Here is a 115,343-nt window from a genome sequence, read left to right as displayed (position 1 = left end):
CAGCGATGCTTGATTTACTCGATGAAAATATCTTCAGGGCACGCTTCAATGACAAAGGAAGGTTTAAGCGCGTTTGTGAAGATGCACCATTGGCTATTATCTTGGTTGCCTACCCGGGGTTGCTTGGTTGTGTTGCTGCATTATGAACTTCCCCGACTTTACTAAACACTTTACCGGTTTATCGCCGGCATCTATTTTAGTCAAGGTGGGGTTTCGCAATGAGCTATCAACTAACGATGGCCATGCGCGGCACCGCCTGCTCTGCCGTTGAGGTTTACTGCATTTCGAACATAGTGGAATATGATGGTCGATATTTGGCGGTGCTTCACTAGGTGATTTGCGATGCATTCGGCACGAACCGGCACTCAAATCATATATTGCTAGAGAAAATAGACTCTTTTTGCATTGAGCCGTCCGCTCGCAGCGCCATTTAAAGAGTTTTTGGGAGGCAGATGCCGCTAAACGACGGTGCGGTGCCCTGAAACGGCAACACGAATAGTGCATTTCTTAGGGATATTCAAAAAGGGTATGCCGTTCGGTAGGCCCTTTTTCTAGTTCATTTTAGCTTCAGCGGTCCTCCTGCTCCTCCTCCGTTATTGTCACAAATGAAGTCCACCGCATCCTCAAACAGGGCGTAATTCGCTGGTTTGTACCGTTTTTGCCGTGCCAAGACGCGATTCCGTCCCATTACAGGGAATGCCATTTATTAAATTATATTGGCATCCTTAATAAGTAAAAGCTCTTACAGACGCGATGTGTCGTAGCGGATTAGTCTTTTGAATAGCTAATAATTAAAAATTAATGGCAAAGGAATAGTCTATCCGGACCTTCCTTCAATAAAAAAGGATGACCGCTAATGCATAGCTACCTTCGTAGAAAAATTTCGCACCAATGGTTATTAACATCGGGCTCAGCATTAATACTGACCACAATAGCATTGCCATCTGTAGCGGCAGAGCGAACTCTCGAAGAAGTTTTGGTCACGGCGACCAAGCGCGAACAATCGCTAAATGATGTTCCTGTTGCTATTTCTGCCTATGATAATGAGCAACTTAAAAACTCTCAAATTCGCGATGTGGGTGAGCTTACCGCTGTCGCCCCCTCCTTAAGTTTTGGCACTAGTGAATCCTCTGCAGGTGGTAATTTAAGCCTTCGTGGCATGGGCACCTTAGGCACCGAACCTGGTTTAGAATCCTCCGTAGGCGTTTTTATTGATGGTGTTTATAGAAGCCGTGCGGGTGTGGCCATCGATGAGCTCGGTGAAGTAGCCAGGATTGAGGTGCTTAGAGGTCCTCAAGGAACACTGTTTGGTAAAAACACCTCGGCAGGCTTAATTCAAGTTATTACCAAAGCGCCTAATTTTGAAGAAATCGAAGGCTTTGCCGAGCTTACTCTTGGTAATTACAACCTGAAACGCCTTGCGGCTGCGGTCAGCGGTCCGCTGGTTGCCGATACATTAGCCGGGCGAATTGAGGCAGTGGTCACTGATCGCGATGGTTATTTGCGAGATATTAATAGCAGCGATACCTACAATGATCGCAATCGTTATATGTTTAGAGGGCAACTCGCGTTTCGAGCCAGTGATACACTAAGCGGGCGCTTTATTGCTGACTATAGTGATCGAGACGAAATGTGCTGTGGAGCCAGTACCGCGAAAAAGGCGCTTGGTCCGCAAGATGTTAGCACCCTCACGTTAAGCAATCCCAATGATAAGGGATTACCTGAAGGCTCTGATCCCTACAGGCATGAAATTGCTGTTAGTAGTGGACGTGAATCGACAGAAGAAACAACACAGTGGGGCCTGTCGCTTGAGCTGAGCCTAGATCTTGAAAAGGCGACCTTAGTTTCAATATCCGCCTATAGGGAGTGGGAATATGTCGCAGCTGGTGAGCACATAGACTCAAGCGGTGCCGATCTTTTCTACTATGACAAAAGCAATCCCCAGCGCCGTAAATTTGAAACCCTAACCCAGGAACTGCGCTTGCAGGGATCTTGGGACGGTGGCAGTTGGATGGTCGGCGCGTTTTACGCTGATGAAGACTATGGTGGTAAATTTACCGCCCGCTACGGAGCCGACCTGAACAATTACGCAATACGTTTCTTTGCTTCAGCAGCTGATCCAAGCGGTGCAGGAACCTTCGACTATGTCACACGAACAATAGCGGGTGGCAACGCCTTCATAGCCGGTGATGGCGTGAATGATAGTGGCGGGCAAGGCTCTCAAAGTGCGTCGATATTTACACAAGAGGACTTTGATCTTACCGAACAATTATTGCTAACAGTTGGCCTGCGCTACACCGAAGAAGAGAAAAGTATTAGCTTAAACTCGATCAACGAGTTTGGCGCCGAAGGCAACCCCTGTGGCGGAGCCTTCTATAATCTTTCAACAGGCAAACCCGGGGTAACGCAGCAAGCCGTTAGTATTATTTGTGGCATTTCCGCGCTAACCCAGCCACTCCTCGCTACAGGGAATTACACTACGGATAATAGTGATGAAGAGCTAACAGGTACAGTAAAGCTGGCGTACACTTTGGCTAATGACACGCTAATATTTGCGAATGCAGCAACTGGATATAAATCGGGAGGTTTTAATCAGACCCGTCTGAGCATGAACCCTGCGGCGCCGAATGCCAATGACCTAGCCTTTGCACCTGAAACAGTGACTACCTATGAGCTGGGAGCCAAGGGTTATGCTTTTAACCGCACCATGTCTCTTAATGCCACGCTATTCTTCAGTGAATTTGAAGATTTTCAACTAGGGCAGTTTAATGGCACCACGCTAGAGACAGTGAGTGTTGATAAAGTGGAGTCTCAAGGCGCCGAGGTAGAAGGAACCTGGCTGGCAAGCGACAACCTGATGTTTACTGGTGGCGTTGTGTATACCGACAACCATTATCCTGATGATTCCAACATCGACATTGTTGCTCCTACTGACGGCGGAAATCTGCGCGCAGGCGCTCGGCTTAGTCGGAACTGGGTATCTACTGTTGGAGTGACCTGGTCAGTACCAGTAACAGATAGCTTAGTGAGTAGCTTTCATCTGGACGGTCGTTATACCAGTGACTATTCTTCCAATTCGTCATTAGGTAGCGATTTTGATGAGCCTGCCTATACCGTCTTTAACGGCAGAGTATCAATTGCGGATATTGGGCAGAATTGGTCTGTCGCCCTATGGGCCCGCAATCTCACCGACGAGGGATACACCCCTATTCAATTTGATCCGCCACCGATTCAAGGTCGGGCTGGCGCTGGGCGTATTGGCGCCTTCATTGGCGAGCCTAGAACCCTAGGAGCTAGTGCTAGGTACAACTTTTAACATCTAGATTAAAAGAAACATCGCTTGGCCCCGCATTAACGCGGGGCCTTTTTGTTTTCGAACCCTACGGCCTTTGTATGAGCAGCACAATCACGCCGCACGCTTAGTATTCTGAATTGCACAGAATTTTTATTCGCTGCCACCAGCGCTTGACAAAATAGAGTGCACCCGCCGGCTATAGAACGATCAACACACCTGCAGCTAGCACTGCTAGAATCAATGGCTAATCCATGCGGCGCACCTTACTATAAAGTTTTTCAGTGCTGTGCGGATTTAACCGATTAACAGGGAGTGGCGCTCATCAATTCCGGTTAATAATCCCGCACCACCGGCAGTGGACCAGCAGTCTTAATCTATAATTCTCAAAGCCATAGGCTCGCCTTGAGAGCATTTTTTTGTACTAAAAACACTCTCTCCAGCTACCGTCACTGATCTGAAATGAACGGGCCCCTTTGATTTTATTGAAAGCGTGCAAACACTCTTAATGAATCCGGGTCAGCCAGCGCGTCGCTAGGCACCCATTTATCTATGCAGGCGCTATCGATAGTTCCAGCAACACAAGAATCGGTAAGTGTATTCAGAAAAGCCACTAATTGAGCTACTTGCTCATCGCTTAAACTAACATTCTCAATAAGCCCAGGCTTGCCAGCAGTCCTGTCGGCATTCAGTTTTTCAAACGCTGCCTGCGTATTGCCCGTCACGTCATTACTTTGTACGCCAAGTTGGCTAACATTGTTGGCCAAAGAATAGCCGTATACTGCTGACTCCACGTCTAAATGATGCCTAACTATTCCTTCTAAAGATTCATACGCGCCACTGTGCCCGTAGGGCTTCGTCACGGAAATATTCAACAAGGTAGGCGTTCTAAAAGCGAATCTATCTGCTTCTTGTTTAGTGACTTTGAAGCGACCAAAGTCATTGGTGCCCGTGCTCCCATCGCCTTTGCCTCGACCGATTTGTGGGATAGCTAAATTATGAAATTTTTCATCCGTAAAAAAGTCTCCGCTGTGACAGCGCGCACAATTGGCGCCATCTTGTTCTTTCGAAGCATAAAACAACATCGCTCCTTTTTTCGCTTCTAAACTAATAGCATCACGCTCGCCTTCTATAAACGCTTTCCATTGATTATCGACAAACACTTGAGAACGTTCATATTCGGCAACCGCATTAAAAACATTTGCCTGGGTGATCAGTGATTCCGGCGTACCAGTGCTATCTTGATAGCCCGCTTGAAACGCTGACAACCATTCATTTTTAATAAGGTCGTTATTGTCACCACGCAAACGCGCAACGAGATAGTCACGGATCCCAGCATTATTGTATCCACTTTTATGATGACCTTTCATCTCCTCCGGAGACGTAGCCGGGAAACGTGCTTGTGCATTGGTTAAACTTGTCGCAGAAAGATCAGCGGTTTCTCTGTTAGCAGAGTCCGGCGTAAGGATGGCAGCCCCGGCACCACTAGTGCTCTCGACACGTTCAATCCGCCCATCATTAAAAATCACGCTGTCCCACATCCCAATATTAAAGATAGTTGGTACGTTTCTCGGCATAGTTGGGCCGCCGTCATAGCCGACCCCTGATGAGGCATGTTTTCGGCCGGGCCCTAGCAAAAAGGGTTCGGCGGACTCTACGCCAATCGCTAACGCTAAATTATCGCCACCGCCTAACCGAGGGTGGTGACAACTCACGCAAGCCACATCCATTTCACCGCTTAAGGCTTGAGTAAAAAATAATTGCATACCTAAGGTTACGAGCGGAGACCCTACGGTGGGTAAATCACGATTTTTACTAGGATCTCCTGTTAAAGATAGCTCAATAATCTTTGTCCTTAATTCGCGCGTTACTTGCATATCTTCAACAAAAAGGGAGTCACTTCCCTCATCGTTTTCTGAACATGCGCCAAGCAATAAGCCGGAAATTAAAAAAACACATCTAAACTTAGACATCATAAAGTCCATTTATTATCGTCTGAACCTGAACCTGAACCTGAACCTGATCGGATATTTATGGATGGCGAAATCATATAGAATTCAGGTTGTTATTTCATAGTAATTGTTGATTTTACACCGAAAAAGAAATTAAGTTATAGATTATTTTAAATAAGCCATCAGAGGTTATTTTCGGATTTCATGCCTTTAGCTATAGCCCTCTACAGCATAAGAAACACCTTTGGTCTTTATGGGGCCCTCGATACTTAAGACGAAATTATAGGTCTCGTTGTTATTGCTGAGTTCGGCCTCAAATAGCGGCATCGTTCCAATAATCACTTCCAGCTTGGTTTCTGCTGTTCAGTCCTCTGTGAATACCGTTTTTTCAGTCGCGGGCCTTCCTAATTGTTTGACGTGATCGCGGAAATTATAAAGGGTTTGCGCCGACACCTCTGCTGTTCAGTAACTTCCGCTATGGTCATGCTAAGTGGCGGAATTAATTTCTTTAATATTGACCCTCTACGTGCGCTCGAATAACGGACCCTTTTTTAATCAAAATCGCCCCTGACCCTTATGGACATCATTTTCTAAAGAGTGGTGATTAGCCTGATAAAGGCGGTGGTTCTCGGTACTGCGCTAGTAAAAATATAGATAAAGTCACTTGCCTAGTTATAGCTATCCATAATACTGTATATATACACAGTATATCAATTGGAAGTAGCTATGAACGTTTCAATATTCAGCCGAAGCGCTCGGTTTAAGCGCCAACTCATTCCGCTATTCTTAGATCGTATTTCAGCAGGCTTTCCGTCACCAGCACAAGATTATATTGAGCGAACACTGGATCTGAACGAGCTTTGCGTTAAGCACCCGGCGGCGACATTCTTTGTTCGTGTTCAGGGCGACTCGATGACAGATGTCGGGATTTACCCGAATGACGTGCTATCCGTAGACCGCTCCTTGAAGGCGGTTCATGGCGATATAGTGATTGCCTGCCTTGATTCAGAGATGACGGTAAAAGAGCTTGCCCTTAAGCCAACGATGAGGCTCATCCCTAGAAACTCTGCGTACGAGCCCATAGAGATAAGCGATGGTAGTGAATTAGAGATATTTGGCGTAGTGACGAATGTGATTCGGACTATTCGTCGCTAATGAGCCAGGATCTTTTTGCACTTGTCGATTGCAATAACTTCTACGCGTCCTGTGAAACCTTGTTCCGGCCAAAATTACGCGGTCTCCCCATAGTGGTGTTGTCGAATAATGATGGCTGCGTCGTTGCTCGCTCTAAAGAAGCCAAACTACTAGGTATAAAGATGGGAGTACCAGCCCATCAAATAGCGATGATGGTTAAGCAGCACAATGTTGTTATGTTTTCGTCAAACTATGCGCTTTATGGCGATATATCCAACCGAGTAATGACGACACTTGAAGATATGGCACCAAGTGTGGAAGTGTATTCAATCGATGAAGCCTTCCTCTCACTTGGGGGATTAGGAAAAGCCAGTGATATTGTTTCATATGGTTTGGATATTCGTGAGCGCATACAGAACTGGGTTGGAATCACGGTGTGTGTTGGTGTCTCAACAACCAAGACTCTCGCCAAATTGGCAAACCGCGCAGCCAAAGCCTACCCGGCAACCGGCGGTGTCGTTGATTTAACCGATCGTCAGCGACAGCGAAAATTGTTAGCCATAACGCCGGTAGAGGAGGTGTGGGGTGTCGGTAGGCAGCTTTCAAAGAAGCTGCATGATCTGGGCATCCATACCGCGCTAGATCTCGCTGACACCGATTTAAAAACACTTAGAAAGCAGTTTTCAGTCGTCCTAGAACGTACGGCAAGGGAATTGAGCGGTGAGTCCTGCCTTGAGTTACAGGAGGTCGTCAGCACTAAAAAACAGATAGTGTGCTCCAGAAGTTTTGGCGCGCGGGTTGAGGGAGTAGCGGAGCTCCGTGAAGCGATATCAAGCTATACCGTTCGAGCAAGTGAAAAACTGCGTGCAGGTAATCAGCTTGCAAAGCAAATAACGGTGTCGATACGAACTGGATATTTCAATCCTAATGAGCCCTCGTATAGCAATATGGCATCGACAACACTCGCTGTACCCACTGATGATAGTTCAAAACTTTGCAAAGCAGCGAATGGGTTACTGGAGAAGCTATGGCGTCCTGGCTACCGCTATGCAAAAGCCGGTGTAATGCTAGCAGACCTCTATGATCAAAATGTCGTCCAGGAGGATCTATTTGCACCTCAAGCATCCGTAGCTAGGTCTACGTTAATGGCAACACTTGATGGCATTAATAAAGGTCGTCATGGAAAGGTGTTTTTGGGCGCACAAGGCGTCAAGCAGGGCTGGAGGATGCATCGACAATACTTATCGCCAAGCTATACGACGCAGTGGTTGGATATACCAAAGGTATAGATGTAGTCGTTGAAAGGGTCATTCATACAATAACTAAGGCTAAAGTGCTTTTGGGCTGCTTACTGGCGTCACGCAGAGCCCAGAGTCATTCCTAGGTATGACTAATCCGACGGCCTCGTCGGGGGAGCAAGTTAGCCAGTGATCGATATGTTCATTATCGATAATCAACGGCGTCCTGGGGTGAACCCAATCGATGTCATTTGCTGCGGAGGTAGTGATGATTGTGAATGTATTGCGCTGATCTTCACCGTGCTGCCATGTTTCCCATAGGCCGCCAAATAGAATCGCGTCACCATCACTGCGAGATAATCGATGGCATTGTTTTTTACCGTCTATGATGGGCCACTCAAAATAGGCGGACGCGGGAACAATGCAGCGTTGTGATCGCTTCCATGCGTCACGAAATGCAGGTTTTTCAGCAACAGTCTCACCACGGGCATTAAACGTGGCATATTTCAATTTGGAGTCTTTTGACCAGCGCGGAATAAGAGACCATTTGCGAAGTGAGAATCCTTCGGCATCAAGTGTTAAAACCTCATCAGTAGGTCTTATGTTTTTGTGATCAATAAGGTCGCTTGGCCAATCTGCCAATAAATCATTCCAGCGATGCATTGCGTCGCGATCCTGTTCAAATGCGCCACACATACAGAGGCACTTTTCTTGCGTCGTAAGTGGTTAACGGAAAATTAAATGACTATTCGAATCACAAGTGCTGTTAATTAAAACGTGGCTTCACAGTTCGATCGAGGCGCCCATAGGACGCCGATAACAGTATCATTAGACCTTAAAGACAACTACCACTTATAACTCAGTTGCAGCGAATAGCTTCGGGGTGCATCAACCATCCCTGTCCACGTTGCTGCGCCGGTTTCATTGTATGCTAGTGGCATTTCTGATGCGTAAGCGATTGTGTGTTCGTCTGTTAGATTTTTACCCAATAGGGCAACACGCCATGTTTCATCTAAGCTCGATAATGCAATTCCTGCATTAATTTTAATGTAACCATCTTGGTCGACACGCTCATCTAGGGTGGGGCTAGGGTTATAATCCCCGGTCCCTACAAAGTCAGCATTGGCTCTCAACACGAAGCGGTCCATTATTGTAGTGTCGTATATAAGCCCAATATTTCCGGACCAATCCGCAACATACTGGTTGGTAAAGCCAGAATAGTCACAATGTACGCCATCAGGGCTATCGGATACTTGGCCTTGTCGGCAGGTACCTAAGTCAAAATCATCGAAACTAAAATCTAGTAACCCCAGCGAGTAAGTTAGGATCACTGACTCACTGAGCGCCGCCCGACCATCAATTTCTAATCCTTTTGACACGGCACTGGCTGCGTTGACCACGTTGAACCCGACTACACCGTCAAAGATAGATACTTGAAGATCATCGTACTGAGAATAGAAAGCAGTAATATTGAACTCAACTGCGCCATCAAACAGAGTGGATTTAGCACCTATTTCAAAGCTGGTGACGACCTCTTCTTGGAATTCAAACGCGCCGAGCAATACAACCGGGACGCCTAAAATATTTTCGGGGTTGGCAACATTCGCAGCTGGCGAGGAGTTGGACCTCGCGTCGTAACCGCCGGGTTTATGACCTTTTGTAAAGCTAGCGTAGGCCATCACATCTTCACCAATATCGTATTGTACTTTCAAATCAGGTGATAAATGTTTCTCTACACGACTACCACTTAAGTTGTGTGATTCAGCAGCCAGGTTATTAGCAATGACTGTGTTAGCTTCCTCGCCGGGTTGAAAGGCAACAAAGTTGTCGCCGTCGCCTCGACCAAGTCGCAACTCACGAGATCCTTCTTTTTCTTGATGTGAATAACGTAGGCCAAGCTGGAGTCTCAACGCCTGGGTTATGTTAAAGGTCGTTTGTAAGAAAATAGTTGCTAACAGATCCTCGTTAATAAAGTCGCGTGGAGATCGCAGGCCAACGATAGCGGTACCGGCATCGCCAATCCCCAGTATTTCCTCGGGCGCCAAACCAGCACCACCGCCAAGGCCGGCTGGGTCTAGGTCGCCTCTAGCACCTAGAGCCAGTAAGTCCAGAGCATTTAGCGCAGAGCGAAATATATCGGAGTCGGCAATAAACGTGTCAAAGAAATAGAAGTCCGTGTAATGAGCATATACGCCACCAATAAACTCATAGCGCTCGCCCTGGGGCGACACCCAGCGAAGCTCCTGACTGACTTGCTCATATTGCTCGTTGAAATAGGCGTGAAATAAATCAGCGCCGGTAAAATCACAGTCGCAATAATCCACGTAATCATATTTTAGATATGCTGTTGTCGCTATGAATTGATGATCGTTATAGGCGAAATTATTATTCATCGTAATGTTATAGGTCTGGGTGTCGCTAGAATCGTAGTTGATGGCCCGTGAGTAGTCTTGATCGGGGTCATTCACCTCCGACGGTGCGTCAATATCAATAACATTGGGCAGTAGTATTCCCAATAACGGTACCGTCGTTTTATCCAATATTTCCAACCAAGTACGATTGGCAAATACTGGATTAGAGGAATCTGAAGGTAGCGCTAGAATTGTTTCGCCATTGCGACCGGCGACTGAAATAGTACTGTACTCAAACTTAAACTGAGTCGACCAATTGTCGGTGTTATCCCAAATGACTTTATAGCGTACGGTCAATTCGTCCTGCGCAGCTTCGTCACGCTGGGTAATTGGGTTCTCATAATAGCCGTTAGTGTCTAGTTTTCGTACGGCTAAACGATGGGCTATGGTGTCGTTAATCTGACTGTTAAATACTAGATCAACGGAACGCTCTCCAAATTCAGGGGTATAAGACAAGGCGATTGAGGCAGAGTCTTCAAACGATGGGGCTGTAGTTGTCAGACTCAGCGCCCCGGCAATCGCACTTTTCCCGTATAATATATTCTGAGGACCACGCAATACTTCGACGCGCTCTACATCTAGGAAGGGTGCTCGGAATAACGGCCCCTTACCATAGTTAACACCGTCGACATAAAGCCCTACGCTTTGATCAAATCCCTGATTCGCACCAGAACCTATTCCTCGAATAAATATGTCCGTGCTAATGCCGGCTTTGGACATTGTTAGATTAGGCACATAGGCCTGAATGTCTTCTATTCTTCCTAAACCTGCTTCCATCAATTTGACGCCCGATATTGCTGTAACAGAAACCGGTACGTCCTGTAAGTTTTCTGCACGAAGCTGGGCGGTAACCACAACTTCTTCTAATACGGCGGTATGAGCCAATGACGGAATACTCATAAGTAATGGCAATAACCACATTGCTTTTTTCATTATTATTCCAACTATAAATTAGTTAAAAATTAGTCGACTCGATACTTATTCTTCAAGAGGACATCCTAATCGTCCTGAGCGACGTCATTTCTGCGTCATAGAGTGACGTGAAATACTAGGCGTGGACTTAGAGTGGGACGCTGCCATCAAAGAGAAACGTCAGCGGTAAAACTTCTAATCCTAAGACCTCGCCGATTAAGGAGATCGGATCTGGGCCTTTGCCATCGCCTATAATTGCCCCCAAAACCGGTATCCGAGTTATGACAGGTAGTCTTTCTACTATGGGTATGCCATTTTCTAGCGAAAGTAACGGAGACAGATTAATGAGGGGGAGCGATTCTAAGCCACCCAGTCCTGACTCGTGCGAAAGGAATCCATTGATTATTGGCAATTCAGTCGCGGTACCAAGCAGTCCACCTATTACAGGCAAGTCAGCGACAAAGCCAATGAGCCCATTAGCGTCGCTTAGTTGGGCAATCGAGGACATCGGCGTCATGATGAGAGCAGCATTGAGAATGATTATTTTTAATGTCTTCATTGTATATTCCTTATTTTTATTAAAAGTAATAATGGTTTCTAATTTAAAGGCCAACTAGTTTAGTTGGCGGAATAATTTTCTTGCATTAACACCCTAATAATTTTATTAAGAACTTGCTTTTAGGGTTGCAGGGCAAGCTGTTTAAGAACTCTAATCTTTTCCCAATTTTGTATCTCGTCAGCTTCACGTGGCAGTATGCTGCAAGTTCATCGCTGTTAGCCGTTGCTCGCCAATGAAAACCAGCAATGCTAGAAGTATCTCGCCCACCTTTAACATTGGGTATACCGATCACTGCAGCATCCTGTATCCGCAGATGCGAACCCAATATATTTTTATTTTTCCGGCCTCAGTGTTGACTTTTTAGCCTCCCTATCTAATATTGCGCAACCACAGAAATGTAATAATTCTAATTTTTCCTGAAGTGCGCGACACCAATATATCTCCTTGCGAGACATGGCATGCGCCACCTAGTGCTATGTTACGTCAGAGATGAGCCCTCAAGCCCGGACCAATGACTGACTCTGTTTGCTTCACTTGCTAAGTTGCGCTCCGCCGCTGAAGCGAATCTCTCGTCCCACTCTTTTAATTTTGGCGTAATACGCTTTTGCCATAAAGGCGGAATAAGCGTTGTTAAATAAGCGGTAGTAAACCCACCCGGCATTTCTGGCTGGTCATAGTAGGATTGCAAGTCTTGGAAGGGAACTTGGGCGTCGGCATGGTGATGGCTGTGTCGCGTCAGATTGTAGGTGAAGACTCCGCTAACCAAATGGTTGCAGTTCCACGAATGATGCGGCTTAACCGGTTCAGTAGGCACCCTCACGATGCCGTAGTGTTCTACATAATTAAGTATTTCTAAGGCGATTTTTGTCATTAGGCATATTATCAAATGAAACATGACGCCTATCCATCCGGCAAACAAATAAGCCACTAGCGTAGTTGTCATTGATATAGCCGCGAGTTGTAGCAAGACATTTTTAGGCGAGAAAATTGCAGCCCCGATCTTATCAAGCCTTGCGCTCTCTATTTCCCATGCGTTGAATACCGTTCGGTAAAGTGCTTTTGGTAGATGTTGATAGACGCTGTCGCCACGCGCCGCTGTGGCAGGATCTTTGATCGTACCTACATATGAGTGATGCCCGTAGACATGCTCTATTGGAAATGCAATGCCCCAGTTTAAAGCCATTGTAAAGCGTCCTAACCAAAGATCGAATGGGCGCCATGTTCTATGGGTAAGCTCGTGCCCGGCGAGACCGCCAGCACCAGTAACCGGCATTGTTAAAGCAAAAAACATTAATACAAAGTGGTACCACTGAGTATTGTTTCTTAAAGCAACCACATCAATGTTTGTTATGCTTTGGATTATATTGCCAACGCCAAATGCATCTTGGACGCCGCTACCCGCGACCCAAAAAAGCGCGAAGAATATCGTTAAACTTGCGGGAGTAGACATATATAGTGCAAGGTCTAATAAAAATGGGTACTTATAATTCTTCTCATCAAGATCTTTTGGAATCACCTGGTCTAAAATAGAAACTAATATAATAAATACTACTGCGGGTACCCACAGCCATATTCCTCCTAACATCATGCCAAGCGCTATAAGTATTATCATTGCGGGTAAAATATAAAATCTAAGATAACGAAACATGGTAAATTCCTTGCTATTGGCAGCGTTAAATTTAATTTGGTTACTATGAGCTTCCGGATTGATCCAAAAATTTGTCAAAAAATATTCGGTGTGATTCCATGCCGCTTACTTGCATTTTTTTCATTGCAGCATCGAGCATCGCTGGCGGGCCACACAAGTAGCCAGTTCCATAGTGACAATTTTTCTCGTTAATATATTCAGTGACCATGCCACGTTGACCGCTCCAGTCGCTGTCTATAGGTTCATCTGATAGCACCGGAATAAAGTGAAAGTCATTTTTCCACAGTACGCCTAAATTTTTAATATGCTCTTGGTAGTAAATGTCGCGTTGTGACCTGACGCCCATTAGCAGTGTTAGGGGTTGATCAATAATGGCACTGTTACTGTTGATCGCCTCTTCGAGCACGGCGATGATCGGTGCTAGACCACTTCCTCCGACGACGCATAACACTGGCGTAGCCTGATCTCGGAGATAAAAATCGCCACTAGCTGCAGACAGTTTCACTTTAGCCCCGATATTCATTGGATCAATTAGCCAAGTTGACATGTGACCTTCTGGTACCGCGCGAACAAAGAATGACGTTTTCTTATCTTCGTCTAGCGTGTGTTTGTGCGCAAAGGAGTAGCAGCGAGCAGGAATGTCGGTATCCAGTGTTTGGACGGATGTGTATTGTCCGGGCTTATAGTGGATATGATCATCTAAGGAAACGATAACTTCTGATATGTTGTGGGTTAACGGCTCAATACCTGAGATATATCCTGCAACTCCATTATCATTTTTATCCCAGTTGGGAAGCTCGATGACAACATCACTTTTAGGTGTGCTTTGGCAGGCCAGAATATAATTCTCTGCTATTTCTTGCTTGCTAAGCAGATACGATTTGTCAGTAAGTTCTTTAACTTTTCCTGAAATAAGGCGGCATTTGCACGTGCCGCATCCACCAACTTTACAGCTGTGTGGAAACTTTACATCATTGCGCAACGCGCCATTTAAGATAGTTTCTTTATGCTTTAACACCAGTGATTTTTGCGCATTGATTACTAATCTGTGTTCTTTCTTTTCAAATAAACCTAACATGGAGAATTTTCCTTATAGCCCTTTATAGGCACGAATGATTAGCTAGGTTAGGCTTGGTAAAATCTGCGGAAAAGCCAGCTGAATTTTGTAGCGGAACCAGGAGAAATCCAAAGTTTGCTATTTGTTAAAGCGCGTCCGATCTTGGTGATGACGGTCTCTGGAGATAAGGTCCGAAATACGCCGAATATCTTGGGATACACGGTTTTGCGTGTTTGCTTCAATAGGGGTGTTTGAACTGGTGGTGGACATATGCAGGTGAAATTTACGTCTTTGCCCTTATTCTTTTGGTATAGGACCTCTATGTCGGCAATAACCGCAAATTTTGACGCATTGTAGGCGCTAATATAAGAGGTCGAAAGATGCCTAGCCAGCGATTCAAAGCTGATGAATTCGCCACGTTTTCGTTCTAGCAGGTCTTGTAAATTCACATGAGCAAAGCTCACTAGACCGCCATATTTAATTTCCGTTAGATCGATCTCCTGGTCGAGGATTCTCGATGTCGGCATAATTCCAGCGGCGTTAACAACACAGTGAACAGAATCTAGTTCGGTATGCATCTTTCGAACAGAAGGTATAACAGCTTCTTCTTCTGTAATATCTCCATTCATGGACAGTAGTGTCGAGCTATTGGGCAATGCATCCAAACCGGCGTGATTTACTTCTAACGCGGCTATCCTCCAGCCTTGCTCTAACATTTTCCGAGTGTAGAGTTGACCCATGGCAGCACTCGCTGCAGTGATGAGGACCACTTTGCTTTCCATAAAACCACCAATTCATTTCATATCAGCTGCTGAGATTATTTTGCGGTTATCGTCGGCCCAGCACGGCGATAACTTGTGACTCTAATGCAATGAGAATATTATGAGACATTTCTCATGTTCATTAAACTCGTCTTTCTGGCGAACCAAAAGGAGAATGCAAATTAAATCTAAGTCATTGAAAAGAAAGCCGAAACAGGGAAGGTCCTTGGTCACGTATAACATTATTATTGAATCGGCGGCTCAGGTTTTACTGCAGCGTGATTATATTTCGACAACCACTAATCGTATTTCCGAGCGAGCTGGCGTCAGTGTTGGCAGCATTTACCAATATTTTAATAACAAGAATGAAATTTATGACGCGGTACTGGATTACTACTTATCTAAGATAGTGGACGCTATTTTTTGCATGGAAATCGGAGAGGAGTTCACGCTGAGGGAAATCATTGAAGTGCTTATCGAAAAAATATATGGCGAGTGGCCTCAGGGCCCTGAGTTGCTGAGAAAACTGAGACAAGCTCCGGGCACACACTTCCACGAAAAAATAGATGAATTGAAAAATAGGATAGTGAGTTATTTTAGTGTTCTTATTAAAGATCGATATAAAATTATAGATATTAAGGACCTAGACGTCGGACTAGAGATTTGTATGAATTCTATTGAGGGTATATTTCTCAATGCTTCAACCGACATTCCACCGGCCAGGCTTGCAAGGGAAATATCGTTAATATGTACTCGATATTTATTCCCTAATAATTAAACCTATAGAAAGTATTGAATCAGGTGAATCTTGGAGTTTTCTCGCAGATCACATTCTGCACCGGTGTTCCTCATATTCTTGACACCTCAGGCTAATACGATTCGCTTGCCTGCTTAAGCTTGCGCGTAAGTCGCTGCGCTATTGGTAATGTTAGTACGCTGGGGAAATAGGTATAGTCCTTTGCTTGGGAATAAGACCATGCAGCGATCTTTTCAATAGTATTGCTGTTCGGTTCCAAGACTAATTTGATGGTATTGCCAAGTTAACTCAAAGTTTCTGCTAATGTAGAGGTATGAGCATATACGAGCGTCACCGGTTTCCCCGCGATATCATTGCTTATGTAGTATGGCTTTATTATCATTTCAATTTGAGTCGCCGCGAAATAGGGGATTTACTGGCCGAGCGCGAGATCATTGTTAGTCGTGACGCTATGCGTCTCTGGTGCATTACATTCGGCACTATGCACATGCGCCGAGTAATTGCACGACACGACTATAGTGAGGCAGCGGGGTATGCGGAAATTAAAGTCGGTTCGGCAGGCTCAACAATTTTGATTGCTCATGCGGCGATTTCAAATGTATTCAATTTTGGTCGTCAGGTGATTCGAGCTGAAACGTTTCGTCATCTTAGGAAAGTGCGTTTGCAGAATGGTGAGGGTCGGTTGCTTGAGTTGGCACAGTGTCATTCCTAGCAACTCATAATGTTAACTTGTCAGTACTCCGCCGTGGTCAATATAATCAAGACCTTCGCGATAGGGTGTGGGAATTTGGGGGTTCGTTGCAATGCTATTTTACCCGGCCTGACCAATACCAAGTTTTTTGGCGCATTATTTACCCACGAAGATATTTACAGCAAAGCTACATTTAAGATTCGAATGAGGCGTCATGCTGAACCAAACGAAATAGCGGGAACAGTTTATACTTAGGCAGTGAAGCAAGCAGTGATACCAACGGTAAATGTATCGTGGTGGATGGCGGTTTAACTATTTAAGCTAATTATTTTTTAAAAATTAAACCAAGCTGAGGCATTATGAATTATGGACCCATTACTCGATTTTACTGATCAAGTGGCACTTATTACCGGCGCTGCTAGCGGCTTTGGTAAGCTCATTGCAGAGGGCTTGGCACAGCGTGGCGCAAAAGTTGTGCTGGGCGATGTGAACGAAGACGTGGTTGAAAGCCTTGCTGAAAAATTGCGGGCAGACGGCGGTCAAGCGGTGGCACAACGGTGCGATGTAGCGCTAGAGGAGGATTGTCAGCGGCTTGTTGCAACGGCGGTGGAGCGCTTCGGGCGATTAGATATTGCGGTTAACAACGCAGGTATCAGTCACGACTTTACACCGTTTGAAGAAATTCAACAGAGCGTGTGGACGCGCCAGTGGGAGGTTAACGTCAACGGTGTGCAATTTGGTATGAAGCACCAGATTACCCAAATGAAGAAGCAGGGCGGCGGTAACATTCTCAACCTTTCTTCCATGGCGGGAATTGGTGGCGCGCCAGGTATAGCGGCCTATGGCGCAGCAAAACACGCCGTAGTTGGACTCACAAAGTCTGCGGCGGCAGAGCTTGGCCCCGTTAATATTCGTGTTAATGCCGCCTGCCCGTTTTTTACGCTTACGCCAATGGTAGCAGAGTCGTCGATAGTGGTTCAGAAGGGCGTGCCAGCGGCAGAAAGTGTGTTGAGTCGCGGTTGTGTAATGAAACGCCTCGGCCAGCCTGATGAGGTCGCCAATACGATGATCCTGCTGTTATCGCCAGCTAACACCTATATGACGGGGCAGTGTATCGCGATTAGTGGTGGAGCCTTATCGCTGTGAGCGCGGTTGCAAACAGCTGAGTTATGTTGGGTAAAATGTCGGTGATATTATAGTGTTCCTCATTTAGACGTTTACGTCCTAATAAACCTTGAGTCGGCGCTAAACTCGCCGATTTTTTCTTTTTATAAGGGTTTTTTAACTCCGATTTTTAAAGAGTTATAACATGGCTGATTTGGTAAGTTATATCCTCTCTGATGGAATCGCTACCGTCACTCTTCAATAATGGCAAAGTGAATGCCATGTCACTGCCGCACATTCAGGCAATTGGTCTTGCTTTGGATCAAGCGGAATTAAAAGAACTGGATTGAGCTATTCAACAAGATTATCTTGATGGCAAAGAGTTGTTGCTAGAGTGATAAAAATGAATGCATTTTTATCACTCTGCTTTAAGTCGCGGCTTCGGCAGTAGCCGCTTGGTTTTGACATGTGGGGTATAAGCGCCGAGCCGAACCGCTTGGCTCAAACGCTCGCCACTGCCCCTCAGCTTGAGCAAGACGATCTGCCAATAGCCACCAAACCGTGGCATTGACAGTAAGCCCAGAGTGGCTGCCGTACACCGCGATATTTTGGCATTGGGCATGACCGTTGTGCTGCAGTGCATTACGCCAGTGGACGATACCGTCACTGTGCGAATACACTGCGGTTGTCGGCATCGGTGGCGCTATTTTCAGTGTCGCACGCAGCACAGGATCCGGCGGCCCATTCAGTAATGTAAACAACTTCGCGACCGCTTTGCCCGAATCAGGGCTTTCCGATATCGGACTACCTAGACTGATCACTTGCCGAACCAGGTGAGGGTTGCGTTGCGCCAGTACCCGTGCATACAAGCCACCGAGACTGTGACCAATCAAGCTCACCTTACCCCCGCTCGCAGTGTACTGAGCCAACAATCGTGCCTCCAATGCCTCAATTACACCATTTTGTGGGCCAAGGTTTCTGCCAAGCGTCCAGCCGCTGCTATCGTAGCCTAAGCGGGCTAAGAATTTGCACAGGGTTTTATTGTAAGCATCACTGCCGAGAAAGCCGGGAATAACCATTACCGCGTGCTTATCGCCTTTAGGCGCGCGCCGTAATATTGGTCTTGCTGCGTTAAGTGCAATGATGTCTATCACGGCACTTGGCAGTTCAAGCAGGGCGAGCAGAGGATGCGCGGTAGGTCGTTTTTCTTCCGCCAAAATATTATTGCTTGGCATTTTCAGGCGTCCTATCTGTAGCATTTACAGTCGCGCTTTTTACTTTTCTTGGTGCTTTGGGTTTACTTGGTGTAGGGCTCGCCGCTCTCTGCTGTGCTTGCTGTTTTGACGCGGCGAGCAACGCGGCTAGTGAATCTCGCAGGCACTGCGCATACAATTCTGGGTCAGGTAGCATCTCACGGCAGGCAGAAAATGTGATTGTAAACTCGTCGCAGTAGGTTGATATCGCTTGAAACAAACCCACGCTGTCCAGTACTGGGCCGGTAGGGAAGCTCACCAACATTTTAGCGCCGGTAAAATAAAGCGGGATGCGCGGCCCCGGCACATTGGTGACAACACAGTTGTAAAACGGGCTGACTCGGTTTGCCAAACTTAAGGAACTTGATAAGCGTGCAGCTGCGGCCGTTAAAGTTGATGGCGTAAACTGCAGGTAATCGGTCATGGTCTTGGCGCCAATGGCATTGGTCAATTCTTTGGCACTGCGCGTACTTTCATTGACAGCGAGCAGTCGCTCTCGTGGGTCGGCAATATCGGTGCGCAATTGGACGGTCATTTGCGAGACTTCATTGCCGGCCTTGCCCTGTTTGTCAGCGGTGCGGATATTAATCGGTGCAAGGGCGGCCAGCGTTACTTCAGGCAACTCGTTATTGGCCAACAAATACTGACGCAAAGCTCCACCAACAATCGTTAATGCAACATCGTTGACTGTTACCGACTCATAGGCATTTTTAATTTCGCGAATGTCTTCAAAACTCACTCGTATTGCATCTACAACCCTATGCGGCGATACATTGCGATTAAAGCGCGTGCGCGGAATATTGCCGACTCGCTTTAGCTTCCCAGTAAGCAGGCCTTTTACGGCCTGATATAGACTTGGCGTGGCATCTTTGGTGATACCGATAAATCGGAACGGCAGTTTTAGGGTGTTTTTCTGTGCCTGCCACAGCATTTCACGCTTCTTGGGTGGCTGGTCAGCGCTGAGGTTATTTATTGTGTCTATCTTGGTGGCAACATCAGGAGACAAATCGTGTAAAACACTATTGATTTCAACACCTGAGGCGCCGTCAATCGCGGCGTGATGCATTTTGGTGAAAAGGGCAAAGCAGCCCTTGGGGAAGCCCTCAACGTCATCAAGGCCTTCAATCACATAGGCTTCCCAAAGGGGTCGATTGCGATCGAGCGGGCGGGCGTGAATACGAGAAATTAAAATACAGAGTTGGCGCCAATCTCCAGGCTTAGGTAAAGCGATATGCCGAACATGGAATTCTGGGTCAAAATCGCCGTCGGCTACCCAATAAGGATGATCAAGGCTAAATGGCACTGTCATTAAGCGGCTGGTCATCGCTGGCACCCGCCGCGCTCGTTGATGAATGTGCTCAACAATCTGCTTAAAACGCACCTTGCCACCCGGTGCTGTGCTGGGGTCATATATGTTGAAACTGCCGATATGCATGGGCGAATTGGCGGTTTCAAGATAAAGGAATGAGGCGTCGAGGCCTGTTAACTGTTTCATTGCCGTCTCCTTGGCTCGCGTAAGGTGAATTTGATTATTAGAGTTTCACCGTTATTTCGCGGCGTGATAAGGGTGTTGGTCCGCAGCTGCTGATCCTAGGATTTCTGAACAGTGCCTAGCTCTGTAGGCATGTCGAATCGTAAAATCGGCAGGCCGCGCAACACACTTATACTACAAGCTGTCGCTGGTTTGAATAATTTTTTCTGAGCCGGTGGGTAAGCTAAAGGCGACGCCGTCTTCACCAATCGTATAGTTCTTAAATATCTTTTCTGCGCCATTTAAGAAGAGTGCTTTTTGGCCGGGAATAACCAGCGGCGGCACAATGTAATAATAAAGCAAATATCCCACGCCAGCGTCGCGAGCGGTTTCAGCGGCTTCTACCGGGCTGGTGTGATAATCGATAATGTCGCGAGTTATTTTTTCCATCGGGGCATTGCCCACTTTTTTAGCCACTTTGCTCATCAGCGTGACGAGGTTTGGTGGTAGGGCTTCATGCACTAGTAAATCTACGCCCTTGGCAAATTTTTCGATATTGGTAGACTTCACCGTGTCGCCGCTGATGAGTAGTGAGCGACCTTTGTAAGTAAAGCGGTATGCAACTGCAGGATCAATTGGGGCGTGGTTAACGGCAAGGGTATTGCTAAGTTGGCTCACAGTTTCTGCTAATGTGGGGGTATGAGCATACACAAGCGTCACCGGTTTCCCCGCTATATCATTGCTTATGCAGTATGGCTTTATCATCGTTTCAATTTGAGTCACCGCGATATAGATGATTTACTGGCCGAGCGCGGGATCATTGGTAGTCGTGAGGCTATCAGGCTCTGGTGATACGTTTTACATTGACGATGTTTTTATATCGATCAATGGAAAACGGCAGTACCTTCAAACTATATGAGAGTAACCGCACCTAGCAATCGCACGAATCGACTAGGATGAGGGAGCGGGGTATGCGGACATTTAAGTCGGCTGGGCAGGCTCAACAATTTTTGATGGCTCATGCGACGACTTCAAACGTATTCAATCTTGGGATTCCTATGAGCAGCTTGAAGGCTGTTATATCCATTGAAAGGGTGAGAGCCGAAACCGTATAAATAATAGAGCTTATGGGTTCCCCCGGCTCGCAGTAGTGAGAAATCCAGCTATGACAGACGACGCAAGCCGATTTTTTCGGCAGTGCATCAGTACAATCTTCGTAACCATCATTTTGGCTGCTTGTGACTCGAATCCCATTCCGCCGGTTGCCGATATGACGCCGCAAGTGCGGGTTTTTGCAACTGCGGCGACAATGATTTCTGGCACCGCAGGCTATGGTTCGGGTTCATGGACTTATACCGACTATGTCTACGACGATAGCGGTGCAGGTGGCTTCGATTATCCTGCGGGCAGTCCCCATAATGAAAATTCAGCAGACGCGGTTCTGTTTTCTGTTTCGCTTACCGAGAACGCGGTGCGTTATACGATGCGCCTCAATACGCTAATTGAAAGCAACTCAACCGTTTTCGCAATCGCGGTCGATTCGGATAACCGCAGCGATACTGGCGGTGGCGATTGGCCTTACAACGCCAAGCTGAGTTCTGCGGGCTGGGATCATCTGATAACCGCTTGGGGTGATAGTGCGACCGTCAGCTTCCCCGATGGCAGGGTTGCTACCGTTGCGATCGCGGTAGACCTAGTCACTAATACGATTGAAGTTGATGTACCGTTCACGATTGCGGATCCCGACCGCGGTATGTGGCGTTTGCGAAGTGCTGTCGGCTTGTGGGACGCGGGCACTAGTCTTTGGCGAGAAGTCCTTGTGTTATCTGCTGACGCATCCGCACCTTCAGGTAAATCAGATGTAAGCCTGCCGAATGCTTTCAATTTGCTATTTCGTAATCGCACTTGGGACGGTGGGACAGCCTTAACCGACGAGAACGATTCTGGCAGCTTTCAGTCGGCGCGTCAGGAGGCGGCGTTGTCAGCCGGCGATATTGCGCGGTTCTTTCGCGATGTGGATTTTGGCCTAATCACTGACCGGGTGACGCAGGCTCCGCCCCACCCGCAAGCTGACGAGCAACTGACTCGTATTTATGAGTCCGTGGCGACATCGAATACTTATATGGAAGGCCGCAATTTTCCGCCAGTGGGGCAGGCTAGTGACCGGCGCATCTACAACGGTCTGTTTCAGCCCTATATTTTGTTTGTTCCAGGGAGTTATTGGGAAGCCGAGCAGGCGCCCGCGCCACTGTCGCCGATGTTGCACGGTTGGCTTGGAGATCATCGTTCATTTAATCCAGCCGACGACGACTATTGGCAGTTGGTTCGTGATCAACGTGTGCTTGTCCCCAAGCCCCTCGGTCGAGGTGAGGAAGTATGGTACGAGCACCTCGGCGAGCTCGATATTTTGGAGGTCATTGAGGATGTTCGGCGTCACTACAAGGTCGACAGCGATCGAATTTATCTGGCAGGTACGTCGATGGGTGGCTTAGGCACGCTTAAAATAGCAGCAGCGCACCCAGACATTTTTGCCGGTATTTATGCGTCAGTGCCGCCGCTCAGTGATCGTACTCACGGGTACGTTGTGCCCGAGAGTAATGAATGGGATCTGAAATTGGTGGCAGACTCCCTGCGCAATGTGCCAACCCAAGTTTTCGCCGGTACAATTGATGCGGTGGTACCTGCGGGAGTGGACCCTGAAAAGTTCTGCATTAGACTGCGGGAGTTGAAATATGACCACGATTGCTGGCGCGATTTGCTTGGCCAACATGCCAGCTATGATGCCGCCCGTGCCAGTGAAATTGCCGATTTGTTCTTGAATCACCGGCGTATTGAAAACCCTTCCCATGTTGTCTATGCGAACGAAGAAGCATTTCGGCGGCAGGCCTTTGAAGCGGGTATCGGTGAGTTTTTAAGCTATGATCGGGTGTACTGGGTGTCGGGTATCCGTTATCCGGATGCGCTGGTCGACCCAGAATTCCCTCCCAGTGAACCTATCGATACCAGCCTGGAGCGCGAGCCATCAGATGTGGGTGGCTTGGGGCGCCGTGTTATCGACGGTAACCGGATATCGCGTATCGATATTCGTAGCTACGGTAATGGCGACGGCGAGCCAGTAGTGCGAGAGTTTAGTGAGACACCAATCGAGCGTCAGGACTCGTTGGTGCGCCAGGGCATGGAAGTTACCGTCGGCGAAGCAATTCCACTCAGAAATGGGTTTGATATGACGTTGACCCTTATAGATGGGCTCGATTTAGATCTGAGCCGAATGAAGCTGAGCGCGATGAATCTGACGGCTAATATGTCTGTGGGAGTTGACCAGGACGTTGCACTTGGCTTGTTGCTTGGTAGCACGGTAACTGTGTGTCAGGCGATGCTGGGTGGCCTCCCGCTTGATGTCGTTGTCTCAGGCCACCGGTTGGAGCTTGTTGCTCCGCTTACCAGCGAAGCACAGGTGTTCTCGTTGGATTGCCAAATTTGACCTGAGAAGGGCCCCCGCAAACAGCTGCGCAGCTTGTTGAAATAAAAGTGAAAAAATCCTCAAGCTGTTCTTGATACCAAAGTGTTCTGGTCAACAAAACCGGACACATTAATTTGCTAATTTCTCATACTGAACCGGCGATAAATCATTGTTCGATGAGTGAAGCCGGCCTAGGTTGTAATATTTAATGTAAGCTCTAACGTCACTCGTCATATGCTCGCGAGTCGGCTGATGAGCTTTGAAGATCCAGTCGTGCTTTAAGCTGCCAAAGAAGCGCTCGACCACGGCATTATCCCAGCAAGCACCCACATCTCCCATAGAAGCTCGTATGCCATAATCCACCAGTAGTTTGTGATAATGGTTACTGGTGTATTGCGAACCCCTGTCACTGTGGAACACCAGACCTTGAGGTGGCTGCCGAAGGTTGTAAGCCATGATCATCGCCCGACTAATTAGGCTGGTCGTCATACGCTTATCCGTTGCCCAATCGATTATGCAGCGGGAGTACAGATCCATCGTAATCGCTAGGTACACCCAGCCTTCGGCTGTTTTTAAATAGGTGATGTCACCTGCCCAGATTTGATTTTGTCCCACAGGGTTAAAATTTTGATTTAACAAATTAGCCGCGACGGTATCGCTGTGTTTACGCTTCGTCGTTATGATTTGGGTTGTTTGACTGGCCGCTGTTGAACTGCATCCGATATTGACTAAAAGGCTTGACGTTCACTGATTGCCGCTATACTATCAGGCCTACCTAACGAAAGGTAGGCTTATAGGATGGGCATTACAAACTCAAAACTTGATACGCGTACACAATTACTGGATGCGGCCCAGAAGCTCGTGCAGTTGCGCTCGTATGAAGGATTCAATTTCCGTGATCTCGCTGAAGCCGTGGGCATTCGGAAAGCTAGTATCTATCATCATTTTCCCTCTAAAGAAGCGCTTACTGTGATAATGCTGGAGCGTACACGCGACCGTTTCTTGGCGTGGGCATCAATTAATACTACTGCGATTCCTCTAAAGCAATTAGAGCTATATTGTTTTGATTTATATTTAGAAAGGCTTGGAGCCGGAAGACAACTTTGTCCTGGCGGCACATTAGCATCAGCGTGGCAGCACATGCCTGAGCATGTTCAGGCTGCAGCTCGAGCTTTACTCTTTGCGCAGCAGGAATTTGTTAGAGCCGCGATTGAACGTGGTATGGATAATGGAAGTATAGTAAATACTAAGGAAGCCGCGGAGCTTGCTGAGTGGCTGGTTGCATCAGTACAGGGTGCTTTGGTCACTTCCCGCATACTCGCTAGTGTCGCGGAATCTGGCGAAGTAATATTCACACGGTTATGTCACCAAACGTTGGGCGTCATCAGTAAATGATGTTGCCTTTTTTTGGATTAAAAAAACTAACGACTGGTAGGTAGGCTATGAAGACAAAAACACCAAACCATTACAAAACAAACACTGTAGGTTATCGATTTTTTGAAAATGTGCTGCGTTTTCGCTGGCTCGTTATTCCCTCTTGTTTGATAGTTATTATTCTTATGGGGACATTTCTACCTCAACTAACTAAGGACACATCAGCGGAAGCGTTCGTACCTAAAGACAGTCCCGCTTTAGCATTTAGGGATCACGTTGAAGAAGTCTTCAACTTAAAGGAGCCGATGGTCATTGCAGTCACTTCAGGTTCGGAGCGAGGAATTTACACGCCGGAGGCTCTGGGTTTAGTTGATTGGTTAAGTCATGAAATAGAGGCGATAGAGGGCATTGATCCAGATGGCGTAATTAGCCTAGCTACCGAGAAGGATATTCGTGGCACTAATGATGGCATGCTGGTAGAGCCTTTCTGGGAGAGTTTGCCGCTGTCGGCTCAAGAAGCAGAAGGCATTCGTGACCGGATACAGAAGTTCCCCCTTATGCTCGGTACGCTTGTCGCAAGAGATGGGAGCGCGACTGTGATTGTCGCAGAGATGCTTCCAGACGCTGAAGGGGAGTTGGTTTATCACGCTTTGCTAGAGCTTAACGAGCGTGCCAGAGCGATTGGGCTTGTAGCTGAGGATATTGAACTGTATGTCGCTGGTCAAGGCGCGGTTTCTGGTTACTTGTCCGCTTATATTGCCGCGGATGCTAGTCGATTGAACCCATTGGCTGCAGTCATTATAACTATTGTCCTGCTGCTTGCATTTCGTACGCTTGCAGGTACGGTGTTGCCTAACATTATTGTGATTGGAACCATTGCGGTGGGTCTTGGCAGCATGGCCGCTGCTGGTATTCCAATGTACGTTATTACAAATTCGTTGCCGGTGATTCTTATTGGTATCGCGGTCTGTGATTCAATACATATCTTTACTCAGTACTATGATGAGTTGGCCGCGCAGCAAAAACCAGACCATCACGACGCGGTAGTTCGTGCCATGACGGTTATGTGGCGACCTGTTACGCTGACGACACTGACCACGGTTGCGGGATTTTTGGGCCTTTCTCTTGCTGCACTTCTCCCCCCAATGCGGTCTTATGGCATTTTCGCCGCTATCGGAATAATGGCCGCGTGGGCGTGGACGCTGCTACTTTTACCAGCGCTATTATCCCTGTTCAAGCCGCGGTTAAAAAAGAACCAGCCCGCTGAAATTATTAAGCCTGACATGCTAAGTAAAGTGTTAGGTGTAGTTGGGCGTAGAGTGGCGAGGAAGCCAAAGCAGGTCCTAACGATTACGGCGTTATTCCTAATTTTCGCTGTCGTCGGTATTAGTCGTGTCGAATTCAACGATCAACGTATTCATAGCTTTCAAAAACAGGAGCCGCTTCGCATTGCAGATGCTGTGATTAATTCTAGCTTCGATGGCACATATTATCTGGATGTCGCGATAACAACACCAAATCCTGAAGATCTGTTTCAGCCCGCAAACCTTCGCAGAATTGAAAGTTTGCAAAAATGGATGGAAGGCCAGGGCGGGCTAGAAAATACAACGTCAATTGTCGATTACATTAAACAAATGCATAAATCCATGAACTCCGGTAACCCTGATTACTACCGTATTCCGGATAGTGCAGACCTTATCGCACAATATTTTTTGCTCTATTCAGTCTCTGGTGATCCCACTGATTTCCAAGAGGAGATTGATTACGATTACAAGCTTGCCCACGTGCGAGGGCAGTTAAAAAATGACAATTTTCAGCAGGTCGAGCCGATTGTATTAGGCCTTAAGCGCTACTTAAGGGATACATTTAATGACGATTCGATTGAAGGTCACACCACCGGCTCAATTGATCTCGCTTACTCTTGGATGGCCCCGCTGCGAGAAAATACCGCGGCGGGCATGGCGCTAGCGCTCATATTGGTAATGGCGGCGTCGGCTCTGTTCTTTCGCTCCATTGTATTGGGCGTTATCGCAACACTGCCGGTGGCGTTCTCGGTACTGATGGTATTTGCCATTATGGGGTATGCGGGCATATGGATTGGCATAGGAACTTCTATGTTTGCCGCAATCTCGATTGGTTTAGGTGTGGACTTCTCTATACACACTATCGATCGCTTGCGCGGACTTATTCAAGATAAAAACCTATCCTATGACGCTGCAGTAGCGGAGCTATTTCCGAGCACCGGCCGTGCCTTACTATTTAATCTGCTTGCGCTTGCGTTAGGTTTTGGCGTGCTGATGACGTCGCAGGTGCCGCCATTGCAAAATTTTGGCCTACTAGTCGCAATAGCGGTCCTCACAGCCTTTGTCACGAGCTTGACCAGCATGACCGCGCTGATTGGGATACTGCGTCCTACTGCACTTTTTGGTGATTCCAATATAACGAACTCCAAGCAGTCCGTATCGCAACAAGGTTATGCTCGTGTAGGCTTTCTCATTCTGTTGGGCGCACTGGCTCTGCTGAGTATTCATGCCAGTGCTGCGGATGATGCAGATGGCTTTGAAGTAATGCAGGCAGTCGATCAGCGACCAGAAGGCCTCACTCAGCGCTCTGGTTTAAAGTTAGAGCTTACGGATCGGCGTGGTAAAACTCGCCAGCAGGAAACAATCGCGCTGCGCAAATACTATGGTGAAGATAAGCGTCAGGTGATGTTTTACTTAGAGCCAAGTAATGTCCACGACACTGCGTTCTTAACTTATGACTATGCAGACCACAATGTGGAGGACGATCAATGGCTCTATTTGCCTGCATTGCGCAAAACAAGGCGTATATCTGCATCTGATCGTGGCGATTACTTCCTGGGGACGGACCTTAGTTATGAGGATTTAAAACGGCAGAACAAAGTTTCTTTGGACGACTGGCGTTTCTCGCGAGCTGGCATAGCAGATATTGACGGCGTGGCGACAATCAAGATCGATGGGGTTCCGGTGAGCAACGAGGTGGCAGAAGAGCTTGGCTATGGCCGCGCTGTTTGGTATGTGGATCCTGTAACCAACACAATTCGAAAAACAGAGAATTGGGATACAAAGAACAACCATCTTAAAACCACCGTCTTTAGAGATTTTCGTCAGGTCGATAAGATATGGACGGTGCACGAGATCCTTGTCAAAAACCACAAGACTGGTCACCAGACTCGTCTTTCTATAAGTAATGTAGCTTACGATATCCCAATTGACGATGCAGTGTTCGAGGAGCGCTCGCTTCGCAGAGGGTATCGTCCATGAAATGGCGCGCAGTTATTTTTTCTGCTGCTGGCATCTTCAGTTTTGAGCACGCTATAGCTGCATCGTCGATGCGCGCCGCGGGATTGATAAAAATTGAGAGTGCTGTTCAGATCGCAGATGGAACCACACAAAAAACGGAACTATCTCTACTTCCTCAGTTCGAGTGGCGCGACGTATTTGGCGTCGATATAAGTATGAACGGACGCCTGCGGAGCGACTGGAGCGATCGTTTAGAATCAGGCCAGCCAGAGCAGAATGCTATAGACCCGTGGACTCGTCGCTATCTTGTGGGGGAGCATGCTGATGCTGAGCTGCGAGAACTTTATGCAGAATTTTATTTAGCAAACAGTTATTTAAAACTTGGAAAACAGCAGGTGGTTTGGGGTAAGGCCGACGGGTTAAAAGTACTCGATCGAGTTAATCCGCAAAGTTTTCGTGAGTTCATTCTCGCTGATTTTGAAACTTCACGTATCCCGTTGTGGACAGTAAACTGGGAGTTTTATGTAAGTGATGACTGGAATGGACAGCTCTTATTTATTCCAGACCAGACCTATCACGATATCCCCGCCGCTGGCTCGGTCTACGCGCCCACCTCGCCGGAGCTGCTTCCACGCATCCCCGCCGACCGGCCTGTTATCAGTGCGGTGCGTCACGTACCAGATCGCACATTGGTTGATGCTGATGCAGGTCTGCAATTGTCCACTCGAAAGAATGGATGGGATCTAACACTGAACTATCTCTATCACTATGCGGACGCGGCGGTGACTCGGGTCATTAAACTCGACGCCGGTATTCGGTTGGAAACTAGCTACGAACGTACCCACACCTTTGGTGGCTCAGCATCAAATGCCTTCGGCGACGTTACAGTGCGCGCAGAGTTGGGCTACGCAACGGACAGATATATTCAGAGCATGGATCCACAATCGAACGATGGCCTTATTCATGGCGGCGAACTTGCGTATGTGCTTGGCCTCGATTGGGTCGGCTTGAGGAACACGCTTATTTCCATGCAGTTATTTCAGAGCTGGTTTGATAGAAACGGGGAAGCAGCTAGCAGGGATAGTGTCGAGACGGATATGACATTACTTATTGAGCGCCGATTCTTGAATGACGTCGTCGTATTGAGGCAGCAGCTAATTCACGATGTAGACACAGAAGACGGTCTAGCGTCTTTCTCGCTCAGTTACGACTACCTTGCGAACTTAGTTCTGCGGGTAGAGGCAGACATCTTTTATGGCACAGAAAATGGTCGTTTTGGCCAGTACGATACTAAGGATCGCATTCTTGTCGGATTTGAATACGGTTACTGAACAAGGGGAAATTAAATGCTTCAGAAAATCTTACCTTTATGTATTGGGATTTTAAGTTATATTGCCCCGCGCCAAACGGGACAATGGTCTGCGGGTTTACTTCAGCGACCAAGAAAATACGCGATCCGACCTGAGCAGCTGCCAACTTCCGATAGTGTCATCGTCCTTAACGAAGCTACCTACCTGCGGTGGGGGAACCGCAAGCGTATTGCTATGCTCCTACACGGGGTTGGCGCCAGTGTCACAATAGCGGTCATCTATTGAATTTTTAACCATCAACATAATCGGTCAAGAGAATATGCTATTTGCCGGGCTAAAAACGCTTTTCCCTCCGCGAACGTCACCGGTTAAGCACCCTGATTGCTTACTGCATTTGCACTTTTAAGCAATGTGAGCAGTAGAGCTATTCCCATTAACACGTTGGCGAGTTACTTAACTTATTGAAATTTATATAAAACGCGAGATGATCAGGGGAAAGGATTATCTGGCAGAAATAAAGGGAATTAGTCTTCGTTTGTCGGACGATCGCCAATAGCGAAGCCGCCATCTCAGTGAATTCCCTAATATTTTTCAATCCATACTGCAGCCCCAACTTTGATAAGGGGGCCAAAGTTATAGAGGCGCGCGAGTCTCTATAACTAACTGTTAAGTGCATTTGCAGAGTCATCAGAAATTATCAAGGGTCGGTATGAAAGGAACATGTAATTGTGGGAATGTTAACTTTGAAGTTTCAGGAGAGATAACAAAGCTATATCAATGTCACTGCAAATTATGCCAAAGGCAGTCAGGTTCAACTTCCAACACTGCTACAATGATCCACGAATCAAATTTCAAATGGTTAAACGGTACTGACTCGATTACGCATTGGAACAAAGATTCTGGCTTTACGTCAGACTTTTGCAACCGCTGTGGTTGTCCAGTCCCAAATCGCCTTAGGGAAACAAGCTACTTCTGGATACCAATGGGATTAATAGATAGCGCAAACGCAAAAGTTGTCGCACATATTTGTTGTGAATCAAAGGCTGAATGGGATCTTGTCCAAGGAGACGTTTTAATCTTAGAAGGAATGCCTGACAGCGTTGATTCGTTTATAAGTAGCTTACAATCGAGTGATTAGTTAAAAGCACATAATAAGCTGTTCAACAGGCCGTTTGATCTAAGGAGTAGATAATGGCATTCCTCGGCGACATGTTCATCGCAGGCTCAGAGCACCTTGATGGTAAGTATAAGTCAGGTGTTGCCTTTTCTATCTCCAGAAAATCCCCTTTGGACTTCCCATCCTTTATTAGACATGGGCTGAGTCCACAAAAATACGCTTCTTCATATTTATTCGGTGATACATCGTGTGGGGTTTATTGGATTATAAAAAATTTCTATAAACGCAATTTGACGGGCTCTAACGTCACAATAGTAGTCAGTCACTGTTTCCGCGTCGGCGAGACAAGTGAACAAGAGAGTGCTTCCCATTAACACATTGGGGAATCACTTAACCCATTGAAATTTATAAAAAACGCGATATGATCAAGGGAAAGGAATATTTGGCAGAAATAAAGGGAATTAGTCTTCGTTTGACTGGCACTCGCTAATAGCTAGGCCGCTATCTCATTGAATTCCCAATAATTTTTCAATCAACGTAAAAGCCAGTTCCGTGATAAGGGGGCCAAAGTGATATATGGCCTGAGTCGTTATAATAAACTGTTAAGCCAAATAAGGAAAAATAATGCAGGAAATAATCGAAAGTGCAGAAAGGAGTGAAGTCGCCATAAATCAAGGTGATGGTTTAAAGCTATCATTCAGGGCAGTAACAGGTAAAAAGAATTCACTAACTGAATTATTTAACGATGATGTTCTAGTTGGCATTGATGACGTAATAAAACTTAATTCAAAGTTGGAAGAGAAGTTAGGCATTAATCATAGTGTCACTGATTTTAGTTTCAGCGCTACACTAAATTTCTCAGAAGGCAGATCAAGAGATATAGCATCATTCAGCGACTTAGAAAGATTTGACACTGAAATGGATGACAGAACTGAATCTGCAATATTTAGATGGGATTACAATATACAATTTCCTGGAAAAACTTAATCGCAGCCACATTCAATTGTTCTAAGATTGAGTTCTCCTGCTAACCCAATGTTATTTCTTCAAACCATGCTAACAAGTGACCCAGAAGAGCTAGACTCTCGACAAAAAGAACATGCTGCAATTATGTGCGTTATTAATTTCTCGAATGCAGTTTTAAGTCAGGAATTAATGAATATTGTTTCTAAATGGGTTAAAACAAGGAATAAACTCGAGTCCGTATTTCCTGTTTTCGAAAAGCACAGAAAAACGATATTCAAAATTTCTAAATGGACAAAAACTCTCCTGCCAAATGTGTATTTATTATTGCTTATTTTGTACGCAAATTTATCGTCTATTTTAGGGCAAGAGGGTTTGGTTAGTAGAGAAATTTTCTTGTACCTAATAAATTATTTATTAATAGGTTTTCTTGGTTACAGGGTTGTACATTATGTTGGTCAATATCTGCAGGATCATGTTGAATATTATTACCATAGAGCAAGCAGATTCTCAATTTTAGGGATAACCAGCGGTGATATTCAGCAGCAAAATAAATCATTAGCTAATGCTACTAAGGCAATGTATAAAACAAGTGCAAGTATTACTGCATCATTAATCCTTAATACTGTTGGCGGTGTTTTGGCAGCATATATTTGCATTACTTACGGCATAACAGGCTAGGCTTAACAAGTTTGTGTACAGGATTAAATTACCTGTTCCGCTTTTTGGCATTGCTGCGCAATTATATGCCAAAAAAAATCCAGTACAATTTAGCCTGTGACAAAGGCGTTAGGCTTTAAATGAGAATTCAATGACTTGCGTACATGGAAGAATTGCTCCTACAACAACTACTAAACTTAGATTGTTTGCAGATTCCGGTGGGTTCTGTGCAAACCCAGAATGTTTGACTGAAATATTTCGAGAGTTTGTTGATGATGTTATTCATGTTGGAGAGATTGCCCATGTCATTAGCGCTGGTGGTCAAGGGCCGCGTTCTGAAAATATATTGACACCGGAGAAAAAAAGACAGTATGAAAACCTTATCCTTCTCTGCCCTACGTGCCATACGATTATCGATAAAGCGGAAGAGCAGTATCCTGTAGAGACAATTCTTGAATGGAAAAGAAATCATAAGGAGATTGTTAAAAATGCATTTGGGATGCGTACCTACAGTTCAAGGCGAGAAGTGTATTGGAACCACTATTACGAGAGAATAGTATAATTTTTCAAGAGTATGGCCCCTTAACGGATGAGAGATTCAATCCTGAGAGCACAATGCCTGAGCAATGGATTCGTAAGATACGGACAAAAATCATCCCAAATAATAGAAAGATTCTTGGGCTTTGTGAGGCAAACACAGTCAACTTAAGTCAGGAAGAACATATTATGCTTGAACAATTTCGGCAGCATGTAGATGATTTTGAGGCTAAACATCTTGCTGGTGGCGATCAAAATGGTAAGCAGTTTCCTAGTGGGTTTGATTCGATATTTATGGAAGAGTTTAAATGACCAACTCAGATTCATGGACAGCAGCATGGATCTGCGAAAAGCTAATATCCAACGATAAAGTATTAGAAGCAGTACCTTCTGGTGATAATTTGATCCAGCTTACCGTTAAAGAATATGTGCCAGATATTACTGTGGCCACTATGTCTAACAGGCGTTTAATTATGTCTAATATGCCTAGTTCTTGCAGTAAATTTAACATTGACTTTTTATTAAACATTCCTAAAGACGCTTTTATTGATGGAGATGTACTGGATTTTGCAGCTAGCTCACGGTTTGGAGTCGGTGGTTTGGGTGACCTATATATAGCAATCAATGAAAATATTTTTCGAGAGTATATTCCTAAAGAAGTTCGATTTATAATGCGCGGCCTGCAACAGCATTCTGCCGTAAATAATGTAATAAGGGCTAACAGTCGAAGTTATATAATTAGTAGACATGTAGCGAAGCCATTGCGCGTTTTAGCGCTAAACGAATATGATCTCACCGCTGATACGTTAAGGTCAGGAATAGAAAAATATGGTGAATGTGATTTTTTTCTTGCTTCAAACCCTAATTGTCGGCTTTCAGAAGCTGCATCAGAAGCAGCTTGTCATGCAGGTGCTGGAGTTCTAATGTGGCGTCAATTACTTGGAGCCCTTAACAGTGGATAAATTTAAGGCTATCCAAATACTAAATGAATATATTCAAAAAAATCAGTTGAAGAAATTTAAGTCAAGACTCTACTTATTTGGATCGATAATACAGTCAAATAAAAATATATCAGATGTTGATTTGCTCATTACTTATGAAGACACACAGGAACTTCAAGGTCTTAAAAAAATGATTAATGCACTTGAACACAGGTTGCCCTTAGATGTGATATATATGAGCATCGAAGAAGAAGAAGAGTTTAATTTCATAATACAGCAGAGAGCAGTTAAATTTGAAAAATGGCTTAACAAGGCATTTTTAGTCGGAAATTTTGCGCCGCTTCGCTCTGTAAAATTCCGCTGAAATGCGACGTTAAGGTCGTAGATAACCATACGACTTTCATCAAAATACGTAATTTTGACCGTCCGCTTATTACCAGACTAGGACATGCGGTATGAAAGGCTGTTGCGTCACAAAAGCAGTCAGTCGCTGTTTCCACGTCATTAAGGCATGTGAACAAGAGAGTACTACCCATTAACACATTAAAGGGCTACTTAATTCACTGAAATTTATAAATAATGCGATATGATCAGGGGAAAGGGATGTTTGACAGAGATATAAGGAGTTAATCTTCGTTTGACCGGGGCTCTCGAGTTGCGAGGTCGCGACCTCATTGAATTTCATAAAGTTTCGCCATCAACGCTGAAGCTCACTCCTTGATAAGGCGCCAAAGCGATATATGGCCTGAGTCGTTATAATAAACTGTTAAGAGGCGCTTCATGGATAATTTCAACCGTCTAACGGGATTGCTGTTTGCGAAGCTTTTTGAAGAGTTCCCTGTGCCGATTAGGCTTACACCCGATTCTTTTCTTGAGCAGCTCATAAAAGAGCTTGACGATGAAGGGGAGTTTAATTTCCCTGTGTATTTTAGTAGTACCGTTAAGTGGCTAAATACAGCAGGGTATATTTGGATAGCTGAGGATTTATGTACTTCCAGCGGCCCGGTGTTCGATCTTGTACTTAGCGAGAAGGGCCTTGCAACTCTTCGTAAAATCCCGGAGTCCCTTGAGGGCTCAGAATCTATAGGAGAGCGGCTCGTTGCGTTCGCGAAGTCAAAGACATCTGAGACTGTCAGCACGTTAATATCACTAGCTATCACTAATGCGGTAAATTCCAGTTAATATGCCTCTTAACACGCGCTTGTTGTCGCCCCTATGAGGCGGTAGAAAAACCTACGGCTTCTGTCGGATACGTAGTTTTGACCGTCCGCTTATTATCAGACCAAGACATGCGGCATGAAAATCTAGTACGAAAGGCTCCTGCGTCACATTAGCGGTCAGTCCTTGAATTCCTAGTCATCAACATAATCGGTCAAGAAAATAGGCTATATGCCGGTCTCAAAACGCCTTTCCCGCCTTGAACGCCAGTGGTTAAGAACCCAAAATGCTTACTGTATCTGCACCTTTTAAGCTATGTGAACAGTAGAGCGATCCCCATTAATAAATTAACGAGTTACTTAATTCATTGACATTTATAATAAACGCGGGATGTTTTGGAAAAGGAATAATTTATAAAAATAAGGGAATAGTCTTCGCTTGTCCTGCTCTCGTTATAATTGCGAAGAAGTTATCTTATTGAATTCCATTATATTTTTTAATTCATGCTTAAGCCCATCCTTTCATAAGGTCACAAAGTGATATAAGGCGCAAGTCTTCTGAATAATACTGTTGGGCGTCCATTAGAAAATTCTAAGGGAGCATCAATGACTACTATCGAAGTCGGGGAACACTGAATAGCCGACAAGATACTCTGCACACACCCGCGAATAAGCTATCGGCACTGGAACGACAGCGCATCATCAAACTGGTGAACTAGCCGGAGTACGCTGACTTGGCACCGAGCCAAATTGTCCCCACGCGGGCCGATGAAGGCCGCTATATTGGTTCTAAATCGACGCTATACCGTATTCTGAAGGACGATAGGGTTCACCCGCCATCAAGTTACACTTCATTCTAACAATGGCAGCCTAGCGGCGATGCTCGCAATATTGCAACAGCTGGGGATCATGTCGACGTTCAGTCGGCCATCGGTGAGCAATGACAACCATTATTCTGAATCCCTGTTTCGCGCCTTGAAATATCGCCCCAGCTATCCTGCGCAACCGTTTACGGACTTACATGCCGCGCGGGTCTGGGTACACGATTTTGTCGAATGGTATAACAAGGAGCATCGGCATAGCGCGATTAAGTTTGTTACGCCAGTCCAGCGCCATGCAGCAGAAGACGCCAAAATACTGGCCTACCGGAAACAGGTGCACGAACAAGCCCGATTAGAGAATCTAATGCGTTGGAGCGGTCATATTAGAAACTGGGAGCCGATAAAAGACGTTTATCTTAACGCGGAAAAGCCAGCGGTTGTGGGTGAGGAAAACAAGGATGCATAAATCAATCTGAGGCGACAACTACCTTGAAAAACGCTAATCCTTCAGCCATAAGCGTTATTCCTTATTCTAAAGCAAAAAAAAACATCTTATTTTATGTGGATTGTTAAGCCCCACGGGCACCGCAAAAATATGTTGGTGCTTATTACTTCCCTACGCTGCCCTAGAAAGGGCTTGCTAGACTCGCGTTAGATACAACACGCCTTGAACCATAGCAGTAATTGGATGATTTATATGAATATCCATGTATTTGTAAAGAGATCTCAAATAATCCTCGTGGAGCATGAACATGATCAGGGAGAAAGTAAAGTGTAGTAACGCAGAACTGGCTATTGTTACTTTCGATCCAGCCTTTCAACAACAAGAGAAGTGTAAACGCGCAGCAGAACTGGCCAGTGCCAACAAAGAACTTGCCCATCAAAACGAGGAGAAAGATAAACGCGCAGCGGAACTGGCCATTGCCAACAAAGAACTTGCCTACCAAAACGAGGAGAAAGATAAACGCGCAGCAGAACTGGCCAGTGCCAACAAAGAACTTGCCTACCAAAACGACGAGAAGGGTAAGCGTGCAGCAGAACTGGCCATTGCCAACAAAGAACTTGCCTACCAAAACGACGAGAAGAGTAAGCGCGCAGCAGAACTGGCCATTGCTAATATTGAGCTAGCCTTTCAAAACAAAGAAAAGGATAAGCGCGCAGCAGAACTGGCCAGTGCCAACAAAGAACTTGCCTACCAAAACGACGAGAAGGGTAAGCGTGCAGCAGAACTGGCCATTGCCAACAAAGAACTTGCCTACCAAAACGACGAGAAGAGTAAGCGCGCAGCAGAACTGGCCACTGCCAATATTGAGCTAGCCTACCAAAACGACGAGAAGGATAAACGCGCAGCAGAACTGGCCATTGCCAATATTGAGCTAGCCTTTCAAAACAAAGAAAAGGATAAGCGCGCAGCAGAACTGGCCATTGCCAACAAAGAACTTGCCTACCAAAACGACGAGAAGGGTAAGCGCGCAGCAGAACTAGCCATTGCCAACAAAGAACTTGCCTACCAAAACGACGAAAAGGGTAAGCGCGCAGCAGAACTGGCCATTGCCAACAAAGAACTTGCCTACCAAAACGACGAGAAGGGTAAACGCGCAGCAGAACTGGCCATTGCCAACAAAGAACTTGCGTACCAGAACGACGAGAAGGATAAGCGAGCAGCAGAGCTAAATAATCTCGCTTTCTATGATCCGCTTACTGGCTTACCGAATAGACGCCTTTTGATAGACCGTCTCCATCACGCGATAGATTCCAGCATCCGAACACGCTCTTTGAGTGTGGTAATGTTTATTGATCTAGATAAATTCAAAGACATCAACGACACTCTTGGCCATGGACACGGTGACTTACTGCTTGAACAGACAGCACAACGCCTAGAGTCCTGTATACGCAAAGGCGATACGGCGGCACGTTTTGGGGGAGACGAATTTGTGCTTATTATTGAAAACTTGGGCAATTCCCTCGCTGAAGCAACCGCAATTGCGAATATCGTGGGCGATAAAATTGTCGCTACCCTCAGCAGCCCCTACAATCTTTTCACCCACGAACATAACGGTACCGCGAGTATCGGCGCAGTTTTTTTCGGTCATGACCGTGCAACAGCAGAAGACATTCTGAAACAAGCTGACATCGCTATGTATCAGGCTAAACAAGCAGGCCGCAATACCTTGGTATTCTTTAATTAAAACATGCAAGAAAATATCGACATACGCTCAGCGTTGGAAAGTGTAGTGCCATAGTGAATTTGGCCACCTAATTAGAGGAGCGATGATCGCCTCTACAACAACATAGACGCTCAATAACTATGGGCGTTGAGGCTGTATAAAAACCAATAATCTTCGGCGTATTAGGTGTTTTTGATCGTCCGCTTATTACCAGAAGGCGACTCAACGCATGCGATTTCTCCAGATTTCTGGGTAGCTATAGAAAAGCCCTACGATGCTTTCAAGCTCTCATTACAGAGCGGTTCTCAAGATTTCAAATCTGATTCCCCACTTTTGTTTGATGCCTTGTAGCCTCAGGCAGGTATTTTTTGTATTTTGGGTGACGAAAGGACTATGTGACACACAAAAACATTTATCGGCTCATTTGGAGTGTGATGTAGTCGGTGCCATATTGATTTGCACAAGACAAAAATCCTTTGTGTGGGCTAGAAAGTCGGGATTTCCGCCTAAGAGGCTTGTATTGGCAGCATTTCACTCACTCAGTCACTCAAAACACAAGAGTTTTTTTCCACATATTGAGTTTTATCGCTGCTGTAATCGTGGCGAGGTGACCGAAGGTCATAGAGGCAGTTGCTCGGCGCGGGTTTGAATTCAAAAGTGTCACGGAAAACGTCACGGAGTGTCACGGGGAGTAAAAACCGACAGGCGAAAAAAAACGGCAAGTCAGTAAGTAACTGATTTGCCGTTCTTTAATATGGTAGCGGGGGCAGGATTCGAACCTACGACCTTCGGGTTATGAGCCCGACGAGCTACCAGACTGCTCCACCCCGCAACTGATCTTTTGCCTTTTCCTCCAAGACAGGGCGCGAAGTATAGAGATGGAAATTAAGTAATGCAACTGCTTCTTGAAGATAAAACAAAATAAGCACTTTTTACTGGTTTGCTTAAAAAAGCGCTGTGCTTGTTAGGGTTTACGCTAGCTGTTTAATGTATTGCGCGTTTAGGGGTGATGTTTTTTTTGAATTGAAAAAGGAATCGCTATTTCAGCGCGTCTTCTTCGCTTACTACTGGGCGGTCAGCTTTACTGCCGCGCATTATATCGCTGTCTGGCGTGTCGGTGCCGTTGTAGTGTGCGAGCATCACGTGGTCGTCGTGGACCTCTACTAGCACGCCAACAAAGGGCATATCCATCATTGAGCCTGCCACTCGGTAGCTCACAAGGTCGCCCGCTTTAAATGTTTGGGGGTCAAAATTTAGGTCGAAGGGACACTTCTCGCCGTCTGCGCCGCTCATATCCATCATGGTTTATCGTCTCTATTATTAGGGTGTGCTTCTTAGTGCTTGGGCGTGAGTGTAGCAATTTTATAGTTTCTAAGCAGTAGCACTTCCTGTGGCGTTCGTATTCTAGGCAGATAATAGCTGCTTGGCTGTTGAGTTGTTGACGCTGTAAATATTGCTCTTATCAGGCTAATCTGTGTTCTTGAATCGAATTAAGGGATGCAACATAGCAATGAGAATTCTGCGCTCCATTATCTATGTATTGATTGTGTTAATGGCGACACCGTTTTTATTGGTGCATTACGGTCCATCAGGGTTGGCCACAACATCGAAGGTGGCCCTTAACGCCTTGTTTGGGTATGGCGGGGATGAGCCTAGTGCGGAGATAGTTCGTCAGCAGCTGAATGTTGCGGACGGTTTTCGATTGGACTTGTACGCGACCGGCCTCGGTAAAATTAGATTCATGTACGCGACTGAGGCCGGAGATATTTTGGTCAGTCGTCCTCGTAGTGGCGAGGTACTGATATTAAAAGCCGATGCCAATCGTGATGGATCGCCAGATGAGGTTGGCGTGCTATTAAGTGATCTGACGCGGCCACACGGCATAGATTACCTTAATGGCTGGTTATACGTAGCCGAGTCTAATGCGGTGGGTAGAATTGCTTTTGATGCGGTGTCTGGCAGTGTTAGTGGCGTCTACACGAGGGTGGTGACTGGACTGGGTGATAAGGGCAATCACTGGACCAAGACTTTGCGGGCGGGTTCAGATGGCTGGTTATATTTGAGTTCAGGGTCAACTTGCAATGTATGCGAGGAGGAGGACCCGCAGCGCGCAAGCGTTATGCGTTTTAAGCCTGATGGCAGCGAGTTAAGCATTTACGCCACAGGTTTGCGAAATAGCGTCGGTCTGGATTGGGCGCCGTGGAGCAATGAGTTGTTTGGGACAGATAATGGTCGCGATTTACTAGGTGATGACTTCCCACCCTGCGAGTTGAATAATATTGTAGAGGGCGGCTTCTACGGCTGGCCCTATATAAACACATCGACACTTGACCCTGATTACGGTGACAAGCTACCCGCCGATTCGCCAGAGAACCTGTTACCGGCACACGACTTTAAGGCCCATAACGCGCCCTTGGGCATTCGGTTTTTGCGACACAGCACACTTGCCGGTTTTGAGCGCAGTGCCTTGGTGGCCTTGCACGGCTCGTGGAATCGGAGCGTGCCAGATGGGTATAAAGTGGTGGTGCTCAAGTGGCAGCCCGACGGGAGCATTGTAGAGAGCGATTTTGTCAGCGGGTTTTTGCAAAACGGGAACTTATTGGGTCGGCCTGTTGACGTGACTGAGGCTAGAGATGGCACAATTTACATCTCAGATGATTACTCGGGCTCAATTTACCGCGTTCTTCCAGATGATGGGCTTGAGTCATCATTTACTTTACCAGCCACTGTCGAGCAGATGGATGCCGGTGTGGGTGTTCTCGATGGCTACAATGCACAAAAGCGCGCCAGTTTGGCTGCGCAGGGCGAGCAGCTCTATCAGCAATTTAATTGTGCAGCGTGCCATCAGCCGGCCTCGCGGATGGAGATTAAGGCTTTAGGTGAACGCTACAATGCAGCTAGTTTGGCGGATTTTTTTAGCGCGCCGACACCGCCGATGCCGGCTTTCCCGCTGAGTGCAGAGCAGCGTGAAGCAATGGCAGTGTATTTGTTTGACCAAGAGTTAAAGGCCGCGCATTGATTGGGCGCGACTCACTCCTTACTTAGGTCCGCCTCGGCGCGTCTAACCAGTTGTTGTAAATCAGTGCGTTTGTCGAACATGCGGTCGGTGTACATATTTAATAAGCCGCGCAGGGCCGAGATCGGCGCCCAGCGGCGGGGGACGATGATACGTGGCGCGCGCTTAGATAAACCCAGCATCACAGCAGTCGCTACAGTTTCTGGGGTGATCAAGCGTCTCAATGAACGTGGAAATGCTGTCTCGACTAATTCTGAGGCCGTGGCATTGGCGCCAAAGGCGATGCGGGTCATGGGTGTTTTTATCCACCCTGGGTACAGCACGCTGGCGGTGGTGCCGGTGCCGGCCAGTTCGGCGCGCAGGCTGCGACCAAAGCTTTCAACGCCGGCTTTAGACATAGCGTAAGGGGCGTTAATGACGCCATTGCCAAAGGCGTAGACCGAAGAGGTCACTAATATCTGGCCGTTGGCTTTGATGATTTCTGGCAGTGCGGCGCGAACAGTTCGCCAAACGCCGAGCAAGTCAATTTCGATAATGCGTTCAAATTCGGCTTCGTCGGCTGTGGCAATGGTTTTTGGTGTTTGCCAAGCCACGCCAGCATTGGCAAATACGATGTCGAGGCGACCAAATCTTTCTATGCTATTGGCAATCACTATTTTTGTTGCGCCCATATCTGTTACGTCTAGTGTTTGGCTCAGTACTCTTGCCGGATCGAAATCTTTAGCGATCTTATCAATTGCGTCGGCGCCAAGGTCGGTTAGCACTAAGTTTGCGCCGTGGCGGTAAAATTCCCGTGCGCAGGCTGCGCCAATACCGCCTGCCGCGCCGGTAATAAAAACCACTTTCCCGGTAAAATCGAAGTTTGCCATGATAATGTCCAGTCGTTTTTTTATTGGTATGTTGTCGTTATTTATCGTTCGCAAAGCCCATGGCTTTGCGAACATTTTTGTCTTTAAAGCCAATACCTTCAATAAACTTACGAAATAGTCCCGGCGCGCTTGCGATGATGCCGTTCATGCGTGGCACGGTGACAATCTGGGCCCGGTTCTCAATAGCCGCAATGGCGGCGTCAACGACCTCATTAATAGCTACGGTTTTGAAGGGGAATTCTTTGTGTGCTCCCCACAGTGCGTTGCCAGCGTTGTTGTCTGAAATATTCTGCAGCAAGGGTGTTTTGAAAAAAGTCGGGTGCAGGGTGCCGACGCTAACGCCGTATTGCCGAAGCTCAAGGCGCACGCTGTTGCAAAGCGCCCAAACCCCCGCCTTGCTGGCGGTGTAAGAGGCTTGCAGAGGTGAGTGGACAAAGGCCGCGATTGACGACATGGCCAAGAGGTAACCGCTACTCTTTTTGACGTGTGGCAGTGCCGCGCGAAAGGTGCGCCATACGCCATTTAAATTTATATCTATGACCCGGTCGAAGTTGTCGTCACCGTCGGCGGTGAGTGGCTCTATCAGGTCGATACCTGCGTTGGCTATTACTACGTCGATGCCGCCAAAATAGTCGGCGGCGGCGTTCATTGCATCTCGCAAGCTGTCAGTGTCACAGACATTGGCGTGCCAGCTTTTCGCTCTATATGCGTCGGGGTAATGTTCAAGCTGTGCCGCGAGGGCCGCGTCGTCTATATCGAACAATGCTAGCTTTGCGCCGCGTTCGTAAAGCGCCTTGCACAGCACTGCTCCAAAGCCGCCACTGGCACCGGTAATGGCGACGACTTTGTCTTTTAATTGATAGTCGCTCATAGTTTTAGTGCTCGCGCATTTTGCAGGGCGTTGGCATAGAAATCTAATTGGTCCGCAATGCCTATATCGAAGTTCTTGCCGGTATAAATGTCAAAATGACCAATGTCGTATTGTTTAAGCGTGGCGGTGTTGGGCATACGCTTAGCCATTTTAATAGCCGCCTTAGCCGGGGCCACAGTGTCTTTGCTGCAGACTTGGAGTAAGGCCGGGCAGCGTATTTTCTTGGCGTTGCTGATGGGCCGATACAGCGACAAAACCAGCACGGCGCGCGCGCTCATTTCATTTCGCCAGCCGGGGTTGGTGATCGCGTGATAGCCACTGAAGGCGTCGCTGCTACTCATTGCTGCAAGTTCGCCTGGTGTGCCAATAAGGGGAATATAAAGTGGGCTCATTCCCAGCGTGCCGCGTACTTGATCGATAAGGCCGTAGCTGCTGAGTTTGGCCAAGTGAACAGGGCCGGCGTAATTCAAAATTTCTAGGCTGGCGGCGCGACCGTCAACCATGGGGCCCTGTGCTGAAACCGCTACCAAGCGGGTATCTTCGGCGGCAATACTAAGAACATGACCGCCTGAAAATGACGTTCCCCATAAAATAATTTGCCCGGGGTTTACACCTTTTAATTGGCGCGCAAACGCGATGGCTGCGCGCCAATCAGCCAGTTGATAATCAACTTTTAATAGTTGGCGGGGCTGGCCGTCACTGTCACCAAAGTGGCGATAATCAAAGACTACGACATGATAGCCTTCTGCGGAAAATCGTTCAGCGTATGGGGTAAGACCGCACTCGCGGGTGCCACCTAAGCCGTGGGCCATTACAATGCAGGCGTTTGTAGCTTGCTCAGACTGACTCGGATAGTGCCATGCGCTGCAGCGTGTGCCGTCACTGTCAAAGGCGACATCAAGCCTAGTGGGTGTCGTCATATTACCTCTCCATAACTTATTATTTGTAGTGTTCGCATGCTGTTATTTCATTATCACGCGGCGCGGCAATGCGGCGCAATAATCATCCTGTAGTTCGTCTGCTGTGCTGCCTATACTGCTTGTGTTGCCACAGAGTATCTCGCAGCGCGCGCGGCTTTTATATAGTTCGGAGCTTCAATACCTTTCGCGGCGCTGATTTTGACCCATGCTTGTTCAATTTTACACCACACCTTGCGGGGCGATATGGGATCACAAAAGATTCAAGAGACTCTTATTGCTGTCAGGTGATATTGCCGACTAGGCTTGAATAAGATTGTGCTGCTCGGCTGTCTGCATGTTATTGTTTTTTGGTGCTGATGGCTCGGCGTCAACATTCCAAATCTACTAATTATGCCGATAAGCTCTTATCTCCTTTTTTGAACGAGACGTCTTTGGTTCGGCGGAGATCTGTATGAAGTGATGCTGCGTAACAGCAGTGTCGATAATCTATCACAATGGAATATAAAAATGGCGTACACAATTGAAACCACCCTGCCGGAAACGGAAACTAGCTTAGCCTTGTTAAAGGTACTTGCAGAGAATAGCTTTGACTCGATCCTAGTTACTGACGCAACCGCTAAAGGGAAAATTATCTATGCCAATAAAGCTTTCAAAAAGCTAACTGGTCATGATCCATTAGAAGTTATTGGCGAAACGCCGCGTATTCTTCAGGGCGCGGCTACCGACAAAAAAGTTATAGATCGCCTTACTAGCGCGTTGCAATCGGGTAAGAAATTTGAAGGAAAGGCGATCAATTACAAAAAAGACGGCACGCCATTCATTATGTATTGGCGAGTCCTTCCCATTAAAGTTGGTAAGAAGATCGAAGCCTGGATTGCTATTCAACGGGAAGGCTCTGCTATTTAATATCTTGGCCACAAAGCTCAGTGCGGCCTTCGCATTGAGTTAGCTATCTTTTAGCTGCCGAGCTGGCTGGCTTCAAAGCGTATTAATGCCTCTGTCGCCACATCGTATTTATTGTAGCCAAGTATCATCAGGCTGCCAGTGGGTCACCCGCCGAACCGCAGTATCAGACTTTTGATGGCGCTCGCTTGATTGCGTTTATAAGGCCCGGTGCTGCATCGCAATACCAAGTCAGAGTATAGCCGCAATATTGACTCACCAGTCCGTAAAAAGGACAGTTCGCTGAGCAATTTTATTGGCGTGCAAAAGTAAGTAAATAGCTGTGCGTTGAATGGGTTTAGTTTCGCGAAGTGAAGTGAATAATGTCGCAAGCATTGTAGTAAAAATAATTAGGCGATTCGGATGAAGATTCACCAAGTCAAAACGCGGCTGTCTAATAGCTATGTTATTGAAGACATTCGCGACGGCGAACCGCAACTGATGGTGATTGATGTGGCGGTGGCCTGTCATCGCTACGTACTGGGTTTTATCGAGTCAGATTTAAAATACCCCATTCATTGCGTTAAAGCCGTTACATTTACCCACGATGATCCAGATCATTACGGCGGTGTGTTGGCGCTGGCTGGTCTTTGTGGTGCTCCTGTTTATGCGCCATATGGATCGAGTCGGAGTGTGCATAAATTTCTGAATGACCCCGCTGGTGTCTTGATCCGCATAGCGACAAGCATTCGCGAACTTTTTCGGCGACGATCTTGGTCAATGTACTTTAATCGTTCTCGTAATCACGCTGCTCGTTTAGAGCCAAAGTTTATTGGCGGCTTGGATAGGGCAAGGGAAGGCGCTGACCAAGTACTAAGATTAAAAGGCGGCGATAGTATTTCTGGCTTTGTCGGCTGGGAGCTACTGCATACGCCGGGTCACTCTTGGGATTCCTGTTGTTTCTATCATTCGGCTAGTAAAAGTATTATTACCGGTGACACTTTGCTGGGTAGCGGACCACAGAAGCGCGTTGTGGTGCCAGCAATTTACTCTAACCGTAAACAGATGCAGCACACGCTAGAGCATTTAGCGGCGCTCGAAATTGAAACGATATATCCTGGCCATGGCAGTGTGATTTGCGATGCCACCGCGATTGCGAGTGAGGCTCGCGCCTTCTCCGCAAAGCGCTAAGTTCTCGGCGGCCGGAATATATCTGTTCTGGTTTGACGCTTGGTAGCGGCTATCCCTGTGTTAGCAACTTTACTCGATTCATTGCCATCCGTCTTTCAGCAATCATATGTTTGAGCATCACTCGCAGCACGGCGGTGTGGGTATTGGGTTCTCTGCCCTCTGCCAAATCAATAATCTGCCGGTAATACCACTGGGTGGCGGCGCCAAAGTTAAGGGTGCGGATTTTTTGATTACTACTTTGTGGGCCAAGCCAGCCAGGCCCCAGGCGCAGTTCTTTCTCCCAGTTTGGCAGACTAGCTTGCTCGCCATTGAGCAGAGCGTGGATGTCTGCTTGCGAACACAGTGGCCGACCTAGGCCAACAACATCCATTGCGCCACTATCCAGCGCATGTTGCATGGTGGCCAGACTGCGAAAGCCGCCGGTAACGGCGAGAGGGATTTTAGTGACTTTGCGAATGCCTTCCGCATATTTTAGAAAATAGGCTTCTCTATGTTGGCTAGACTCGGCGCTAGTGTCGTCACTTTTATCGCCCATGAGCGCGAGTTTTTCGTAGGTGCCGCCTGATATTTCTAGTAAATCGATGCCAGCATCAGAGAGCCACTGGGCAACCTTTAAGCTGTCTTCATGACTAAACCCACCTTTGGAAAAGTCGGCGGAGTTGAGTTTGACGGAAATAGCGAAATGCTCGCCGACGGCTTCGCGCACTGCCGCGACGGTTTCAAGCAGAAAGCGCGCACGATTTTCAAGCGAGCCACCCCATTGATCGCTGCGAATATTTGCCAGCGGAGATAAAAATTGGCTGATAAGGTAGCCGTGTGCGGCGTGTATCTGAACGCCGGTAAAGCCTGTGGATTTGGCGGTAGCTGCGACTTTTGCGTAGCGGTTAATGGTGTGACGAATGTCAATTTCGGTCATTGGCGTGGGCCTGCCAAACATCCCAACAAGATCTATGCCGACGTCAGAGGGCGCCAGTGGTCTTGCGGACACTTGGCGCTGACATTGACGTCCGGGATGATTGATTTGCATCCATAGCTGATTATTCGCTGAGGTGCCGGCTTTTGCCCAGTCCTGTAGTGCCGCTTCGCCGCCATTGCCATCTATAACAACATTGCCGGGACGCTCAAGAAAGCGGCGGTCAACCATAACATTACCGGTAATGAGTGTGCCCGTGCCGCCCTCAGCCCAGCGCCTATACAATGTCGATAAGCGAGGTGTGGCCTGATCGTTGGTATTCGCTAGGCCTTCAGTCATGGCCGACTTTAAAAGTCGATTTGGCAGTATTACTCCGCAGGGCAGTTCTAAAGAATCATTGAGTTTTGGCATAGTCTGAGGTGGTCCTAGGAGAGCTTGGAATAAACGCGGCGGGATAGCGCCTATAATTTTTGGCTTACTATAGTGATTAATAAGCTATTTATCTCCCTACTTTAGGGAGTATCTATAAATTAATATTGCCCTAACACGCCATATTATGCGTAAGCTGCCGCTACATAAATATTTTTTCAAACGGAGGAATTGTAACGGTGTTTGATTTACTCAGTTCAGCGGTGGCCAGCTCGGTGCGAGGTTGGCGCGGTGCAATGGCATTTGGTGGTACTAAAACTCGGCAGCCTGAGCAAATGCTGGTGCTCTATGAGTTTGAGGCCTGTCCCTACTGCCGCTTGGTTAGGGAAGTTTTGAGCGAATTAGATTTAGATGCACTTGTTTATCCCTGCCCAGTGGGCGGCATGCGCTTTCGTCCAGAGGCGCTAGATATCAGTGGTGTGAGTCAATTCCCCCTGCTGATAGATCCCAATACTGGTGACAAACTCTTGGAATCAGCTGATATTATTGATCATCTCTATAAAAATTACGGCGATGCGCGTCGGCGGTCACCGCGTGGTCTGCGTCGGCAACTCGCGCTTTCTGGGTCAATGGCGGCCACCGCAGTGCGCTCAATCGGCGGTGTTCGCGGCATGAACGCAATGCCGTCGTTGGCGGCTGAACAGCCCTTGGAATTATATAGTTTTGAAGCTAGCCCCTATTCTCGGCCAGTGCGTGAGCTGCTTACGGAGTTAGAGCTGCCCTACCTACTTCGTAATTTTGCCAAGTCGCGTTGGCAAGAGGTGGGGCCGCCGATAGTGCGATTGCGCTGGTTTTCTGACGCGCCGATTACCAGCCCCAATCGCCTTCGTTTGCGGGAGTTAACGGGCCGTTCGCAGGTACCTTATCTAATTGACCCAAATACCGACGTTGCCATGTTTGAGTCGGTGGATATCATGGATTATTTAAAGGACACCTACGCGCCTTAAATTTGCTGGCCTCGGGGGGAAATGCTCTGGGGCTAATACTGGGCCTAGCGTTGGCTGTGGCTATCTGACGTCTAATCCTTGAAGTTGGCGGTAAAATAGTGATAATTAGTCGCCAAAAGTAGCTGTGCCGAGGCAGTTTGACTAGCCTTAACCGGTTCCGCTAATCGGATTTTCCTGTCTGGCCGTGCCAAGATTCGCGTCGATTTACTCTCGCGCTGCGGTGACGGCGTGATTTTGTCCTCATTAAGGATGTTATGAACCCAGTTTCGCTAACAAGCTCCCGGCTTCAGCGCGTCTTGCTTGATCTGGCGGTGGTGGACGGTGACCATAACAATGCCCAGTTTGCCGATAAGCTCGGCGAATTGATCAGTTTGTCAGATGCTATTGTATTGGCTGAGTCGCTGCGGGGGCTAAAAAAGAAACCGTTTACCGCAGCGCACAGCGACAGCGACGCGAATGACGTGTTTATGCAGACACGGGCAGCGATGCTGGCCTTTATTATTAACAGTTTTGTACTGGAGGGCGAGGGCGGCTCCGAAGCAAGCACGTCGCCCTTTATTCTGCCGCGACCCAATCGAGACACTCTCGATGACCCCAATGCCGGCTTTGTGGCTTACCAGCGGTTTTACTCGCTGCATCAAAGTGAAATGGATCATCAGGTGGTGACGCTGCGGCGGCAATTGCAGCAGATTATGTCGGGTCGTTCGCATCAGCTCGCCCAATTGGCGACACTGGATAGCAGTATGGCAGATACCATGGGCGATTTTAGTCGACGTGCTTTTGCCGGTATTCCACATTTACTGGCTAAACGGTTTTATTTTTTAAATCAGCAATACCGCGATATGTCCTCTGAAAATAGTGATTTAGAGCCCGTATCGGCGAACTCAGCACAGACCGAAACGGCCCGCTGGTTGCAAAAAGGCGAGTGGTTGGATCGTTTTATTCGCGAAATGCAGGCGGTGTTGTTGGCCGAATTAGAATTGCGACTGCTGCCGGTGATCGGCTTAATAGAAGCGCTAGAATTTGAAGTAGAGAAAACCTAATGATAAGAATGATATCGGTAATAGCGTTTGTCTTAGGCGCAATTGTAGTGGTGTGGATGGCGTCGGCCTTTGTTGGCAGCAATGCGCTCGCCCTGGGCGTAACCTTACTTATCGCGGCTGCGTACTCGGTAGGCTTCGCAGAATTAGTGCGCTATCAGCAAGCGAGCGTGGTTTTGAGCAAGGCCTTATCTAGCGTTGACGATTCCTTGCAAGACTTAGAGTCCTGGCTGGTGGGTATTCCCATCACTCTGCGCAATGCGGTTCGCCAGCGTGTTCAAGGCGAGTATGTGGGCTTGCCTGCCCCTGTCTTAAGTCCCTACATCATCGGTCTGCTGGTTATGCTCGGGCTGTTGGGTACCTTTATTGGTATGGTCGTTACGCTCAAGGGCGCCGTAGTGGCGCTAGAGGGTACCAACGAGCTAGAGGCAGTTCGCGCCGGTTTGGCAGCGCCGATCAAGGGGCTCGGTATGGCCTTTGCCACCTCGGTGGCGGGGGTTTCGGCGTCGGCGATGCTGGGCTTGATCTCAACTGTAAGCCGTCGTGAGCGCCTGCAGGTATCGCGGCAACTAGATACCAGCATGAGCACGGTGTTTAAACCATTTTCATTGAGTCAGCAGCGTCGCCAAAGTTATCAGGCCATGCAATCACAGGCAGAGGCCTTGCCCGCAGTGGCTGAGCAGTTGACTGTATTGGCTGACCGGCTCGGTCGTATGGGTGATGATCTGGCTAGTACTTTAGTGCGCAGCCAAGAACAATTTCACGCGGCGGCGCAGCAACAATATACCGAACTTGCACATTCGGTAGACGCCTCTTTGAAGCAAAGCCTTGCCGACAGCGGCCGTCTTGCTGGCGAGAATATTGCGCCGGTAGTATCTGCGTTTGTTAGTGATATTCGTGACGATTTAAAGAGTAGCCAGCAGCATTTACAGGCCACCGCCGAGGCACATTTACAAGGTATAGACGCCCGTTACCTTAATACCTCGGATGAGTTTAACAGCGCCTGGCAGCGGGCAGTGAATGCGCAGCAAGTGGGTAGTGAGTCCTTGCTCGCCACTATGGATCAACGGTTTGCTCAGCTCGCCGACCAATTTCAAAATAGTTCACAATCTCTGCTTCACAGTTTTAATGCAGTCAGTGAAGATTGGGTGGCGACCCAGCAGTCCGCTGAGCAAGAGCGTCTGGCAAATTGGTCGACGGCGTTTGATCAAAGTGCAGAGTTGCTGCGCAGCAGCGCTGAGACTCTCACTAGCAATGCCCGCGCTGGTTCGCAAGCGCTGACAACGGAGTTCACTAAATTACTATCCGCATCCGAAGAGTTGGTGGCGGCGCGCACTCGCAGTGAGAGTGATTGGCTTGATAGCTATGAGCAGCGTATGGGCGATATGACGGCCACCATAAAATCAGAGTTGCAAAGCCTGCAGGTGTTGGAAGAGCAGCGTGGCGAGACAGCGGTCAATCGTTTAACAGATTTACAAGCCGCAGTTGCAGAGCATTTAGCAAATTTGGCGCATGCGCTTGAAGAGCCAATGGGGCGTTTGATTGAGTCAGCGTCTGAAACGCCGCGTATCGCTGCAGAAATCATGAGCAAATTGCGCGCCGAAATGAATGAGAATAGTGAGCGCGACAATAGTCTATTAGATGAGCGTCGGGAATTGATGACGCAGTTGAATGGTTTGTCTGACTCACTGCAGAAGTCGACGCTGGGCCAGCGTGAAGCGGTAGAAAGTATCCTCGCTAATTCCTCAGGTTTACTTGCGGATATCAGTCAGCGGTTTGGCGATAGTGTAGAAAAACAATCTAGCAAGTTGTCTGTTATTGTCGCGCACTTTGAGGGCGGCAGCGCGGAGCTGGCGAGTTTGGGTGATGCTTTTGCAAGCGCTGTTTCCCAGTTCAGCGATGCTAATGGGGGCTTGATAGAGACCCTCTTAAAAGTCGAGGCCGGCTTGCAGGGCAGCGGCGAGCGCAGCGATGAGCAAATGGCGTATTACGTTGCTCAGGCGCGGGAAATTATCGACCACAATATGCTATCTCATCAAGAAATCATCACTCAATTACAAACCTTAAGTAGCCGCGCCGTTATTGCTGAAGAGGACGCACCGGCGTGAGTATCTCTGAGTTGGATGATGGCTTAGATCAGGAACCACCTATTTGGGCCATCTTTGGCGACCTGATGACGGGTCTCGTAGGTGTGTTTGTATTATTGCTAGTTTGGGCCTTGGGGTTTCAGCTGGAGTTGTCACAAACTTTAGAGAAAGAAATACACAAGCGAGAAGTGGCGGAGCAGAGGCGCTTAGCCCTAGAGCAAGCATTGGCTGATCCGCTGGCCACCGGTCGAGTTACTTTGCGCGATGGTAAAATTGGCATTAGCGGCAACGTTTTATTCTCCTCGAATTCTGCCGAGCTGCAGGAAGAGGGACGACAGCTGCTACATACCCTGCGGGCGCCCCTGCAGGTGTATCTGGGTGATAATGAGCAATTGCTTATGGTCAGTGGTTTCACTGATGACCTACCCATTCAGAAAGGTAATTTACATTTCCGTGACAACTGGGAGTTGTCTGCCCAGCGAGCGCTTACGGTAACTCGCACTCTGATCGACGAGGGAATGCCGGCAGATATGGTATTTGCGGCGGCATTTGGCGCGCAGCAGCCGGTGGTAGAGAATAGCGACAGCGATAGCCGCTCGCAAAATCGACGAGTAGAAATGGCGCCGGTGCCGAAGGTGGCCACTACGATAGAAAAGGCGCCTTAGGGTATGCTTTATAAGTTGCAGCAGGATTTAGCCGGCTTGCGAGAAACAGAGGCGCATCGCTTTGATTCGGCGCGATTTCGTTTTATCGAGTCTTTGCTTGAAAGAGCTGCCACCAAGCGTGGTCCAGTGCAGAACATTCTAGAAGAAAAAATTAGAGCGGCCTTAACTCTCTATAAAGCAGATCAACATGCGGCCGCTGCGCAGCGAGAGAGTTTAACTGAGCACGCGTCGGCCTGCGGCGTTCAAGGCTCGATTGCAAAGCTAGTTGGGCTGCGGGAATTATTAGATCAAAAACAAGTGCCTGTAGATTCGACGACATCCGCTTTGGAGCGCACATTAAACGAGCAGGAAAATCTGAGTGTAGCTGGCGCTATGTTTACAGCAGACATGTCCACTGAGCGAGACGGCGCTGCGGTCACAGGCGGACAGAGGCCCTTAAAATCTAGCCGGCAAATGCAGCTTACTCAGCAGCGTCGCTCAATAGTAAAAAGAGTAGAATTAGCTATTCAGCAAGCGCCGGAAAGCCCTGGCCCGCTCAATCCGCAAATGCTCGCCATTAAAGCCTTAACATCGATGCGGGATGTATCACCGCAATATTTAAGTCGTTATATAAATTATTTAGATGCCTTGTTTTGGCTTGAGCGCGCGGCAGAGCGACCAGCCCCAGCGAAGGTAGCCAGTAAATCCAGAAAGGCAGCGCGGAAAAAATAGTCTGTCAAAGACTATCTCAGGGCGATGTTCAAGGTCATTTACCGAAGGCGGGTTTTACTCGGAGTTTAAAAACGGAAGGCCTGATACTGTCGGCGTGCATTCGTTATTGTAGCGGTTCTAACTAACTAGGGGGTGGCAGTATGGTGAATTGCGCTGTGTGTGAAGGCTGCGACCGACCTCGTAAAACCTGCTTGTGCGATACCCTTGTGACTATGACCTGCCCTTATCGACTGATTATTTTACAGGACGTAAAAGAAGCCAAACACGCTTTATCCTCTGCGCCAATATTAGAAAAATCTATTGCGGGTGCTGTACGTGTGGTGGGGGACTTCTTTGATCCCGCTGTGATTATCGGGCAGGCGTGGCAGGAAGAAAGTGTGTTGGTTTTCCCCTCTGAACGCGCGATCACTGCAGATAAGCTGGGGAGTGAAAACATCAAAAATATTATTTTATTAGACGGTACGTGGCGCAAAGTTGCTCGCCTGATACATTTAAATCCCTGGCTGAAGGATTTGCCCTGTATCGCCATTCAGGCAGAGATGGCATCTCAATATAAGATTAGAAAATCACCCAGAGTGGATGGTCTTTCCACTATCGAGGCCGCCGTGGCTGCTCTCAATAGCTTGCTGCCTGATCGAGATTATTCAGCTATTTTACCTGCATTTCTTAAGATGGTTGATTTGCAAATTGAGGCCATGGGGCCGGCAACCTACCAAAAAAATTACCCATTATAAAAATCGCTACGGTCCGCGCTATCAGAAAGTTCAGCATCGTGTGATGCGGTCACCAGATTATCAAGCGCAGCTCTTGAATGTGAAATGGTAGAGGTGCTTGGTGTGATTTAGCGCCGATACCCTGGGTAGAGATAAGAATTGATGGCATGTGAAATTACGCTGCGGGCTGCACATTTTGCATCATCAGTGACAAATGAGTTAATTTACGTGACTCTGTCATAAGGTGTGTCGCAGTTTTAGGCGTTATTTAATAGTGCTTGCGCAACAGGGCATAAAGTATGCTCAGTGGTGCTAGATCGCCGGTCATCAGCAGAATTAGCCTTAAAATCCGAGGTTTATGCAATCTAATGGGAGCGTTTTTCAATGTCAGATTCTAATAGCTACACCCCGCCAGCAGTTTGGAAGTGGGATAATCAAAACGCTGGTAAATTCAGTAATATTAATCGACCGATATCTGGCGCGACGCATGACAAGGCGTTACCTGTAGGCGAGCACGGCTTGCAGTTGCATTCCTTGGCAACGCCAAATGGCGTAAAAGTAACCGTGATGTTAGAGGAGTTACTTGAGCTTGGTATCAGTGCCGCCGAGTACGACGCTTACACCATTAATATTGGCGATGGCGCGCAGTTCGCAAGCGGTTTTGTTGAGATTAACCCCAACTCTAAGATTCCCGCCCTGCTGGATCGCGGCGTGAATCCGCCGATTCGAGTTTTTGAGTCGGCGGCAATCCTGCTTTATTTGGCTGAGAAGTTTGACGCCTACTATCCTAAAGATGCCGCCACTCGTGCCGCTTGCCAGTCATGGCTTATGTGGCAGCAGGGCAGTGCGCCGTTTTTGGGTGGCGGCTTTGGTCACTTTTATGCCTATGCGCCTGAAAAATATCAGTACCCCATTGATCGCTATGCTATGGAGGTGAAGCGCCAGTTAGACGTGCTGGATAAGCATTTATCTAATTGCGACTACCTCTGCGGCGACGGTTATACCATTGCCGATATTGCCACTTATCCTTGGTACGGGGCTCTGGTTCAGGGACATTTATATGACGCGGCTGAATTCCTTGATGTTAGCTCCTATACCAATGTGCTTCGCTGGGCGAATCAAATTGCAGAGCGTCCGGCAGTGAAGCGCGGGATCAGGGTGAATCGAGTCTGGGGACCAGAAGACAAGCAGGTGATGGAACGGCATAGCTCGGCAGATTTTAAATAGTGTTCTAGGGATATGTGATTGGCTTGCTATTCATTACTCTAAAACGCGCAGGCCATTCACGAGCGAGAAAATGGGTCTATTATTACTAAGGACCTATCGTTTTCGATAATTCTTTGACGCATATATCTTTACAGGGCGCGAGATTTACACACGGTACGTGGTTTATTCGCGGTTGTTAGTATTGGCGTCCTGCTATCGATTTATATCCTGCGAGGATTGAAACATCACGCTCTTGCTGTGAATACACTTATGGCTTTTCTCAGCTTGGTGTTGATTTATCTGTCAGTGATAACCGGTGGGATTTTACCGTCCGCTGCTATTTGCCTAATAATTTTTCCCGCGGTGGCAACCATCAGTATCGATTTTAAAGCGGGGGTAACTTGGGGAGTTTTAACGTTGCTATCCTGGTCATTGCTGTTTTCAGGCCCGCGTATTGGCCTCCCGATACAAAAGGCGATACCTTATGTCGATAACGGCATTGCCCTTTTATGTCAGCATTTTAACCACTCATAGCTTCATCGTATTTGTCGCACTTTATTGTAGCGAGATGTCTAAAACCTTACGTACTAACCTACTCAAACAGCGCCGTGAACATCATTGCTAGGCTAATCACGATACCCAAACTGATGCGATTAATAGACATCATTTTTTTGGGTTTTTGAAGTCAGAAATAGTAAATTCTGAAAGAAATGGTGGTGGTTTTTTTTGTTTTTTTTGTCGATCTTAGTGATTTCAAAAAGACCAATGATGATTATGGTCATCATTTTGGAGATGAGATATTAGAGGTGTTCACTCGTAGATTGCGTTATTGAGTGTGCGCGACTAACACGGTGGCATGTGTGGGACATGATGAGTTTCGCCTCATTAGTCGCGACAGCAAAAATGACGGCGATGCAAAACGCGGAGAGCAGCGTATCAAGCAGATTCTGCAAGAGCTGCTGGCGCTTAAATACGGCAAATATACCTTGAGAAAGAGCACAGTGTGGTGAATTTGTCGGATTCACGCCAAGGATTGTGAGGCGCTACTTAACTGTGCCGACCAGCGGATGTATAAAGTGAAGCGTCTTAAAAAGGCTTCGAGAACCTAGTTAAAACAGCCAACTTTAGGTTGTTAGTTGTCGTCATACCCCTCACCGAGGCTAGCTATGTGCCGCGGCGGGGACGTGAAAAACCTTAGACGCGGGAAATTCGGCTTAGTACCGATTTCAAATAGCGAGTTTCCGGTATTGCTGAGTGCACAGGGTGGTCAGCCCCTTGCATACCTTCCGCAAGAATTTGGGCGTGGCGGTCAATATGGCGAGCGGATGCGCGCACTAGATCTAGCAATTCTTCTCTTGGCATATGCATTGAGCAAGATGCGGAAATAAGAAATCCGTCTGGATTTAACAGTCGCATTGCCATTTCGTTTATGCGGCGGTAAGCGAGAATACCTTCCTTCTGATCTTTTTTGCGTTTTATGAATGCCGGTGGATCCACGATGATGATATCGAAACGCTCATCGGCTTCCTTTAATGATTTCAGCGTGGTGAATGCATCGCCTTGCACCGTGCTGAGTTTGTCGGCCACGCCGTTAAGTTCAGCGTTTTTGTGTACCATATCTAGCGCGGTTTCAGATATGTCTGCACACCACACGTCGCTGGCGCCGAAGACTGCCGCCTGAACTCCAAAGCTGCCGACATAGCTGAAAACATCTAATACCCGCTTGCCGGGTGCTAATGCGCGCAGCCATTCACGATTGGGCCGCTGGTCGTAGAACCAGCCGGTTTTCTGGCCGGCTGCCAGGGGTGCTAAGAAGCGTACACCATTTTCAATAAGCTCGACTTCCTCGGGCACTTCACCGTAGGCGGTGACGACTTCTAGCTCAAGGCCTTCCAACTTGCGAACAGGGGAGTCGTTGCGCAGTAGAATGGATAGCGGCTGCAGCATTCGCACTAAGGCTTCGATAATAATGTCACGCATAGCGTCCATGCCGGCGGTATTGAGTTGTACCGCCAGGTGATCGCCAAAACGGTCCACAATAAGACCCGGCAGTAAATCACTGTCACCGTAGATGAGGCGATAGCAGGGATGCTCGAATAATGCTTCACGAAGGGCGAGCGCGGATTTGATGCGTTTTTTAAAGAAGTTAACATCAATGGGGCGTTCGTCACTGCTCAAGAGTCGGGCGCAAATTAATGATTGCGGATTCACATAGGCGACACCCAGATTTTTGCCCTGTTGATTTTCGACGATGACGTGCTCACCCGCAGTGAAATTGCGCAGTGGCGTTGTAGCAGCGTCAATTTCGTTGCTGTAGATCCACAAATGACCGCTACGCAAACGTTTATCTTCATTTTTAGCTAGGCGGAGGCGTTGAAGTGTCATGTTGGATTCCTAAGGGTGGTCAAGATCAAGGCGGGCATTATCCCTGATAGAAGGGTGGGGTGAAATACATTAAGGCTTTCCACAGTCTAATTGTTATTACTAATGATATAGCGATAGAGATTTTTAGTTGGAATTACGCTGTTTCTCGGTGTCACTGGCATTGGGAAAATCTTGCTGTCGAAGATCTCAATAGCGCAGTCAAGGGCCATGCGGATAAGATTGCTTAGGGTGAGTCTAGGTATTCAAGGGTCTGATTGCGAGTGGCCCTGCAGTTCACATCTTGAAGGCATGGAAATGCACGCCCGCTTGCAAAGGGCTTAGACTACCTCTGCCTTTGATGCCTTACTTTGATCCTCGGTTAAGTGATTTTCAAAGCAGAGTTTGAGCGCTTGGCTATGCAGTTTGAACTTCTTATAGAGTGGAGTGATTGTATCTAGCTCACAGCTCTTGCCGGCTCGTTCTAGCTTGGCGGCGCATTGGTGAAGTTGAGTGCCGTGAAGTTGTCCGGCACTGCCTTTTACGGAGTGGGCTATTGAGGCGAGTTCGTCAAAGTTAGGCTCGGCATAAGCGCGATCTAAGTCGCTAATATGAACGTCTATTTGTTCGCAGAATAAGTGGAGTAATTTGTTGAGTAAGGCCGGTTTCCCCATGGCGCTGTCCAATGCTTTTTCGCAGACCCAAATAGGGAGTTCATCGTCGCTATCACTAGCGCTCTGGCTAGAGATTGTGCTTGGCGCCGTAATTGAAGTGAGCGACGCTGATAGGGTAGGCAGCCAGTGCTTAAGCTTTTCTATTAATGCTTCAGGCGTAAATGGCTTCGGCAGGTAGTCATTCATACCGGCACTCATGCACTTTTCCTTGTCGCCGGACATTGCATTTGCAGTGAGAGCGACGACTGGTATGGCTCGGTAGCTATCGCCTGCGGCGCCGTTGCGAATAAGTTTGCATACTTGATAGCCGTCCATTTCTGGCATTTGGCAGTCTAGCAAAATGAGCGAGTAGTAATCCGGTGTCGCGTTTTTTAACATCTCTAGTGCCAGCTTGCCGTTTTCGGCAATGTCCGTAGTTAGTCCAATTTCGTCGAGCGTGCAGCGTCCGACCTCTTGGTTGATAAGATTGTCCTCTACCAATAGCACCCTGTGCTGACTGAGCTCCTCATGTTTTAGGTTATTGCAATGTGCGTTCGCTGGTGAAGCTTGGTTCCTGTTGTTTGGCGGTGATAGGCCCTGTCCGGTATTTGCAATTATTGGAAAGCGTGTTTCATGCGGTTGAATATTAATGATGGTTACTAAGTCGGCGTAAGATACTGGTTTTAAGTAATAGGCATTGGCACCTGTGGATTTAATTTTCTCAACATCAGTGATTTCAAAATTACCCACAATAACAATGGCCGATTTTTCAAATATTGGGTGTTGCCGAAGTTGAGTGCATAGCACCATCGCTTCATTCAAGCTCTCGCTTTCCGTGCCTATGATCACTAAGTCTGCACGATTGCTTGGGCTTGGTGCGACGCTTGTCTGAAGTAGCGCGGTGGCGTTAACTGCCGGGTTTATATGCGCCCCCCATTGCCGAAGTTGCTTGGCAATAGAGGTCTTAAATTCACTATTGTTATCGACAATAAATACTTGCCTATTCCGTGCTTTTATCAGTGCTTGATCGCGATGCTCTCTGCCGCTGCTACTCTGCAGGCAGACGTTAAAGGTGAAGGTGCTGCCTTCTCGATATTTGCTGGCAACTGATATGCTGCCCTCCATTAATTCACATAGATTTTTGCATATCGACAAGCCCAGACCTGAGCCGCCAAACTTTCGGGTAATACTGGCGTCTACCTGGGAAAAGGGTGAAAAAAGGCGCTTTATTTCGCTGTTTGGAATACCAATACCGGTATCGGTAATAGCGCAACTAAGTATTAACTTGCCGTTTCTGGGTTGCACTGCCGCGCGCAGAATAACGTTGCCTTTTGCCGTGAACTTAATGGCATTGCCTAATAGGTTGGTGACGATTTGTCGCAGTCTCGCTGAGTCGCCGGATACCCAACTTTGTTCTATTGCGCTTTGATCTACGATGAGTTCCAAACCCTTTTCATTGGCGTGTAGGGCTTGACTGGCGGCAATATCATCAAACAGCTTGCGGATATTAAAAGTATTATTCTCAAGCTCGAGTTTGCCGGCATCGACTTTAGAAAAATCGAGGATGTCGTTGATCAAGCTTAGTAGCGATTGGGCGCTGGTTTTAGCAATATTAACTTTGCGTCCCTGATCGGTATTTAGTGGTGAGTTTTCGAGTAAATTTAGCATACCCAATACGCCATTCATTGGGGTGCGAATTTCATGACTCATCACTGCTAAAAATTCACTTTTGGCATGTGCGGCGGCTTCGGCATTTTCTTTGGCTTCGACAAGTTCGTCACGTACTTTTTTATGAATGTCGATATCCTGTACGGAGCCGTAAATTCGTTTGCAGCTATTATTATGGAATTCCGCTTGGCCGGTGATGTGAATCCATGTGTCACAACCGCCTGCGGTGCGTACTTTAATTTCCTCACTAAAAGGAATGCCGTCTTTTATCGCTTCCCCTATGGCGTTTGTTATCTTCAGATGGGAGTCCCGGGTGTAAGGAAAATCTTTGATATTTTTATGGGTGGGGGAAAAGTCGTCGCTTACTTTAAATATCTTTCTAGTCATTTCAGAGCAATATATCTTGTCTGCGTCGACAATGTATTCCCAGGCGCCAACACGGGCTTGGGCGCCCATCGATCGCATTAGGGATCGTTGGCGTAGCATGATTTCAGCTGTTTTCTTTTGTGCAGATATGTCTTCAATAATTGACCAGACGAATGATCTGCCGACATCGTCATGAATTAAGACGCCGCTGAGTCTTACCGGAAATTCGCTGCCATCTTTGCGAATATAATTGCGCTCATACGGACCGTATCGACCGGTCTTTTGCAGTGCTCGTATTTGATACTGCTCGGCTTCGTCTTTGCTGCGGGCGCTAAGCTGCCAGCCATTTAGGGCTATGAACTCATCGCGACTATAGCCCGTGCTGTCGAGTAACGTGTCGTTGACCTGCAAGAATTTGCCATCTTTAAATTCACTGAGTGCTATGCCGTTTGGCGATAGATCGAATAAGCTGCGGAGTAAAAGATTATTGCGATGGCTGCGGTTAATTTGCTGGAACGTCACAATAATCATCGAGTAGATGATTAGGCCGGCAAGAATGAGATAGACGCGCAGCGTATAGGCGTTTTCTGCCAGCGGTGACCAGCCGTTTTTGGGGATGGCGGCGAGCTCCCATTGATCTCCGGAGGGCATGGCAATTTCACTTATTACCGGCTTGGATTCCGCGTAAAAAGAGCTGCTATTGCCGAAGAATGCTGCTGATGTGTCGCCATTTATTTTGCGTATGGCAATGTTCAAGTCTGAGTTACTTGCAACTAGACCGCTTGCCTCATAGAGGCTTTGCAAGTCGACAACTGCAGAGATAGTTCCCCATACTTGCGGTGTCGCTTGCCTGCTATCAGGAAAAACTACTGGCAGGCGGAGAATCAAGCCTTGACCGCCTTGAATAAGTTCAAAGGGGCCTGAGATGATATTTTGCTGGGTTTGGCGCGCGCGGAGTAAGTCCTTAAGTTGATCTGGGCGGTTGTGATAATCAAAGCCTATCGCGGCTTCGTTGCCCTCAACTGGATACATATACTGGAGTGTGAGATTTCGCGTTGCGGTGATGTTTCTAAGTTGCGCACTGCCATCGAATAGGGGCTTTGCAAATTGCGCGAATTGGTCTTGATCCAAGCCGGGATTAGAATGAATCGCGGATACCATGGCCTTTGAGGTTTGTAAGTTGCCGAATATATTGCCCTCTAAGCGCGCGGCTATGACTTTAAGGGTATTGTCTGCTTGGTTGCGTTCGGTTGTTCTGTGATTACTATTGCTGAGTTCGTCGATATATGTGCCGATGGCAATGATGATGATTGCGGTAACGATCCATATTATTTTTTGCAGCCATTGAATATTGTCAGAATCTGGGCGACGAGGTGCGTTAAGGTGGTCACTCTCCATCTTGCCGCTGTAATTGTTTGTTAACCGCGCTAGCAGTTCTTTCATGCACTGGCCCTCTGCAAAGGAATGATCCTAAGGGAGCTTCACGACGGCGGATATTCGTACTTTCCCTAGTGGGCGGTGGAAAGATCTGTACACTACTGGCCTGCGGTGTAGCTTGCGCGAAATGTGGCATCTTAGTCGTCTATGTGACGTAGTTGTGGATATACGGCTCTGTGGTTTACTCGGGTATATAAAGTAATAGCGAGGTGTCGATGACAATTTGGGTAGATGCGGACGCATGTCCAGTAGTGGTAAGAGAGATACTTTTTAAGGCGGCGGTGCGTACTGGCGTAACCCTGACCTTAATTGCAAATCAGGCGGTGCGCGTGCCGCCCTCGCCTTATATATCTGCGATTCAGGTAAGCAGCGGTTTTGACGTGGCGGATGATGAAATTGTGCGCCGTGCCTCAGCCGGTGATTTGGTTATTACCAGTGATATTCCTCTGGCTGCGGAGGTAATAGAGAAGGGGGCATTCGCGCTTAGTCCCCGGGGTGAGTTATTAAGCACTGAGAATGTACGCAGCCGTCTAATAATGCGTGATTTTATGGACACTATGCGTTCATCAGGCGTGCATAGCGGCGGTGCAGCGACCTATAGTTCGGCCGATAAACAGATGTTTGCGAATCAGCTCGATCGCTATTTGGCGAAGCAGTGAAAAGCCGAGGTTCACTTGCAAGTGTGTACACATCGCCTTGAGGCTATTTTCTGTGGTATTGAAATGCTCGCTGATGTTCATTTTCATCAGTGCTATTGCGTTAACGCTGGGCAAGTTCTTAGGACGCAAATAGGGAGTAGTAAGATAAGACTGCCTACTTTGAATCACAGTCTTATACGGGAGTCGAAGAAGCAAAATGTCGCGAATTCAGTTGGTGTTACTTACAGCAATGGTCATGGTGGCGTTTGCGGCTAATTCCCTGCTTTGTCGTGAAGCCTTGTCGGCGGGCGACATCGGCGCCGCGAGCTTCACTTTTGTGCGGATTATCTCGGGCGCCGCGATACTCAGCCTTCTTCTATTAGTTAAATTCCGAAGCTATCAGCTGGGTGGGAGTTGGTGGTCGGCCGCAGCCTTGTTTGTCTATGCCGCGGCCTTTTCTTTCGCATACATCAGTTTGAGCGCGGGAACCGGCGCATTGCTGCTGTTTGGCGCGGTGCAGACCACCATGATTGTTTACGGATTATGGGCGGGAGAGCGCCTTACTATTTATCAAATTGTCGGGGCTGTTGCGGCCGGTGGTGGCATAGTGTGGCTTATGTTGCCCGGCATCGAGTCGCCGCCGCTGCTGGGTGCAATACTGATGCTGCTGTCTGGTATTTCTTGGGGCGCGTATTCCTTGCTTGGTCGAGGCACGGCGGATCCCACTGCCGCTACCGCAGGCAATTTTATGCGCGCCGTACCCTTTGCCGTTATTCTGTTAGCCGTTATTGGGGATGCCCAGGTGACATGGGTCGGTGTCGCCTATGCCTCTGCCTCGGGCGCCCTCGCTTCAGGAATGGGTTATGCCTTGTGGTATGCAGTTTTGCCCGCATTGGCGGCTACCACGGCGGCGACCATTCAATTGAGCGTTCCTGTTATTGCTGCTTTTGGCGGTGTGCTGCTTCTGGGGGAGGCGGTGACCCTGCGATTTGGATTGGCATCGATAGCCGTGCTCGGCGGGGTATTTCTGTTTGTCGCTAGCAAACATAAGGCATTATAGCTTTCGTTTCCGATGCCGAAGACTAAATATTTGCCAGGCCGCTTTCTATTTTAAGGGCTCAATAAAACAGCCGTATTCCTTGTTAAGCTCGACACTAAAGCGATGGCGTTCGGGGGTGGTATTGACAATATAACGTCGAAAACCGGCTAGCACTTTGATTGAGTTAATCGTGCTGTCCGCAGCCAAGGGGATGTTCAGGGTGGTGTCCAGTAATTGATTATATTTGCGTATTTTAACCTTACCGACCTGCAGTGCTTGCTTAAAACAATCTAGTGCGAGTACGTAATTCTTGCTTTGTTTGTCATCATAGCTGGTGTTGCTCAGCGCTGTGTCAGTATCTATTGTGGTTCCGCGATATTTTATCTTTCTGCCCTCACTTCTCTCACAGCTGATTTCATCAGGATCGGCGTTTACCTCGCAGGTAATCATGCGGTAATAGCTGAATTCTTGGTCTTGCTCATGGTCACTTAGTTTTATTTGCCGCTGCCTGCCCGGTCCAACTTCGCAGCTGGAAATGGCCTGCGCGCTAGCCGCCGCGCCAAAGTTTTGGACAAGCTCGATAATAGCCTTGCTGAGCAACTGCTCGCTAAAAATATCGCTATCTTGGCAGTCGGCAGCAAGGCTGATGCTAGGCATAACAAAGAGAAGTGCGTAAGCAATACGAAGATACATAGAGGACTCTTTTATAGCTATTTGACGTGGTTGAGATTTGGCCACACTGCTGCGCTAATACTATCAATGTTGGCAGTTAATCCCAACCGTAAATAGCGCGCTTGCTAAAGCGTCGTTGCCTAGTGCAGGACATGACTAGCCAGCTGCGAAGTGTAAAGATGGTGTTTTCGCGGGGAGAGACTAGGCCTTATCTAGCGGTGGCTGATTTGCGTGAATGTCGCGAGTAAGGTCAAGTCGGGCGGCGGACTGCTTGAACGTTTTAACGTTCAAGCAGTCCCGTTTTCTGCGTGCTGATGGGCTCTAGTTTGCAGCCGCTAGGCTCAGCGGGGTTCCGCTAGAGCCTTAATTACACTCTATCGGGTAGAGTGATATTGAGCTCAAGCACCGAGAAATTACCGTTGTTGTCGAGTTGAACTTCAACTTGATCTTGATCGACATCCACGTATTTCCGAATGACATCTAATAGCTCTTGCTGAAGCTTAGGTAGATAGTCTGGCTGGTTCCGCTGATTTCGCTCGTGCGCCACAATAATTTGTAGACGCTCTTTGGCAATCGAGGCGGTATCTTTCTTTGTGCTGCGGAAGTAGTCAAATATGCTCATGCGCTCCTCCGAAACAGGCGTTTCAACAGCCCTTTCTGCTCTACATTCATGAATCGGTGCTCAACCTCTTCGCCGAGGAGACGGCGCACCGCGTCAGAGTATGCTTGGCCTGCGGGGCTCTCGATGTCATGGATCACTGGAATACCCTGATTCGATGCCTTGAGTACCGTTTCTGATTCGGGGATCACACCAAGGAGTTTGGTGGCGAGGATTTCTTCGACATCTTCAACGCCGAGCATTTCACCTTTGGCGACGCGCTCAGGGTTGTAGCGGGTAAGGAGTAAGCACTCTTCTACGCGTTCGCCATTTTCTGCGCGGCGCGACTTGCTTTGGAGTATGCCAAGTATGCGATCAGAGTCGCGTACTGATGAGACTTCTGGGTTGGCAACCACAATGGCCATATCGGCGAAATACATTGCCATAAATGCGCCGTGCTCGATACCTGCTGGCGAGTCACAGATGATGTATTCAAAGCCATCGGCGGCGAGTTCTTTCAGAATACGCTCTACACCTTCGACCGTGAGTGCATCTTTATCACGGGTTTGCGAAGCCGGCAAAATATAAAGATTTTCTGCGCGCTTATCTTTAATTAAGGCTTGGCGAAGGTTGGCTTCGCCATTAATGACGTTGACGAAGTCATACACCACTCGGCGCTCACAGTTCATGATGATATCGAGGTTGCGCAAACCGATATCAAAGTCGATAACAACGGTTTTATGGCCGCGCATGGCGATGCCGCTGCTGATGGCGGCACTGGTGGTGGTCTTACCCACACCGCCTTTTCCTGAGGTAACTACAATTATTTTGGCCAAGGGTCTAATCCTTCTTTGGTCGTTGCGTGTTAATTGTTTAAAAGGGCGATTAGCCTGGCTCAAACCAGTGGTGTAATGCAGAGTGTTTGCTCGTCGAGACGGGCTTGAACTGCGGTTTTCCAATGATCTGTGCGAAGGTCTTCATCTACTTTAAAATTGCCTGCGATAGAGACCAGCTCGGCCTCTAAACTCTGACAAAAAATCCGTGCTGAGGTGTCGCCGCGGACACCGGCGAGCGCTCGGCCGCGCAAGGCACCATAAATATGGATATTGCCATCCGCGAGTACTTCGGCGCCGGCAGAGACCGAGGCCATAATGATGAGGTCGCCCCCAGGTGCATAAACTTGTTGGCCTGAGCGAATCGGCGTGGTGACGATTTTGCTGCTGCTATGACTAAATTCGCTGGGCTTATCTATAGACGACGAAGCGCTTTGCTCCTCGCTGCCTAGTTCGGGTTTATTTTGCGACGCATCGCTGGCGGCCGCATTATTGTCGGCAGACTTGATCCGTCCCACCGGCATAATGGCGAGATTTATATGCTTGGCTTGGGCTTGCAGGTCGGCATTGCTATTGCGCAATGCGACGGGCAGCAGGCCTTGTGATTTGCAGATGTCGACGAGTTCACTAAGCGGCACGGTGGCGGCATCGCAATCAAATGCCTCGAAGCTGAGAACAACCGGTGTCTGATTAAAAAACACCGGTGCTTCTGCGGATTTTTGCTGCAGTTGGAGCTCAAACTCAGTGCGATCGTAGTGGGCAATTTCTAATAAAGTGAGGGGAAATAAGCCCCCTTTTAAACGAAAGGCTGCGGATGCCTTGGCTTTACTGGTAACTGATTTTAAAATTGGCAAGCTGTTTTCCTAAATATATGGCGGTGATGAGCGACGTTGAGATACTGCTTAGTAGTTTACGTGGTTCGTCGCCGAAAATGTGATACCAAAACTAGTGTTGTTAAGAGTAAGGGATCGCGGCGATTGTTCAACTGTTTTTCGCTGTGTTTACATCGACTTTGTGGATATTGATCGTTTGCAGGCATATTTTCGGCAGGCAGCGCTTGTTAGCACTATTTTTGCACCGCATTTAGCATCACACAGCTTAGCAGGCGTTGGTCCTTAATTTGGTATTGAACCGTAAGCGTGTTGCGCTCGTTGTATAAAATCCACAGTGCCGGATCAAAGCGAAAAGTGAGATGGCCGTCGATGGTATTAATACTGTGTAATTTCGCTGCGTTGAAACCAAAGTACTGCTGCACAAGCGGATACAGCGCTTTGTAGATTGCCTCTTTAGCAGAAAAACATAGGCTTACGCCAAGTGCGGGGGTGAGTTCGCTTTGCGCAATTAGACGCGACTCGACACTGTCGATAATACGCGATTGCACGCGCTCAGCTCGGCTGTCGTTAAGAATGTCTTGGGCGTCGATACCAATGGCGGCAATGGCGGACTTTTTGGCTACGATGCAAGCCGCATACCGATCTGTGTGGGTAATGCTGCCTACCAATGTACTTGGCCATTGCGGGCAGCGCTTGGCGTCGGCGATCAGTTTAAACTGATTTGTTCCGTAACTGCTCATCGCTTCGTTAGCTAAATAACGTCCGGCAAAATACTCTGCCTGACGTTTGCGGCTGGCACGAAACATCGGCGGGGGGCAATACACCGCACTGCGTGCAAAATGAGTGGGGTCAAAAATGCTGTTGTCGAAGTCGGCGCTTACCAGTACCGAGCAAGGGTAAGTTTCGGTGTCGTGAATCGCTTTGATAAAGGTCTCGGCAGCGACTGGTTTGAACTCGTTCATGCGTGTTCTGCTGCTTTATGGAGTGGGTGTTGTATTGCCATTCGTCGTGTCAATTGCGTCACTAAGCTGAGGATAGTGTGCCTCAGCGTAAAGTAGCCCGCAATGTCTGATGGGTCACATTTTGGGAATTTGTCGTTTGACCGCTTGGTTTTACTGTCACAGAATATGGGCGGATGTGTAGTAAAGGTTCATAAAATAATGAGAGCAGTAAAATGAATCGTAAAGCGACACTGATTGGCGCAGACGGCCAAGCGGCGTTTGGCCTATTTGAGCACGGCGTAGGATGCGTTAATTTCCAAGACTACGATTTGCGCTCACCAATGGACCGCGAATTGGGCGCGCTTGCCAAGCATTTTAAATTTAATCAATTTCAATTTATTGCATTAGTCAGCCCGGAGTTAATTGTGGGTGTGGCGATTATTGATTTGAAATTGGTGAGCAAGGCCTTCGTGTACTTATACGAGCCGCGAAGCCAAACCTTTGACGAGTATAGCTTTATACAGCCGTTGGCTCGCAAAACCAGTATTGATCTTAAGCCGGATGATGGCTGTGCTTATTTTGCTAGTGGCAAAAACACAATATCCATAGCGGCGAAGGCCGGGCGGCGACAATTGACGGTGGTGCTGCGATCTGGGGTAAACATAACCGCAGAGATCGATGAGTCTCACTCAGCGCCATTGGCCATGTGCAGTCGTGCGGGTTATCAGGGCTGGGTGTATACCCAAAAAAACGCAGCCATCCCCTGTCGCGGGAGCGTTGTCTGGGGGGCTAAGAATATCGATTTAGCTGCGATCAAGGCCTTAGCGTCAGTAGATTGGACCGCGGGTTATATGCGCGGTGAGACGTTCTGGAATTGGGGCAGTATGTCAGCAAGCTTGAAAGATGGTCGCCGACTGGGAATGAATCTTGCTGCTGGCGTGAATGAAACCGGGTTTACCGAGAATGCAATCTGGCTTGATGACCGCCTGATAAAAGTGGATATGGTTAATTTCCAATTTGATCGTTACTCGCCCGATAGTTGTTGGCATATGCAGTCAGCCGACGGCATTGTAAATTTGCGATTTACGCCGATGGGACAGCGTAAAGAAAAAGTAAATGCGTTTTTTGTAGCGTCTAATTTCACTCAGCACTTTGGGGTGTTTGAGGGGTTAATTCGGGTTGGTGATGAACTAATTTCTGTGGAGAACTGCTGGGGCTTTGCAGAAGATCATTTCGCTCGCTGGTAGCGCAATAGTAATGAGTTAGTGGGGCGGTTTGAATTGGTGACGATTAAGATTGGCATACTCGGTATTTTTGTGGGGATGCGGTGGTCTTAATTGTTACTTTGGGGAAGTGTTTTAATCTGTATCGATAAACTTTAAAAAAAAGTGGAGACAGTATATGAAAGTGATAAAGCGAGGGCGACTTTTGCTCGGTGGTTTATTTGTGGCGTCTATAGCCGCATGCGGTGGTGGCACTGGTGGCGTTGATTTGGGTGCGGTGGGCGATGAGCTCGATGTGCAGGTGACCGCCATTGAAAGTTCGGTATCTGATGGACTGACTTCGGGTGCGCTCATTGAAGGGCAGTATATTGTCCTGCTTAATAAGGCGACTTCGCCGATCTTATCAGCCCTATCATTGGATGACCTTACTAGCGACCTACTTGACAGTGTTGGTGGTGTTTTGCTGGGCCGTTTTGAGTATGTTGTGCGCGGTTTTGTTGCGCAGCTTACACCAGAGGCAGCTGCCCAATTGGCGCAAAATCCATTGGTAAAGTTGGTTGAGCAGGATAGTGTTGTCACTATTGCGGCGACTCAAAACAGCGCTACCTGGGGCCTAGATAGAATTGATCAACCCAGCTTACCCCTAGACGGCCGCTATAGTTATAACGGCGATGGCAGTGGCACCCATATCTATATTGTTGATACCGGTCTGCGCACTTCCCATCAAGAATTCACCGGTCGGGTTGGCAGTGGTCGTAACTTTGTATCTTCTGGCTTCTTCTTTTCTAGTACCGATCCTGCTGATGTTAATGATTGCAACGGTCACGGTACTCATGTGGCAGGGTCTGCGGCCGGCACAAGATGGGGGGTTGCTAAAGCTGCCACGGTGTATCCTGTTCGGGTATTAGATTGTAATGGCTCCGGCAGTAATTCAGGTGTTATTGCGGGTGTCGATTGGTTGGCGGGGAATCATCAAAGCCCAGCTGTTGCCAATATGAGTTTGGGTGGCGGCAGCAGTGCGGCGCTTGATGAAGCTGTTCGAGCGGCAATTGCGGCGGGTGTTACCTTTGTTGTTGCTGCCGGTAATAGTAATGCTGATGCCTGCTCCGGTTCACCGAATCGAGTTGCTGAAGCCCTTACTGTGGGCTCTACGTCGTCGAATGACGCGCGCTCATCGTTCTCCAATAAGGGCACATGCGTAGATATTTTTGCGCCTGGTTCCGCAATTACCTCGGCCTGGTATCAGAGCAATACCGATACCAATACCATCAGTGGAACCTCGATGGCATCGCCTCACGTAGCCGGAGCGGCGGCATTGATCTTGGGTCAGAATCCATCGGCAAGCCCCGCGGCGGTATTCTCACAGCTCCTTGGCGAAGGTGCTGCGGGCAGACTCAGTAGTATTGGCACCGGCTCGCCCAATTTACTGCTGCAAATATCAGATGCTGGCAATGGCACGCCGACGGATTTCCCGCCTAGCTCAGCATTTACTTATAGCTGCGCGGATCTAAATTGTAGCTTTAATGGTGGCAGTTCCGTGGATGATAACGGCATCGCTAGCTATCAATGGAGCTTTGGCGATGGCAGCTCCGCAAGTGGTGCAGCGCCAAGCCATAACTTTGCATCAGCGGGAAGTTACACTGTTGCACTAACAGTGAGTGATACCGGCGGTCAGCAAAATACCGCTGCGCAATCGGTGGTGGTTTCTCTACCGGGCAGTGGTCCTTGCCCAGAGTGCGCGCAAACTAGTGGCACCTTAAGTGGCACTAATGCTCAGCAGTACACCCCAAGTAGCGGTGGCTTCAGCAGTAATGGCGGTCAGTTTCGAGGCTTCTTAACGGGCGCCGCGGGCAGCGATTTTGATTTGTACTTGGAAAAACTCAGTGGCTTTATTTTCCAGCGCTGGTCGGTGGTAGTGTCGAGTGAGGCCAATGGCTCTGATGAGGCGCTAACATATAACGGAAGTTCGGGTACTTATCGCTGGCGCGTAAAATCTTTTAGCGGCAGTGGTGATTATATTTTGTACACCGATAATCCCTAGTATTTTTTGCTGACTAGTCAGTAAGTACAAGAAAAACGGCACCCATGTGGTGCCGTTTTTTTTTGCGGGAATTCATGTATCCAGTGGAGATGACCATAGGCTGCGCAATTTTGGACGTTGCCGGTAGGCGGTACTTATTGGTCTCGGCCAAGATGATCATTTTTCATGGTGATATTTTTGCTCAGAGTTGGTTTGAACGGCGTAGTCATTGACAAGATGCTGGAATCATTATTCAATCGGGTTATGACACTTTTAATGCGTCATGTGTATCTGCGTTAAATAAGTCGAATAACAATAAAATGGACTTAAAATTCATGAAATGTAGCTAAGTAGCCAGCTTTTTCATATTGCTTAAGGCAAAAGTGTTGGCTAAGTTACGAAAAAATAAAAAAGTCAGCAGAGTGATTCTGCACCATCCAAATGTGATCCTCGTAGCCACTTGGCGTGGCGATGTTCAGTGGTGGTATTGATTAAAACAGAATTAGAGAGGGATCGTCAGAATGAAACGATTGGTGTTATTGCTGAGTGTATTATTGATGGCGTGTAGTAATGACAATGCCCCTGACGTGAGTAGCGAAGAGGCGGCTGCGGACGCACGGCAGACTTTACAGCAGGCGGTGTCTGCTGACGGCAAGGGCCTTTACGCTGCCTGTGCTGGATGTCATGGCGTGCAGGGTGAGGGCAATGTGGCCCTGAATTCACCGTCCCTCGCCAATCAGCAATCGTGGTATTTGGAACGCCAATTACTAGGCTTTAGGAGCGGTTTGCGCGGCAGTCATCCACAAGATGGATACGGCGCGCAAATGCAGACGATTGCTAAAACCCTACCGGATGATAATGCGGTAAAAGCCGTTGTGGGCCATATCGCTACTTTTAAAGCCAAGCCCGCTGCCAAAACCTTGGATGGCAATATTAAGCGCGGCGCGGATTATTATTCTAATTTGTGTGGCTCCTGTCATGGGCCTGCTGCAGAGGGTAATGAGCTGCTCCAGGCACCCGCCTTGGCGGGCGTTGATGACTGGTATTTATTGAAGCAGTTTAATCACTTTCGAGATGGAATCCGTGGCGCGGATGAGTCAGATCGCTACGGCTATCAGATGGGCATGATGGGTAAGATCCTACCCGATGATGATACTGCTAATGACGTGATTGTATATATTCAATCACAGGCTGATTAATTATGCGTGGAGTGTTCGGCCCGCCTATTTTGTGGCTGATGACGTGTGTCGTGTCAATGCCGCTAGTCGCTGCAAGCGAATGGACATTAACAGATGTTTGTCCCGCCGGATTTCATGGGCGAGACGGCGGCTGTTATCTGCAAAGCTTTTACAGTGGCTACCGGTCGCTGCAAGATTCGGGTGTTGGTGGTTTGAAAACCGGACTGCCACCTCTGCGAGAAGGTTTTGGCGCTCAAGAAATCGATCTCGGCCGTTTGCTGTTTTTTGATCCGCTGCTATCGGCCGATGGTGATATGGCGTGTTCGTCTTGCCATCAACCCGCAAAGGGTTTTTCCGATGGTTTGCCCGGAAGCGTCGGTAGAAATGGTTTTGTAATGCATCGCTCGGCCCCCACCTTGTGGAATGTTGGGTTTTTGCGTGAACTGTTTTGGGATGCGCGGGCCTCTTCCCTGGAGGAACAACTTGAGGGGCCTTTGTTTTCCAGCGTAGAGATGGCGAATACCCCCGCGCAACTATTGGCAAGTTTACGGCAGAACGCAAATTATCCCGGCTTGTTTCAGCAGGCCTTTGGCGGCTCTGGCGAGATAAGTCTAGAGCAGGTTTACACCGCATTGGCGGCGTTCCAGTCATCTTTAATATCCCTAAGTAGCCGTTATGATTTATATGCCAATGGTTTTCATGAGGTACTAACGCAGCCAGAAATTGAGGGAATGAATGTGTTTCGTTCCTTTGTCGCTCGCTGTGCGGAATGTCATACCCCGCCGGCGTTTACCAATCAGCAAATAGCGGTTATTGGCGCGCCTGAGCCAGACGGTATGCCGCTAGATATTGGTGTCGAAGCGATTACCGGCGATGAATCCCAGCGCGGTGGTTTTAAAGTACCTACATTGAGGAATATTGAGTTAACAGCGCCTTATATGCACTCCGGCCGTTTTAATACGCTGCGCGAAACTGTTGCGTTTTACACCGGTGGGCGAGGGCATGCTGTGCCAGAAGGTGAGCATTTAAGTTTGCACTGGCATATCTGGGAGCCTGATCTAAATGATCGCGAACTCGACCTACTAGTGGCATTTTTAAAGACCTTAACTGACCAAAGTTTTATGCCCGTACTACCCCAAAAAGTTCCTTCCGGCTTAAAGCCGGTGACTACTCAAATACTGACGCATTAACGATCCAGACTCTGTAAACAAGGAGCGCAACAATGAAGAAAATGATCCCACTGGGACTGCTGTGGCTTGGCCTCATGATAGCCGCGCCAAGTTTGCTGGCGGCCGACATCTCGGTAAAGGACGGCGACTCCATCCAGGCTGCGGTAAATCAAGCCAGCACCGGCGATGTCATTCTGGTGTATCCCGGCACCTATAAAGAAAGTGTGTATGTGGATAAAGACGGCATCACCATTCGCGGCGTCGTTGAAGAGGGTGAGTGGCCGGTCATGGACGGCGAGGGTAAGCTCAATGACGCTATCCTTTACTCGGGTAATGATTTTACCGTGGAGTGGTTAACGATTACCCGCTACAAGGGTAATGCCGTTATGGGCCAGGCGGGCAATAATTTTGTGATTCGATACAACCGCGTTATCGATACCGGGGTCTACGGTATTTTCCCCCAGTTTGGTAAAAACGGTCTTATTGAGTACAACGTTCTGAGCGGTATTGAAGACGCTGCTATCTATGTGGGTATGTGCGACAACATCGATGTTCGTCACAACGAGGTGTTTGATAATGTTGCGGGTATTGAGATAGAAAATACTCGCCATGCATTGGTAGAAAATAATTACGCTCATAACAACACCGCGGGTCTATTGGTGTTTATTACGCCGGGCTTACCGATCAAGACGACCTACGACGTTATTCTGCGCAATAATTTTGTGGTCAATAACAACACCGCTAACTTTGGCGCGCCGGGTTCAATTGTGTCTAAAGTGCCACCCGGAGTAGGTATTGTGATAATGGCCGCCGATGACGTGATCGTTGAGGGTAATATTATTTCAGGGAATAAAACCGCTGGTATCGTGGTTACCGATCTGGCGTTTATCACTGATATTTCCAGTGACCCCGATTCAGAGCCCAATCCAGATCGCATGGTGTTCCTTGATAATTTAATGTTCGATAACGGCAAAGATCCAGTCGCTGATGTGAAGGCCTTAATGCTGACCCAGTTCAGCCGTCGTGGCCCCGATATTCTCGCTAATTTGGGTTCCGCACAGGAGCCGGATAATTGCATTATCAATCGCGAACGCTACACCAGCTTCGGGCTGAAAAAGTGGAGCGAGTGCGAGCGCAAAGACACCGCGGACATTGTATCCATGATGATACCCGGTGGCGTCCCCAGTGAAGTGTTGACTACTGAGGGTCGCACCAAGTTACTGTATCAAGGCATTTGTGCTGGCTGTCACGCTTACAATATGCGCTTGATCGGCCCCCCAACCTTAACGGTTAAAGCGATTTATCGTAATGATATACAGGCTGTTGCTGACTATATTGCGTCGCCTCATAAAGTGCGAACTGACTATCCTGCTATGCCGCCACAGGGACATTTATCTCCAGAACTGCGTCGTGACGTGGCCGAGTATATGTTGAGCTTGACCAAGTAAAACTGATTGCCGCTAGGTTGTAATTTGCAATGCCCAGTTCGGGTATTGCAATGCGCGTTTTGTTTGTGAGTGAGGGCGTAATATGAAATCCATTAGTAGAAGTCGCATGGCCTGCGCTATAGGCATTGCAGTACTGGGGACGCCTTCGGCGTATGCGGTAAACAACCTTGCCTTAGAAGAGGTTGTGGTTACCGCACAAAAGCGTAAGCAAAGCGCGATGACGGTCCCGGTGACCGTCGATACCTTTACCAACCAGGATTTAGAAAATACCGGTGCATTGAATATGGAAGATATTCAGGCCTATATTCCGGGGCTAAAAGTGGGTGATGGTGTGCGTGGCGGTGGCTCCACCCAGTCCTCATTTGTGATTCGCGGTATTGATAGTTCCAATATTAGTACCGGCGGCGACCCCTCGGTTGCGACCTTTCTCGATGGTGTGTACCTGCCGCGGGCAGCGATCACCGTGCCGTTTTCTGATATGCAGCGGGTAGAAGTTTTAAAAGGGCCGCAAGGTACCTTGTTTGGCCGCAACGCGGCGGCGGGGGTGGTGAGCTTTATTCCCAATGCACCGAGTAAGGAAGAAACGGAAGGCTTTGTGATGACAAAGCTGGGTAGTTATAACTTGTTTCGCGTTGAAGGCATGGGTAATTTACCGCTGAGCGATAATCTTGCTCTGCGGCTTAATCTACTGCACAACCAGCGCGATGCGGTCATCGACAGCAAGGGACCCGCTGCGCCAGATCCTGGTGAGCAAGACAATCAATTCGGCCGCGTGGCGCTGCGTTGGGACACCAACGACAAGCTGAGTATGCAATTCGCCTACGATATTGATCGTGTCGACAACGGCCCGCAGGCGCGGCTCAGTATTAGTGAAGAGTTCTCAAATTATCCCGACCCGACAGATCGCACATTAGAAACCGATGCTATGGGTGGCGGTGAAACTAGAGAGATGCAAGGTTTTACCGGTAAGCTGTGGTATGACCTCACAGATACCACCAGTTTGACTTTAATCGGCAGTTACCGCGCCTTTGAAACCTATAACCTGCAAGATGAAGACGCAACGGCAGACGATTCAGTTTATGTAGATACCAATAATATTGAAGATTCTGATATTGCCTATTTTGAGATGCAATTTAATGTTGCCTTGCCTTGGGTGGACGCCGTGTTTGGGGCAAATTACAGCAAGGAAGATACTTATCAGCAAACCGCCTTAACCTTTAGTTACGGCGCGGTACTCGAGCTGGCATCGGGTATGGCAGACATCCCCCAAGGTTTGTTGAATACCTTGTTAGGTGGCGCTATCGCTGGTCGTTACGTTACTGAAAAAATGACCAATGAGGGTGATTTCGAAAGTTATGGTTTCTTTAGTGACCTGGATTTTCCGATTACCGAAAGACTGAATATTATCACCGGCCTGCGTTACAGCAATGATCAAAAATCCTTTAGTTGGGATGCGCCGCTGAGTGATTTTGTGGTCTCGCAAGCGCTGGGTGAAAACTTCTTTTTTAACTCGGATGGCGTAGAGACTGCATCCGAAAGCTGGGACAAAATTACCGGTCGGCTGGTCTCCAATTATCAAATCACCGACGGAGCGATGACCTTCCTAAGCTACTCGACCGGCTATAAATCGGGTGGTTACGACTCCCTAAATACCGGGACTCGTGAGGCACCCTTAGATCCTGAGGTAGTGAGCAATATTGAATTTGGCGTAAAAGGTGATTTCTTTGACACGCGTGTGCGTACTCAAGTGGCGCTGTTCAAAATGATCATTGATGATCGCCAAGAAGCCATAGAGTCACGATCGCCAGACAGTAATGGCGCCGTGCCTGCGGTTATTAATACCGATGAAGATATTCAGGGTGTCGAGCTAACTGCGGACTGGCTGGCGACAGAAAATTTGCGCTTCGGACTGATTTATACCTACCGTGAGCAAGAGTCTAGCCGCGAGTCATATTTCAACGCACAGGGTGAATTTATGGTCGCTGATCAGGTAAATGCCACTTCCCCGCAGGAATATACCGTGACTTTGGATTGGTCGCCTGAAATTAACTACGGCCTGCTGTTATTCCATTTTGACTATATTTATGAAGAAAACACCGAGCCGGAGAACGAAGACCATCAACCGTTTTTTAATACGGTTAATGGCTACAGCGACGATACTAGTTTGCTGAATGCCAGAGTGGCGTGGAACACCCCTGGTGGTGGCTACGAAATGGCGCTGTGGGGTAAGAATTTATTGGGCAATGACCGAGTATCACAGCCCGGCGGTTTAACGGGTACTGATATCGGCACTTACCATGTTGGCATTGTTGATCCACTAACCTATGGCGTCGATTTTAGAGTTAACTTTTAAAACTGCTACATCACATTAAGGCCCGAGTTGATCGTGCGCGTTAATGTGATGTAGCTGTCGCCTTGGCGGGCCAAGCTCTGGGGTATTGATCTTATCCTTTGTTCGATAAGCGGATATTTTTCATGGCTTGGCGGTCGGTTTTATCAAAGTAGTCTTTAAGGAAATCTATTAGCACCCGCAGTTTTTTTGAGCCGGCACTGCCGGGCGGAAAAACACCATAAATATCGATGTTATTTAAGTGATAATCTTCTAGTACCCTTTCTAACAGTCCTGCTTGAATTTTTGGCCAGGCATCGTAAAGTGGGATGCGACCCAAGCCATGTCCCCCCTCTATAAAGGCCGTGCGAGCCGCTGCGTTATTGGTGCTAATACTGCCTTTTACCGCAACACTATAAGAGCGACTACCCTTGCTAAGGGTAATAGCGCCGGCGGTGAGTTTATAAACAACCCAGTCGTGCTCTTCGAGTTCGGTTGGTGTGGTTGGGCGGCCACGTTTTGCAAAATAGTCTGGCGAGCCACATAAGCAGGTAGGGAAGGTGGACAATTTGCTCGCTTGGAGCCCGGAATCCGTCAGCGGGGCCCCCCGTATGGCGAGGTCGATCCCCTCTTGCATGATATTAATCACTTCATCTGTCAGCATCACATCAAGTTCAATTTTAGGGTAAAGACGGCGAAAGTCGTTTAGGGCGGGCACGACCATCTGTAAGCCAACATTGACTGGGCAGGTTATTTTTAATAAACCTTCGGGCTCATTTTTCAAGTTTTCCATCTGCAGATTGGCGATATTGGCTTGTTCGGCAATGATGCGGCAAGACTGATAATACGTCGCACCCGCCTCAGTCAACGCGATGGCGCGGGTGGAGCGGTTTAGCAACTTCACCCCCAACTGAGACTCCAACTTTTTAAGATGATAACTGACTGACGCGCGGGATAAGCCTATGTGCTTTGCGGCGGCGGTTAAGTTGCCCTGCTCAATGACTTGGGCAAAGACCACCATGCTTTTAAGTTGTTCAAAAGATAGATTCATAGCCTATTGTATCAATATATCTACTAATGTAGTCAATTCTGTCTGTATTGTTCGATATGCCCTGTGGGTAATACACTGTTGGTAATTGATAGAAATCGAACTATCCAGAAGTTGAGCTAGCTATCAGGCGAGCCACCACAGGATTTACAGGAGTACGTAAAACATGACTAATTCAAACGCTAAAAAGGTGTTAATGGTAATTACCTCGCACTCAGACTTAGGTAGTACCGGAGAAAAGACGGGCTTTTGGGTTGAGGAGTTTGCTGCGCCCTATTACGCCTTTATAGACGCAGGTACTCAAGTAACACTAGCCTCTCCTGCCGGTGGTCAGCCGCCAATTGATCCAAAGAGTGAGTCACCAGATGCTCAGACGGCGGCTACTCGCCGCTTTGACGAAGATACTGAGTCGCAGGCCTTATTGGCAAAAACGGCTAAGTTGAGCGACGTCAAGGCAGCGGACTATGATGCGGTATTTTATCCTGGTGGTCATGGGCCATTGTGGGATTTAACCGACAATGTCGATTCCATAGCCTTGATTGAAAGCTTCTTAGCCGCCAATAAGCCCGTTGCTGCGGTGTGTCATGCAACGGCTGCCTTTTTGAATATTAAAGATGCAGCGGGCCAATACGTTGTCAGCGGTAAGGCGGTAACCGGTTTCAGTAATACGGAAGAAAATGCTGTGCAATTAAGTGACGTGGTGCCCTTCCTCTTAGAAGATGAACTTGTTAAACGTGGCGGTGACTACCAAAAAGTAGCTGACTGGCATGCATTTGCGGTGCAAGACGGATTGCTTATTACTGGCCAAAACCCAGCAAGCTCTGAACTCGCGGCAGAGAAATTATTAGCGGCTCTGGCAGCTTAAAATTGCCCGCTTTATTGAAACGAATAGGACATCGCAATGTTAAATTTTAGTTTTCAAAATACTACCAAAATCCTGTTTGGCGAAGGCCAAATTAAGGCGATAACCAAGGCAATACCCAAGGGCGCTAAAGTGCTTGTCACATATGGTGGCGGCTCTATTAAGGCCAATGGTGTTTACGATCAGGTTGCTGCGGCATTAAGCGAGCACACTTGGTTTGAGTTTTCGGGTATTGAACCAAATCCGACCTATGCCAATTTGATGAAGGCATTGGTTTCCATTCGTGAACACGATGTTGACTATCTGCTGGCGGTAGGTGGCGGCTCTGTTGTTGACGGCACCAAATTTATCGCCGCGGCGGCCTTGTACGAGGGCGACGATCCCTGGGACTTTATTGCTAAGGGTCAGCCTATCAAGCAGGCATTGCCGATGGGCTGTGTACTAACCCTACCGGCAACGGGTTCAGAGTCGAATACCGGCGCGGTAGTTACGCGTGACGGTAACAAGCTACCCTTTAGCAGCCCTTTGCTGCGGCCTTTATTTGCAGTGCTTGATCCGGCAGTGACGCTGTCCTTATCTGATCGCCAAATTGGCAACGGTGTCGTCGATGCATTTGTTCATACTATGGAGCAATACCTCACCTACAGCGTCAATGGCAAAGTGCAGGACCGTTTCGCCGAGAGCCTATTACTTACTCTAATTGAAGAGGGGCCAAAAGCGCTAGCCGCCGAAACCAAAAATGATTTGGATGTTCGTGGCAATATCATGTGGGCGGCGACAATGGCTTTGAATGGTCTGATTGGCGCTGGTGTGCCTCAGGATTGGTCAACGCATATGATTGCTCACGAGCTAACCGGTGCCTATGGCATTGACCACGCTCGGACTCTGTCCATCGTCTTGCCGGCTGTGATGAAGATTCGCAAAGAGGCCAAGCGTGACAAACTATTGCAGTATGCGCAGCGTATATGGAATCTGACCGATGGTGACGAAGACACTCGTATTCAGCGTGCTATTGAGTTGACGGAGCAATTCTTTACCGCCATGCAAGTGCCGACTCGGCTATCTCATGTCGACTTAGCTGAGGCACAGATTGATGGTTTGATCGAAAAGCTCACTCAGCATGGCATGGTGAAATTAGGTGAACACAAGGCTGTTACGCCCGACGTCAGCCGTGAAATCTTAGTCGCTGCGCTTTAGGGCCAAAACAAATGGCAAGATCAATCTTGCATTGATCTTGCCATTATCATCATTTTTATTCTGGCTTCACAGTATGAGATTGTTCGATATTAAGTTGATTGTTTGAAGACGTGGATCTCAAACTTATCGCTGCTGCTATTTATAATAAAGATCAATCAAGGACAAAAATACCGCCGATTACTGATTAATGACTTTATCAAAAGCCTCGCTAAACCTGGGGTAGTCTTCATATTGCGGCATATGACCAAGACCATCTAGCTCTATAAGAGTTGAGCCTTTAATCATATTCTGAGCGTTTTTACCGAGCTTGTCATATTCTCCAAGCGTTCTTGTGACACCCTCTTTTAACCAAGCCCGACCGGGCCCAGTTTTATCCCTAGTGCCAATAATTAAGAAGGTTTTATTCTCGATTTGTGAAAATCGAGCGACGATGTTCTCTGAAAATATGGGGCCGTAACTTAAGGCATTATTCCAGGCAACAAGCTTCCAGTCTTCTCCGGCAAGCATTCCCTTTAAGGGTGTTAAAAGGGCCTCGTAGTCACCTGACCATTTGTCGTCATAATAATTAGCCTGTTGGTAACGTCTGGCTTTTTCAAGCGTGGTGCCAAGCTCGAGTTCATAGAAGAAATTAATGTCTTTATATTCTGCATATTGGCTGTAGTCTTCCAAGCCAATAGGGTTAATGAGTATGAGCTTATTAACCGCTGTACTGTAATTGGCAGCAAATGTAATTGCTAACATACCTCCCATCGAATGGCCGACAAGATCAAAATTTTTAATATTCAAACTATCCAGCAGTAATTTAGTATTCAAACTTAGCTGACCAAAACTGTATTGGTAATAAGCTGGCTTGGATGATTTACCAAAGCCGACCTGATCCGGCATGATGACGCGATAATTTTTCTTGAGTAGGTCTTTGGCAATTGCTTCCCAGTAATACGCTGAAAAGTTTTTACCATGGAGTAAGACAATGACCTTTTGTGCGTCTTTGGTGCCTATATCCATATAGCGCATTTTTAGGTCTTGTTTTTGAGAGTTAAAGTTGAAGGTTTTAACGTTAAAAGGGTAGTCAAAGCCATCTAGCTCTTTGTTATACACCGGTGAATCATCAGAAAAGCACAGTGTAGATAGCGTGAGAGCAGACACCAAAACCAATAACAACGTTTTCATAAAAACCTCATGGGCCAAATTTCTTGCTAGCTTATTCTTTACCTTCCATTTTCGCCTTTAAATCAGCAAATGGATTGTATGTGGCCGCTTTTACTTCTGACTTTCCGCTACTGCCGTAGCGTACATGGTTGGCAAATTTTGTATGCTCTTCATCATGGCAATAAATACACAGCAACTCCCAGTTGCTGCCATCACTTGGGTTGTTGTCATGATTGTGATCAACATGATGCACCGTCAATTCGGAGAGATTTTTACGGTCAAATTCTCGCGTACACCGACCGCAAATCCAAGGATAAATTTTTAAGGCTTTTTCGCGATACCCAGACTCTCTTTTGGCATTGTATTTAATCTGCTCGGCGCGAACTTGATCATATTTACTGATAATTGGTTTTTCAGTGCTCATACTTTTTAAACTCTTATTCAATGAATATTATATTGCCATAAAAGCGCTCAGAGCTAACAGATCACGGCAGGGATAATAATCACTGTAGAGGCTGCGAGAGCGTGATATAACACTAACATACTAAGTCTAACTGCAGATTGTATATTTCAATACCTATCTGACATGGTTTTCAGATGTGGCTAAAAGATGGAGAGCCCGTATTGTGGTGACTGTGAAAAGCCTATGTAGCCTAATGATCACTATTTAAAATAATTTTTACTGATGAGTATGTCGAAACGCTGTAAGGGACTAGATAGCTAAGAATAATTTGTAAGATATTCTGCGTACTCAAGCTAAGATTAAATATTGCCGAGCCATGATTTATTAGAGCCAATATGGTGCCCACCAGCAGGCAGACTTTAAGGGCTGTTCGATAAACCTTTGGCTGTAAAGCGACTTCCAGAAACCTAAGCATTTGCTAGTCCGCATATTATTGTCTTTAAAATCTGAGTGCCAGCTTATAGGCGCACGCTGAAAGGCCAAGCAGGGATGTTGAAATGCCTCAGACTACACCGTCGCAGTATTCCCTTGACTGGTATTAGCTTGCGTTTAATTTGATTAATCCACAAGTGGGTTGATTAGTCCGCGGATCAAGCGGCTATTCACGCGAACTAAGACCGTACGCGGCGAGCGGTAGTCTTCTAATAACCAGTGCAGTGCCGATTGGCTGATCGCGCCTACCAGTGAGATCCCGGTGATGCGAGTTTCCTCTTTTGGTAGAGGCCAATCTGGCTGCATGGCTTTTCCTAAGAACAGCAGTAAATCGGCGAATTGCTGGATACGACTTGTGTACATTGCGTCGATGCGCGGGCTAACGCCAAGGACTTCTAGCCAGCATACGCGAGCCACTCGGGAATTTTCAAAGGCGGTGAAAAATGCCTCAAGGCCGTTATCGATCTGGCTGGCTGGACGCTGCTGGTTTGCTGAGGCGGTAATCGCCGCCATGACCTCTGCTTGGATCTGGTTTAGCGACACCGTATAGACTGCGGCCAATAGATCTTCGGTATCCCTAAATGTTTTATAGAAGTAGCGGTCGGTGAGACCGGCTTGCTTGCACAGCATCCTTACGGTGGTGGCGCGGTAACCTACTGTGCCGAAGAGTTCTAAACCGGCATCCATAAACTGCTGACGCTGCCGCGATAGGCGCTCGGCAGCGCTTTCGCCACCGTAGGTGCGTCCTGAGTTTGTTTGTAGTTCTTTTTTTTGCATGTGAGTATTTGACGACAAGCGCCATCAGAAGTAAAGTGATGTTATTCGTCATCACATTAATTGTTGTTCGCTTCAGCGCTCAGAGAGTCAAGATATGCAAACAAAACATTGTTATCGGGTTGTCATTATTGGCAGTGGATTTGGTGGGCAGTGCGCTGCTATACGTTTGCAGGAGCAGGGTATCAACGATATTCGGATTCTTGAACGCCGCGACTTTATGGGAGGCACCTGGTGTCAGAATAGTTATCCGGGAGCGGCGGTGGACGTGCAGTCTCCCTTGTATTCTATTTCGTCTGAACCCTACGCTTGGTCGCAAATGTTTGCAGAGCAGGATGAGCTGCAGCGCTACACCAATCGAGTGATTGATAAGCATGGCCTGCGCGAGAAAACTTCACTAAACGCCAATGTGAAGCAGGTGCAGTGGGATGACGCTGCCAAGCGTTGGGTGGTTGAGACTGACGCCGCGGGGACGTTTGAGGCGCAGATACTGATAAACGCTTCTGGCCCCTTGAGTACGCCGGTTATTCCCAACTTCCCGGGCCGCGATACTTTCAAAGGCAAAAGCTTCCATACTAATAGCTGGGATCATTCTTATGATTATAGCGGTAAGCGTGTGGCTATTGTTGGCAGTGGCGCCAGTGCCGCCCAGGTGATTCCCGCGATTGCGGGAGAGGTCGGTGAACTGCATGTATTCCAGCGCAGCCCGCATTGGGTATTGCCGCGGCCAGATCGTAAGTTTTCATCATGGCAGCGCAAACTGCTTGGTATCAAACCACTCTACAACGCCTTGCGCTGGGCGATTTACTGGGGATTAGAGGCCCGTGTTATTGGCTTTAAGTATTCAAAAACAATGCTTCATCTGGTCGGCGGTCGTGTTGCGCTAAAGCATCTTGAAAAACAGGTTGCAGATCCGCTACTGCGCAAAAAGCTGACGCCCGACTTCACCATCGGGTGCAAGCGGATCATCCTCTCAAGCACCTTGTATCCCGCGCTGTCTCAAAAAAATGTGACAGTGCATGACAAACAAGATGGTATTGCGGCTGTAAATGAGGACGGCATACTGACAAGCCAGGGGCAGCAAATCGACGTGGATCTGATTATCTGGTCTACCGGCTATGACGCGACCGATGGCGTTATCTCCTATCCGGTGATTGGTAAAGACAGCGTGAGCCTCGCCTCGGTCTGGGAAGCGTTTCCGCGGGCCTACCTCGGCACTGCCATTCCGAGTTTTCCTAATTTCTTTGTTGTCACCGGTCCCAATACTGGTATCGGTCATACCTCGGCGATTTTTATTATTGAATCGCAAATGAAGTACATCACCGACAGCATTGCCGAGCTGGATAACTCCGGCAAGCAATCCATTGAGGTGCGTCCCGAAGCCGAAGATGAGTACACCCAAATGGTGCATTCAGAAATGGAAAAAACGGTTTGGAAGTGGGGTGGTTGCACCAGCTGGTATCAGAGTAAAAGTGGCCACGTCATTGCCATGTTCCCTGGTTTTAGTTTTACCTACCGTCGGCTTGCCAGCCGCTTCAAGTCAAAGCACCATCTAATGAATTGAGATTGATGACATGAATAACTTTAAAAATAAGATTGTGGTTGTCACGGGTGCGGGTTCGGGTATGGGCCGCGCCTACGCGCTGGAATTTGCAAAACTTGGAGCGCGGCTAGCCCTCAACGACTACGACGGCGCAGGCCTTGCTGAAACCGTTGAGCTACTGCGCGAGTCCGGTGAAGTAGAGCTATATACCGCGACCTTTGATGTGGCAGACCGGGCGGCGATGGCAGGTTTTGCAGATGAAGTGAAGAGTGTTTTGGGCAACGCCCATGTGATTATTAATAACGCCGGCATCTCTGGTGCCGGAAAGCCGGTGTGGGCGACGCCACTTGCCACAATTGAACGGGTGATGGCCATTAACTTCTATGGGGTAGTGCACGGTACTCAAGTTTTTCTGCCCCAGTTGATTGAAAATGGCGAGGGCGCCGTGGTCAATGTGTCGAGTATTTTCGGCCTTATCGGTCCACCCAATAATAGCGATTACAGCGCATCTAAGTTTGCCGTGCGTGGCTTCACCGAGGCGCTTATGGTCGAGTTACACGACAGTCCAATCAGCGTGCATCTTGTTCACCCGGGCGGCATTGCTACCAATATCGCCAATATGCCTCAGCATCAGGCATTTTCAGCGAAATACCTGTCAACGCCACCTGAGCAAATTGTTCGCCACGTGATCCGAGGTATTCGCCGAGGCACTCCCAAAATTGTGTATGGCCGAGATTCCTTTAAGACTTGGCTGGGCGCGAATCTGGTTCCTCTGCGCATACTAAATAAATTGATATGGCACGACATGCGAAAGGTTATCGACCGCAGTGATTATCCGCCGCGTCCCTCGGCCATGCTTAGTTTGTCTACGTTAGAAAAAGAAGGGAATGCAGAATGAAGAAGCCAATTGCTATTACCTTAATAAGCATAGTGATTGGCTTTGCTGTCTGGGCTGGAGTCACCTATCCGCGCATTGGCGGTCAGGTGTTGACGCTAGCCAGCAAGATTGAAACCACGCTTTATGGGCTACACCGCGCTGAGATAGAAATCAGCGATAGCCGCCTAATGAGCTGGCAGGGCGGGCCAAAAGGCAGCGCGGAAACCGTGGTCATGCTTCATGGCTACAGTTCAGAGAAGACCGTGTGGATGCGCTTTGCCAGTCATTTTACTGATCGTTATCGAGTGCTGATCTTAGATCTCCCGGGCCATGGTGAAACCGCATTCGATCCCGCGCTTAAATACGACTCGGTAAGTCAGGGTGAACGTGTGCTGCAAGCTATGGATGCACTGGGTATTGCCAATGCGCATATCATCGGTAATTCGATGGGCGGCTTTATCGCCGCGCAGATTGCTCTGCACCATCCAGAGCGAGTGCGAAGCGCGACGCTGATCGATCCTGCAGGGGTGGTTGCGCCAAATACCAGTGATATGGAGCGGATGCGCGCCATGGGCCGCAATCCATTTGAGATGAGCAGCCGTGAGGAATTTTATACCTTCTACGCCATGACGATGTCACAGCCGCCTTGGTTGCCAAGAATGATATTGGACTATATGGCGGACGATTATATTGCGCGTCGTGAATCACTGGCGCGTATCTTTCACGACTTCCATGACGTCGACATGCTCGACACGCGGCTCTCTGAGTTCAGTGTGCCGGTGTTGCTGCTGTGGGGTGAGCGCGATCGTCTGCTAGACATCAGCAGCGCTGAAATATGGAGGCAGGGTGTTCCCAACGCGCAACTTATCACTTATCCAGAGCTTGGGCATATGCCGATGCTAGAAGATGCTTCACGCAGTTCACGCGATGTTCTGGATTTTATCGCCAAGCATCAGTAAATATCGTTCTCTCCAATAGGCCGCAAGCATGAAAACATTTAAGGATAAGGTTGCCATCGTTACCGGCGGTGGTGGCGACGGTATTGGTCATCACTTAGTGATGGAGCTTGCGCGGCGCGGCGCAAAAGTGGCGTTCTGCGATATTGCTAATCGGGACGCCAGCGAAGCTATGCTCGCAGAGATCAAGGCAGACTTTTATAGCGAGCAAGTGGATATGGGCGATAAGAGCGCCATAAACGTCTTCGTCGACAATGTGATTGCTCACTTTGGACACATTGATTTCTTAATTAATAATGCAGGTATTGCCCTAGGTGACCTCACTTTTGGCGAAGCCAGTGAACAGGACTTTGAGAAAATAACCAATATCAATTACTGGGGGGTTATACACACCACCCAGCGCTGCTATCAGCATCTGCTGAGTCGCCCTGAGGCTGCCATTGTTAATCTTTCCAGCTCGCAAGGTATTTTAGCCTTGCCCTATCTGGTGCCGTATTGCACAACCAAGTTTGCAGTGCGCGGCTTTACCGATAGCTTGCGGGCCGAGCACCGTATCCGTGGCATCCATAATTTGACCCTGCATACGGTGCATCCCGGTGCAGTGGCCACCAACATCACACTTAATGCCGATCACCACAACAGCAGTACAAAACACTTCCATGCCGAGTTGCAAAAGGGCACGCAGCCATCAGTTGCGGCGAATATAATTTTGCGCGGAGTACAGAAAAATGTTGGCCGTATTTTTATTAGCGATGGCCGGGTGCAAGATATCCTCGCTCGACTTATGCCGTCAGCCTATGTTGGAGTTGTCCGCTGGCTTATGAGGATGCGCGGGATTGCGATACGTTGAATTAGGCGGTGCCGGCAACCGAGACTGCCGCGCCTTGGCGCGGCAGTTGATGCGGGGAGGTATTATTTTTCCAGTTGGGTGCGTATCTGCAGACGTTTGGCGTCGGCCATCGACGCCAAAAAACGAACGTTGGCAGAAATTTCTCTCAGGTCTTCTAGCCAGCGTTGCCGGCCATCCGCCGCGTCGCCTCCAGCTTTCAATAAATCCTGGTTGTCCGCTATTTTAATGGCGTTTTCAAAATAGCTGCCGGATACCGACTCTTCGCAATGGATTCGCTTTTGCAGAACGCGCTGCTTGCCCAGTGTTAATGCGTGATTGATAAGTTGCTTTGGATCACTAATTTCACCCTCGGCTTGCATCCGTAAAGCCCTTGCTAACACTAGGTAGGCTTCTATAAAAGGTCGGAGGGTGCCGTGTCCTAAAATGGGCGTGATACCAGCCAGCAATTTTCGCGTGGTTTTGGCCCCTTGTATAACGCTGCTGCGCCAGTCCGGCGCGCGTTGTTCAAGTTCGCGTTCCAGCAACAAGATAAAGGCGCTTGAGCCTTCGAAGAAAAATTCGTATTTGAACATCTCTCGCAGTTTGAGTGCTTCGTCGTGGAATTGGGTAATGGCTTCGTCACCGGTTTTGTTGACAGCAAGCAGTGCCATATCGGCAATAGCGCTGTTGATAAAAAAGTGAATCAGGCCATTGCGATAGTAGGCCGCGGTGCGACCCGCGCCAGCGGGCAGCATATAAACAGATTCAATGCCGTCGTTGAAAATATTGATGACACCGGTTGTGCCCAGTTGTTGCAGGCATTTTTTGATACCCGCGTCATCGAGATTTTTGACGTCGTTGGTGGCCGCGAAGCCCAGTTTATTTATTAACTCTAGCAGCGCTTGGATATCGGTATTTAGCTCGCTAAACGTGATGGCCTTGTGACCGTGTTCAAGAATGACATAGCAGATTAAAGAGTTAACGGTGATTGGCGTGGCATTGTTGGCGTCAACCGCCAATTCGAAGGCGATTTTTTGAATGTCCCTGGTTTGCGGCGCCGGACTGCTAAGGTCTAGGTGTTCACTGATAGTGACACCTTCCCCAAAACGCACATGGATTTTGCCATGAGGGTTTTTTAGACCACTGATGTACTCCATAAACCACGAGGTCGACTCGGGGCGTTTTTTGCCGCCGGCCTGCAGGGCGTCGTAGTCAGCGACTTCCGGTACTTGGTCATAGGTAATGGAAACCGGCATCAGTAACAGGTCAGGGGCGTTGTCACGCATATGCGCGCTAACCACATAGTTGATTAAGCCGAAGCGCGGTGGCATTAATTTACCGGTGCGGGAGCGGGTACCTTCTAGTGCCCACATCAATGGGAAGCGTTTTTCACCTAGGTAGTCGATATAGTTTTTAAATACGACCTTGTAGACGGCGTCGTCTTGGAAGCTGCGACGAATAAAAATAGCGCCAGATCGGCGGAGTATTGGGCCTATTCCGGGCATGTTCATATTAATACCCCCGAAGAGGTGTAGCGGTGTTAAATTCTGATCGTGAAAGATGGTCATCAGTAAAAAACCATCGATATGCGATTTATGGGTAAATAGAAACGCGACCGGTTTTTCGGTGAGTAGTTTGCGGATGCGCTCGATATCGCCATCCGCGTAGTCAATGTCTTTGTCAAAACCGCGGGTGTACATGAAGCGGCCTAATGCAGCGGCAAGGTCGGTTCCGAGAGCGGTCGGTTTCGCCGACATTTCGTTCAGGCAAAGTTTTGCTTCTTTGATCAAACTGTCCATTGAGCGGCCACTAGACTCGCTAATCTTAGTGAGGGCTTTGATGACCGAGGGCTTGCGAATGACTTCGTCTGATAGTAACTGGGGGATTTTGTAGCGCGCGCCTTTGATATGGCGTTCATTTTTTTCTAGGGCTAAAAATGCTGAGCGATCAATAAATTTAACAAGATTTTCATCGCCACCGTGCTTGCGAACATGGTGAGCGGAGGCGTCTTTTAGCTGTGCAAGACTGGCGCCATTACCAACGGTAATGCTGTAACTATTTTGGTCCTTGCGCAGTCGTAGTTTCTGTTGAAACCAGCCGGGGTATTCACGATTGCCGGTTACTAAATCTCGCAGTGACACCCCTTGCATATCCCGAGGCGTGCGGGTTTTCCAGCTCACGCGCACGGGTACAAAGTATGGGTTTTGATTTGATTTGGTTAGTTCTGACAACTGGGTGTTAGAGCCCTGGCCATAGCGCCGCTTTTCTCGTAATTGGCGATGGACCACATGGTAGCTTGCGCCTGCGGGTTTATTCTCGCCGATAGACTCTTCTAATAGGCGTTTTTCAGTTCTGGTAATACTATCTACGATGAAAACAACTGGGCCACTAATATTGTCAGGCCAGGGGTTGTTGCAAGTTTCCTGCATATTACTATTCCTTTAGTACTATATACCCAGAGGTTACCACGACTAATATGGGTCGCGTTTTTGCTGATCGCGTGCTGTGTTACTTAAAAAGCAGATTGCCCATTTTTACAATCTTTGCTCTAACCAGGAATGTATTTCGGCGTAGATTTCATGCTTTTCCGGTTCAAGAAAAATTTCGTGATAAAGGCCTGGGTAAATCTTTAGAGTTTTATCCGCGGAGGAAATACCGGCATAGAGTTTTTCTGAGCCCGCGGGTGATGCCATTCTATCGTCTCCACCATGCAAAATCAGCATTGGTAAGGAGATGCTGGCGGCATTTTTGAGCACTCGATCAGCCGTGCGTAAAAGTTCAGTAATCAGTTGCACCCGAATTTTGCCAGTGAACACGCGTGGGTCGTTGCGATAGGCTTCAACGACCGCGGGGTCATGGCAGACGTCATTGGCCTCTAATTTTAGTATCGGTAGCTTTGGCAGCAGGATTGACAGCAAGCGCAGTAACAAACGCTGCACCGGGCCCACTGCACTTCCTGTGTCTAGGGCCGCACCCGATAAAATACAGCCGGCGATCTGTTCTTGATGCTCCAACAAATATGCGCTTGAAATAACGCCGCCCATGCTGTGGCCGATCAAAAATAGTTTACTCGTAGGGTGTAGCTCGGCAATTTGCTGGCGGTACTCTTCAAGGGTAGTTAGAAAGTCGTCAAAGCTATTTATGTAGCCGCGTAGCCCTTGGGACTGGCCGTGGCCTTCGTGGTCTAGGGCGTAAACGGCAAAACCCTGTGCCGTAAAATACTTAGCTATTCCGACATAACGATTGCTGTGTTCAGCCATGCCATGGACCAGAATTAATACCGCCTTTGGCGTGCCGATAGGCTGCCAGCTTTGGGTGTAAATGCCGCAACCGCTGCGGCTGCGTAAAAGACGTTTTTGCTGTGTCATCGGCTAGCTTCCATGGCAACTTCGGTTCTTGAACGTTTTGAATCATTAATCAGTCGGATTTCCATATCTCGCAAGATACGGTCAAGGACATGACTGACATTGGTTTGGAGACGAATGGTTTCTATATAGGGCCAGCATGCGCGCTCGCCGTCTCGAATCATATCCATTGCTTCTTCTGTGGTGCGACCTGACAGCAAACCCATGGGGTTGTGGAGGCGACGCGGCGGCAGAATATTAATATCTCCGGTATAGGTTTGGGCCAATACCGAACTGGTCATGTTCACCAGCTTACTGAGGCTAGGGTTGAGGCCCACCGGTTTGGAAATAAGTTTAGTGCCAGCCAATAGCCATTCGCGGGTAGTGTTGCGCATGGCATGTTTTATAATACCCCAGCTATTCTGATCTTTGGACTCAGAAACGAAGGGCAGTGCAATGGGATTGGTTTGGCTTACAATAAAATGATTGACACCGTATAGCCTAGCTACGCGTTTTATCGGCATATCGTCGCTGACCGAACCGTCAATCCATTTCTGGGAAGCGAGATAAGCTTGACGCTCGCCGCGTTGATTTTTGGCCGCTAAGGTGACGGGCGGAAAGGCCCCGGGAAAGGCGCAGGACGCCATCACCGCCTCGCGAATCATTACATTGGGCGAGGCAACTGCATTGAGCAATCGAGATGATTGGTGTTTTTCAGCGGGGGCCACCGACACATTGATTTGCAGCCCGGTTAGATGGAATGCCTCTTGGAAGGTCAGGTCTGGTATTAACCGTTCATATAATTTTGCAGCCGCTTCCGGCGATATTGCCGCGCGTTTAAATATATTGAGATTGGCGAGTTTGCTGGCTTCTTTGGTCACTTCGATACTGATGTATTCTGGTGTAAAGATTTTTGCTAGATCGGCGCGGGAGTGGGTGCCTACCAATGCGGACACGAGGGCCCCGCCGCTAGAGCCAGAAATAATAGGCGGCAGCAACTGCTGTTCCCACAGCGCCTTTACCACCCCAAGGTGGAAATATAGCAGGGTGCCTGAGCCGCTTAACATTAGGGCGGAACGACCAAAGCAGTGACTGGCGCGCTGAAAGAATTCAAACTTTTCTTCAAGCGGAATATCCTCGGTCCTGTCGCTGGCTAGGTGTAGTAAGGCTGACCCGATTTCCTCTATGTATTCGACGATCAGATTTTTGGTGCCAAAACGCGCTTTTTTGTAAAGGCTTGAGCGGCCCATGCCGGCCATATTGCCGTGAATACCTTCATTCAGGGAAAACATCAGGCCGTGGTTGTCGCCTTTTACGCGTAAGTCACGTAGTCGGTCTAGGCGCTGTCGAATAGCCTTAAAATCATATAGGCCACTTCGGTCTACGTTTTTCCAATAATCAAGACCGCTCTTTTGGTCGCTGCGCATTGCCGCGGCCTTCCATTGCTCATAGGTTTCTGCGTTGTCTAATTCTTGGTCGATTACGTCTTTGCGTCGGGACATATTTTATTCGCTCCGGTCAGCGTCAGTATCGTTAAGGCGATTAAATTTATGACAGGCTTTAATTCGGCAGTCAAAGAAATATGATCCGTCGGCAATGATGTTTTTGGCGCGGATTATGTCGAGGGATATTAGCTCCTTGTCGTTCAGCGAACATCTGCTTAGACTCTCAGAATGAGCTAGCACTGTCATGTTTTGCGGGCCTATATTTCTGTGCACCTGAAAAAAACGCATTGTAAATATTCCATTTATGGCAGCGTGACGATCTTCAGGTCTGGCGCAAAGCATTGTTTTTGCTTGCCCCTATAGCCCTACTATTGTCAGCGTTATTTCCCGTCTTAACAATATCAATCTCCTTCAATGATGCTCTGCTGGTTATTGTTCTGAGATGATCTGTCGCTTTGAATTTGATTGCAGGCTGTTTTCAGGCCCAATTGCTCACCCTGACGGGACAAGCATATTTTGTGCCGTCGGCTTTCTCTCTGAGGCTGTGGGCACTCAGCGCGCAATGCTTGTCCTATTCGCCTCCCTAGCATTAAGCACAGAGAATACCGCAGTCAATCGGCATCCCTGCTAAGCGCTGATGGCGCGGCGATGCATGACTATGCGCGGCTTTTAAGATATTTTTCGGGGATATTCAATGTTTAGGACCTGCGCGATTGTGCTACGCAGATGACGATTGCGACTGAATCCTTTATTGTACGCCCCTTTATATTGTTGAGAGCACAAACCAATGGATGACTTCGCTGAGATCCGGCCATACCACGACAATGAAGTTGTGCCGGTGCTAGCCAAGTTATTGCTTGACCCCGAATTGTTGAATATCGTTGCGAATCTGCGCATTCCGACCTTAAATCGCTACCTGCCATGGTTGGTGCGACCAGTTATCACTTGGTATCTGCGGCGCGAGCTCAAGGACGTAAGGACGGTGGCTGATTTTCAGCACGTCATTAAGCGTTACATGGACACGATGATCGAGGATCATACCTCCAGTTTCACTGTGTCTGGGCTTGAAGTTTTGGGTTCGAGCGCAGCGTATTTGTTTATTAGTAATCATCGCGATATTGCCCTCGATCCGGCCTTTGTGAACTACGCCCTCTATCATCATGAGCGAGACACCGTGCGTATCGCCATTGGTGACAATCTACTGTCTAAGCCCTTTGCCGCTGATCTGATGCGTCTCAATAAGAGCTTTATTGTGCAGCGCTCCGCCCGCGGTCCGCGGCAGATGCTGGCGGCGTTTCGGCAATTGGCTAACTATATTCGATTTTCACTATTGGAAGAGCGCAGCTCTATTTGGATTGCCCAGCGCGAAGGGCGCGCTAAAGATGGCAATGATGCCACCGAAGCGGCGGTTATAAAGATGATTGGTATGGCTCAGAAGAAGCCAGATGAGAGCTTTTCTGACTACATCAATCAGTTAAATATTGTGCCGGTTGCTATTTCATATGAGTGGGACCCCCTGGATGCCGCCAAGGCCAAAGAGTTGGTGCAGGTTGAACGCGATGGCGCCTATTTAAAAGCGGAGCATGAAGATTTAAAGAATATCGGTATTGGTGTGCTGGGTAGTAAAGGCGATGTTCATGTTAGCTTTGGCGCGCCCCTCAAAGGTGAATTCACCGACGCAGCAATGGTGGCGGCGCAGTTAGATGAGGCCATTATTGATCAGTACCACCTGCATGCGAGCAATGTTCTAGCGTATACGCGGCTATACAATGACGAAAGCTGGCGCGATTTGCGGGTGCCAGACATTAGCGGTGCTGATATCGTCGAATTCGACCAGCACTTTGCGGAAATCCCGCAGGAATATCGTGTTAAGGCGATGGAGATATATGCCAATCCAGTGCGCAATCAATTGCGTAGTCGGGATTTGCGGGCAATAGGCGAGGTCATTTAGGTGCTCACTGACTCACTCAAAAAAGCGATTCAGGACGCCTATCGACAATTCCTAGACGTAAAAAAACTGCGGCCTCGCTACGGCCAGCGCTTGATGATTGCTCATATCGCCAGAGTGTTGGGTGGTATAAAGCGCAATCAAGAATTTCAGCGCGGCGGTGGTGATCATCTCTGTGTGGTGGAGGCGGGCACTGGCACCGGCAAAACCCTAGCCTATGCGGTTGCGGCGATTCCGATCGCTCAGCAGAGCAATAAGACGCTAGTTATTTCTACCGCAACCGTCGCGCTGCAAGAACAAATCATCTACCGCGATCTGCCTGATATTCTCACCAATAGCGGCCTGCACTTTACGGTTAGTTTGTCTAAAGGCCGGCGGCGCTATATCTGTTTGTCTAAATTAGATCAGTTGCTGTCGGGCGCAGATGCCAAGGTCCTGCCGCTGTATGTGGACGAGCATATGGCGGCGCCAGATGCCGAGAGCCTGTCTTTGTACACTGATTTTGCGCAGAAGATGGCCACCGGTAAATGGGGCGGTGACCGCGACGACTGGAACACCGTTATTGCTGACGACAAGTGGGCGAGAGTCACGACCGATCATGCCCAATGCACCGGTCGGCGCTGCAGTCATGTCAAACAATGTAGCTTTTTTAAAGCCCGTGAATCGCTAACTCAGGCCGATGTGATTGTGGCAAATCACGATCTGGTGTTGGCTGATCTCGCTTTGGGCGGCGGCGCCATTCTGCCCCCCCCTGAAGACTGCATTTATATATTTGATGAAGCCCACCATTTGCCAGATAAGGTCATTAACCACTTCAGCGCGAACTTTCGCTTAGCCGCGACCGAGCGCTGGTTAGAGCAAATTGAGCGCGCCTTGGCCGCGATGATTGCGGTGCCAGCCATGGATGTGAGTGCGAGAGGCGGGCTAGAGAGTTTGCTGTCGCAGCTGATTGCGGTGCGGCGGGGCTTGGACCCGCTGCGGCCCATATTAGAAGGCTTGTTAGATCACGCGGAAGAGCGCCAAGGTACTAAGAGCGTGCGGTTCTCAGAAGGTATAGTGCCGGATGATTTAGCTGCCCACGCTAAGAATATGGTTGAGGGCTTCAGTGGCGTGATTCAACAGGCTGAAAAGCTTATTGATACCTTTCAGGATAGCTTGGACGGCAACCAACTCATGGCGAGCCGAGAAGTTACTGAACAGTGGTTGGCGACGGTGTCCTCTGCGCGTTTCCGTGCCGAGAACGCCTGCGCGCTATGGCGCTCTTATGCCAGTGATGCGCGGCAAGAAAAGCCACCCAATGCGCGTTGGATGGCCTTGGTAGAAGCTGGCCAGGGATTGTTTGATATTGAACTAAATGCCAGCCCGATACTGGCGGCCAATGCGCTTAAATCTGCCCTGTGGTCACGTTGCTACGCGGCGGTGCTGACGTCGGCAACACTCACTGCGCTAGGCAGCTTCAATCGCTTTAGTATGCGTGCTGGTCTAGATGTTGATGCCAGCTTTGAAGTGGTGCCGAGTCCGTTTGCCCACGCCGAGGCCGGTGAATTGTATGTGCCGGCCATGAATTGCGATGCGGGAAATGCAGAGGCGCATACCGCGGCATTGATAGAAATGTTGCCAGATCTGATGGCGCCTTCGGCTGGCAGTTTGGTGTTGTTCTCATCTCGCAAGCAGTTGCGCGCGGTCCGAGAGGGTATGCCCGCGGAATGGCAGCAACGTATTCTCGCGCAAGATGATCTGCCCAAGCATGAGATTCTTAGTCAACATCGAGCGCGTTTAGATAAGGGCGACGGCAGCGTTATTTTTGGCTTGGCAAGCTTTGCCGAAGGGGTGGATTTACCCGGCAAATATTGCTCGCATGTACTTATAGCTAAAATTCCATTCGCGGTGCCGGAAGATCCGGTAGAGGAAGCGCTGGCCGAGTGGATTAGTCGCAATAACGGTAATCCCTTTATGGATATTACGGTGCCAGATGCCGCGGTGAAACTGATACAAGCCAGTGGCCGTTTGTTGCGCAGCGAGTCAGATGTTGGGCGTATTACTATCTTAGATAGGCGCATTGTGACTAAACATTACGGTCGGAAAATGCTGGCGTCGATGCCGCCATATCGGCAGATAATAGAATGATGTGGATGACTCCGACGCGCGGATTCAGCGATGAGTGACGGCTTTGAAGTTGCAGCGATATTGATCGACATCGAAGCCGAGTTGCGTCAAATAGGATGTTGGCAAGCAGAAGTACCACCGCCATCAGCGCTGCGCAGCGAGCAGCCCTTTGCTGTTGATACGCTTAATTTTGCGCAATGGCTGCAGTTTATTTTTATTCCGAGAATGCGGTTTTTAATCGATCAGCGGCAGGGCTTGCCTAGGGCCAGTGGCATTGCGCCCATGGCAGAAGAGTATTTTAGCGCTAAGCAATTGCCTGTGAACGGTTTGATGGCTGCCTTGCGTGCGGTAGACGCCTTGCTGGGCAGCCAGCAAGCTTAACGAGTGCCAGTGTCTTCGGCCGCCATAACCATACGCACCAAGTGGGCCAGCGAGCGCACTCTCATCTTTTCCATAACGCGGGCTCGGTGAATTTCTACTGTGCGCTGACTGATATCAAGATCGTAGGCGATGACCTTGTTTGCCTTGCCTTCGATCATGAGCTCCATTACTTGAGTTTCGCGCGGGGTAAGATCGGATAATTTAGCCCGAATTTTATGCTTCTCTTCCAGATCAGCACGATTCTCAGTGTCGGCGGCGATGGCCTGCTGAATTTTCCCTAATAACTCTTCTTCTCGGTAGGGCTTTTGCACAAAGTCCACTGCGCCTCGTTGCATGGCGTCTACGGCCATTGGCACATCGCCATGCCCGGTCACAAAGATAATCGGCAAAATAGAATGTCGGGTATTGAGCTGGCGCTGCAGTTCCATGCCGTTCATGCCGGGCATGCGAATGTCCAGTACCATACATCCGGCCATCTCTGTGGTGTAATCTTCTAGAAAGGCGTCCGCTCGTGAGTAACTAGCGACTTTGTGGCCAACTGATTCTAGTACCATTTGGAGGGAGTCCCGCACGGCTTCGTCATCTTCTACTAGGTATACAGTTGCTTCTATGGTCATTGTTACTTCCTTACCGTTACCGTTTTATAATGTATTTAGGCTACCATGAAATTATAGACATTTGGCATGCTTAATCTGCGAATTAGTCGATTGATACTGGCAGGAAGCGCCAAGACTGGATAAGCTTTCGGCTAATAAGCCGCAACGCAACGATGCGATTGCTAAACACAACAAGGGTTGCGCATGCGAACAAAGCGCAGTTTAGTACAGATTTATCTCCTCAGCCTAGTCGCATTGTCTGCGATTCCTTTGGCGATATTTGGCTATATCTGGATTGCTAAGGAATACGAAGGCTACACTGAGCAAAGTGAGGCGTGGCGAGACACCTACGTGGAGTCTCGGCGTGAGCTGTTGCGTAGAGAAGTTGGCAAGGCCGTTGAGTATTTAGACTACAAGCATAAGCATTTGAACCGACGGCTTTATAATGACTTGCGCCAGCAGGTCGCAGTGGGTATCACCCTGGTTGAAGATACTCGCAAAGAGTTTGTGGGCGAAAGTAAGGCAGAACAGCTAATCCGTTTGCGGGCAACCATGGCCTCGCTTCGATTCTCCGATAATAAGGGCTTTTTCTTCTTATTCGATGACCAGGGGCGAGCTTTGCTGCCGCCGATGGACGCCGCTGCAGAAAAGCGAATGACAGACCGCGCGACGGTAGCTTCTTTTTCCAGCCAGATTAGGGCCGCGCTATCAAATAAAACATACGACTTTCTGGAGTACCGGTTTACCGATCAGAATAGCGACCTTACGCCAGAACGAAATTTTAGTTTTGTTTATTACTACAAGCCGCTGAACATCTATATGGGCGCCAGTATCTATCTCCGTGATGAGCTCAATCGTTTAAAGAGCGAAGTCATTGAGCGGATCGCAGCGGTCCCCATCGACCCAGATAACTCGATATTGTTTGTGGTGGATAAAGATGGTCGGCAGCTGGTTAATGCCTATGATCCCAGTAACGTGGGGTCTTTTATGCCAGATATCGTCGATGTTAGTGCAAGGGTCGGCGGTGATGAGCAGAGCCTGTTTACTGAATTAAGCTGGCTGGACCGCGACGGTCAGAAAAAACCTGTTATCTCTTATATCCGCCGGTTCGAACCCTGGGGTTGGGTATTGGGTTCTGGTGTGTTTTTGGATGAACTTAACGTCAAGCTCGCCGATGAACGCACGGCTCTGCAGGCTCGGGTTAAGGAGCATATTCTATTCATCGTTGTTATCGCTTTTGTGTTGATGATGTTCTCAGCCATTGCGGCGCGTTGGTTGGCGAGGCGCAGCGCAGCTGGGTTTCATATCTTTCAGCAGTTCTTTGCTGACGCCAGCAAGAGTTCTACCGCAATAGAAGTGACGCGTCTGCCGTTTGCCGAGTTTCAGCGTTTAGCTGAAGACGCAAATTATATGGTTGAACAACGCACCGAAACCGAACGCGCCTTAAAGCTCAGTGAACGGCGTTTTCAACTGGCACTAGATGCGGCCCAAAACCATCTCTGGGATTTGGATTTACAGACCGGCTTGGTCACCGTCGGCGAGAGCTTTTTCCGTTTGCTGGGATACGACGCCCCCTTTAAACCTTATCCCGTAGGTGCATTTAAAAATATTGCCTATGGCGATGATCTACAAATTATCGCCTCTGCAGTGGACAGCTGGCTGGGCTTGGCAACCGGCAATAGCGTGGAGTTCAGAGTAAAGGATCGTGCTGGTAATTTCCGCTGGATTTATAGTCGCGGCGACGTAGTTGAGAGCAATGAGAACGACCAGCCGATTCGCGCCATGGGTATTATGACCGACGTAACTGATCGCAAGCGAATCGAGCAAGAGTTGGTTAATGCGCGCATTGCCGCCGAAGACGCATTACATGCAAAGAGTCAATTTTTATCCAGTGTCAGCCATGAATTGCGCACCCCCTTGAACGGGGTGTTAGGTTACGCGCAGCTATTACAGCGCGACACAGGTATCCCCGTGGGTAGTCAGGAGTATTTGCGGGCGATAGAGAGCTGCGGCAAGCATTTGCTCACCTTAATAAATGATGTCTTAGACCTAGCGAAGATTGAAAGTGGTAACATCGATATTGTGTGCCGCCCCAATAAGCTCGACGATATTGTGTCTAATGTCAGCGATATTGTGGCCCATAGAGCGAAATCAAAGGGTCTAGAATTTGTTGTCGATCTCGATCCCAATTTGCCCGTACAGGTTCAAGTCGATGAGGTGAAGCTGCTTCAGGTTTTGGTTAATTTGCTAGATAACGCGGTTAAATTTACCAGTAGCGGTAAGGTAGTTTTAAAACTGCATGCCTCACCTGAAACCAAGCAGCTGATGTTCTCGGTCACCGACAGTGGCATGGGTATTCCCCAGGAAAAGCTGCGCGACGTATTTGAACCTTTCCGGCAGGTTAATCCCCAAGACGGCAAAGGCACTGGTCTCGGCCTGTCCATTTGTCGGCGCTTAGTTGAGGCCGCGGGCGGTAATTTAAATGTCAGCAGCGAGTTTGGGCAGGGTAGTTGCTTCTATTTTGACGTACCTTTACTGGAAATTGGGGCAAGCGAATATATTAATGAATTGGCGACAGAGGCCGCCGATCGCTCGCCCAAATTACTGGCGGAGACGGGCCAAAATCCAGCGATCATTGTTGCTGATGATGTTGCGGTAAATCGCCATGTCTTGCTGAGTATGCTTGAAGACGTTACCACTGATGTGCGGGAGGCAGTTAATGGTCTTGAGGTTATTGAGCACTTGAAAGAGCGCACCGCGCAGCTGGTTTTAATGGACTTACGTATGCCAGAGATGGACGGCATGGAAGCGACGCGCGTTATTAAGCAAGAAATGGGGATGAAAGATGTCGCTATTATTATGGCCTCGGCGACAACAGATGAAGAGATGATGGAAGAGGCTGTGGCGGTAGGGTGTGATGGCTTTTTACCCAAGCCTGTAAGCATAAGTGATTTACTCAAGATTGTTGCCTCTACCTGTGGCGGTCAAGCCCACATTACGGTCGCTATCCCCCCTCCTGTGGTGGCTAATGTGGTGCCATTAAGTGATTTTGTATTACCTAAAGATCAAGATTTACAGGAGTTGAGTGCAGCGGTGGATCTTGGTGATGTCACTCGGCTGCGAGAGTTATTACAGCAACTGCGCACGTTTAGTCCGGAGTGTGATGGCTTTATTGATGAAGCTGAAGAATATCTCGGTGAATTTGACTTCGATAAATTGGCTCGGCTGTTAGTGCAGGCGTCGCACGAGACGAGTGTCAATGATGCCTGATCGAGATAGCGAACAAATATTGTTGGTTGATGACAATCCGACAAATCTGCAGGTTCTTTTTAAAACCCTTGAAGGCAGTGGCTACCGCTTACTTGCAGCGCGCGACGGTGAAGCCGCGCTTTATACCGCCAAGCGGGCGCGACCGTCTCTGATTTTACTTGATGTCATGATGCCTGGCATGGATGGCTTTGAGGTCTGTGAACGTCTTAAAGAAGACCCTGATACTGCCGACATTGCGGTGATTTTTTTGTCGGCTTTAACTGATAGTCAGTCCAAAGTACATGGTTTAGCCGTTGGTGGCGTCGACTATATTGCCAAACCCTTTCAGACCGACGAAGTTCTTGCGCGGGTGCGAACCCACATTAAGATTCAGCGTCTTGAGCGCGCGCTGGCGCGTCGTAATAGCGAATTAGAAGATGAAAATCAGCAGATTTTAAATGCCGTCGACGAGGGTATTATCGGCATGGATATTACTGGTCGGGTTACTTCAATGAACTCCCAGGCCGCAACGCTTACTGGATGGCCGGCGAGTGATTGTATTGGTGAATTATTCTCGCTGCTGCAATTGTTTCCCGGCGATAAGGCATTGAATCAATCGCTGAATTTGCTTTGCGAGGGTGGTGTCGGTCTGCGTAAGGAGCACGTTAGTATAAGCACCCGTTCTGGTCGTATTGCGCCTGTTGCGGTGAGTGGCTCACCGCGGAGTGAAGGGGGCGCGGTATTAGTGTTGCGGGATATAAGCGAATGGCTTCAGGATCAACATGCGCTTGAGCAGGCTAGAGAGGAAATGGACACTCAGCGTCAGCATTTGGCGCATATAGAACGTCTTAGCACCGGTGGCGAGATGGCGGCGGGGATTGCCCATGAGGTGAATCAGCCACTGACTGCCGTTACTAATTATGCACGGGTTGCGCAGCGCCTGCTGACTGATTTGCCTGCAGATAAGCGCTTAAAAATGGACGATGTACTCACTAAAATTGTCATTCAGGCTGAACGCGCGGCAGCTGTTATTCAACGTATGCGTAGCTATGTTAAAAAGCCCTCAGGTGGACGCCAGGTGCTGGAGTTAAATGCGGTGCTTGAGGATGTCTTGGCACTTGCTGAGGTCGACTCGCGCGTCAACGCGATTCCCGTGCAGCTAAAGGCGGCGGCTAATTTGTCGACCATTTTTGCCGATGAGGTTCAATTACAGCAAGTGGCTTTGAACTTAATTCGCAATGCTATGGAATCAACCGCCAATGCTGGTCATAGCAATGCAGTAGAAGTCAGCACCTATCTAGAAGGGGATATGGTGTGTTTTCGCGTAAAAGATTTTGGTGCGGGTATGGCGCCGGAAATAGAAGCGCAATTATTCAGCCCATTTGTGAGCTCTAAAGAAGGCGGTATGGGCATAGGCTTGTCGGTGTCTAAGTCGATTATGCAGGGGCATGGTGGCGATATTCGATTTCAGGCCAATCCCGACGGCGGCGCCATTTTTAGCTGCGAATTTCCGGTACATCTCTAGAATCTATTGCCATTATTTTAAGCGGAGGGTGACCTAGCTAGTGGCTATGTTAAAAGCACTCAAGTCCAAACGTGTCACCGAGCTGCGCAGTCAGCAATATTTGCAGTGTCGCGATCAATCTATCGCCATCACTGTTATTCGCAGCCGCCGCCGGCGCCGCAAATTAAGTTTGCAGGTAGGGCGTTCTGGTGTGGTTTTACGCGCGCCTTTTGCTACTGTTGCCGCTGATATTGATAATATGCTCGCGCGCAACCGGGATTGGATCTACGATCGCCAGCAAATGCTGCTGGTGCAACAGGGTGAGGCGCTGCGTTACGAATCTGGCGAATATCACGACTACCTGGGGGAGTCGCTGGAACTGAGTGTGGTGGCTGGCAAGGGCCGTCCGCAGGCGCTGCTCGGCGATGGTTTACTCCATATTGGCGGTGAGATAAAAGATGCGGCGCAGATAAACCGAGTATTACAGCAATGGTATTTGCGACAGGCTGACCAGGTTTTCTCGACGCGATTGCAGTTTTGGGCTGAACAATTGCCGTGGGTAAAGAACGTGCCCGAGCTTAGACTAAGGCGTATGCGTTCGCGCTGGGGAAGTTGCTCGGCTGACGGCCGTATTTGTTTAAATACCCATTTGATCAAGGCCGACCAGCGCTGTATCGATTATGTGATTGTCCATGAGCTCTGCCACTTACAGGAGTTTAATCACAGCCCGCGATTTTACTCACTCATGACGGCGGCCATGCCCGACTGGCCGCAATACAAGGTGGAGCTAGAGGCTGTTGGCGCTCGCCTTGTGCGCGAATAGATATTTACCCGGAGGTCTTTGTCGCGCTGTAATTGGTGGCAGCTATAAATAAAAATAAGCTGCTCTCAATGACGTTTTCCAGCGGATCCCTGTAATTGTTTAATGCCCAGCGGCGGGCTATCTGCAATACCGCGCCGACTAGCCCCGCATACACCATACCTTCATCGGGTATGTCTGAAATATCTGCTAGCCCCAAGGATTCAGTTAGGGTCTGAATCAATACCGCAAAGTCTTCCATCGCCTCATAGTAGAGTTCATCGATAGCGTCGCTGACGCCTAAAATCTCGAATAATAAGAGGCGGCCAATGTCAGGATTCTGGTGAAGGGTGTCGAAAAAAGCTTTTAAGCCCGCGCGCGAAAATGCTTCAGTATTGCGCTCCGAATTCTCTACAGCGGCGAGCATCCGATTTTTTAAATAATGAGTCTGAACTTTGTAGACCTCTGCTAATAGCGCCTCGCGATTGACGAAGGACTCATAAAAGTACCTCTCGGTTAGGCCCGCTTCCGCGCAGATACTGCGAACACTGGCGGCGGCGTACCCATCGCTGCCTATGACGCTAAGGCCGGCGCTGAGTAATTGCTCGTAGCGTTCGTTGCGGCGCTGATCTCCGCTAATACCACGGTATAGGCGCGGCTTCTGGGGGGGCTCAGCGGTAGGCGTGGCGTTAGTCTCATTTATTAATTTAGGCATTTATAAATTTTGACATGAGTTAATGTCAGATGTAAAGTGACATGATGTGTTGTCAAATTTAATTGTTGCGGTTCATCGCTGTGATACTTGTTGTAAAAGGTGTGCGTGAACGTGGAATACGATGTTGATTACTTGGTAGTGGGCTCTGGTTTTGGCGGTTCGGTGTCTGCATATCGGCTGAGACAAAAAGGCTATAGCGTTGCCGTGATGGAAATGGGTAAGCGCTGGAGTGCGGAAACATATCCACCTTCTAACTGGCATTTTCATCGCTGGTTGTGGCGGCCGATGTTGGGGCTAAAGGGCTTCTTCAATATCAGATGGTTTAAGCATGTACTGGTGTTGCACGGCAACGCCGTGGGCGGTGGCTCAATCACGTATGCAAACACCTTGTTGATCCCTAAGCCTGAGATATGGCAGCAGGGCAGCTGGGCGGGGTTAAAGGATTGGGACGCAGAGATGCCTGCCCATTACGCTACCGCGCAGAAAATGCTGGGGGTGACAGAGAATCGTATTTTGGGGCCAGCAGATTACATTTTACAAGAGGCAGCCGAGGACTGGGGCTGTGGCGATACGTTTTATAAAACCCAGGTCGGGGTATTTTTTGGTGACGAGGGTGATACGCCCGGAAAGTCATATCCTGACCCCTATTTTGATGGTGAAGGCCCAGATCGCAATAGCTGTATAGGCTGTGGCGGTTGTATGGTGGGCTGTCGCCATAATGCCAAAAACAGTCTCGATAAAAATTATCTCTACCTAGCTGAAAAGCAGGGAGCAGAGGTTTTTGCTGAGACCCGTGTGGTCGATGTTGTGCCTCTCAATGGCAAGGCAGACGGCGAGGATGGCTACGAGGTCACCACCGTTAGCAGCACCTCTATACTGTTTCGCAATAAACGCCGCTGGCGGGTAAAAGCGGTTGTATTCGCGGCTTCTTCGTTGGGAACCCAAGATCTGCTTTTTAAACTGCGGGACAAAAAGTCGCTGCCAAATATATCTCAGCAATTGGGACGCCGGGTTAGAACAAATGCCGAATCGCTGATCGGTGTGCGCTTGCCTGAGGTGGATAATATGGATGAGGGCATTGCGATTGGTTCAGGTATTTACCTCGACGATAACACCCACATTGAAGCCACGCGATATCCTCGCGGTTCTGATGCGATGGGGCTGTTAGTAACGGCAATGATTCGCGGCAAGACAGATTGGCGGCGTATCTTTAATTGGCTGTATACCATGCTCCGCCTGTTGGTCAGTAACCCTAAGCAGGCGCTCGGCTCTATGGTCCCCTTTGGCTTGGCACGACACACTATAATCATGCTGTGTATGCAAACTTTGGATGGGCATATAGACATGCTCTACAAGCGTCGCTGGTACTGGCCGTTTAGTAAGCGCATGGTCAGTTTTGGCCCTAAGATTCCCGCCCATATTCCCGAGGCTAGCGAGTTCGCCTTAAAGGCCGCGCGACGCTTAGGCGGTATGGCGGGTAGTTTGATAACCGAAGTGTTGTTTAATATTCCGGCCACGGCCCATTGTATGGGTGGCGCGGGTATGGGGCGCAGCGCGGATGACGGTGTGGTCGATATGCAAAGCCGGGTGTTTGGCTACAAGAATATGTTGGTCTGTGACGGCTCCACTCTGTCATCCAACCTAGGCGTTAATCCCTCGCTGACGATCACCGCCGTAAGCGAGCACGCCATGGCGTATATTCCCGCCAAGCACGTTCAAGTCGAGGCGGACGTGATAGCGTCTACAGCGGCAGTTGCAGGCTAGCTCCACCACCAAATTCGCGAGTCCCGGCATAGCTAAATTGGGCCTCTATTCTGAGCTGCTCACCCAGGCGGTAGCGCAGACCAGCGGTGGGCAGATCGGAGTCGGTGTCGCTGTCTAGCCATTGATAGCCTAGTAACAGGTCCATTTTAGCGCTCAAGGCTAGCAAGCTGCTGAGTTCGTAGGTCTTGCGGGACGTTAGTTCTCCAAAGCCTTTTTCAGGCGTAATATCGACATCTAGGCGCAGGCTGCCCCAGTTAGCGGTGTAATTTATGTTGGTCGATATATGGCTGCGCTGTTGGTAGCGTGTGCCCTCGGGGCCGATCATTTCTTGTTGGTAAATATCTCTCAGCTCCAAGCCTACTACCCACTGTTTAATTTGATGTTCAATGCCGATATCGGCATTAAGCTGAATATAGTTTTTTACATCCCGGGTGCGGTCAAACAGCTTTTCCTCGTCATAATCGGCAATAGAAATACGGCGCTCAATAACACTGATGTTCTGAATCTTTGCGGTAACGCCAATGCGAGTGTTGGGCATACTGACATTGGTGTAGCGGTAGTTGAGTCCTAGATAGTTTGTCCACAGAGCGTATACGTCTATGGAAGACTGTAGTTCGCCAACGCTAACTAGCCCCAGTGCGGCGGCAAAGCGCAGCCGAGTCGCATCGTCTTCATCGTAGAAAAATCGACCGCTGCCGTTAAATTCCGCGCCCCCCACCACAATCCAGTTTTTATTTTTGCTAAGCAAAGCAAAATGACCGCCGGCGGCAAAGCTGACTTTATCATCGGCGGCATTTTCTAATTCATTTACCAGCGCATTTTCATCGCCGGGGATAAGGAGTATGCCCCGAGACCGACCTTCCAGCGCGGTTCCTTCCTTATTAATTTTTTTTAAATTATCTAATAAATTGTCGTTGTCATTCACAAAACCGTAGCCATCTCCCTGCACGGTAGTATCCGCTTCGAGGTTGATTGCGGGGAAAGCGGCAGAGCGGCTATGTATTGCGCTCAGACGGTTATCGCTTGGTGTGTCGGCGACAGCAGTGACAGATATTGTTAGCAGGCCAGTAAACAATAATTGTTTTACTCTGAGGTATGTCAATAATTGCAAGTGTCTATTCATCCTGTCGGAAATATTATGGGCTATTGTCGCGATCATTTAGACTTTTAACCAGAATAATGGAGCAGCGAACTGGCGGCAAGGATATTACTGAGTTTATGAAGTATCTTTGGAATATTTTTTACGATCTACTCGTACGTTAGCGAAGATGGTGCCTAGTAAGGCGCGATGTGCTCCATGAAAATTTATTAAATCATTGTTTTTATTAAAATATCCCTGAGTTAGCGCACCTATCTGCGTTTATTGGAGTGCTGCCAGCGCTGCGCGTCCTTGCCCCTAGTGGTGGTGAAAGCGACTGCTTATGAGAATGAGGGCGCCATGCCCAGTTGCACATGAGAATGGTAGCTAATAGAGGAAAACAGTGGGAGCTTGAACTTTAAATAGTCTTAGGTCATTAGACGCGGGCTTGTCAGCCAATATTCTAAGTGAACGGAGTACCATTTCACCCGGGCAGTTGGGCCTGCAATGCCGCCGGTGATTGCAATCTCATCTCTTGGTGCCAGCCAAAGCATTCATGGATTAAAGATTGTATGAACTAAGGCTTAAATGACTTAAGCCCTGAGTTTAATCACCCGCGCAATTGATTCTAATGAAAACTGGGTTAAATAAATTTAGCGGGTGCTGACAACGTCCCATCGAAGTAGGGGCGCAATCGCCACCTCCTCCCTAGAATAAGCAAGACTTAGTAACACAAAGTAGCCAAGGAAGGCGGCATCAGACCATGAAAATATTGATGAGCTAATGTTGGAAACGCGCAACCAATTAAGGCTACCCAATACTTTATTCCTTCCAGGCCCTGGGAAAGCAATATATATATCGGACCCCAATCGGCTCTAGCCCAACAGTCAACGCCATTAATACTCAAAACTTTAGATCAAATAATAGGATCCATCTTGTCAATAAAATCAAGCAGCGCCCGATGAGATTCAGAAACTAAAGGTCGAGCTCAAGCGTGCTACCGAGGTGCGCGACATTGTAAAGGAAGCCAGACCAGAGCATGCGGCATCAAAAGCTAGTACGAAAGGCTCTTGTGTCACATTAGCGATCAGTCGTTGAAAAGCTATCAACCTCCTATTCAGCAGCATTGGGCTCACTAATTCTAATGGAACTCACTTAAGTAATTGATTTTAATTGAGAAGGGATTATGCTCAGTGCTAAGGGATTTCACATAAAATGCAGGATGCACACAAATGAAAAAATCATCTCAGACTTACTATCACCCTGATTTAAATAGAATTATCCTGCTTAATCACCTCAAAAATTAGACTCGCGATGCACACGAGTTACAAAGCGCAACGCATTTGAATTTACTGTTATGTTTATCTTATAGAATGGAGTCATATCAAACATGGATTATATAATTGAAAATATGTACCCCATATTAGGATCGATACTATTGGCGTTTTTTCTGCATGGCTTGGTTGTCGAACATATCTCAAAACAAGAAAAATAAGTGCTGCTGATAAATTCAAATCATCAATATTAAATGAATTGCACGATCTGTACCCTGAAGGAGTACAAACTAAAAATGGGAATGAAGTTAAAGCGATTCTTCGGTTAAAACACAGTAAGCTTTAATCAATCGTTATTGAATACGGTGAGTTTTTGAAAAGCGCTGACGCTCTAAAAAAAGTATGGTATGAATTTTCTGGTGTTGGCGAACTGAGAGATGTCGGTAAAGAAGCAAAATATAATCATTATTCTTTTGCAGCTTTAACAGACGGGACTCCTTTCTCTAAAGACCCTAAAGCACTTTTTATAGCCAACGTTAATGAATTATTGGCTTGTGCAAAATAAACATAATAAGAAATTAAAAAAGGACAAAAATAGTTAGCCAACAATTTTTTTCCTGTTACCTAGGCGTTATAAGTAAATTCATATATTTCAGATTCTGAATAGAATTTATATATTTAGAGCTTAATTTAATCAAGAGCGAAAGAAGTCATGAGTATTTATCCCGATAATCAAACGGCTATTTTACTAGTTGATCCTTATAAGGATTTTCTCTCTTCACGCGGACAAGCTTGGCCCTTGTTGCGCACTGTTGCTAAACAAGTGAATCTGATAGAGAATCTAAAAAATCTCATAAAAACTGGCCGTGATCAGGGACTACCGATTTTTTATGCAATGCATCTTAAATACCGCCCGGGCAATTATAATGACCTTAAATACCTGTCACCGTCGCAAGCAGGAATAAAGTTTGCGAAAACATTCAAAGCTGATTCATTTGGCAGTGAATTTCACCCTGATTTTGTTCCGGAATCTGAAGATGTCATTGCCAGTGAACATGCATGTACCAGTGGTTTTGGCGATACTGATTTACACGAAAAGCTACAGGAAAAAGGTATTAGCCACCTGATTATAGTGGGTCTGTTATCTAATACTTGTATCGAATCGACCGCTCGAAGTGCTGTGGATCTTAATTATCACGTTACACTTGTAACCGATGCCGTAGCCTCTTGGACCCCAAAGGATCATCAGGCCGCTGTAGAGTTTAGCTACCCTCATATTGGTCATATTGTAACTACCACCGAAAAACTCATTCGCACTTTAGCGCAGGAGTCTCAATATGCTTAATCGAATCCTAAATAGCATCATACTAATGATTGCTAAATATCAAATGAGAAAATATAAGCAATATCCGGTCAGTAGCACGGCGGTGGTTTTGGTCAACGTACAAAACGCATTTCTAACATCCCCCCTAGAACTGATAACGAAGCTGGAAAACCTAATTACATTTGCTCGCCAGCACGGCTTTCAAGTCATCTACGCCCCATACGGATCAAATGCCGACAACCCATTTCCCACGCCCGCGCAATCACAAATGCAACAGCAGCTTACGGCCACAAAGAATGGATTCGATGTGCCAGAAAAGCTGGCTCTACAAGACAGTGATGTTGTAATTCAATCAAGGAACAAACTGAGCGCCTTTGTCGAAACCAACCTAAACTCACACTTAAAAAACACAGGTATCGAACATCTTATTTTCGCTGGGCCACTCGCTAATATCACTTTAGATTCCAGCGCCAGAGATGGCGTAGAATTAGGCTACCACGTGACAATTATTAGCGACTGCACGTCTGCCGCTACAATACAGGAGAAGCAATTTTCAACTCAAGTAACCTTTCCTCGCTTTGTTCAAACAGTGGTTAACTTATCTGACTTTCAAAGGTTAGCGCTTATAACAAGGCCATCAATCTGACCGCCTTATGTTGCGCTCGAGGCGGCAAATTATGGTCGCGTTAACGTCGTATATAAATCTTCGACTTTCATCGGATTACGTATTTTTGACTGTCCGCTTATTATAATAGCAATCAGTCGTCGTTTCCGCGTCGTCAAGACAAGTGAACAAGAGAGTACGTCCGATTACTCCCCGTTAGTACCCGATTTTAGAATAATTTTTCACCTAAAAGTGGTAAATTTCCGATCTTTTCACCCACAGAACAGCATTCCGGTACTGAGTGTCTATGACACTAGGTATCTTGTTGATTTAACCGGATTTTGAAAATTACTAGCAGCGCTGCAGCAAAGGGGAGGATTCTCAACTGTATTGCCTGTGGAATTGTTTGGCGATAATCACCGACCGCTGCAACCCGCAAAGGCGCTGCGTTTGCGTTCTCAAGAAATTCAATTTTTACCAGTGGTGGTGCAGCGCGAGCTTCTTGATAGCGTGAGGATACCAGAGCGCTGTTAACGAGACTGATGTCGAATATATTGGATAAGGCGATTAAAATTAGTCGCTTAACTGATGCCGACAGTGGTGATGTCTGGTTTTATACTCGTGATAATGACTCGGGTGCTACCTTGGAGTATATCTGCCAGCGGCCTAGGTTCCGTTGCCTGTGTTCGAGCTGCGGTCAATGACCGCAGTCAGAAAACTAAGCTTACTGGTTTCCCGGCTTATTTTCGCTTACCGGTGGTTGAATAATACGTGTATATATTCTGTCAGTTACCGCTGGATCGCTGCGCCAAAGTTTCTCAGCGATTTTTGCACCGGTTTGACGGCTGCGGTCAAGATGACGACTAAAGCGTCTGCAGTGATGACAAATCATTAGGTGAAAACCAATCTCAAGACGCTTCCAGCCTGTATGCTGGTGGTCGATATGGCCGCTGGCAAGATCGGTGAACTGCTTACAATTTAGCATTCTCCGGTCTCCTGATAATGGTTTATGATTTTCATAAGTTGCAATCGCGCACGGTGCAGAATTACCCTAACATTTGCCTCAGTAAGCGAGAGTAACTCGGCTATTTCTTCCAAATTACTTTGCTCAACGTCCCGCAGTAAAAATACTGCTTTTTGATTTTCAGGCAATACCGTTAAGGTATGTTCGATGCAGAGCCGTAATTGGTCCTCCTGCAGCATAAGCTCGGGTGTATTTATATCCCAATGCGATGGTGGGTTTGCCCAATGGCCTTTGTCATCAAAACTACTGGGGTCGACCTCCGGTCGCACTTCATCAATGTCGCCAAAGCTAATGTGACGTTTTTCTTTGCGCAATCTCGATTTGGCTTCGTTGCTCACTATCTGAATCATCCACGTAGACAAGCTAGAGCGGCCTTCAAATTTGCCGATCGCCTTGTAGATTGAGCTCCACGCTTCCTGTGTAACATCCTCAGCAAACACGTCGCCGGCAATTGCTCTCGCCACTATCAGCAGCCTAGGGTGATAGGTGCTGATAAGGTATTTAAAGGCATTATTATCTCCGGTTTTAAGGCGGCTGAGAAGCTCATGATCGTCGACGGACACAGACACGGGTAAATCCAAAATAAGATTAAGTCGCTAGTGTGTCTGATCCTCCCGCCCACAGGCAACTACTCACTGCATTACGGTATAAATTTGTGACTTATTTGGCAGTCGGTAATGCCCGGCCTAGCCAGTAATCAGCACTGACATAACGACCGCCGCCCATGACGATCAAGGCCAAAAGCATAATTAAGTAAGTGACTGAAAACTCAATACCATTATTTAACACCACAACATTTCCGCTGGAGGTCAGCCAGTCATAATTGCCATGGGTTTCAAGTATTGAGCGAGCGGCGGCGAGTTTGTCGACAGAGTCGGCCACGCGCTCATTGGCAAAGGGTGCGCTAGCGTCAGCAATGGCTTGCCAGCCGTTACTCCAGTGCACCGTTCTAGCCGCGACAAGCATCGTCACGGCCAAGGGAACTGAGATCCAGCGAGTCGCAAAGCCTACCAGCAATAATGCTGCACCACCGACTTCCGCGGCGGTAGCTAAAAAGGCCATCACATAGGGAAAGGGAAGCCCAAGGCCCCAATCGCTATTGCCAAACCACGCCGCAGTGTCAGTGAAATGCAACATTTTACTGCTGCCCGCCATCCAGAATACCGGCACTAAGTACAGCCTTAGTGCCAGCGAAGGTAGGCCCTCGAAGGGTATTAGCAGTCTGCCAATAGCCGCTTGTAAGTCTCTAATTTTATTGAACACATCTATCATGGGGCTTGCTCCGTACAGTTTGCCGGTGCGTGCTAGCGGTAAGCAATTTAGGTTTATGCTTGTAAGACGAGGGGCGGCAGAGCTTGTTACAAATGCTCGAGAATAAATTTATTTTTCGCTATGTGTAACAGTTTGTGGTGGCGTTGGTCTTATGGCTAGCGTTGCAATGATGCGATTAATGAACTCTTTTAATTTAATGACTAAGGTGATGACTCAATGAAAAATACTGCGATGACGGCATTCGGTGCGGCCATATTAGCGTCTTCAATGGCCTCTGTGGCCGTTGCAGATACCAACCCTTTTGCAGCAAAAGTAATGAGCAGCGGTTATCAGTTAGCTGATTACGGAAAAGATGCAGAAGGCAAATGTGGTGAAGCAAAATGTGGTGCAGAGAAGAAAGCAGCTGAAGCAAAGTGTGGTGAGGCCAAGTGCGGTGCCGATAAAAAATCAGCTGAAGCAAAATGTGGGGCGGACAAATCAGCATCTGAGGCCAAGTGCGGCGCTGAAAAGATGGCCTCTGATAAGATGGCCTCTGAAGGTAAATGTGGCGAGGCAAAATGCGGCGCTGACAAGAAGTAATCCTTAGTTCTGATAAAATCCCCACCTCTTTGCGATAGCGCAGGGGTGGGGATTTCCTCTCAGTATTCTTCTAATTCCTGGCTATTTACTGGCCAATGTCCATACGGCTCATTATAGTGTGACGGCGCTCTAGCTGCGATCGCGGTAGCTCGACGTTTAATCATGATAAGAGACCTTGTTTTGCCATTAACTCTTGAAAAAAAGCAATTACTGACCGGATTGACGCTGTCTTTGATGACTGTGTTTTTTTCCAGTACGGTTGCCGCCGTAGGTAAGCATACTTCTCAGGAAGTCCACGTCTCTGCCATCGTGTTGGTGCAGTATGGTATTAGCTTTCTGTTCGCCCTACCCATGGTGTTGCGCGCGGGTCGCTCAGGTCTAGCTACGTCGCGTCCCGGCCTGCATCTAATCAGAGGGGTCAGCGGCTGCGCGTGTTTTTATTTGTTCTATCTCGCTCTTAGTAAAATTTCCCTAGTCGAAGCAACATTATTGCGTTCTTCGGCGCCTTTGATGGTGCCTCTGGTAATCTACCTTTGGTATAGCCAAGGTGTTCGCAAGGAAACATGGCTACCGCTGGTGGTCGGATTTCTGGGCGTGATACTGGTGCTTAAGCCGGGCTTTGCCGGTCTAAGTTTATGGCATTTGTTGGCTTTGCTGTCTGGCCTCGGTTTGGCCGTGTCTATGGTTAGTACGCGTGCTCTGGCGCAACACGAACCGCAAAATAGAATTTTATTTTATTACTTTAGTATTTCCCTGCTGGTTAGCCTACCGTTCTTTCTTTGGCATTATCAGCCTATTCCCATCTCGGCTTGGCCGGGTTTGCTATATATGGGCGTGGCGATTTATCTGAGTTTTGTCATGTATACCATGGCGTATCGTTATGTCTCGGCGGCGGTGCTGGCTCCGATTAGCTATTTTGGGGTGGTATTTAGTGGCCTACTGGACTGGTTAATTTGGGATCATATCCCGGATACGTTAACGCTGACCGGTATCGCCTTTGTAGTAATGGGCGGGGTCTTAGTCGTTAGGCACAAACAGCTGCCAGCACCGAGTTCACCGGGCTAGCGTTGCGCTGCCTGCGCCGATTAGTCTTGATATAGCGGCGCTAGTGCGGAGTGCGGACCCCGCTTGGCTTTGGCGGCTTCGCGTTCTTCCTTGAGTATTACGAGGATGGCGTTGGCGTCAATGTTGATGTCCTGCCCAGAGAATAAATGCGCATCCAGTTGTTGGCAGAAATCGCTGATTTTAGGTATTGCTTTACCCAGCGCATTTAGGGTCATCGCTCGTTTAAAGTGGCATCCTCCCCAGTGTGTTAAAGCATGACGTAATTGACGGTGATCGACCTCCGCCTTTACGCTTTTTACCAATAACTTAAACGCCTTGTCCTCACTGTTATAAGTGTCTTCTGATGGCACTGTTGCGCTGGGGGCGCGCTGTCTGCCGCGCCACCACACAAAGGCAAAGCCAATATTACTGAGCGATAATATCGCAATAACTAGCCAAATAAATGGCTTGCTAGCGGGGGGCTCAATATCGCTAGGGGTATTATTATTTGAATTTGCAGTCCCATTCTCTGGACGTGAATCCATAGCGCTGACCTGACTATTGTCAAAACTGGCAATGGCGGGAGCAACGATAAACTTGCGCTCGGCAAGGACGGCGAATTCGGTTCTGTTGAAGTACGTATTCCACCATGCAATACGCACTTCAGGGAGTACAAACTCGCCAGCGCGGGTGGGGATAACCGCCAGAGATTCACTGCGAATACCTGTCCATCTTGATTTATCTTCGCTTTTTTCAATCTTAGCTTGATCTGGGTAAAGCTTGGCATTCTTTAAATCAATAATTGGCAGTGCGGGAAGCTGCGAACCCAAAAGACCGTCCGCTTTGATGTTGATTGTACGTGTTATGGAATCGCCGACTTTAAGGGTGTCTGGATTTTTACTCCAGGTTTCTTCCAGCACTACTTCTCTAGCAGGCAGAAATACCGAACCGTTGAATTCTGCGGGGGGTGGAGACACTTTTACGCGATGTGAGCCACTGCGTTTCACCACTAATCTGCCGGGGTCGAGCATCGACGGGCGATAGCCTTCAACGCGGGCTTGTAGGGTAAGTGCTGGAATAGTGAGTGTGCCGCTGGTTTGCGGGTAGATTGCGTAGCGCCGCTCAATGACTTGAAAATAACGGCCGTTAATCAAGGTTTGATAGCGCTCTTCGCCGCGGGCTTCGATAACCGCATTGCCAACCTCGGGGGCCTCCAGAGATGCGTCGAGAATATTCACCGAGGTAAATATTTTTACCGTGTACTGCAGTTCTTGTTGCACATAGGCGTCACGCGGGGTGATATCGGATTCTAAATAAATGCTTTCGTTGCCAGCTTGCCGTGTGTCGGTCGCTTCGCTTACGGTAATGGTTATGGGGCGGGTAGTATATTTACCCATCGGCAGAGCGGGAATAGTGAGCGTGCCTTCACGCTTAGCAACTAGGGTGTAATCCCATTGGCGGCTGCTGTTAACTTTGCCATTGACGATATTGGTGCGACTACTTTGTTGACGATTAATAATATGGAAGTCTTTTTCCAGCGCAGTCACGTCAGGTTCGCCGGAAAACAAAATACTGTCTGCGGTTAGTGACAAGCTAAAGGTCTCTTCGCTTGAAACCTGATTGCGGTCGACGCTGGCGCGAACATTGGTGTCAGCGTGGGCGGTGCTTATCTGGCACAGTAATAAAGCCAATAAAGCCAATACTGTGGTGTAGTGTGTGAATACACTATGGGTTTTGTTTAGCATAATAGCGTTCCTGGGACGTATGCGGTGTGCGCTCAGATTAATAGGGTGCATAGTCTTCGTTGTTACCTTGCTGTTCACCGCGCTGCTGACGATCCAAATGTTGGTAGCGGAATTTATTGCGCAGCAGGTTGCCTGGATTGTCGGGAATATTACGCAGCCACTGTTCTCGGGCTTGCTCTTCTTCACTAAGTGGTTCGTCGCTGGCAATAGCTGCACTCGCTTGTTCAGCTGGTTTATCCTCGCCACCTTCCGCTTGCTTAGCGGCCAGCGCTTTTTGGACTGCATCGTTTTGCTCTGCGGCTTGACGGGCATAATCTTCCGCTAATTTTGCATCACGTTGTTCAGCTGCCTCGCGTTCGGCTTGCGACTGCTCGTTTTGTTGTTCGTTATTATTCTGCTCACTCTGATCTTGCTCAGTGTCGTTTTGTTCAGATTGACCTTGCTGCTCGTCGCTCAGTTGCTTATCACTCGCAGGGGCATCTGACTCTTGCTCAGAATCTGCGGGGTCTTGGCTTTGCGACTTGTCTTGTGAGTCGTCTTGCGGTGATGACGGTTTCTGATCGTCAGAGCTTTGCGATTGCTCGCCAGATTCGGAATTTTCAGAATTTTGGTTTTGCTGGCTTTCATCGCCTTGCGAATCTTGTTTGTTGTCTTGGGACTGTCCGTCTTGAGATTGCTCTTGGTTTTTATTTTCCTTCATATCTTCAATGATTTTTTTATTACTCTTTGCATCACTTAGGGAAGGATCTTTCTCCAGTGCGGACTGGTAGGCGGCGATGGCCTCGTCAAGTTTACCTGCTTTGGCCAGTGCGTTGCCGCGATTATAGTGGGCGTCGGCGGTATCAAATTGAGCGTAATTCTCCGCCGCAGTAGCGAAGTCACCGGCGCGATATTGTGCGCTGGCTTTCCACATCGGGTCTTCAAACTTTTCAGCCGCAGCGTTAGGGTCTGAGTCTAGCAGTGCGGCAGCTTGTTGATCTGGTGTTTGCCAAAGATCCTTAAACTCAAATGCGTTTGCCTTGCTGGGTAGTGTGACGAGTAGCGCTGGCAGTAACAGTGGCACTAGACCCGCGAGCCAGCTTTTGCGAAAACCGAGCAGGGCGAATGGAAGCAGCAATAACACCAGCCATGGCCCAGCGTCTTTCCATTGGTCGTAATTGCGCTCAGCGCGTGATTCCGATTCTTTGTCATTCACACTTGAGATGGTGTCGACAGACAGTGCGTTTATATCGCTATCGTCCAGGCTCAGCTCACGGTATATACCGCCGCCGGCAGCGGCAAGGTTTTGCAGCTCATCTACGGTGAGCGCCGGGACAATAATATTGCCATTATTGTCCCGCGCAAAGCCGCCATCAGGTAAGGGGATCGGCGCGCCGTCGGACGTCCCCACCGCGAGTACCGAAAGCGGGTAGTCGCTGTCGCTAATAAAGTCCCTTAAGCCACTAAGTTGCCGAGGGGTAACGCCGTCGCTGATTAGCAAAATACTGCCATTGCCGCCGCTGCGATCCAGTAAGTCTTTGGCTAGGCTAAGACCGGCTAAG

At 48.2% G+C, this 115,343-nt stretch carries 98 protein-coding genes, 1 tRNA gene and 3 pseudogenes (1 of these 102 running past the window's edge); 62 read left to right on the top strand and 40 right to left on the bottom strand.

Features of this window, described 5'->3' with window-relative positions; all coding sequences use genetic code 11:
• Both glk and ACI955_RS08730 read left to right on the top strand, forming a co-directional pair.
• Positions 1-146: the 3' portion of a glucokinase gene (glk, locus tag ACI955_RS08735; RefSeq protein WP_415243355.1), read on the top strand. 814 nt of this gene lie to the left of the window's left edge; the window shows 146 of its 960 coding nt (coding positions 815-960); its start codon lies beyond the left edge, outside the window; the stop codon is at positions 144-146.
• Positions 147-856: 710 nt separating this feature from the next.
• On the top strand, positions 857-3,316 hold the full coding sequence (locus ACI955_RS08730) for a TonB-dependent receptor (protein ID WP_415243354.1): 2,460 nt from the start codon (positions 857-859) through the stop codon (positions 3,314-3,316).
• A gap of 458 nt (positions 3,317-3,774) precedes the next feature.
• Here the strand turns inward: ACI955_RS08730 and ACI955_RS08725 are convergent, their stop codons facing one another.
• The gene (locus ACI955_RS08725; RefSeq protein ID WP_415243353.1) at positions 3,775-5,277 is read right to left on the bottom strand and encodes a cytochrome-c peroxidase; all 1,503 of its coding nucleotides are present in this window, start codon (positions 5,275-5,277) and stop codon (positions 3,775-3,777) included.
• Between the two features lie 693 nt (positions 5,278-5,970).
• Here ACI955_RS08725 and umuD point away from each other — a divergent pair.
• Together umuD and umuC are read left to right on the top strand one after the other, a co-directional pair.
• The gene (gene umuD, locus ACI955_RS08720) at positions 5,971-6,399 is read left to right on the top strand and encodes a translesion error-prone DNA polymerase V autoproteolytic subunit (protein ID WP_415243352.1); all 429 of its coding nucleotides are present in this window, start codon (positions 5,971-5,973) and stop codon (positions 6,397-6,399) included.
• Complete coding sequence (gene umuC, locus ACI955_RS08715) at positions 6,399-7,667, top strand: translesion error-prone DNA polymerase V subunit UmuC (protein WP_415243351.1); 1,269 nt, start codon at positions 6,399-6,401, stop codon at positions 7,665-7,667. The genes umuD and umuC overlap by 1 nt, the downstream gene beginning before the upstream one ends.
• Positions 7,668-7,706: 39 nt before the next feature.
• On the opposite strand, the gene ACI955_RS08710 is transcribed toward umuC, so the two are convergent.
• The 6 genes from ACI955_RS08710 to ACI955_RS08685 all read right to left on the bottom strand — a co-directional run bounded on the left by ACI955_RS08710 (position 7,707) and on the right by ACI955_RS08685 (position 14,985).
• Entirely contained in the window at positions 7,707-8,312 is a 606-nt protein-coding gene (locus tag ACI955_RS08710) for an SOS response-associated peptidase (RefSeq protein WP_415243350.1), read from the bottom strand.
• A gap of 149 nt (positions 8,313-8,461) precedes the next feature.
• Positions 8,462-10,960 carry a TonB-dependent receptor gene (locus ACI955_RS08705; RefSeq protein ID WP_415243349.1) on the bottom strand — a complete coding sequence of 833 codons (2,499 nt, stop codon included), beginning with the start codon at positions 10,958-10,960 and terminating at the stop codon, positions 8,462-8,464.
• A 127-nt stretch (positions 10,961-11,087) separates the two neighbouring features.
• On the bottom strand, positions 11,088-11,498 hold the full coding sequence (locus ACI955_RS08700; RefSeq protein ID WP_415243348.1) for a hypothetical protein: 411 nt from the start codon (positions 11,496-11,498) through the stop codon (positions 11,088-11,090).
• Between the two features lie 478 nt (positions 11,499-11,976).
• Positions 11,977-13,146 carry an alkane 1-monooxygenase gene (locus ACI955_RS08695; protein ID WP_415243347.1) on the bottom strand — a complete coding sequence of 390 codons (1,170 nt, stop codon included), beginning with the start codon at positions 13,144-13,146 and terminating at the stop codon, positions 11,977-11,979.
• Between the two features lie 43 nt (positions 13,147-13,189).
• The gene (locus ACI955_RS08690) at positions 13,190-14,224 is read right to left on the bottom strand and encodes a 2Fe-2S iron-sulfur cluster-binding protein (protein ID WP_415243346.1); all 1,035 of its coding nucleotides are present in this window, start codon (positions 14,222-14,224) and stop codon (positions 13,190-13,192) included.
• 47 nt (positions 14,225-14,271) lie between these two features.
• Entirely contained in the window at positions 14,272-14,985 is a 714-nt protein-coding gene (locus tag ACI955_RS08685; RefSeq protein WP_415243345.1) for an SDR family NAD(P)-dependent oxidoreductase, read from the bottom strand.
• Between the two features lie 205 nt (positions 14,986-15,190).
• Between ACI955_RS08685 and ACI955_RS08680 the strand changes: the two genes are divergently transcribed.
• From ACI955_RS08680 to ACI955_RS08665, 4 genes and pseudogenes are all read left to right on the top strand, one after another.
• Positions 15,191-15,742, top strand: coding sequence for a TetR/AcrR family transcriptional regulator (locus ACI955_RS08680; protein ID WP_415243344.1), 552 nt, complete (start codon positions 15,191-15,193; stop codon positions 15,740-15,742).
• 292 nt (positions 15,743-16,034) lie between these two features.
• A pseudogene (locus tag ACI955_RS08675) lies at positions 16,035-16,199 on the top strand (IS6 family transposase); the annotation flags it as partial.
• Positions 16,200-16,442: 243 nt separating this feature from the next.
• The gene (locus tag ACI955_RS08670; RefSeq protein ID WP_415243343.1) at positions 16,443-16,667 is read left to right on the top strand and encodes an SDR family oxidoreductase; all 225 of its coding nucleotides are present in this window, start codon (positions 16,443-16,445) and stop codon (positions 16,665-16,667) included.
• Between the two features lie 111 nt (positions 16,668-16,778).
• Positions 16,779-17,558, top strand: a complete 780-nt coding sequence (locus ACI955_RS08665) for an SDR family NAD(P)-dependent oxidoreductase (RefSeq protein ID WP_415243342.1) — start codon at positions 16,779-16,781, stop codon at positions 17,556-17,558.
• Positions 17,559-17,944: 386 nt separating this feature from the next.
• On the opposite strand, the gene ACI955_RS08660 is transcribed toward ACI955_RS08665, so the two are convergent.
• The 3 genes from ACI955_RS08660 to ACI955_RS08650 form a co-directional block, all read right to left on the bottom strand.
• Positions 17,945-18,751, bottom strand: coding sequence for an alpha/beta fold hydrolase (locus tag ACI955_RS08660; RefSeq protein ID WP_415243341.1), 807 nt, complete (start codon positions 18,749-18,751; stop codon positions 17,945-17,947).
• On the bottom strand, positions 18,738-20,264 hold the full coding sequence (locus ACI955_RS08655; RefSeq protein WP_415243340.1) for a WS/DGAT/MGAT family O-acyltransferase: 1,527 nt from the start codon (positions 20,262-20,264) through the stop codon (positions 18,738-18,740). Before ACI955_RS08655 ends, ACI955_RS08660 begins: the two co-directional genes overlap by 14 nt.
• A 171-nt stretch (positions 20,265-20,435) precedes the next feature.
• Entirely contained in the window at positions 20,436-20,960 is a 525-nt protein-coding gene (locus ACI955_RS08650) for a hypothetical protein (protein WP_415243369.1), read from the bottom strand.
• On the opposite strand from ACI955_RS08650, the pseudogene ACI955_RS08645 reads away from it, so the two are divergent.
• Together ACI955_RS08645 and ACI955_RS08640 are read left to right on the top strand one after the other, a co-directional pair.
• A pseudogene (locus ACI955_RS08645) lies at positions 20,940-21,089 on the top strand (IS6 family transposase); the annotation flags it as partial. The gene ACI955_RS08650 and the pseudogene ACI955_RS08645 overlap by 21 nt on opposite strands.
• Positions 21,090-21,405: 316 nt before the next feature.
• Positions 21,406-23,721 (top strand): prolyl oligopeptidase family serine peptidase, encoded by a 2,316-nt coding sequence (locus ACI955_RS08640; RefSeq protein WP_415243339.1) that lies wholly within the window; start codon positions 21,406-21,408, stop codon positions 23,719-23,721.
• Positions 23,722-23,829: 108 nt separating this feature from the next.
• Here the strand turns inward: ACI955_RS08640 and ACI955_RS08635 are convergent.
• Positions 23,830-24,381, bottom strand: a pseudogene (locus ACI955_RS08635) (IS3 family transposase); the annotation flags it as partial.
• Positions 24,382-24,498: 117 nt separating this feature from the next.
• Here ACI955_RS08635 and ACI955_RS08630 point away from each other — a divergent pair.
• From ACI955_RS08630 to ACI955_RS08565, 14 genes are all read left to right on the top strand, one after another.
• Positions 24,499-25,095: a TetR/AcrR family transcriptional regulator gene (locus tag ACI955_RS08630; RefSeq protein WP_415243338.1), complete on the top strand. Its 597-nt coding sequence runs from the start codon at positions 24,499-24,501 to the stop codon at positions 25,093-25,095.
• Between the two features lie 47 nt (positions 25,096-25,142).
• A complete protein-coding gene (locus tag ACI955_RS08625; protein ID WP_415243337.1) occupies positions 25,143-28,358 on the top strand; it encodes an outer membrane lipoprotein-sorting protein in 3,216 nt (1,071 codons plus the stop codon).
• Positions 28,355-29,668, top strand: a complete 1,314-nt coding sequence (locus tag ACI955_RS08620; protein WP_415243336.1) for a DUF1302 family protein — start codon at positions 28,355-28,357, stop codon at positions 29,666-29,668. The genes ACI955_RS08625 and ACI955_RS08620 overlap by 4 nt, the downstream gene beginning before the upstream one ends.
• 15 nt (positions 29,669-29,683) lie before the next feature.
• Positions 29,684-29,932 (top strand): hypothetical protein, encoded by a 249-nt coding sequence (locus ACI955_RS08615; protein WP_415243335.1) that lies wholly within the window; start codon positions 29,684-29,686, stop codon positions 29,930-29,932.
• Positions 29,933-30,356: 424 nt separating this feature from the next.
• On the top strand, positions 30,357-30,785 hold the full coding sequence (locus ACI955_RS08610; RefSeq protein WP_415243334.1) for a GFA family protein: 429 nt from the start codon (positions 30,357-30,359) through the stop codon (positions 30,783-30,785).
• Positions 30,786-31,388: 603 nt separating this feature from the next.
• Positions 31,389-31,751: a hypothetical protein gene (locus ACI955_RS08605; protein ID WP_415243333.1), complete on the top strand. Its 363-nt coding sequence runs from the start codon at positions 31,389-31,391 to the stop codon at positions 31,749-31,751.
• Positions 31,752-31,799: 48 nt separating this feature from the next.
• Positions 31,800-32,408: a hypothetical protein gene (locus ACI955_RS08600; protein WP_415243332.1), complete on the top strand. Its 609-nt coding sequence runs from the start codon at positions 31,800-31,802 to the stop codon at positions 32,406-32,408.
• A 130-nt stretch (positions 32,409-32,538) separates the two neighbouring features.
• Positions 32,539-32,949, top strand: coding sequence for a hypothetical protein (locus ACI955_RS08595; RefSeq protein ID WP_415243331.1), 411 nt, complete (start codon positions 32,539-32,541; stop codon positions 32,947-32,949).
• A gap of 53 nt (positions 32,950-33,002) precedes the next feature.
• Positions 33,003-33,236, top strand: coding sequence for a hypothetical protein (locus ACI955_RS08590; protein WP_415243330.1), 234 nt, complete (start codon positions 33,003-33,005; stop codon positions 33,234-33,236).
• The gene (locus tag ACI955_RS08585; protein ID WP_415243329.1) at positions 33,233-33,886 is read left to right on the top strand and encodes a hypothetical protein; all 654 of its coding nucleotides are present in this window, start codon (positions 33,233-33,235) and stop codon (positions 33,884-33,886) included. Before ACI955_RS08590 ends, ACI955_RS08585 begins: the two co-directional genes overlap by 4 nt.
• Positions 33,879-34,229, top strand: coding sequence for a nucleotidyltransferase domain-containing protein (locus ACI955_RS08580; protein ID WP_415243328.1), 351 nt, complete (start codon positions 33,879-33,881; stop codon positions 34,227-34,229). The genes ACI955_RS08585 and ACI955_RS08580 overlap by 8 nt, the downstream gene beginning before the upstream one ends.
• A gap of 416 nt (positions 34,230-34,645) precedes the next feature.
• Positions 34,646-35,047: a hypothetical protein gene (locus tag ACI955_RS08575; protein WP_415243327.1), complete on the top strand. Its 402-nt coding sequence runs from the start codon at positions 34,646-34,648 to the stop codon at positions 35,045-35,047.
• 884 nt (positions 35,048-35,931) lie between these two features.
• Positions 35,932-36,309: an integrase core domain-containing protein gene (locus ACI955_RS08570; protein WP_415243326.1), complete on the top strand. Its 378-nt coding sequence runs from the start codon at positions 35,932-35,934 to the stop codon at positions 36,307-36,309.
• A 286-nt stretch (positions 36,310-36,595) separates the two neighbouring features.
• Positions 36,596-38,032 carry a diguanylate cyclase domain-containing protein gene (locus tag ACI955_RS08565; protein WP_415243325.1) on the top strand — a complete coding sequence of 479 codons (1,437 nt, stop codon included), beginning with the start codon at positions 36,596-36,598 and terminating at the stop codon, positions 38,030-38,032.
• Between the two features lie 734 nt (positions 38,033-38,766).
• On the opposite strand, the gene ACI955_RS08560 is transcribed toward ACI955_RS08565, so the two are convergent.
• Positions 38,767-38,843: transfer RNA gene (locus tag ACI955_RS08560), tRNA-Met, on the bottom strand.
• A gap of 206 nt (positions 38,844-39,049) precedes the next feature.
• Positions 39,050-39,313 (bottom strand): hypothetical protein, encoded by a 264-nt coding sequence (locus ACI955_RS08555; protein ID WP_415243324.1) that lies wholly within the window; start codon positions 39,311-39,313, stop codon positions 39,050-39,052.
• 208 nt (positions 39,314-39,521) lie between these two features.
• Between ACI955_RS08555 and ACI955_RS08550 the strand changes: the two genes are divergently transcribed.
• Positions 39,522-41,030, top strand: coding sequence for a PQQ-dependent sugar dehydrogenase (locus tag ACI955_RS08550; protein WP_415243323.1), 1,509 nt, complete (start codon positions 39,522-39,524; stop codon positions 41,028-41,030).
• 11 nt (positions 41,031-41,041) lie between these two features.
• On the opposite strand, the gene ACI955_RS08545 is transcribed toward ACI955_RS08550, so the two are convergent.
• The 3 genes from ACI955_RS08545 to ACI955_RS08535 are packed head-to-tail and all read right to left on the bottom strand — an operon-like array spanning position 41,042 to position 43,687.
• Positions 41,042-41,896 (bottom strand): SDR family NAD(P)-dependent oxidoreductase, encoded by an 855-nt coding sequence (locus tag ACI955_RS08545; RefSeq protein WP_415243322.1) that lies wholly within the window; start codon positions 41,894-41,896, stop codon positions 41,042-41,044.
• A gap of 37 nt (positions 41,897-41,933) precedes the next feature.
• Positions 41,934-42,767 carry an SDR family NAD(P)-dependent oxidoreductase gene (locus tag ACI955_RS08540; protein WP_415243321.1) on the bottom strand — a complete coding sequence of 278 codons (834 nt, stop codon included), beginning with the start codon at positions 42,765-42,767 and terminating at the stop codon, positions 41,934-41,936.
• A complete protein-coding gene (locus tag ACI955_RS08535) occupies positions 42,764-43,687 on the bottom strand; it encodes an alpha/beta hydrolase (RefSeq protein WP_415243320.1) in 924 nt (307 codons plus the stop codon). The genes ACI955_RS08540 and ACI955_RS08535 overlap by 4 nt, the downstream gene beginning before the upstream one ends.
• A 459-nt stretch (positions 43,688-44,146) precedes the next feature.
• Between ACI955_RS08535 and ACI955_RS08530 the strand changes: the two genes are divergently transcribed.
• Positions 44,147-44,593 carry a PAS domain-containing protein gene (locus ACI955_RS08530; RefSeq protein WP_415243367.1) on the top strand — a complete coding sequence of 149 codons (447 nt, stop codon included), beginning with the start codon at positions 44,147-44,149 and terminating at the stop codon, positions 44,591-44,593.
• A 399-nt stretch (positions 44,594-44,992) separates the two neighbouring features.
• On the top strand, positions 44,993-45,760 hold the full coding sequence (locus tag ACI955_RS08525; RefSeq protein ID WP_415243319.1) for an MBL fold metallo-hydrolase: 768 nt from the start codon (positions 44,993-44,995) through the stop codon (positions 45,758-45,760).
• 49 nt (positions 45,761-45,809) lie between these two features.
• Here ACI955_RS08525 and ACI955_RS08520 read toward each other — a convergent pair whose 3' ends face one another.
• A complete protein-coding gene (locus ACI955_RS08520) occupies positions 45,810-47,084 on the bottom strand; it encodes an NADH:flavin oxidoreductase/NADH oxidase family protein (protein WP_415243318.1) in 1,275 nt (424 codons plus the stop codon).
• A 197-nt stretch (positions 47,085-47,281) separates the two neighbouring features.
• Between ACI955_RS08520 and ACI955_RS08515 the strand changes: the two genes are divergently transcribed.
• The 9 genes from ACI955_RS08515 to ACI955_RS08475 all read left to right on the top strand — a co-directional run bounded on the left by ACI955_RS08515 (position 47,282) and on the right by ACI955_RS08475 (position 55,481).
• Positions 47,282-48,049, top strand: a complete 768-nt coding sequence (locus ACI955_RS08515) for a glutathione S-transferase N-terminal domain-containing protein (RefSeq protein ID WP_415243317.1) — start codon at positions 47,282-47,284, stop codon at positions 48,047-48,049.
• Between the two features lie 254 nt (positions 48,050-48,303).
• On the top strand, positions 48,304-49,092 hold the full coding sequence (locus ACI955_RS08510) for a DUF3348 family protein (RefSeq protein WP_415243316.1): 789 nt from the start codon (positions 48,304-48,306) through the stop codon (positions 49,090-49,092).
• Positions 49,092-51,197 carry a hypothetical protein gene (locus ACI955_RS08505; RefSeq protein WP_415243315.1) on the top strand — a complete coding sequence of 702 codons (2,106 nt, stop codon included), beginning with the start codon at positions 49,092-49,094 and terminating at the stop codon, positions 51,195-51,197. The genes ACI955_RS08510 and ACI955_RS08505 overlap by 1 nt, the downstream gene beginning before the upstream one ends.
• Entirely contained in the window at positions 51,194-51,841 is a 648-nt protein-coding gene (locus tag ACI955_RS08500; protein ID WP_415243314.1) for an OmpA family protein, read from the top strand. The genes ACI955_RS08505 and ACI955_RS08500 overlap by 4 nt, the downstream gene beginning before the upstream one ends.
• 3 nt (positions 51,842-51,844) lie before the next feature.
• Positions 51,845-52,552 (top strand): DUF2894 domain-containing protein, encoded by a 708-nt coding sequence (locus ACI955_RS08495; protein WP_415243313.1) that lies wholly within the window; start codon positions 51,845-51,847, stop codon positions 52,550-52,552.
• A 140-nt stretch (positions 52,553-52,692) separates the two neighbouring features.
• Positions 52,693-53,286, top strand: coding sequence for a tRNA-uridine aminocarboxypropyltransferase (locus ACI955_RS08490; RefSeq protein ID WP_415243312.1), 594 nt, complete (start codon positions 52,693-52,695; stop codon positions 53,284-53,286).
• Between the two features lie 363 nt (positions 53,287-53,649).
• On the top strand, positions 53,650-54,492 hold the full coding sequence (gene yghU, locus ACI955_RS08485) for a glutathione-dependent disulfide-bond oxidoreductase (protein ID WP_415243311.1): 843 nt from the start codon (positions 53,650-53,652) through the stop codon (positions 54,490-54,492).
• A gap of 689 nt (positions 54,493-55,181) precedes the next feature.
• A complete protein-coding gene (locus ACI955_RS08480) occupies positions 55,182-55,304 on the top strand; it encodes a diguanylate cyclase domain-containing protein (RefSeq protein WP_415243310.1) in 123 nt (40 codons plus the stop codon).
• Positions 55,305-55,331: 27 nt separating this feature from the next.
• Positions 55,332-55,481: a hypothetical protein gene (locus ACI955_RS08475; protein WP_415243309.1), complete on the top strand. Its 150-nt coding sequence runs from the start codon at positions 55,332-55,334 to the stop codon at positions 55,479-55,481.
• Between the two features lie 184 nt (positions 55,482-55,665).
• On the opposite strand, the gene ACI955_RS08470 is transcribed toward ACI955_RS08475, so the two are convergent.
• The gene (locus tag ACI955_RS08470; RefSeq protein WP_415243308.1) at positions 55,666-56,856 is read right to left on the bottom strand and encodes a class I SAM-dependent rRNA methyltransferase; all 1,191 of its coding nucleotides are present in this window, start codon (positions 56,854-56,856) and stop codon (positions 55,666-55,668) included.
• Between the two features lie 317 nt (positions 56,857-57,173).
• Entirely contained in the window at positions 57,174-60,962 is a 3,789-nt protein-coding gene (locus ACI955_RS08465; protein ID WP_415243307.1) for a response regulator, read from the bottom strand.
• A 209-nt stretch (positions 60,963-61,171) separates the two neighbouring features.
• On the opposite strand from ACI955_RS08465, the gene ACI955_RS08460 reads away from it, so the two are divergent.
• Both ACI955_RS08460 and ACI955_RS08455 read left to right on the top strand, forming a co-directional pair.
• Positions 61,172-61,615: a YaiI/YqxD family protein gene (locus ACI955_RS08460; RefSeq protein ID WP_415243306.1), complete on the top strand. Its 444-nt coding sequence runs from the start codon at positions 61,172-61,174 to the stop codon at positions 61,613-61,615.
• Positions 61,616-61,811: 196 nt separating this feature from the next.
• Positions 61,812-62,654, top strand: a complete 843-nt coding sequence (locus tag ACI955_RS08455; protein ID WP_415243305.1) for a DMT family transporter — start codon at positions 61,812-61,814, stop codon at positions 62,652-62,654.
• Positions 62,655-62,699: 45 nt separating this feature from the next.
• Here the strand turns inward: ACI955_RS08455 and ACI955_RS08450 are convergent, their stop codons facing one another.
• From ACI955_RS08450 to ACI955_RS08430, 5 genes are all read right to left on the bottom strand, one after another.
• Positions 62,700-63,326, bottom strand: coding sequence for a hypothetical protein (locus ACI955_RS08450; protein WP_415243304.1), 627 nt, complete (start codon positions 63,324-63,326; stop codon positions 62,700-62,702).
• Positions 63,327-63,672: 346 nt separating this feature from the next.
• Positions 63,673-63,927, bottom strand: a complete 255-nt coding sequence (gene minE / locus ACI955_RS08445) for a cell division topological specificity factor MinE (RefSeq protein WP_415243303.1) — start codon at positions 63,925-63,927, stop codon at positions 63,673-63,675.
• Complete coding sequence (minD, locus tag ACI955_RS08440) at positions 63,924-64,739, bottom strand: septum site-determining protein MinD (protein WP_415243302.1); 816 nt, start codon at positions 64,737-64,739, stop codon at positions 63,924-63,926. The genes minE and minD overlap by 4 nt, the downstream gene beginning before the upstream one ends.
• 59 nt (positions 64,740-64,798) lie before the next feature.
• Positions 64,799-65,590, bottom strand: coding sequence for a septum site-determining protein MinC (gene minC / locus ACI955_RS08435; RefSeq protein WP_415243301.1), 792 nt, complete (start codon positions 65,588-65,590; stop codon positions 64,799-64,801).
• Positions 65,591-65,802: 212 nt separating this feature from the next.
• Positions 65,803-66,531, bottom strand: coding sequence for a 4'-phosphopantetheinyl transferase family protein (locus ACI955_RS08430; RefSeq protein ID WP_415243300.1), 729 nt, complete (start codon positions 66,529-66,531; stop codon positions 65,803-65,805).
• A gap of 212 nt (positions 66,532-66,743) precedes the next feature.
• Here ACI955_RS08430 and ACI955_RS08425 point away from each other — a divergent pair, with 212 nt between their 5' ends.
• From ACI955_RS08425 to ACI955_RS08400, 6 genes are all read left to right on the top strand, one after another.
• The gene (locus tag ACI955_RS08425) at positions 66,744-67,757 is read left to right on the top strand and encodes a DUF2804 domain-containing protein (protein ID WP_415243299.1); all 1,014 of its coding nucleotides are present in this window, start codon (positions 66,744-66,746) and stop codon (positions 67,755-67,757) included.
• A gap of 154 nt (positions 67,758-67,911) precedes the next feature.
• Positions 67,912-69,774: a S8 family serine peptidase gene (locus tag ACI955_RS08420; RefSeq protein WP_415243298.1), complete on the top strand. Its 1,863-nt coding sequence runs from the start codon at positions 67,912-67,914 to the stop codon at positions 69,772-69,774.
• Positions 69,775-70,274: 500 nt separating this feature from the next.
• Entirely contained in the window at positions 70,275-70,952 is a 678-nt protein-coding gene (locus tag ACI955_RS08415; RefSeq protein WP_415243297.1) for a c-type cytochrome, read from the top strand.
• A gap of 56 nt (positions 70,953-71,008) precedes the next feature.
• On the top strand, positions 71,009-72,121 hold the full coding sequence (locus ACI955_RS08410) for a cytochrome-c peroxidase (RefSeq protein WP_415243366.1): 1,113 nt from the start codon (positions 71,009-71,011) through the stop codon (positions 72,119-72,121).
• Positions 72,122-72,153: 32 nt separating this feature from the next.
• The gene (locus tag ACI955_RS08405) at positions 72,154-73,548 is read left to right on the top strand and encodes a parallel beta-helix domain-containing protein (RefSeq protein ID WP_415243296.1); all 1,395 of its coding nucleotides are present in this window, start codon (positions 72,154-72,156) and stop codon (positions 73,546-73,548) included.
• An 82-nt stretch (positions 73,549-73,630) separates the two neighbouring features.
• Positions 73,631-75,901 (top strand): TonB-dependent receptor, encoded by a 2,271-nt coding sequence (locus tag ACI955_RS08400; protein ID WP_415243295.1) that lies wholly within the window; start codon positions 73,631-73,633, stop codon positions 75,899-75,901.
• Between the two features lie 91 nt (positions 75,902-75,992).
• Here ACI955_RS08400 and ACI955_RS08395 read toward each other — a convergent pair whose 3' ends face one another.
• Positions 75,993-76,928 (bottom strand): LysR substrate-binding domain-containing protein, encoded by a 936-nt coding sequence (locus tag ACI955_RS08395; RefSeq protein WP_415243294.1) that lies wholly within the window; start codon positions 76,926-76,928, stop codon positions 75,993-75,995.
• A 163-nt stretch (positions 76,929-77,091) separates the two neighbouring features.
• Here ACI955_RS08395 and ACI955_RS08390 point away from each other — a divergent pair, with 163 nt between their 5' ends.
• Together ACI955_RS08390 and ACI955_RS08385 are read left to right on the top strand one after the other, a co-directional pair.
• Entirely contained in the window at positions 77,092-77,790 is a 699-nt protein-coding gene (locus ACI955_RS08390; protein WP_415243293.1) for a type 1 glutamine amidotransferase domain-containing protein, read from the top strand.
• Between the two features lie 36 nt (positions 77,791-77,826).
• Positions 77,827-78,984 carry an iron-containing alcohol dehydrogenase gene (locus ACI955_RS08385; protein ID WP_415243292.1) on the top strand — a complete coding sequence of 386 codons (1,158 nt, stop codon included), beginning with the start codon at positions 77,827-77,829 and terminating at the stop codon, positions 78,982-78,984.
• Between the two features lie 177 nt (positions 78,985-79,161).
• On the opposite strand, the gene ACI955_RS08380 is transcribed toward ACI955_RS08385, so the two are convergent.
• The 4 genes from ACI955_RS08380 to ACI955_RS08365 all read right to left on the bottom strand — a co-directional run bounded on the left by ACI955_RS08380 (position 79,162) and on the right by ACI955_RS08365 (position 81,805).
• Positions 79,162-80,154, bottom strand: coding sequence for an alpha/beta fold hydrolase (locus tag ACI955_RS08380; RefSeq protein ID WP_415243291.1), 993 nt, complete (start codon positions 80,152-80,154; stop codon positions 79,162-79,164).
• A 31-nt stretch (positions 80,155-80,185) separates the two neighbouring features.
• Positions 80,186-80,557 carry a YajD family HNH nuclease gene (locus ACI955_RS08375; protein WP_415243290.1) on the bottom strand — a complete coding sequence of 124 codons (372 nt, stop codon included), beginning with the start codon at positions 80,555-80,557 and terminating at the stop codon, positions 80,186-80,188.
• Positions 80,558-80,786: 229 nt separating this feature from the next.
• Positions 80,787-81,011: a nitrate/nitrite transporter NrtS gene (gene nrtS / locus ACI955_RS08370; protein ID WP_415243289.1), complete on the bottom strand. Its 225-nt coding sequence runs from the start codon at positions 81,009-81,011 to the stop codon at positions 80,787-80,789.
• Between the two features lie 143 nt (positions 81,012-81,154).
• Positions 81,155-81,805, bottom strand: coding sequence for a TetR/AcrR family transcriptional regulator (locus tag ACI955_RS08365; protein ID WP_415243288.1), 651 nt, complete (start codon positions 81,803-81,805; stop codon positions 81,155-81,157).
• Between the two features lie 94 nt (positions 81,806-81,899).
• Between ACI955_RS08365 and ACI955_RS08360 the strand changes: the two genes are divergently transcribed.
• The 4 genes from ACI955_RS08360 to ACI955_RS08345 are packed head-to-tail and all read left to right on the top strand — an operon-like array spanning position 81,900 to position 86,028.
• Positions 81,900-83,366 (top strand): flavin-containing monooxygenase, encoded by a 1,467-nt coding sequence (locus ACI955_RS08360; RefSeq protein ID WP_415243287.1) that lies wholly within the window; start codon positions 81,900-81,902, stop codon positions 83,364-83,366.
• A gap of 10 nt (positions 83,367-83,376) precedes the next feature.
• Positions 83,377-84,243 (top strand): SDR family NAD(P)-dependent oxidoreductase, encoded by an 867-nt coding sequence (locus ACI955_RS08355; protein ID WP_415243286.1) that lies wholly within the window; start codon positions 83,377-83,379, stop codon positions 84,241-84,243.
• A complete protein-coding gene (locus ACI955_RS08350) occupies positions 84,240-85,181 on the top strand; it encodes an alpha/beta fold hydrolase (protein WP_415243285.1) in 942 nt (313 codons plus the stop codon). The genes ACI955_RS08355 and ACI955_RS08350 overlap by 4 nt, the downstream gene beginning before the upstream one ends.
• Before the next feature lie 28 nt (positions 85,182-85,209).
• Complete coding sequence (locus ACI955_RS08345; protein ID WP_415243284.1) at positions 85,210-86,028, top strand: SDR family NAD(P)-dependent oxidoreductase; 819 nt, start codon at positions 85,210-85,212, stop codon at positions 86,026-86,028.
• A 62-nt stretch (positions 86,029-86,090) separates the two neighbouring features.
• On the opposite strand, the gene ACI955_RS08340 is transcribed toward ACI955_RS08345, so the two are convergent.
• From ACI955_RS08340 to ACI955_RS08330, 3 genes are all read right to left on the bottom strand, one after another.
• Positions 86,091-88,436, bottom strand: a complete 2,346-nt coding sequence (locus ACI955_RS08340; RefSeq protein WP_415243283.1) for a 1-acyl-sn-glycerol-3-phosphate acyltransferase — start codon at positions 88,434-88,436, stop codon at positions 86,091-86,093.
• 105 nt (positions 88,437-88,541) lie between these two features.
• Positions 88,542-89,375, bottom strand: a complete 834-nt coding sequence (locus tag ACI955_RS08335) for a lysophospholipase (RefSeq protein ID WP_415243282.1) — start codon at positions 89,373-89,375, stop codon at positions 88,542-88,544.
• The gene (locus tag ACI955_RS08330; RefSeq protein ID WP_415243281.1) at positions 89,372-90,853 is read right to left on the bottom strand and encodes a DUF3336 domain-containing protein; all 1,482 of its coding nucleotides are present in this window, start codon (positions 90,851-90,853) and stop codon (positions 89,372-89,374) included. Before ACI955_RS08330 ends, ACI955_RS08335 begins: the two co-directional genes overlap by 4 nt.
• Before the next feature lie 730 nt (positions 90,854-91,583).
• Here ACI955_RS08330 and ACI955_RS08325 point away from each other — a divergent pair.
• From ACI955_RS08325 to ACI955_RS08315, 3 genes are read left to right on the top strand one after another with little or no spacing between them, the layout of a single operon-like run.
• Positions 91,584-92,747, top strand: a complete 1,164-nt coding sequence (locus ACI955_RS08325) for a 1-acyl-sn-glycerol-3-phosphate acyltransferase (RefSeq protein ID WP_415243280.1) — start codon at positions 91,584-91,586, stop codon at positions 92,745-92,747.
• Positions 92,748-94,871, top strand: a complete 2,124-nt coding sequence (gene dinG, locus ACI955_RS08320; RefSeq protein ID WP_415243279.1) for an ATP-dependent DNA helicase DinG — start codon at positions 92,748-92,750, stop codon at positions 94,869-94,871. It abuts the gene before it with no gap.
• A gap of 30 nt (positions 94,872-94,901) precedes the next feature.
• Positions 94,902-95,231 (top strand): YqcC family protein, encoded by a 330-nt coding sequence (locus tag ACI955_RS08315; protein ID WP_415243278.1) that lies wholly within the window; start codon positions 94,902-94,904, stop codon positions 95,229-95,231.
• Here the strand turns inward: ACI955_RS08315 and ACI955_RS08310 are convergent.
• Complete coding sequence (locus ACI955_RS08310) at positions 95,228-95,848, bottom strand: response regulator transcription factor (RefSeq protein WP_415243277.1); 621 nt, start codon at positions 95,846-95,848, stop codon at positions 95,228-95,230. The genes ACI955_RS08315 and ACI955_RS08310 overlap by 4 nt on opposite strands.
• Before the next feature lie 183 nt (positions 95,849-96,031).
• Between ACI955_RS08310 and ACI955_RS08305 the strand changes: the two genes are divergently transcribed.
• Genes ACI955_RS08305 through ACI955_RS08295 form a run of 3 tightly spaced genes read left to right on the top strand, consistent with a single transcriptional unit; the run spans position 96,032 to position 101,403 of the window.
• A complete protein-coding gene (locus tag ACI955_RS08305) occupies positions 96,032-99,097 on the top strand; it encodes a cache domain-containing protein (protein ID WP_415243276.1) in 3,066 nt (1,021 codons plus the stop codon).
• Positions 99,087-100,601 carry a response regulator gene (locus ACI955_RS08300; protein ID WP_415243275.1) on the top strand — a complete coding sequence of 505 codons (1,515 nt, stop codon included), beginning with the start codon at positions 99,087-99,089 and terminating at the stop codon, positions 100,599-100,601. Before ACI955_RS08305 ends, ACI955_RS08300 begins: the two co-directional genes overlap by 11 nt.
• A 46-nt stretch (positions 100,602-100,647) precedes the next feature.
• Positions 100,648-101,403 (top strand): M48 family metallopeptidase, encoded by a 756-nt coding sequence (locus ACI955_RS08295; protein WP_415243365.1) that lies wholly within the window; start codon positions 100,648-100,650, stop codon positions 101,401-101,403.
• A gap of 4 nt (positions 101,404-101,407) precedes the next feature.
• Here the strand turns inward: ACI955_RS08295 and ACI955_RS08290 are convergent, their stop codons facing one another.
• A complete protein-coding gene (locus tag ACI955_RS08290; protein ID WP_415243274.1) occupies positions 101,408-102,094 on the bottom strand; it encodes a TetR/AcrR family transcriptional regulator in 687 nt (228 codons plus the stop codon).
• A 111-nt stretch (positions 102,095-102,205) separates the two neighbouring features.
• Here ACI955_RS08290 and ACI955_RS08285 point away from each other — a divergent pair, with 111 nt between their 5' ends.
• Positions 102,206-103,858, top strand: a complete 1,653-nt coding sequence (locus ACI955_RS08285) for a GMC oxidoreductase (protein WP_415243273.1) — start codon at positions 102,206-102,208, stop codon at positions 103,856-103,858.
• Here ACI955_RS08285 and traF read toward each other — a convergent pair.
• Entirely contained in the window at positions 103,836-104,969 is a 1,134-nt protein-coding gene (gene traF, locus ACI955_RS08280) for a conjugal transfer protein TraF (RefSeq protein WP_415243272.1), read from the bottom strand. The two genes, ACI955_RS08285 and traF, sit on opposite strands and share 23 nt — an antisense overlap.
• Before the next feature lie 1,614 nt (positions 104,970-106,583).
• Here traF and ACI955_RS08275 point away from each other — a divergent pair.
• The 3 genes from ACI955_RS08275 to ACI955_RS08265 all read left to right on the top strand — a co-directional run bounded on the left by ACI955_RS08275 (position 106,584) and on the right by ACI955_RS08265 (position 108,180).
• Complete coding sequence (locus tag ACI955_RS08275; RefSeq protein ID WP_415243271.1) at positions 106,584-106,775, top strand: hypothetical protein; 192 nt, start codon at positions 106,584-106,586, stop codon at positions 106,773-106,775.
• A 147-nt stretch (positions 106,776-106,922) separates the two neighbouring features.
• Complete coding sequence (locus ACI955_RS08270; RefSeq protein ID WP_415243270.1) at positions 106,923-107,555, top strand: cysteine hydrolase family protein; 633 nt, start codon at positions 106,923-106,925, stop codon at positions 107,553-107,555.
• Complete coding sequence (locus ACI955_RS08265) at positions 107,548-108,180, top strand: isochorismatase family cysteine hydrolase (RefSeq protein ID WP_415243269.1); 633 nt, start codon at positions 107,548-107,550, stop codon at positions 108,178-108,180. The genes ACI955_RS08270 and ACI955_RS08265 overlap by 8 nt, the downstream gene beginning before the upstream one ends.
• A 682-nt stretch (positions 108,181-108,862) precedes the next feature.
• On the opposite strand, the gene ACI955_RS08260 is transcribed toward ACI955_RS08265, so the two are convergent.
• The 3 genes from ACI955_RS08260 to ACI955_RS08250 all read right to left on the bottom strand — a co-directional run bounded on the left by ACI955_RS08260 (position 108,863) and on the right by ACI955_RS08250 (position 110,434).
• A complete protein-coding gene (locus ACI955_RS08260; protein ID WP_415243268.1) occupies positions 108,863-109,123 on the bottom strand; it encodes a hypothetical protein in 261 nt (86 codons plus the stop codon).
• Positions 109,117-109,731 (bottom strand): sigma-70 family RNA polymerase sigma factor, encoded by a 615-nt coding sequence (locus tag ACI955_RS08255; protein ID WP_415243267.1) that lies wholly within the window; start codon positions 109,729-109,731, stop codon positions 109,117-109,119. Before ACI955_RS08255 ends, ACI955_RS08260 begins: the two co-directional genes overlap by 7 nt.
• Positions 109,732-109,822: 91 nt before the next feature.
• The gene (locus ACI955_RS08250; RefSeq protein ID WP_415243266.1) at positions 109,823-110,434 is read right to left on the bottom strand and encodes a DoxX family protein; all 612 of its coding nucleotides are present in this window, start codon (positions 110,432-110,434) and stop codon (positions 109,823-109,825) included.
• Positions 110,435-110,650: 216 nt separating this feature from the next.
• On the opposite strand from ACI955_RS08250, the gene ACI955_RS08245 reads away from it, so the two are divergent.
• Both ACI955_RS08245 and ACI955_RS08240 read left to right on the top strand, forming a co-directional pair.
• Positions 110,651-111,013: a hypothetical protein gene (locus ACI955_RS08245; protein ID WP_415243265.1), complete on the top strand. Its 363-nt coding sequence runs from the start codon at positions 110,651-110,653 to the stop codon at positions 111,011-111,013.
• Between the two features lie 180 nt (positions 111,014-111,193).
• Positions 111,194-112,078 carry a DMT family transporter gene (locus ACI955_RS08240; RefSeq protein ID WP_415243264.1) on the top strand — a complete coding sequence of 295 codons (885 nt, stop codon included), beginning with the start codon at positions 111,194-111,196 and terminating at the stop codon, positions 112,076-112,078.
• Between the two features lie 20 nt (positions 112,079-112,098).
• Here ACI955_RS08240 and ACI955_RS08235 read toward each other — a convergent pair whose 3' ends face one another.
• Together ACI955_RS08235 and ACI955_RS08230 are read right to left on the bottom strand one after the other, a co-directional pair.
• Positions 112,099-113,802: a BatD family protein gene (locus ACI955_RS08235; protein WP_415243263.1), complete on the bottom strand. Its 1,704-nt coding sequence runs from the start codon at positions 113,800-113,802 to the stop codon at positions 112,099-112,101.
• 37 nt (positions 113,803-113,839) lie between these two features.
• The coding region (locus ACI955_RS08230; RefSeq protein WP_415243262.1) for a tetratricopeptide repeat protein at positions 113,840-115,343 on the bottom strand (1,504 nt) is incomplete at its 5' end.

The organism is Zhongshania sp. (assembly GCF_047636175.1).
Classification (GTDB): domain Bacteria; phylum Pseudomonadota; class Gammaproteobacteria; order Pseudomonadales; family Spongiibacteraceae; genus Spongiibacter.
The sequence above is the reverse complement of the archived record's forward strand: the minus strand, read 5'-3'. Positions and strand labels throughout refer to the sequence as shown.

Bases quoted from the DNA above. Each gene is read 5' to 3' on its own strand.
- ACI955_RS08730 (WP_415243354.1), top strand. From the start codon at position 857: ATGCATAGCTACCTTCGTAGAAAAATTTCGCACCAATGGTTATTAACA.
- ACI955_RS08725 (WP_415243353.1), bottom strand. From the start codon at position 5,277: ATGGACTTTATGATGTCTAAGTTTAGATGTGTTTTTTTAATTTCCGGC.
- umuD (WP_415243352.1), top strand. From the start codon at position 5,971: ATGAACGTTTCAATATTCAGCCGAAGCGCTCGGTTTAAGCGCCAACTC.
- umuC (WP_415243351.1), top strand. From the start codon at position 6,399: ATGAGCCAGGATCTTTTTGCACTTGTCGATTGCAATAACTTCTACGCG.
- ACI955_RS08710 (WP_415243350.1), bottom strand. From the start codon at position 8,312: ATGTGTGGCGCATTTGAACAGGATCGCGACGCAATGCATCGCTGGAAT.
- ACI955_RS08705 (WP_415243349.1), bottom strand. From the start codon at position 10,960: ATGAAAAAAGCAATGTGGTTATTGCCATTACTTATGAGTATTCCGTCA.
- ACI955_RS08700 (WP_415243348.1), bottom strand. From the start codon at position 11,498: ATGAAGACATTAAAAATAATCATTCTCAATGCTGCTCTCATCATGACG.
- ACI955_RS08695 (WP_415243347.1), bottom strand. From the start codon at position 13,146: ATGTTTCGTTATCTTAGATTTTATATTTTACCCGCAATGATAATACTT.
- ACI955_RS08690 (WP_415243346.1), bottom strand. From the start codon at position 14,224: ATGTTAGGTTTATTTGAAAAGAAAGAACACAGATTAGTAATCAATGCG.
- ACI955_RS08685 (WP_415243345.1), bottom strand. From the start codon at position 14,985: ATGGAAAGCAAAGTGGTCCTCATCACTGCAGCGAGTGCTGCCATGGGT.
- ACI955_RS08670 (WP_415243343.1), top strand. From the start codon at position 16,443: ATGTTAACTTGTCAGTACTCCGCCGTGGTCAATATAATCAAGACCTTC.
- ACI955_RS08665 (WP_415243342.1), top strand. From the start codon at position 16,779: ATGGACCCATTACTCGATTTTACTGATCAAGTGGCACTTATTACCGGC.
- ACI955_RS08660 (WP_415243341.1), bottom strand. From the start codon at position 18,751: ATGCCAAGCAATAATATTTTGGCGGAAGAAAAACGACCTACCGCGCAT.
- ACI955_RS08655 (WP_415243340.1), bottom strand. From the start codon at position 20,264: ATGAAACAGTTAACAGGCCTCGACGCCTCATTCCTTTATCTTGAAACC.
- ACI955_RS08640 (WP_415243339.1), top strand. From the start codon at position 21,406: ATGACAGACGACGCAAGCCGATTTTTTCGGCAGTGCATCAGTACAATC.
- ACI955_RS08630 (WP_415243338.1), top strand. From the start codon at position 24,499: ATGGGCATTACAAACTCAAAACTTGATACGCGTACACAATTACTGGAT.
- ACI955_RS08625 (WP_415243337.1), top strand. From the start codon at position 25,143: ATGAAGACAAAAACACCAAACCATTACAAAACAAACACTGTAGGTTAT.
- ACI955_RS08620 (WP_415243336.1), top strand. From the start codon at position 28,355: ATGAAATGGCGCGCAGTTATTTTTTCTGCTGCTGGCATCTTCAGTTTT.
- ACI955_RS08615 (WP_415243335.1), top strand. From the start codon at position 29,684: ATGCTTCAGAAAATCTTACCTTTATGTATTGGGATTTTAAGTTATATT.
- ACI955_RS08610 (WP_415243334.1), top strand. From the start codon at position 30,357: ATGAAAGGAACATGTAATTGTGGGAATGTTAACTTTGAAGTTTCAGGA.
- ACI955_RS08605 (WP_415243333.1), top strand. From the start codon at position 31,389: ATGCAGGAAATAATCGAAAGTGCAGAAAGGAGTGAAGTCGCCATAAAT.
- ACI955_RS08600 (WP_415243332.1), top strand. From the start codon at position 31,800: ATGTTATTTCTTCAAACCATGCTAACAAGTGACCCAGAAGAGCTAGAC.
- ACI955_RS08595 (WP_415243331.1), top strand. From the start codon at position 32,539: ATGACTTGCGTACATGGAAGAATTGCTCCTACAACAACTACTAAACTT.
- ACI955_RS08590 (WP_415243330.1), top strand. From the start codon at position 33,003: ATGCCTGAGCAATGGATTCGTAAGATACGGACAAAAATCATCCCAAAT.
- ACI955_RS08585 (WP_415243329.1), top strand. From the start codon at position 33,233: ATGACCAACTCAGATTCATGGACAGCAGCATGGATCTGCGAAAAGCTA.
- ACI955_RS08575 (WP_415243327.1), top strand. From the start codon at position 34,646: ATGGATAATTTCAACCGTCTAACGGGATTGCTGTTTGCGAAGCTTTTT.
- ACI955_RS08570 (WP_415243326.1), top strand. From the start codon at position 35,932: ATGTCGACGTTCAGTCGGCCATCGGTGAGCAATGACAACCATTATTCT.
- ACI955_RS08565 (WP_415243325.1), top strand. From the start codon at position 36,596: ATGATCAGGGAGAAAGTAAAGTGTAGTAACGCAGAACTGGCTATTGTT.
- ACI955_RS08555 (WP_415243324.1), bottom strand. From the start codon at position 39,313: ATGATGGATATGAGCGGCGCAGACGGCGAGAAGTGTCCCTTCGACCTA.
- ACI955_RS08550 (WP_415243323.1), top strand. From the start codon at position 39,522: ATGAGAATTCTGCGCTCCATTATCTATGTATTGATTGTGTTAATGGCG.
- ACI955_RS08545 (WP_415243322.1), bottom strand. From the start codon at position 41,896: ATGGCAAACTTCGATTTTACCGGGAAAGTGGTTTTTATTACCGGCGCG.
- ACI955_RS08540 (WP_415243321.1), bottom strand. From the start codon at position 42,767: ATGAGCGACTATCAATTAAAAGACAAAGTCGTCGCCATTACCGGTGCC.
- ACI955_RS08535 (WP_415243320.1), bottom strand. From the start codon at position 43,687: ATGACGACACCCACTAGGCTTGATGTCGCCTTTGACAGTGACGGCACA.
- ACI955_RS08530 (WP_415243367.1), top strand. From the start codon at position 44,147: ATGCTGCGTAACAGCAGTGTCGATAATCTATCACAATGGAATATAAAA.
- ACI955_RS08525 (WP_415243319.1), top strand. From the start codon at position 44,993: ATGAAGATTCACCAAGTCAAAACGCGGCTGTCTAATAGCTATGTTATT.
- ACI955_RS08520 (WP_415243318.1), bottom strand. From the start codon at position 47,084: ATGCCAAAACTCAATGATTCTTTAGAACTGCCCTGCGGAGTAATACTG.
- ACI955_RS08510 (WP_415243316.1), top strand. From the start codon at position 48,304: ATGAACCCAGTTTCGCTAACAAGCTCCCGGCTTCAGCGCGTCTTGCTT.
- ACI955_RS08505 (WP_415243315.1), top strand. From the start codon at position 49,092: ATGATAAGAATGATATCGGTAATAGCGTTTGTCTTAGGCGCAATTGTA.
- ACI955_RS08495 (WP_415243313.1), top strand. From the start codon at position 51,845: ATGCTTTATAAGTTGCAGCAGGATTTAGCCGGCTTGCGAGAAACAGAG.
- ACI955_RS08490 (WP_415243312.1), top strand. From the start codon at position 52,693: ATGGTGAATTGCGCTGTGTGTGAAGGCTGCGACCGACCTCGTAAAACC.
- yghU (WP_415243311.1), top strand. From the start codon at position 53,650: ATGTCAGATTCTAATAGCTACACCCCGCCAGCAGTTTGGAAGTGGGAT.
- ACI955_RS08480 (WP_415243310.1), top strand. From the start codon at position 55,182: ATGGTGGTGGTTTTTTTTGTTTTTTTTGTCGATCTTAGTGATTTCAAA.
- ACI955_RS08470 (WP_415243308.1), bottom strand. From the start codon at position 56,856: ATGACACTTCAACGCCTCCGCCTAGCTAAAAATGAAGATAAACGTTTG.
- ACI955_RS08465 (WP_415243307.1), bottom strand. From the start codon at position 60,962: ATGAAAGAACTGCTAGCGCGGTTAACAAACAATTACAGCGGCAAGATG.
- ACI955_RS08460 (WP_415243306.1), top strand. From the start codon at position 61,172: ATGACAATTTGGGTAGATGCGGACGCATGTCCAGTAGTGGTAAGAGAG.
- ACI955_RS08455 (WP_415243305.1), top strand. From the start codon at position 61,812: ATGTCGCGAATTCAGTTGGTGTTACTTACAGCAATGGTCATGGTGGCG.
- ACI955_RS08450 (WP_415243304.1), bottom strand. From the start codon at position 63,326: ATGTATCTTCGTATTGCTTACGCACTTCTCTTTGTTATGCCTAGCATC.
- minE (WP_415243303.1), bottom strand. From the start codon at position 63,927: ATGAGCATATTTGACTACTTCCGCAGCACAAAGAAAGATACCGCCTCG.
- ACI955_RS08430 (WP_415243300.1), bottom strand. From the start codon at position 66,531: ATGAACGAGTTCAAACCAGTCGCTGCCGAGACCTTTATCAAAGCGATT.
- ACI955_RS08425 (WP_415243299.1), top strand. From the start codon at position 66,744: ATGAATCGTAAAGCGACACTGATTGGCGCAGACGGCCAAGCGGCGTTT.
- ACI955_RS08420 (WP_415243298.1), top strand. From the start codon at position 67,912: ATGAAAGTGATAAAGCGAGGGCGACTTTTGCTCGGTGGTTTATTTGTG.
- ACI955_RS08415 (WP_415243297.1), top strand. From the start codon at position 70,275: ATGAAACGATTGGTGTTATTGCTGAGTGTATTATTGATGGCGTGTAGT.
- ACI955_RS08410 (WP_415243366.1), top strand. From the start codon at position 71,009: ATGCCGCTAGTCGCTGCAAGCGAATGGACATTAACAGATGTTTGTCCC.
- ACI955_RS08405 (WP_415243296.1), top strand. From the start codon at position 72,154: ATGAAGAAAATGATCCCACTGGGACTGCTGTGGCTTGGCCTCATGATA.
- ACI955_RS08400 (WP_415243295.1), top strand. From the start codon at position 73,631: ATGAAATCCATTAGTAGAAGTCGCATGGCCTGCGCTATAGGCATTGCA.
- ACI955_RS08395 (WP_415243294.1), bottom strand. From the start codon at position 76,928: ATGAATCTATCTTTTGAACAACTTAAAAGCATGGTGGTCTTTGCCCAA.
- ACI955_RS08390 (WP_415243293.1), top strand. From the start codon at position 77,092: ATGACTAATTCAAACGCTAAAAAGGTGTTAATGGTAATTACCTCGCAC.
- ACI955_RS08385 (WP_415243292.1), top strand. From the start codon at position 77,827: ATGTTAAATTTTAGTTTTCAAAATACTACCAAAATCCTGTTTGGCGAA.
- ACI955_RS08380 (WP_415243291.1), bottom strand. From the start codon at position 80,154: ATGAAAACGTTGTTATTGGTTTTGGTGTCTGCTCTCACGCTATCTACA.
- ACI955_RS08375 (WP_415243290.1), bottom strand. From the start codon at position 80,557: ATGAGCACTGAAAAACCAATTATCAGTAAATATGATCAAGTTCGCGCC.
- nrtS (WP_415243289.1), bottom strand. From the start codon at position 81,011: ATGCTTAGGTTTCTGGAAGTCGCTTTACAGCCAAAGGTTTATCGAACA.
- ACI955_RS08365 (WP_415243288.1), bottom strand. From the start codon at position 81,805: ATGCAAAAAAAAGAACTACAAACAAACTCAGGACGCACCTACGGTGGC.
- ACI955_RS08360 (WP_415243287.1), top strand. From the start codon at position 81,900: ATGCAAACAAAACATTGTTATCGGGTTGTCATTATTGGCAGTGGATTT.
- ACI955_RS08355 (WP_415243286.1), top strand. From the start codon at position 83,377: ATGAATAACTTTAAAAATAAGATTGTGGTTGTCACGGGTGCGGGTTCG.
- ACI955_RS08350 (WP_415243285.1), top strand. From the start codon at position 84,240: ATGAAGAAGCCAATTGCTATTACCTTAATAAGCATAGTGATTGGCTTT.
- ACI955_RS08345 (WP_415243284.1), top strand. From the start codon at position 85,210: ATGAAAACATTTAAGGATAAGGTTGCCATCGTTACCGGCGGTGGTGGC.
- ACI955_RS08340 (WP_415243283.1), bottom strand. From the start codon at position 88,436: ATGCAGGAAACTTGCAACAACCCCTGGCCTGACAATATTAGTGGCCCA.
- ACI955_RS08335 (WP_415243282.1), bottom strand. From the start codon at position 89,375: ATGACACAGCAAAAACGTCTTTTACGCAGCCGCAGCGGTTGCGGCATT.
- ACI955_RS08330 (WP_415243281.1), bottom strand. From the start codon at position 90,853: ATGTCCCGACGCAAAGACGTAATCGACCAAGAATTAGACAACGCAGAA.
- ACI955_RS08325 (WP_415243280.1), top strand. From the start codon at position 91,584: ATGGATGACTTCGCTGAGATCCGGCCATACCACGACAATGAAGTTGTG.
- ACI955_RS08315 (WP_415243278.1), top strand. From the start codon at position 94,902: ATGAGTGACGGCTTTGAAGTTGCAGCGATATTGATCGACATCGAAGCC.
- ACI955_RS08310 (WP_415243277.1), bottom strand. From the start codon at position 95,848: ATGACCATAGAAGCAACTGTATACCTAGTAGAAGATGACGAAGCCGTG.
- ACI955_RS08305 (WP_415243276.1), top strand. From the start codon at position 96,032: ATGCGAACAAAGCGCAGTTTAGTACAGATTTATCTCCTCAGCCTAGTC.
- ACI955_RS08300 (WP_415243275.1), top strand. From the start codon at position 99,087: ATGATGCCTGATCGAGATAGCGAACAAATATTGTTGGTTGATGACAAT.
- ACI955_RS08295 (WP_415243365.1), top strand. From the start codon at position 100,648: ATGTTAAAAGCACTCAAGTCCAAACGTGTCACCGAGCTGCGCAGTCAG.
- ACI955_RS08290 (WP_415243274.1), bottom strand. From the start codon at position 102,094: ATGCCTAAATTAATAAATGAGACTAACGCCACGCCTACCGCTGAGCCC.
- ACI955_RS08270 (WP_415243270.1), top strand. From the start codon at position 106,923: ATGAGTATTTATCCCGATAATCAAACGGCTATTTTACTAGTTGATCCT.
- ACI955_RS08265 (WP_415243269.1), top strand. From the start codon at position 107,548: ATGCTTAATCGAATCCTAAATAGCATCATACTAATGATTGCTAAATAT.
- ACI955_RS08260 (WP_415243268.1), bottom strand. From the start codon at position 109,123: ATGCTAAATTGTAAGCAGTTCACCGATCTTGCCAGCGGCCATATCGAC.
- ACI955_RS08250 (WP_415243266.1), bottom strand. From the start codon at position 110,434: ATGATAGATGTGTTCAATAAAATTAGAGACTTACAAGCGGCTATTGGC.
- ACI955_RS08245 (WP_415243265.1), top strand. From the start codon at position 110,651: ATGAAAAATACTGCGATGACGGCATTCGGTGCGGCCATATTAGCGTCT.
- ACI955_RS08235 (WP_415243263.1), bottom strand. From the start codon at position 113,802: ATGCTAAACAAAACCCATAGTGTATTCACACACTACACCACAGTATTG.